Origin of the sequence: Limosilactobacillus coleohominis 101-4-CHN (assembly GCF_000161935.1) — a bacterium.
GTDB lineage: Bacteria > Bacillota > Bacilli > Lactobacillales > Lactobacillaceae > Limosilactobacillus > Limosilactobacillus coleohominis_A.
Window position 1 is genome coordinate 180879 of record NZ_GG698804.1, and the last position, 84785, is coordinate 265663.

80 protein-coding genes, 5 tRNA genes, 1 other RNA gene, 1 pseudogene and 1 other annotated feature are annotated in these 84785 nt (G+C 43.3%); of the genes and pseudogenes, 18 read left to right on the plus strand and 69 right to left on the minus strand.

Annotated features, from left to right (window positions below; all coding sequences use genetic code 11):
- Nucleotides 1-69 precede the first annotated feature (69 nt).
- Both groES and HMPREF0501_RS05995 read right to left on the minus strand, forming a co-directional pair.
- On the minus strand, nucleotides 70-354 hold the full coding sequence (groES, locus tag HMPREF0501_RS05990) for a co-chaperone GroES (RefSeq protein WP_006917015.1): 285 nt from the start codon (nucleotides 352-354) through the stop codon (nucleotides 70-72).
- 202 nt (nucleotides 355-556) lie between these two features.
- On the minus strand, nucleotides 557-1204 hold the full coding sequence (locus HMPREF0501_RS05995; RefSeq protein ID WP_006917016.1) for a redox-sensing transcriptional repressor Rex: 648 nt from the start codon (nucleotides 1202-1204) through the stop codon (nucleotides 557-559).
- A 177-nt stretch (nucleotides 1205-1381) separates the two neighbouring features.
- On the opposite strand from HMPREF0501_RS05995, the gene HMPREF0501_RS06000 reads away from it, so the two are divergent.
- Nucleotides 1382-3319 carry an ABC-F family ATP-binding cassette domain-containing protein gene (locus HMPREF0501_RS06000; protein WP_006917017.1) on the plus strand — a complete coding sequence of 646 codons (1938 nt, stop codon included), beginning with the start codon at nucleotides 1382-1384 and terminating at the stop codon, nucleotides 3317-3319.
- Between the two features lie 69 nt (nucleotides 3320-3388).
- Here HMPREF0501_RS06000 and HMPREF0501_RS06005 read toward each other — a convergent pair whose 3' ends face one another.
- The 21 genes from HMPREF0501_RS06005 to tadA all read right to left on the minus strand — a co-directional run bounded on the left by HMPREF0501_RS06005 (nucleotide 3389) and on the right by tadA (nucleotide 24021).
- The gene (locus tag HMPREF0501_RS06005) at nucleotides 3389-4147 is read right to left on the minus strand and encodes a biotin--[acetyl-CoA-carboxylase] ligase (RefSeq protein WP_050755762.1); all 759 of its coding nucleotides are present in this window, start codon (nucleotides 4145-4147) and stop codon (nucleotides 3389-3391) included.
- 80 nt (nucleotides 4148-4227) lie between these two features.
- Nucleotides 4228-7668 (minus strand): pyruvate carboxylase, encoded by a 3441-nt coding sequence (locus HMPREF0501_RS06010; protein ID WP_006917019.1) that lies wholly within the window; start codon nucleotides 7666-7668, stop codon nucleotides 4228-4230.
- A 143-nt stretch (nucleotides 7669-7811) separates the two neighbouring features.
- Entirely contained in the window at nucleotides 7812-8843 is a 1032-nt protein-coding gene (tsaD, locus tag HMPREF0501_RS06015; RefSeq protein WP_006917020.1) for a tRNA (adenosine(37)-N6)-threonylcarbamoyltransferase complex transferase subunit TsaD, read from the minus strand.
- Nucleotides 8844-8846: 3 nt separating this feature from the next.
- Complete coding sequence (gene rimI, locus HMPREF0501_RS06020) at nucleotides 8847-9413, minus strand: ribosomal protein S18-alanine N-acetyltransferase (protein ID WP_040456011.1); 567 nt, start codon at nucleotides 9411-9413, stop codon at nucleotides 8847-8849.
- On the minus strand, nucleotides 9397-10125 hold the full coding sequence (tsaB, locus tag HMPREF0501_RS06025; RefSeq protein WP_006917023.1) for a tRNA (adenosine(37)-N6)-threonylcarbamoyltransferase complex dimerization subunit type 1 TsaB: 729 nt from the start codon (nucleotides 10123-10125) through the stop codon (nucleotides 9397-9399). Before tsaB ends, rimI begins: the two co-directional genes overlap by 17 nt.
- A 110-nt stretch (nucleotides 10126-10235) precedes the next feature.
- On the minus strand, nucleotides 10236-11231 hold the full coding sequence (galE, locus tag HMPREF0501_RS06030; RefSeq protein ID WP_006917024.1) for a UDP-glucose 4-epimerase GalE: 996 nt from the start codon (nucleotides 11229-11231) through the stop codon (nucleotides 10236-10238).
- Between the two features lie 84 nt (nucleotides 11232-11315).
- A complete protein-coding gene (locus HMPREF0501_RS06035) occupies nucleotides 11316-12272 on the minus strand; it encodes a Ppx/GppA family phosphatase (RefSeq protein WP_006917025.1) in 957 nt (318 codons plus the stop codon).
- Between the two features lie 3 nt (nucleotides 12273-12275).
- Nucleotides 12276-14522 (minus strand): RNA degradosome polyphosphate kinase, encoded by a 2247-nt coding sequence (locus HMPREF0501_RS06040; protein WP_006917026.1) that lies wholly within the window; start codon nucleotides 14520-14522, stop codon nucleotides 12276-12278.
- Nucleotides 14523-14525: 3 nt separating this feature from the next.
- Entirely contained in the window at nucleotides 14526-16025 is a 1500-nt protein-coding gene (locus tag HMPREF0501_RS06045) for a hypothetical protein (RefSeq protein WP_006917027.1), read from the minus strand.
- A 238-nt stretch (nucleotides 16026-16263) separates the two neighbouring features.
- Nucleotides 16264-17013 (minus strand): acyl-[acyl-carrier-protein] thioesterase, encoded by a 750-nt coding sequence (locus HMPREF0501_RS06050; protein ID WP_006917028.1) that lies wholly within the window; start codon nucleotides 17011-17013, stop codon nucleotides 16264-16266.
- Between the two features lie 8 nt (nucleotides 17014-17021).
- A complete protein-coding gene (gene rsmI, locus HMPREF0501_RS06055; protein ID WP_040456013.1) occupies nucleotides 17022-17885 on the minus strand; it encodes a 16S rRNA (cytidine(1402)-2'-O)-methyltransferase in 864 nt (287 codons plus the stop codon).
- A 13-nt stretch (nucleotides 17886-17898) separates the two neighbouring features.
- The gene (locus tag HMPREF0501_RS06060) at nucleotides 17899-18240 is read right to left on the minus strand and encodes a DNA replication initiation control protein YabA (RefSeq protein WP_006917030.1); all 342 of its coding nucleotides are present in this window, start codon (nucleotides 18238-18240) and stop codon (nucleotides 17899-17901) included.
- Between the two features lie 10 nt (nucleotides 18241-18250).
- Entirely contained in the window at nucleotides 18251-19252 is a 1002-nt protein-coding gene (gene holB / locus HMPREF0501_RS06065) for a DNA polymerase III subunit delta' (RefSeq protein WP_040456014.1), read from the minus strand.
- A 30-nt stretch (nucleotides 19253-19282) separates the two neighbouring features.
- Complete coding sequence (locus HMPREF0501_RS06070) at nucleotides 19283-19603, minus strand: cyclic-di-AMP receptor (RefSeq protein WP_006917032.1); 321 nt, start codon at nucleotides 19601-19603, stop codon at nucleotides 19283-19285.
- A gap of 23 nt (nucleotides 19604-19626) precedes the next feature.
- Nucleotides 19627-20265, minus strand: a complete 639-nt coding sequence (gene tmk / locus HMPREF0501_RS06075) for a dTMP kinase (RefSeq protein WP_006917033.1) — start codon at nucleotides 20263-20265, stop codon at nucleotides 19627-19629.
- An 11-nt stretch (nucleotides 20266-20276) separates the two neighbouring features.
- The gene (locus tag HMPREF0501_RS06080; RefSeq protein WP_006917034.1) at nucleotides 20277-20525 is read right to left on the minus strand and encodes a YaaL family protein; all 249 of its coding nucleotides are present in this window, start codon (nucleotides 20523-20525) and stop codon (nucleotides 20277-20279) included.
- A 2-nt stretch (nucleotides 20526-20527) separates the two neighbouring features.
- Entirely contained in the window at nucleotides 20528-21127 is a 600-nt protein-coding gene (gene recR, locus HMPREF0501_RS06085; RefSeq protein ID WP_006917042.1) for a recombination mediator RecR, read from the minus strand.
- A 1-nt stretch (nucleotide 21128) separates the two neighbouring features.
- Entirely contained in the window at nucleotides 21129-21443 is a 315-nt protein-coding gene (locus HMPREF0501_RS06090) for a YbaB/EbfC family nucleoid-associated protein (protein ID WP_006917045.1), read from the minus strand.
- Between the two features lie 27 nt (nucleotides 21444-21470).
- Nucleotides 21471-23183, minus strand: coding sequence for a DNA polymerase III subunit gamma/tau (dnaX, locus tag HMPREF0501_RS06095; protein WP_006917046.1), 1713 nt, complete (start codon nucleotides 23181-23183; stop codon nucleotides 21471-21473).
- Nucleotides 23184-23383: 200 nt separating this feature from the next.
- Nucleotides 23384-23470: signal recognition particle sRNA small type (ffs, locus tag HMPREF0501_RS08785), an RNA gene on the minus strand.
- Between the two features lie 41 nt (nucleotides 23471-23511).
- Nucleotides 23512-24021 (minus strand): tRNA adenosine(34) deaminase TadA, encoded by a 510-nt coding sequence (gene tadA / locus HMPREF0501_RS06100; RefSeq protein ID WP_006917047.1) that lies wholly within the window; start codon nucleotides 24019-24021, stop codon nucleotides 23512-23514.
- A gap of 266 nt (nucleotides 24022-24287) precedes the next feature.
- Between tadA and nrdH the strand changes: the two genes are divergently transcribed.
- The 6 genes from nrdH to HMPREF0501_RS06130 all read left to right on the plus strand — a co-directional run bounded on the left by nrdH (nucleotide 24288) and on the right by HMPREF0501_RS06130 (nucleotide 32375).
- Nucleotides 24288-24509: a glutaredoxin-like protein NrdH gene (gene nrdH, locus HMPREF0501_RS06105; RefSeq protein ID WP_006917048.1), complete on the plus strand. Its 222-nt coding sequence runs from the start codon at nucleotides 24288-24290 to the stop codon at nucleotides 24507-24509.
- A gap of 93 nt (nucleotides 24510-24602) precedes the next feature.
- Nucleotides 24603-26774, plus strand: coding sequence for a class 1b ribonucleoside-diphosphate reductase subunit alpha (nrdE, locus tag HMPREF0501_RS06110; RefSeq protein WP_006917049.1), 2172 nt, complete (start codon nucleotides 24603-24605; stop codon nucleotides 26772-26774).
- A 55-nt stretch (nucleotides 26775-26829) separates the two neighbouring features.
- Nucleotides 26830-27831, plus strand: coding sequence for a class 1b ribonucleoside-diphosphate reductase subunit beta (gene nrdF, locus HMPREF0501_RS06115; protein WP_006917050.1), 1002 nt, complete (start codon nucleotides 26830-26832; stop codon nucleotides 27829-27831).
- A gap of 313 nt (nucleotides 27832-28144) precedes the next feature.
- Nucleotides 28145-30781: a bifunctional acetaldehyde-CoA/alcohol dehydrogenase gene (gene adhE / locus HMPREF0501_RS06120; RefSeq protein ID WP_006917051.1), complete on the plus strand. Its 2637-nt coding sequence runs from the start codon at nucleotides 28145-28147 to the stop codon at nucleotides 30779-30781.
- A 90-nt stretch (nucleotides 30782-30871) separates the two neighbouring features.
- Complete coding sequence (gene thiD / locus HMPREF0501_RS06125) at nucleotides 30872-31693, plus strand: bifunctional hydroxymethylpyrimidine kinase/phosphomethylpyrimidine kinase (RefSeq protein WP_006917053.1); 822 nt, start codon at nucleotides 30872-30874, stop codon at nucleotides 31691-31693.
- Between the two features lie 52 nt (nucleotides 31694-31745).
- Nucleotides 31746-32375 carry a pyridoxamine 5'-phosphate oxidase family protein gene (locus HMPREF0501_RS06130; RefSeq protein ID WP_006917054.1) on the plus strand — a complete coding sequence of 210 codons (630 nt, stop codon included), beginning with the start codon at nucleotides 31746-31748 and terminating at the stop codon, nucleotides 32373-32375.
- A 55-nt stretch (nucleotides 32376-32430) separates the two neighbouring features.
- Here the strand turns inward: HMPREF0501_RS06130 and HMPREF0501_RS06135 are convergent, their stop codons facing one another.
- Nucleotides 32431-32994: a TIGR01440 family protein gene (locus HMPREF0501_RS06135; RefSeq protein ID WP_040456016.1), complete on the minus strand. Its 564-nt coding sequence runs from the start codon at nucleotides 32992-32994 to the stop codon at nucleotides 32431-32433.
- A gap of 54 nt (nucleotides 32995-33048) precedes the next feature.
- Nucleotides 33049-34077, minus strand: coding sequence for a LacI family DNA-binding transcriptional regulator (locus HMPREF0501_RS06140; protein WP_006917056.1), 1029 nt, complete (start codon nucleotides 34075-34077; stop codon nucleotides 33049-33051).
- Between the two features lie 189 nt (nucleotides 34078-34266).
- Here HMPREF0501_RS06140 and HMPREF0501_RS06145 point away from each other — a divergent pair, with 189 nt between their 5' ends.
- Nucleotides 34267-36450, plus strand: coding sequence for an alpha-galactosidase (locus HMPREF0501_RS06145; protein WP_006917057.1), 2184 nt, complete (start codon nucleotides 34267-34269; stop codon nucleotides 36448-36450).
- 12 nt (nucleotides 36451-36462) lie between these two features.
- Complete coding sequence (locus tag HMPREF0501_RS06150; RefSeq protein ID WP_006917058.1) at nucleotides 36463-37875, plus strand: glycoside-pentoside-hexuronide (GPH):cation symporter; 1413 nt, start codon at nucleotides 36463-36465, stop codon at nucleotides 37873-37875.
- A 109-nt stretch (nucleotides 37876-37984) separates the two neighbouring features.
- On the opposite strand, the gene thrB is transcribed toward HMPREF0501_RS06150, so the two are convergent.
- On the minus strand, nucleotides 37985-38848 hold the full coding sequence (gene thrB, locus HMPREF0501_RS06155; RefSeq protein WP_006917059.1) for a homoserine kinase: 864 nt from the start codon (nucleotides 38846-38848) through the stop codon (nucleotides 37985-37987).
- 13 nt (nucleotides 38849-38861) lie between these two features.
- Entirely contained in the window at nucleotides 38862-40136 is a 1275-nt protein-coding gene (locus HMPREF0501_RS06160) for a homoserine dehydrogenase (protein ID WP_006917060.1), read from the minus strand.
- 112 nt (nucleotides 40137-40248) lie between these two features.
- Here HMPREF0501_RS06160 and thrC point away from each other — a divergent pair, with 112 nt between their 5' ends.
- Nucleotides 40249-41739 carry a threonine synthase gene (gene thrC / locus HMPREF0501_RS06165; protein WP_006917061.1) on the plus strand — a complete coding sequence of 497 codons (1491 nt, stop codon included), beginning with the start codon at nucleotides 40249-40251 and terminating at the stop codon, nucleotides 41737-41739.
- 109 nt (nucleotides 41740-41848) lie between these two features.
- On the opposite strand, the gene rplL is transcribed toward thrC, so the two are convergent.
- Nucleotides 41849-42214, minus strand: a complete 366-nt coding sequence (rplL, locus tag HMPREF0501_RS06170) for a 50S ribosomal protein L7/L12 (protein WP_006917062.1) — start codon at nucleotides 42212-42214, stop codon at nucleotides 41849-41851.
- Nucleotides 42215-42280: 66 nt separating this feature from the next.
- Nucleotides 42281-42781: a 50S ribosomal protein L10 gene (gene rplJ / locus HMPREF0501_RS06175; protein WP_006917063.1), complete on the minus strand. Its 501-nt coding sequence runs from the start codon at nucleotides 42779-42781 to the stop codon at nucleotides 42281-42283.
- Between the two features lie 29 nt (nucleotides 42782-42810).
- Nucleotides 42811-42929 (minus strand) — a sequence feature (ribosomal protein L10 leader region).
- Between the two features lie 311 nt (nucleotides 42930-43240).
- Between rplJ and HMPREF0501_RS06180 the strand changes: the two genes are divergently transcribed.
- The 3 genes from HMPREF0501_RS06180 (at nucleotide 43241) to HMPREF0501_RS06190 (ending at nucleotide 46944) form a co-directional block, all read left to right on the plus strand.
- Nucleotides 43241-44572, plus strand: coding sequence for an APC family permease (locus HMPREF0501_RS06180; protein ID WP_155801164.1), 1332 nt, complete (start codon nucleotides 43241-43243; stop codon nucleotides 44570-44572).
- A 136-nt stretch (nucleotides 44573-44708) separates the two neighbouring features.
- Nucleotides 44709-45659, plus strand: coding sequence for a ferrochelatase (gene hemH, locus HMPREF0501_RS06185; protein WP_006917065.1), 951 nt, complete (start codon nucleotides 44709-44711; stop codon nucleotides 45657-45659).
- On the plus strand, nucleotides 45640-46944 hold the full coding sequence (locus HMPREF0501_RS06190; RefSeq protein WP_006917066.1) for an Nramp family divalent metal transporter: 1305 nt from the start codon (nucleotides 45640-45642) through the stop codon (nucleotides 46942-46944). The genes hemH and HMPREF0501_RS06190 overlap by 20 nt, the downstream gene beginning before the upstream one ends.
- A gap of 68 nt (nucleotides 46945-47012) precedes the next feature.
- Here the strand turns inward: HMPREF0501_RS06190 and rplA are convergent, their stop codons facing one another.
- From rplA to HMPREF0501_RS06250, 12 genes are all read right to left on the minus strand, one after another.
- Entirely contained in the window at nucleotides 47013-47705 is a 693-nt protein-coding gene (gene rplA / locus HMPREF0501_RS06195) for a 50S ribosomal protein L1 (protein WP_006917067.1), read from the minus strand.
- A gap of 92 nt (nucleotides 47706-47797) precedes the next feature.
- Complete coding sequence (gene rplK, locus HMPREF0501_RS06200) at nucleotides 47798-48223, minus strand: 50S ribosomal protein L11 (protein WP_006917068.1); 426 nt, start codon at nucleotides 48221-48223, stop codon at nucleotides 47798-47800.
- Nucleotides 48224-48349: 126 nt separating this feature from the next.
- A complete protein-coding gene (gene nusG / locus HMPREF0501_RS06205; protein ID WP_006917069.1) occupies nucleotides 48350-48898 on the minus strand; it encodes a transcription termination/antitermination protein NusG in 549 nt (182 codons plus the stop codon).
- Between the two features lie 106 nt (nucleotides 48899-49004).
- Complete coding sequence (secE, locus tag HMPREF0501_RS06210; protein WP_006917070.1) at nucleotides 49005-49184, minus strand: preprotein translocase subunit SecE; 180 nt, start codon at nucleotides 49182-49184, stop codon at nucleotides 49005-49007.
- A gap of 12 nt (nucleotides 49185-49196) precedes the next feature.
- A complete protein-coding gene (gene rpmG, locus HMPREF0501_RS06215; RefSeq protein ID WP_006917071.1) occupies nucleotides 49197-49346 on the minus strand; it encodes a 50S ribosomal protein L33 in 150 nt (49 codons plus the stop codon).
- 99 nt (nucleotides 49347-49445) lie between these two features.
- Nucleotides 49446-50018, minus strand: coding sequence for an RNA polymerase sigma factor (locus tag HMPREF0501_RS06220; RefSeq protein WP_040456018.1), 573 nt, complete (start codon nucleotides 50016-50018; stop codon nucleotides 49446-49448).
- A gap of 299 nt (nucleotides 50019-50317) precedes the next feature.
- A complete protein-coding gene (gene rlmB / locus HMPREF0501_RS06225; protein ID WP_006917073.1) occupies nucleotides 50318-51067 on the minus strand; it encodes a 23S rRNA (guanosine(2251)-2'-O)-methyltransferase RlmB in 750 nt (249 codons plus the stop codon).
- Entirely contained in the window at nucleotides 51057-51470 is a 414-nt protein-coding gene (locus tag HMPREF0501_RS06230) for a Mini-ribonuclease 3 (RefSeq protein WP_006917074.1), read from the minus strand. The genes rlmB and HMPREF0501_RS06230 overlap by 11 nt, the downstream gene beginning before the upstream one ends.
- A gap of 1 nt (nucleotide 51471) precedes the next feature.
- The gene (gene cysS / locus HMPREF0501_RS06235) at nucleotides 51472-52881 is read right to left on the minus strand and encodes a cysteine--tRNA ligase (protein ID WP_006917075.1); all 1410 of its coding nucleotides are present in this window, start codon (nucleotides 52879-52881) and stop codon (nucleotides 51472-51474) included.
- Nucleotides 52882-53244: 363 nt separating this feature from the next.
- Entirely contained in the window at nucleotides 53245-54375 is a 1131-nt protein-coding gene (locus HMPREF0501_RS06240; protein ID WP_040456021.1) for a PIN/TRAM domain-containing protein, read from the minus strand.
- Between the two features lie 18 nt (nucleotides 54376-54393).
- Complete coding sequence (radA, locus tag HMPREF0501_RS06245; RefSeq protein WP_006917077.1) at nucleotides 54394-55767, minus strand: DNA repair protein RadA; 1374 nt, start codon at nucleotides 55765-55767, stop codon at nucleotides 54394-54396.
- Between the two features lie 14 nt (nucleotides 55768-55781).
- Nucleotides 55782-56318, minus strand: a complete 537-nt coding sequence (locus HMPREF0501_RS06250; protein WP_006917078.1) for a dUTP diphosphatase — start codon at nucleotides 56316-56318, stop codon at nucleotides 55782-55784.
- 121 nt (nucleotides 56319-56439) lie between these two features.
- Here HMPREF0501_RS06250 and HMPREF0501_RS06255 point away from each other — a divergent pair, with 121 nt between their 5' ends.
- From HMPREF0501_RS06255 to HMPREF0501_RS06270, 4 genes are all read left to right on the plus strand, one after another.
- Complete coding sequence (locus tag HMPREF0501_RS06255; RefSeq protein ID WP_040456024.1) at nucleotides 56440-56733, plus strand: GNAT family N-acetyltransferase; 294 nt, start codon at nucleotides 56440-56442, stop codon at nucleotides 56731-56733.
- Between the two features lie 15 nt (nucleotides 56734-56748).
- Nucleotides 56749-57432: a ribose-5-phosphate isomerase RpiA gene (gene rpiA, locus HMPREF0501_RS06260; protein WP_006917080.1), complete on the plus strand. Its 684-nt coding sequence runs from the start codon at nucleotides 56749-56751 to the stop codon at nucleotides 57430-57432.
- A gap of 66 nt (nucleotides 57433-57498) precedes the next feature.
- A complete protein-coding gene (locus HMPREF0501_RS06265; RefSeq protein ID WP_006917081.1) occupies nucleotides 57499-58113 on the plus strand; it encodes a sugar O-acetyltransferase in 615 nt (204 codons plus the stop codon).
- Between the two features lie 47 nt (nucleotides 58114-58160).
- Nucleotides 58161-59498, plus strand: a complete 1338-nt coding sequence (locus HMPREF0501_RS06270) for an aminopeptidase C (RefSeq protein WP_006917082.1) — start codon at nucleotides 58161-58163, stop codon at nucleotides 59496-59498.
- A 60-nt stretch (nucleotides 59499-59558) separates the two neighbouring features.
- On the opposite strand, the gene HMPREF0501_RS06275 is transcribed toward HMPREF0501_RS06270, so the two are convergent.
- The 24 genes and pseudogenes from HMPREF0501_RS06275 to HMPREF0501_RS06385 form a co-directional block, all read right to left on the minus strand.
- Nucleotides 59559-62084, minus strand: coding sequence for a M1 family metallopeptidase (locus tag HMPREF0501_RS06275; RefSeq protein WP_006917083.1), 2526 nt, complete (start codon nucleotides 62082-62084; stop codon nucleotides 59559-59561).
- 11 nt (nucleotides 62085-62095) lie between these two features.
- Nucleotides 62096-62974 carry an alpha/beta hydrolase gene (locus HMPREF0501_RS06280; RefSeq protein ID WP_006917084.1) on the minus strand — a complete coding sequence of 293 codons (879 nt, stop codon included), beginning with the start codon at nucleotides 62972-62974 and terminating at the stop codon, nucleotides 62096-62098.
- A gap of 1 nt (nucleotide 62975) precedes the next feature.
- Nucleotides 62976-63653 (minus strand): 2,3-bisphosphoglycerate-dependent phosphoglycerate mutase, encoded by a 678-nt coding sequence (locus HMPREF0501_RS06285; RefSeq protein WP_040456030.1) that lies wholly within the window; start codon nucleotides 63651-63653, stop codon nucleotides 62976-62978.
- Nucleotides 63654-63765: 112 nt separating this feature from the next.
- Nucleotides 63766-65971 (minus strand): annotated as a pseudogene (locus HMPREF0501_RS06290) (glycoside hydrolase family 3 C-terminal domain-containing protein).
- Between the two features lie 99 nt (nucleotides 65972-66070).
- Nucleotides 66071-66155, minus strand: a tRNA-Leu gene (locus HMPREF0501_RS06295).
- Between the two features lie 42 nt (nucleotides 66156-66197).
- The gene (locus HMPREF0501_RS06300; protein WP_006917087.1) at nucleotides 66198-66668 is read right to left on the minus strand and encodes a SprT family protein; all 471 of its coding nucleotides are present in this window, start codon (nucleotides 66666-66668) and stop codon (nucleotides 66198-66200) included.
- Nucleotides 66668-68839 carry a Tex family protein gene (locus HMPREF0501_RS06305; protein WP_040456032.1) on the minus strand — a complete coding sequence of 724 codons (2172 nt, stop codon included), beginning with the start codon at nucleotides 68837-68839 and terminating at the stop codon, nucleotides 66668-66670. The genes HMPREF0501_RS06300 and HMPREF0501_RS06305 overlap by 1 nt, the downstream gene beginning before the upstream one ends.
- A gap of 17 nt (nucleotides 68840-68856) precedes the next feature.
- Nucleotides 68857-69684, minus strand: coding sequence for an ammonia-dependent NAD(+) synthetase (nadE, locus tag HMPREF0501_RS06310; RefSeq protein ID WP_006917089.1), 828 nt, complete (start codon nucleotides 69682-69684; stop codon nucleotides 68857-68859).
- A gap of 12 nt (nucleotides 69685-69696) precedes the next feature.
- Nucleotides 69697-71160 carry a nicotinate phosphoribosyltransferase gene (locus HMPREF0501_RS06315; RefSeq protein ID WP_006917090.1) on the minus strand — a complete coding sequence of 488 codons (1464 nt, stop codon included), beginning with the start codon at nucleotides 71158-71160 and terminating at the stop codon, nucleotides 69697-69699.
- A gap of 74 nt (nucleotides 71161-71234) precedes the next feature.
- Nucleotides 71235-71936, minus strand: coding sequence for a GntR family transcriptional regulator (locus HMPREF0501_RS06320; RefSeq protein ID WP_006917091.1), 702 nt, complete (start codon nucleotides 71934-71936; stop codon nucleotides 71235-71237).
- Between the two features lie 55 nt (nucleotides 71937-71991).
- Nucleotides 71992-73614, minus strand: coding sequence for a bifunctional aspartate transaminase/aspartate 4-decarboxylase (locus HMPREF0501_RS06325; protein ID WP_006917092.1), 1623 nt, complete (start codon nucleotides 73612-73614; stop codon nucleotides 71992-71994).
- 106 nt (nucleotides 73615-73720) lie between these two features.
- Complete coding sequence (locus tag HMPREF0501_RS06330) at nucleotides 73721-74293, minus strand: TIGR01440 family protein (protein WP_006917093.1); 573 nt, start codon at nucleotides 74291-74293, stop codon at nucleotides 73721-73723.
- A 106-nt stretch (nucleotides 74294-74399) separates the two neighbouring features.
- Entirely contained in the window at nucleotides 74400-75050 is a 651-nt protein-coding gene (locus HMPREF0501_RS06335) for a hypothetical protein (protein ID WP_006917094.1), read from the minus strand.
- A 63-nt stretch (nucleotides 75051-75113) separates the two neighbouring features.
- Nucleotides 75114-75185, minus strand: a tRNA-Gln gene (locus HMPREF0501_RS06340).
- An 11-nt stretch (nucleotides 75186-75196) separates the two neighbouring features.
- Nucleotides 75197-75279 (minus strand) — tRNA-Tyr (locus HMPREF0501_RS06345).
- Between the two features lie 165 nt (nucleotides 75280-75444).
- Nucleotides 75445-76944, minus strand: a complete 1500-nt coding sequence (locus tag HMPREF0501_RS06350) for a peptide MFS transporter (protein WP_006917095.1) — start codon at nucleotides 76942-76944, stop codon at nucleotides 75445-75447.
- Between the two features lie 136 nt (nucleotides 76945-77080).
- Nucleotides 77081-77944: a hypothetical protein gene (locus HMPREF0501_RS06355; RefSeq protein WP_006917096.1), complete on the minus strand. Its 864-nt coding sequence runs from the start codon at nucleotides 77942-77944 to the stop codon at nucleotides 77081-77083.
- A gap of 18 nt (nucleotides 77945-77962) precedes the next feature.
- Entirely contained in the window at nucleotides 77963-79087 is a 1125-nt protein-coding gene (locus HMPREF0501_RS06360) for an NADH-dependent flavin oxidoreductase (RefSeq protein ID WP_006917097.1), read from the minus strand.
- Nucleotides 79077-79310 carry a hypothetical protein gene (locus HMPREF0501_RS08590; protein WP_050755763.1) on the minus strand — a complete coding sequence of 78 codons (234 nt, stop codon included), beginning with the start codon at nucleotides 79308-79310 and terminating at the stop codon, nucleotides 79077-79079. The genes HMPREF0501_RS06360 and HMPREF0501_RS08590 overlap by 11 nt, the downstream gene beginning before the upstream one ends.
- A 119-nt stretch (nucleotides 79311-79429) precedes the next feature.
- A complete protein-coding gene (locus HMPREF0501_RS08595; protein ID WP_191975866.1) occupies nucleotides 79430-79672 on the minus strand; it encodes a TMEM175 family protein in 243 nt (80 codons plus the stop codon).
- Nucleotides 79673-79694: 22 nt separating this feature from the next.
- Nucleotides 79695-80558, minus strand: coding sequence for a DUF1749 domain-containing protein (locus HMPREF0501_RS06370; RefSeq protein WP_006917099.1), 864 nt, complete (start codon nucleotides 80556-80558; stop codon nucleotides 79695-79697).
- Between the two features lie 3 nt (nucleotides 80559-80561).
- Entirely contained in the window at nucleotides 80562-81419 is an 858-nt protein-coding gene (locus HMPREF0501_RS06375; RefSeq protein ID WP_006917100.1) for a DsbA family protein, read from the minus strand.
- Between the two features lie 14 nt (nucleotides 81420-81433).
- Complete coding sequence (locus HMPREF0501_RS06380; protein WP_006917101.1) at nucleotides 81434-82549, minus strand: NADH-dependent flavin oxidoreductase; 1116 nt, start codon at nucleotides 82547-82549, stop codon at nucleotides 81434-81436.
- Nucleotides 82550-82616: 67 nt separating this feature from the next.
- Complete coding sequence (locus HMPREF0501_RS06385) at nucleotides 82617-82979, minus strand: phenylpyruvate tautomerase MIF-related protein (protein ID WP_006917102.1); 363 nt, start codon at nucleotides 82977-82979, stop codon at nucleotides 82617-82619.
- A gap of 115 nt (nucleotides 82980-83094) precedes the next feature.
- On the opposite strand from HMPREF0501_RS06385, the gene HMPREF0501_RS06390 reads away from it, so the two are divergent.
- Complete coding sequence (locus tag HMPREF0501_RS06390; protein WP_006917103.1) at nucleotides 83095-83457, plus strand: winged helix-turn-helix transcriptional regulator; 363 nt, start codon at nucleotides 83095-83097, stop codon at nucleotides 83455-83457.
- Between the two features lie 50 nt (nucleotides 83458-83507).
- Here the strand turns inward: HMPREF0501_RS06390 and HMPREF0501_RS08790 are convergent, their stop codons facing one another.
- The 4 genes from HMPREF0501_RS08790 to HMPREF0501_RS06410 all read right to left on the minus strand — a co-directional run bounded on the left by HMPREF0501_RS08790 (nucleotide 83508) and on the right by HMPREF0501_RS06410 (nucleotide 84780).
- Nucleotides 83508-84188, minus strand: coding sequence for a DUF4767 domain-containing protein (locus tag HMPREF0501_RS08790; protein WP_006917104.1), 681 nt, complete (start codon nucleotides 84186-84188; stop codon nucleotides 83508-83510).
- A 29-nt stretch (nucleotides 84189-84217) separates the two neighbouring features.
- Complete coding sequence (locus HMPREF0501_RS09120; protein ID WP_040456033.1) at nucleotides 84218-84409, minus strand: hypothetical protein; 192 nt, start codon at nucleotides 84407-84409, stop codon at nucleotides 84218-84220.
- Between the two features lie 175 nt (nucleotides 84410-84584).
- Nucleotides 84585-84657, minus strand: a tRNA-Thr gene (locus HMPREF0501_RS06405).
- Nucleotides 84658-84707: 50 nt separating this feature from the next.
- Nucleotides 84708-84780 (minus strand) — tRNA-Asn (locus HMPREF0501_RS06410).
- Nucleotides 84781-84785 lie beyond the last annotated feature (5 nt).

Sequence of the window (84785 nt, forward strand, 5' to 3'; positions counted from 1 at the left end):
TTCACCAAATTTCAAATCTTTTGCCATAAATTTTCACCTCATTATAAGAAAAGCTAATTTGCTAATGAATTAATCAACAACCGCAACTAAGTCCTTATCATGAACAACTAAGTACTTATCGCCCTGGTATTCAACTTCATTGCCAGCGTACTTATCAAAGAGGACCGTTTCGCCAACCTTAACACTAACTGGCACCTTTGTCCCATTATCAAGAACTCGACCATCACCAACAGCGATGACTTCACCAGTAGTTGGCTTATCCTTAGCGTTAGAAGCTAAAACAATGCCCCCAACAGTTTCTTCTTTTTCCTCTGCGGCCTTCAGAACCACGCGATCTCCTAATGGCTTTAACACGTTAATCCCTCCAAATATCATTAATTTCTGTAATCATTTAGCACTATTTAGTAGTGAGTGTTAGCACTTAAACGTCCTAAGTGCTAACTACATTTATTAGTATAACATCATCTTGCCTAATTACAACTAAAAAGTTTGACCTTTTTTGACTAATCCAACTTATGGTTGCAAAAAAGCCGGGCAAAACCCGGCAATTCTTGTTTTATTCGTCTTGTCCATTAAGATGATTACTTTCAATAAAGTAAATTAATGTTTGGAGTTCGTTCGTAAAGTCAATATTTTGGACTTGCACATTATCCGGCACTGACAAACGAACTGGCGAGAAGTTTAAAATTCCGTGAACACCTACCTCAACTAAATCGTCCGTGACTGATTGCGCTTGGGAGGCAGGAACCGTCAAAATTACCACATCAATTTGTTGTTCCTTAATCTGTTTTTTCAGCTCGTTAGCTGGGTAGACCGGAATACCACTCTTAATGGTGTTGGCTAAGGCTGGTTTAGGGTCAAAAGCAGCACTTATCCGCAGATTAGTACTTTGGTGGAAGTTGTAGTTCATTAAAGCACTCCCCAAACTACCGACCCCAACTAGCGCTACACTGGTGAGCTTGTCCTGGTTCAAAATTCCCTTAAAAAACTTAATAAGACTCTCAACATCATACCCATATCCACGTTTCCCCAACTCGCCAAAGTATGAAAAATCACGTCGAATGGTTGCCGAGTCAACTTGAACCGCCTCTGAAAGCTCCGTCGATGATACGCGACGTTTATTAGCATTTAGCAAAGCATTTAGATACCGACAGTATACTGGTAAACGCTTGGCTGTTGCCCGCGGGATTTTACGCGTTGGCATAACCAAATTCCTCCATTCAATTTATAACGTTTGTGAATTAACCTACTTGATATTCTAGCAACTTATTCTAACTTTGTGAACCTTTTTGCAAGAAAAGATCCATTTAGTAGTTACTGCTTTTTTATGCTAAAATCGTTTTAGAATACTATTAATACTGAAATTAAACGAGGTTACGGAATGATATTACTCCAAGCAAACCATGTCGAACGTCGCTTCGGTGCTGACGTTTTATTTCACAATGTGAATATGCAAATTAACGAGCATAGCCGAACTGCCCTTGTGGGTAGAAACGGCGCCGGTAAAACGACCCTGCTGAAAATGATTGCCGGCATTACGGAGCCAGATGAAGGAACAATTTCAAAAGCTCATCACCTTACCATTGGGTACTTAGCTCAAGACCAGGGATTAGATTCACAAAACACAATCTGGGATGAATTGGATTCGGTATTCACACCATTACATAAAATGGAAGCTGAAATTCACCAACTAGAGGAACAATTAGCGACATTGGATAGTACTACTGATCAATACCAGCATGTTATCCAACAATATGACGACCTCCAAACCACCTTTAAGGAGCGCGGTGGCTTTGAATATGCATCTAAAATGCGGGGTGTGCTAACTGGGTTTGGGTTTGATTCCTCAATGTATGAGTTACCCATCAACTCACTCTCCGGAGGGCAAAAAACTAAGCTGGCCCTTGCCAAAATTCTTTTACAAGCACCTGACCTATTAATCCTAGATGAACCAACGAATCATTTAGACATGAATGTTTTGAGCTGGTTAGAAGACTACCTCCATGGTTATGCCGGTTCCGTGCTGGTAGTTTCGCATGACCGTTACTTTCTCGATCGCGTGGTTAACCAAGTCTACGATTTAGAAAATCAAACTCTAACTCGTTATTCTGGTAACTATTCACAATTTACTAAAGAAAAGACGGCCCGTGTCCAAGCTGAACAAAAACACTACGATCAGCAACAAAAAGAGATCGCGAAACTGGAAGACTTTGTTAATAAAAATCTTGTCCGTGCTTCCACCACTAAACGTGCCCAAGCACGCCAAAAACAGCTAGACAAAATGGAACGACTAGACCGACCAACAGTTGATGACCGTTCAATCCATTTTGCGTTTCACTCCGCTAAGGACAGTGGGAACGAAGTCTTGGACGTTCAAGAACTCAAGGTTGGCTATCAAGAGCATGTTCTCGCTGGGCCATTAAGTTTTCAAGAACGACGGAAACAGCGGATTGGCATTATTGGACCAAACGGAATTGGTAAATCCACCCTTCTCAAAACTATTTTGCACAAACTGCCCGCAATTAGCGGTACGATTAAATTAGGCGCTAACCTTGATATTGGTTACTACGACCAGGAGCAGCAACAACTGCATCCTAATAAAACAGTATTAGATGAAGTCTGGGATGATCACCCGGAAGTTCCCGAAACGGAAATCCGTTCCTTGTTAGGCAGCTTCTTGTTTGTTGGAGATGACGTTTTTAAAACCGTTCATGAGTTAAGTGGTGGGCAAAAGGCCCGGTTAGAGTTAACCAAGCTCTCATTTCAACCAATTAACTTCTTAATTCTAGATGAACCAACCAACCACTTAGATATCGATAGCCGGGAAGTTCTTGAAACCGCCATTAACGAATTTTCGGGAACCGTTCTCTTTGTATCTCATGATCGTTACTTTTTGAACCAAGTGGCAACTGACATTTTGGATATGTCCGCAACGGGGATTCAACATTACTCAGGAAATTACGATAGTTTTCTTGAACAAACAGCAAAACCAGTAGAATCAGTAACCATCTCAAAAAAAGCTGCAACTAAAAAGCATTCCTCAAAATCTACGGGTCAGCAAAACTATCAAGCTAGTAAGCAAGAACAACGTGCCCGCCGTAAATTGGAACGAGAGGTTTCCAAATGGGAAACTACGTTGGATCAACTGCAAGCGCAGCACGATCAAATCGAGCAACAAATGAGTGATCCCGAAATTGCCACCGACATTGCAAAGCTAAGTGATTTGCAAAAAGAACTTGAACAATGCCAGACTGAAATGGATCAAGCTGAGGAAAATTGGACAAGTGCAGCTGAACAACTCGAAGAATTTAATCAATAATTATCCACCTAAAGAAACGGCCCAGAGTGCCAAAAGCACTCTGAGCCGTTTCTTGCATACATCATTAAATTAATAATTAACCTTCACTACTTCACCCGCACTAATAACTTTCATTCCAGATGGTTGTTGAACAATCAATTCGCCATCTTTAGCAATTCCCTTAACAACTCCTGTAACTGTACCGTCCGCTAATTGTAAGGTAACCTCTTGGTTCATTAAAATCAAACGTTGCTGATACTCATTAATAAATTGTTTGGTTTGGTAGGTCAACTTAGTTTTCCAAACTGCCTTGATTATGTCAGCCGCTAATCTGTTTCGATCTACTTCCTGCTGAGCAATACTGCCGGCCTTTGCTTGAAGCTGTGCTGGAAAATTAGCCGTCGTTAAGTTAATTCCTAAACCAACAATCCATTTGGCTGACTGACCTTCCAGAATTGATTCCACCAAGATTCCTGCCACTTTTTTCTTATTCAGCAAAATATCATTAACCCATTTCACCATAAACCTTTTTGTCGGATAAAATTTCTCCAATACCTGAGTAATCGCTACCGCTAACCCGGTTGTAAATAGGCCAGCATGTGGTAATTCATCAGTGATAATTTGTGGTAATAAAACACTTAAATATAATCCAGAGTTTTGTGGCGAATAAAATGACCGCTTTTCTTTCCCATAACCGGTCGTTTGCATTTCTGCAAGGACTGCTGTTGGACGCTGGTCATCAAGACGTTTGGCAACATTTTGCGTCGAGTCAACCTGTTCTTGGACGTAAACATTTCCCGGGAAATCATCTCCCAAAAATTGCTTAATTACTTCTTCTTCGAGTTTCATTTCCCGCTCCTTATTGTTATGAAATATAAAATAAAACTCCATGCCCCTTCGACAAAGAGCAATGGAGTTTTGTTAAAAAACTATTTTTCGTCTGGGGTAAGTTGAATTAGCAAGTCTTGACTATCCATGACCGCCCCTTCACTAGCATAAATTTTGGCCACTTGACCACTAAACGATGCCTTAATCGTGGTTTCCATCTTCATGGCCTCCGTCACAATCAATGAATCACCTTTTTGAACATGATCGCCTTCCTTAACGAGGATTTCGACCACAGTTCCGTTCAATGGCATTCCAATTTGTCCTGGATCACTTGGATCTGCCTTTGGAACCTTAACTTTGGCATCCGCATGTGTTTGATCCTCAACTGGTAATTCAACCTGTTCACCATCAACTGCAAAGAAGAGGTGCCGGTTACCATCAACATCGACATCTGAAATGGAGTCTAAGCGAAGAATTTCGGTCTTCCCAGGTGCTAAGTGCACGTGAACCGTTTCGCCCGGCCGCATCCCTTGATAGAACGTATTCGTATCTAATACGCTGATCTTTCCATACTGTTGATGGCGTTTGAAGTAATCCATAAAGACATCTGGATAAAGAACGTAGGATAATACCTCTTCTTCACTCGGCTGCCGACCAATCTTCTGGGCTAAATCAGCAGATTCCTTAGTAAAGTCAACTGGCTTTGCTAAACTCCCTGGACGCACCGTAATTGCTGGCTGACCCTTTAAGACAACCTTTTGTAATTCCTTTGGGAAGCCCCCATAAGGTTGACCTAGATCACCAGCAAAGAAGTTAACAACTGACTCAGGGAAATCTAGCGTCGCGCCCCGTTCCAGAATATTGTCGGCCGTTAAATTATTTTGAATCATGAAAATAGCAAGATCACCAACCACCTTGGAACTTGGGGTAACTTTAACGATATCCCCGAGGAGCTGGTTGACTACCCGGTACATTCGCTTAACCTGTTCAAAGTCGTCAATTCCGAGTGATTTTGCTTGTTGCTGCAGGTTGGAATATTGTCCACCTGGCATTTCAGTTTCATAAATATCTGGTAGCGGCGCATCAATTCCATTGGCAAAGTCCTTATACAGTGGTCGGATACCAGCCCAATATTGGTTAATCTTCTCAACATGATCAATATTCAATTCGGGTTGCCGATCATTTCCTTCCAAGCTGTAGTAAAAGCTACTCATGCTTGGCTGGCTCGTAGTACTTGACAGGGCACTCATTGCAACATCAACCACATCAACGCCTGCTCGGGTTGCTTGATCATAAGTGGCAACTCCATTCCCAGTTGTATCGTGCGTGTGCAAATGAACTGGCACATCAAACTTAGCCTTTAGTTCCCCAACTAATTCGTAAGCTGCATATGGCTTGAGCAAGCCTGCCATATCTTTGATTCCCAAGATTTGAGCACCCGCATCAACCAACTGACCCGCTAATTGCTTGTAGTAATCTAGCGTATACTTCGTTTCATGGGGGCTCAATAAATCACCCGTGTAACACATGGTACCTTCAGCAATCTTCCCAGTCTGACGAACATAGTCAATGCTTTTTTGCATTTGTTCAGCCCAGTTCAAACTATCAAAGATTCTAAAGACATCGACGCCATCTTCCGCGCTGCGATCAATGAATTTCTTTAAAACATTGTCCGGGTAATTCTTATATCCAACTGCATTCGACCCCCGTAAAAGCATTTGCAACATTGTATGTGGCATTCGTTGACGGAGCATCTTTAGCCGTTTCCAAGGATCTTCCCCAAGGAACCGGTAGGCAACATCAAAAGTTGCACCACCCCAAGTTTCTGCAGAAAAGACATTTGGCAATGCCCGGTCGTACACGTCCGCTACCGGCAACATATCATGGGTCCGCATTCGGGTAGCAAAGAGGCTTTGATGAGCATCCCGCATTGAGGTATCAGTTAACAATACCAACTTTTGGTTTTTAACCCATTCCATGGCAGCAGCTGCCCCATCACGATCAAGAATCGTTTTGGCATTCACGATTGGTAATAAACTATCAGCATTAAGGTCATGGCCATGTAACTTAACGTTCGCCGCATGGACCTGCTTTTGCCGTTGGACACAATTAAATCCATTGACCGTTACATCACCAACATAATTAAGTAATTGCTGTTGGGTATCTGGCTGATGATCGAATTTAAATAACGATGGTGTTTGATCAATAAACGCCGTGTGAGCTTCTCCCTTTTGGAAGACCGGGTTCTTCAAAACATTCAACATAAATGGAATGTTCGTCTTAACCCCACGAATCTGAAATTCATTCAGAACCCGGATCATCTTTTCCACAGTGTTATGGAAAGTCCGAGCATGAACACATGCTTTAACCAACAGTGAGTCAAAATATGGCGTCACAACAGCACCAGCATAGGTGTTTCCACCATCGAGCCGCACTCCATTACCACCTGGAGAACGGTAAGTTAAGATCCGTCCTGTATCTGGCATGAAATTATTTTCTGGATCTTCAGTAGTCACCCGACATTGGATCGCATAGCCGTTCATCGTTAACTCATCTTGTGCTGGTAAATGCAGGTCTTGATGGAGATCCGCACCAGCCGCAATGCGAATTTGGGAACGAACAATATCAACCCCCGTGATTAATTCAGTGACGGTGTGTTCAACCTGAATTCGTGGGTTAACTTCAATGAAGTAAAAGTTATCCTTAGTAACTAGGAATTCTACGGTCCCGGCATTTTGATAGTGAACACCCTTCATTAAACGAACCGCAGCATCGCAAATTTCTTTTCGCCGCTGGCTATCCAACGCCAAACTAGGCGCAAATTCAATTACCTTTTGGTTCCGCCGCTGAACTGAACAATCCCGTTCAAAGAGGTGCATCACATGACCATGTTCATCGGCCAAAATTTGTACTTCAATGTGCTTAGGGTTTTCCAAGTATTTTTCAACATAAAGTTCATCATCACCAAATGACGCCTTGGCTTCACTGCGTGCCCGATTGTAAGCCGTCTTTAGGTCTTCATCATCCTTAACAATTCGCATACCACGGCCGCCGCCACCCATCGCTGCTTTGATCATGATTGGGTAACCATGGGTATGCGCAAAATCAGCCATCTCCTGCATTGACTTCACTGGCTCATTAATTCCTGGAATAGTTTGCAAGCCATTCTTTTCGGCCACTTCCTTCGCCGTGATCTTATCACCAAAGATCTTCAACTGCTCAACCGTTGGGCCAATAAAGGTAATGCCATTTTGCGCACACTTTTCCGCAAATTCTTCATTTTCGGCTAAAAAACCATATCCTGGGTGAATGGCATCCGCACCCGTTTGCTTAGCAACCCGAATAATATCATCCATATCCAGGTACGCATCAATTGGCTTCTTGCCCGCGCCAATTTGATAAGCTTCATCGGCCCGAAAACGGTGTACACCGTACTCATCTTCCTTCGCGTAGACCGCTACGGTTTGCAAACCAAGTTCGTGACACGCACGAATGATGCGGATCGCAATTTCACCACGATTGGCAATTAATACCTTCTTCAAATTTTCCACCGCCTTAAATAACGAACATCTTTCCTACTTCACTGCTTAATCATACCATAATCTGCGTTTAACAGGACTGAAAAATGAGAAATTGATTAAAAAGGGCAGGGCGAATTATCTTCACCCTGCTCATCAATCGCTAATTATTCTTTTTTATTAACTGGAAATGATAATCCCGGTACCGCATTTAAATCATTACCTGCACGATCGCCATGGCGATAAGCAACTTCGGCCGCCGCACCAATCATTGCCGCATTATCACCACAATATTTCAACGGTGCTTGCAGCATTGTTACATCTGGGAAATTCTTATGCATCTCATTCTTTAATCGTTCACGTAATCCTTGGTTAGCCGCAACCCCACCAGCTAAAATTAATTGTTTAACTGGATATTCACCTAATGCCCGTAGCGTTTTTTCTGTCAGTACGTCAACCACACTCTGTTGAAAACTGGCAGCTAAATCATACTTATTTAACTGTTCACCACGTTGATCAGCATTATGACATGTATTGATGAACGCACTCTTTAATCCAGAAAAACTAAAGTCTAGATTAGCTTCCTTTTCCATGGCTCGTGGGAAATGGAAAGTATCTTGTCCCTGATGTGCCCATTCGTCGATGGTCTTTCCTGCTGGATAGTTAACTCCCAACACCCGACCAATTTTATCATAAGCTTCACCAGCAGCATCATCTCTAGTTTCACCAATAATCTCGTATTCATGTTCACTAGGCATATAAACTAATTCTGTATGGCCACCAGAAACTAATAACGCCATTTGAGGAAACTGAAATTCACCCACAAACCGTGCCGCATAAATGTGCCCCTCCATATGATTAATTGGCACAAGTGGTAAGTGATGAGCCCACGCCACCGTTTTAGCTGCCGTAACCCCAATTAATAGGGAACCCACTAATCCGGGACCGTATGTGACCGCAACCGCATCTAAATCTTGATAATCCACTTGAGCCGTTTCTAAAGCCTGGTGAATGCATCGGGTAATCCACTCAATGTGATGGCGACTAGCCACTTCTGGGACGACCCCACCGAAACGTTGATGGCTTTGGATTTGTGTGGCGACAATGTTAGATAATATTTCAACCCCATTTTTAACAACTGCAACACTAGTTTCGTCACAACTCGACTCAAAGGCTAAAATAAGCGTATCTTTTGCCATTGGTTACTTTCCTTCTCTTTCTAATTTCTTTAACATATCAAATGCATCTTCACCATTATCTCGATAGTAGCGTGCGCGAGTCTGGGTTTGGTGAAAGCCAATCTCCCGATACAAGCGTTGGGCCTGCCGATTGGATCGTCGCACTTCCAAGCTCATACTTACAAAGTGATCTGCTTGTGCCTTTCTTTCAATTTCACTCAATAAAAAAGTTCCCAGCCCTTGATGTTGCCAAGCAGGTAATACACCAAAATTTGTGATATGAACATCCTGTGTATAGGCATTAAAGGCAGCACCGATAAATCCCACCAATTGTTTAGAATCACCGTCAATTAACAATAAATAAAGAGTATTGGGTCGACTCAAATCAATTTTAAAGGCCATTTTATTCCATGGCGTTCGTCCATAAATCTCCTTTTCGACCTCTAAAAGTTGTGGAATATCAAGCAACTGCCCCCTGACAAGTCGATACCGTTGCCGATTAATAACGACATTATGATCTTGATAATGGACCGGTTTGCCATTCACATCATCGAGAAAACCTGCAAACCAGCGACTAAACTTCTTGAACATAGTTAGCGTCACTATGCTTTCCCGGATGTTGCTTTAACCAGTTTACTTCTGCTTCGGTTATCCGTAAGTAATTTGGCACAAAATCATCAATATTATCAACTACTGCCGCTTGTTCACCGAGACGGGCTAATTGCTGCGTGGATGGCATCGCATACGTTTGCGGCAATAACTGGATGTTAGCTGGTAGTTCGACCTCTTCTGCACTGATTTTTTTTGTCAGTTCGCCAACTAAGTAGCCACTCTGACCACGTTCAATTACCGCCTCGATCAATTGGCGATAGCCAATATGTTGTTCAGGGATGACATTGGTTAACTGGCCATTCTGATATTGGTAACCACCAGCAAACACATTTCCCCGCCGCGCATCCATAAATGGAATAATCAGTTGGTTAGTAATGGGAGGAACATTCGCAGCGATGACCTTCAAACTCGAAACCCCAACCAGATCTTTGCCTAAGGTCATTGCTAACGTTTTGGCAGTCGTTACCGCGATTCGCACCCCAGTATACGAACCGGGCCCCTTAGCAACAACAATTCGATCAATATCACTCGGTTGCCAACCGACTTTGGTAAAAAGATCATTGATTGCGGGCAAAACATAAACGCTATGGTTGCGCACCATATTCAATGTAATTGTAGCCTTTAATTGGTCATCCTCAACAAGTGCAACACTCATGGGATGATTAGAAGTGTCAAGAGCGAGTATTTTCATCTTTCTCCGTCCTTTCATACAGTAAGTATCTTACCATATTCGTCAAGTCAGCTCAGTTAGTTTCAATATAAAAGCGGTGACTGGTTTATTCCCAGTCACCGCTGATTTATTTAATTCCGGTCATCGTAACCCTTTGGATGGGTTGAATGCCACTTCCAAGCCGTGGCAATAATATCATGAACATCATCATATTGTGGTTTCCAGCCCAGTACACTGCGGGCCTTATCACTAGCTGCAATTAATGAGTCTGGATCCCCTGGCCGTCGGGCTGCAATCTTGGCTGGAATTTCTTTGCCAGTTACTTCCCGAGCTGCTTCTAGCATTTGCTTGTTCGAGAACCCAGTTGAAGAACCAAGGTTAAATGCATTAGATTGATTATTATCTTCCAAATACTTCAGTGCCAAAATGTGCGCATCCGCCAAATCCATTACGTGGACGTAATCACGAACGTTAGTCCCATCAGGAGTATTATAATCATCACCAAAAATACTTAATTCTGGCCGCTTTCCTTGGGCAACTTGCATAATGATTGGAACCAAGTGGGTTTCTGGCCCGTGGTCTTCACCAATCGTGCCATCCGGAGCAGCCCCCGCGACGTTGAAGTAACGCAGCGCCACAAACTTAATGCCATAAGCTTTATCTGCCCAGGCCATCATATGTTCCATCATGAGCTTAGACAAACCATATGGATTAATTGGCTTTTGCGAATCCGTTTCTTTAATCGGCATATGCTCTGGAATACCATAAGTAGCGGCCGTCGAACTAAAGACGATGTACTTAATCCCAAAGTCGCGCATCGCTTCCAATAAAGTAATCATTCCACCGGTATTATTGTCAAAATACTTCAGTGGTTCACTCATGGATTCAGGAACAATTGAGAATGCCGCAAAATGGACAACTGCCTTAATATCCTCGTTTAAAAAGATGCGATCCAGAAAAGCCCGGTCACGGATGTCACCTTGATAAAACTTAGCTTGAGGATCAATTGCTTTCTTATGGCCAGTCGACAGATTATCTGCCACGACCACGTCTTCGCCATTTTCAACTAACCGTTTGACCATGTGTGAACCGATATAGCCGGCTCCACCACAAACCAAAATTGCCATCTTTGTTTGCCTCCATTTTTAATAAAAGTTTACTAAAACTTTACTAGCATTATACCACGTTTTCATTTTAACAGAGATTTGATTTTAAATCTCTTGTAATTGGCTTCGTTCAATTTCGTGATCTAGGTATTCAAATAATAAGCCTTCACGGAGACCATTATTACTGAAACGAACTTCACGTAAATTAAGTTGTCTTAGTAACGCCATTAATGGTAAGAGCCCCCCTACGATCACATCCGCGCGGGAACTATTGATACCACGAATTGCAGCCCGTCCATTGCGGTCAGTTGCCAACAACTCATGCATCATTTGGTTTGCCTCACTGGTCTGCATCGTCAGCCCATGAACTGGCTGTACCGTTGCCGGATTCTCCGCCAATTTCCACCGGTACATTTTGGCTAATGCACGATTACTGCCGCCAAGCGCCACAACTTGCGTATGACGTGCCCGATTTAACCACCGCTGGGTCGACAGCATTTCATCAACCTTAATTGTTGCGTCATAAAGATCAGCTGCCTGAACCTGGTCATTTAACTGGTACTTTTGAGAAAGTGTCACTGAACCAATTGGTAAACTTACTAATTCTTCAGCCTGCCCTTGATCAACTAAGATCATTTCCATACTGGCACCACCCGTATCAAGGATTAGGCCATTATCGATGGGTAAAGTACGGGAAACTCCTACATAATCTAAGTAGGCTTCTCGTTCCCCCGAAAGAATTGTAAAACGGATGTCGAGCTCATTTTCGACCCGGTGTAAGAATTCTGCCTGATTAACCGCCTGCCGCACGGCAGCAGTAGCAACCGCAATTAACCGCACATTCTTCAGTTCTGCACAAATATTTTTAAACCGGGTTAACGTTGCAATGGTTCGCTCCATTGGCTCCGGTTTGAGAACCTTTTCTGGTCCCATATTTTCTGATAAACGAACGTACTCTTTTTCATAACGGACTAATTCTGTCCGCTGATTTTCAAAAATACGGGTAATTCGTAAACGACAAGAATTTGATCCCAGATCAATAATTGCTAAGTTAATACTCATCGGCTACTCCTTTTCATTGGTCGCAGGCTTGTTTAACCGCAGACCAGAAACGTGCTTAGTTAAAGTTTCAAAAACGTTACTAAAATGCTTTTTGTTTTTGCGTTCATGCTTTTCTTCTTTACGTAGTGCTGTGGCCTCATCCATAAAGAATTGTTGCGAGTTTACTGGTTTTTGACCATCTGGATGCATTTTGACATAGTGATTGCCCACTAATCGCCAAGCTTTAGTATTATCATGCCACATTTCGTGAAAAATACTAATTGCCCGGGCTTTCGTATCATCCTCCGTTACCGGGAATAATTCTTCTACCCGTCGATTTAGATTTCTCGTCATCATATCAGCACTCGCCAAATATATTTCCTCATGGTCGTTTCCGCTAAAGTAATAAATTCGGGAGTGTTCCAGGAACCGCCCCACAATTGAATGAACTTGAATGTTACCATGCAATTCTGGTAAATCATTTCGTAAACAGGTAATCCCACGAACAATTAACCGAATCTGCACTCCCGCAGCCGCCGCTTCATATAGGTGAGCAATAATCTGCTTATCGGACAGGGAATTCATTTTCATCCCAATCAATGCAGGGTTACCACTTTGCGCAATTTTTATTTGCTGATCAATTTTCTCGTTAATAAAGTCCCGAATTCCGTTTGGTGACACATGCAATTTATGGAAATACTTTGGTCGTGCAAAGCCAGAAAGCATATTAAAGAGGTTCGTCATATCACTACCTAATTCATAGTCACAGGTAAGTACCCCCATATCAGTATAGAAATGGGCAGTAACATCATTATAATTTCCCGTTCCTAAATGCATGTAGCGTCGTAAACCATCTTCATCCCGGCGAATAACTAACGCTAATTTACAGTGCGTCTTTAACCCCGCCAGTCCATAGATAACGTGGCACCCCATTTGCTCCAGTCGGCGTGCCCAGCGGACATTATTCTTTTCGTCAAACCGCGCCTTAACTTCGACCAAAACAGTTACTTGTTTTCCACGTTGGGCTGCCATACCAAGATACTTGATAATCGGCGAATTTCCTGATACCCGATAAAGAGTCATTTTAATCGCTAAGGTTGCATCATCCAACGCCGCTTGATGGATAAAGTTGACCACCGCTTGAAAATCGTCATATGGATGCTGCATTAAATAGTCTTTCTGCCGAATCGCATCGAAAATATTATGATCCATGTCCAAAATTGGGTTCAAATATGGTTTAAATGGCGAATAACGTAAATCATCATGGCCATCGACCATCCCAGATAATTTTTTCAGAAAACTTAAATCAACCGGACCATCCACCCGGTAAATGGCATTCTCAGCCACGTGTAAATTTTCGCATAAGCGCTCTTCTAACCAATGGTCAAAGTGATTGCCAATTTCGAGTCGCATTACTTGACCATGTTCACGGGCACGTAACTGGTGTTGAACAGACCGCAACAAATCAGACGTATCCTCTTCGGCTACATCTAAATCCATGTCCCGCATTACGCGATACGTGCCACTGGCATCAATTTTGTATCCGGGAAACAATACTGCCATAAATTCCTGAATCAGATCATCGATTAATACAAAATGATTCTTTTCCGGTAATTTTACTAACCGCTTATAGATACTTGGTACCCGGATTGTTGCAAACTTATTGCCATGGTGCTGGCGGTCTTCATGCGGTTCGGGAGTTTGCCCTGCCACTTCTTGGTCACCCTCCAAAACCGGATCGTTTGCCGGTTTTCCATGCTTTTTTCGGTGAAGTTTTACCGCAATATTTAATGACCCATTATTAATAAATGGGAAGGGGCGGGAAGCATCATCCGCCATAGGTGTCAACACCGGCAATAATTCATCATTAAAATACCGGCGGGTGAATTCATAATCCCGCTCTGGTAAGTCTCGCTCACGGAGAATTTGAATATCATGGCGAGCTAGTTCAGTCAACACATGCTCGTTATATACCCGGTAGCGACGTTCAACCATCTGGTGTTCCTTGTCATTAACAGCTTCCAGCTGCTCTTCTGGCGTCATTCCAGAAGCGTCAGTTGTCGTAACTTTGGCTGCAGATAACTTATGCAAAGAAGCAACCCGAACCATGAAGAACTCATCCACATTACTTTGGGTAATTCCAACAAAGTTCGCTTGTTCCAACAATGGATTATGTGGGTCTAATGCTTCATCAAGCACGCGACCGTTAAAATCAATCCACGATAGTTCACGGTTAACGTAGTTCGTTGGTTTATAGAAGTCTTTATACATCGCTTAATCCCTCCCCACAATTATTAATTTAGGATGCAGTCCATATACTTCAGCGAATAACTGATTTTTTCGCTCAAACGCCCACTGCTCCAAGACTAAATCATCAGTAGTTTTAACTTTAATCTGCAAATCATCCCCAACTAGTGCTAAATGAACTTGGAGAATCTTTTGCAATCGTGAATCGTCTAAAGAATCCGCTACCCGTAAAATCGCTGCTAATTGGGCAACCGGTAATTGAATTTCACTATCCAAGTGCATATAGTGCGGCTGACTAACTTCTGGCGTTTCAGAACTGTGGTACCGTGAAACTTCAGCAATCACTTCATTGTCTTGACTCGATAAACCAATTAACGGGTTGGCTTCTAGAATATACGCTGAATGGCGATAGTGACCTTGCGGGTTAATAAAGTTACCAATATCATCAACCTTACATGCCACCTCCAGTAACAAACGATAATGGTCATCTAAGCGGTGAATTGGCTTTAGTGCATCATACAACTGCATTGCAACTGCGGTCACAAACCGTTTATGGCTGGAATCAGCACCATAGCGAATTGCGAGATTATCGGCAGCCGTTTTAACCATTTTAATAACTACTTCGGGATGTGCACGGGTAACCTCTAATCCATCAAGCACTGAAACGTCCGTCACATAAACTTTCTTGACATTCAATAACCGCATCATTTGACGAACAATCAAATAGGTTGGTAAGACCCAGTTAACACTCTGTTCATCAACATCATAGTGATGAATAATGTATTGATCCGAAGCGTTCAGTAAATGTTGATACCGTTTATGAAATTCCTTGTGAGGAACCTTCTCAACATGCTTTTCAGCTGGTAAGTACCGTTCTGCTAACGTTTCGGCACCTTGAATTAACATTGTCGACTCTTCATTATTTTTCAGTTCTGGTACTAAGTACTCTAGCTTTGAACTAATGTAATCTAAAATAATGTCACTAGGTGTGGCAGCAGTTTGCCGTAAATTATTAACCAATTGACTAAGGCGCGCTTTCCCCAAATCGATTTCCCAAGAACGAGTATACTTGCCTTTTTTGTAATAAGCTAAATTACTAGTGTTAAGGCCAATATTTAAGACGTACCCCGTTAACTGTTTCTTCTCAATCTCTTCGTGTTCGACAACTTGATCAACCGCTGCTAGAACATTAGCTAGTGTTTGATCCTTGTTTAACCACTTAATTTTTAATCCAGTACGCACATAAATTTGATTTGCAACATACTTTCCCGTAACTAGATCAATATCCGTCAATGCCCCGTATAGATAATAATTAGTTACTTGGTAGTCCGCCAGTAACCGTTTAAAGCCCAGTAGATTATTCGCAATGGCAGAAATATTTTCCGCATAATTCGCAATTGCTTGCTGTCCGACGTGTAAAGATCCAGACCGGGCTTCATTGACAACTTGATGCTTATCTAGATCAATGATTCTTAAGGTTAACCGATCGGGTTTTAAGAAGATTAGTCCCAATAATCCTTTTTCCACAGCAAACGCCCCTTTACTTCTCCTTATTACTATTTCAGAATACCACGGACCATACAAAAAAGGGAGTGGGACAGAACTAGCTTGTCTAGTTCGTCTTCCCACCCCCGCAAGGATGGCTAGGTGGTTCAAATACTGATTTATCAGTGTTTGAACTACCAGCCAGCTACTGCGCTATGGCATTTTCAACTTTAAAATAGAGAAAAGAGGTTAATCTCATTCCAACCCCCTTTTAAATTCTTTACCGCCATTTAATCGTTGCCGTAGCACACTTTTGAGTCCCCACCCAAATCTGATGCTGGGTCGTCCATTCATGTGCATTATTTTCTATGGTAATGGCCATACTGTTGACCTCTGTCTGCGGACGAACTTCATGCTCATAATTCATCCGAATCTCCATAATTTGGTGTTTCAGCAAGAAATCATGATCCAATGTATCAAGCATCCAATCAAAATACCGGGCATTATTCACATGACCATTATAATCAATATCAAAATAACGAACCTGATAGTGATTTTCTCGCCATTCATCGGTTGCCTCTACTTTATCTGGGCGGGCCACCTTTGGCAAGCGCAGGGTGCTGGCCGCTTCATATGGAGTCATAATTGCTTCTGGAATTTTAGCCATTCGCCGTTTGCTTAAATCCATATAAACAAAGAGGCCGTTCACCGTCCCAATAATTTGCTCATGATAATCTCTGATCACAAATTGGCGAACCACAAAGTATTTATTATAAGCAACAATTGCAGTTTCAAATTTGATCTGTTCATTTTCTTTCGGCCATTCTCGTTGAAAATGTCCTTCATAATCAATGATCACCCAGCCGCCGCCAAGCTCTTTGGTGACGTGTTCATCCACCCCTAACTGAGCATTCTGCTTTTCAGAGGCTAAGATCATCAATGCCACTAGCATACTCAAGCTAAGATGACCACTGGGATCACATTCATAGTAATTAACTTGATGCTCAAGGATAAATTTTTGTCCTGCCATAATAACTCCTAAAACTGGTGATACTGTTTATATAACACTTGTCGTTTAATTCCTAACCGTTTTGCTACCAATTTAATGGCAGCATTCGTACTAAGTCCATTAGCTACTTCTTGGTCAACCTGTTCAGTTGGCGTCCCCTGCGGTTGTTCCTGAGACTGTTCAATTGGTTGATCATTACCGGCCACTAGAATTACGAATTCACCCCGAACCTGATTAGTGTCAGTCCACTCGATAGCTTCAGCAAGAGAACCGCGAATAAACTCTTCATAACGCTTGGTTAACTCCCGTGCTAAAACCACCTGCCGTTCCATTCCCAAAACTTCTGCCATGGTTTTCAAAGTTTTTTTCAGTCGGTGGGGTGCTTCGTAAAAAATCATTGTTTCACGATGCATTTGCAGTTGTTTTAACTGGCGGATTTGTTGCTGGTGTTTGCGCTCTAAAAAACCATAAAAAGTAAATGGCTGCGGACTCAGACCTGATGCAATTAATGCCGTTATCCCAGCATTAGCCCCCGGAAGTGGTACAACAGGGATATCTGCGTGCACACAGGCAGCCACTAATTCCTTTCCCGGATCAGAAATAGACGGCATTCCAGCATCACTACACTGGGCAATTACCTGCCCCGCCTTTAATTTTTCAATTAACTGAGGAATTCGTTCTGCCGTATTATGTTCATGAAACGAAATCGTAGGGGTGTGAATATCAAAATGATTGAGTAAGATTTGCGTATGCCGAGTATCTTCGGCAGCAATTAGGTCGACTGCCGTCAAAGTCTTAATTGCTCGCATGGTCATATCGTCTAAATTACCAATTGGCGTTGGTACCAAATACAGTTTTCCAGCGTTTTCGCGAAAACTCGACATTGTTTGCATTATCACTTACTCCTTAATTATGCCGCCCATAAATAGCATCTAAACAAAACGTACAAGATTCATTTGGCTCCAAGCGTTTCCCATACATGTCATTACAAACATGAAAGCCTTCCTGATAGAGCTTTTGCAACATTTTTCGTGACTCAGAAAGACCTTCTTCTTGTTTTTGAACATGTTTATCCGCAATCACTTCGTGTAAATGTTCATTTTCAATCGTTAGCCGCGCATTTTCTGCTAAGACCTTAGTCATTCGGTCAGAAAGAATTTCAATGCTTTCCATCAAATCCTTAGTTTGTTGACTTAACCGGGCAAATTGCTCGTATATTTCGCTCTTATCAACTGGTTGTTTTTCCATGACAATTCACCTACCCATGTAACAACTTTAAGATCCGTAACGTTTGTTGTTCGGCCACGTTTTGAAAACTAATATTTTGTCCCAACATCTGATGAGCTTCAAGGGTCACTTGACTAGCCTGAATTAACTGATGCATCGAATACCGCTGGACACCATTAACAATGATTTGCTGCCATTGCTGAAAATACAATTGACCACTTTCTGCTGCCATTAATTTAGCAACTAGCCCATCGCGCCAGATTAACGCCATTAAATCCAGCATCAGTAATTGCTTTTCTCGTTCACTAGCAAGCCCCTTCATGACTGTTTGAATATCCACGAAAGCCACGGGATCTCCTTGAACTAATTCCTTAAACCATTGCACAACTGCGTCAATTGCTTTTGCCAACCAATCATCAGCTACCCATTGAGCTGCCTGTTCTGCTGAGTCTGTTAAACCTAAAATAATTGACCGTAAGTATTCCGGAATTTTTTGGTCATCCAGTAACTCCTGAGTAATTGCCTTAGCAAGCGGTTGTAATTCAATAATTTGGGTTCGGGATTGAATCGTGGGTAACACTGCATTTTTATTATTCGTTAATAAAAAGATGTAAGTGCCCGCACCAGGTTCCTCAATAAATTTAAGGAGACTATTCGCAGCACTAACGGTCATTTTATCGGCATCCTCAATAATGAAGACCTTTTTCTGGCCTTCCATCCCGGATTTGGTAAACTCCGCCTTTAAATGACGAATTTGATCAACTTTAATTTGCCGTCCTTCTGCAGTTGCGCGAACCACATCAGGGTGGTTTCCTGATAAAATCCGTTGACATTCATCACACGTAAAATCCGGCTGACCTGCTTGACGATGGGAACAAAAGATACTCAGTGTAAGCCACTGAGCTAATTCCTGCTTTCCAGAACCATTGGGGCCCACGAATAGATAAGCATGTGCTAATTCTCCATTACTAATAATGTGTTGAAACCGTTCAACAATCGCTGGCTGCAAATCCTGGGCTGTTAATGCTTGCATTCCCACGTTGTGCTCCTCTCACGGTTGCGATTAAAAGTGCAACATTTTATCGACTGGTAAAATAAAGACCGTTGCACCGCCAACTTGAACATTGACCGGTACAGAATTAGCAGCATTGTCAATATAGGCCGTTGGCGTCATATATTCCTGGCGGGTCTTCGCATTTGTTTTAATAATCTCTAATGCTTCATCCACCCGCTCATCATCGACCACAATCATAAACGTGGTGTTTCCTTCATGAAGGAAGCCACCAGAAGTGGCCAACTTAGTGACCCCAATTTTATTTTTTGCTAGTGCATCCCGAACTCGGTTACTGTCCTTCGGTTGCACAATCGCCATAATCATTTTCATAAGTTCTTCCTCCTTTACGATCCTTATTCAAGGTTGAAACGATTTTGAATCATTTCCTGCACCATATTAATAACCGTTGGCAGCGGCTGACTCGCGTCTATTAGTTGAATTCGCTTTTGGTGACGTTGAGCTAAAGTCAGGTAAGCATTCCGCACATCCTGGTGAAATCGTAGTTTTTCCCGATCTAATCGGTTCACCTGATTTTGCCGATGTTTACTAATCCGTTCGAGTCCTAATTCTGATGGAATATCTAAATAAATGGTTAAATCAGGGAGCAGTCCGTGAATGGCAAACTGGTTTAATTCCCAAATATCATCAGCACCAAGGTGACGTCCGCCACCCTGGTAAGCGACCGAACTATCAACATACCGATCACTCAAAACAAACTTTCCCGCCTGTAATGCAGGCTCGATATCCTCAACAATGTGTTGACGACGGGCCGCAGCAAATAACAGTGCTTCTGTCCGTGCATCCATATTCGTATTGTGATCGTCAAAAAGGATCTGCCGAATTTGTTCTGAAATTCGGTTACCACCCGGCTCGCGCGTTAATAAGACGGCTTGCTTCCCATACTTTTGCGTCAGCCATTCTTGAATCGCGCTGATAACACTTGTTTTTCCCGCACCATCGGGCCCCTCAAATGAAATAAACCTTCCTTGCATATCTACTTCTCCTAATGTTGGATGACCCCATCATTAAGGTGCCCATGTGCTTTTCTTTTCCGGGCCCACTGATAAAGGTACATGTACTTGCATTCCTGCAGTTTAGTCCGATCAGTTAATTCGCTATCGACGTGACCTTCATACACAGCCTGCTCCGTTTCGCGTGCCTGATTCCAACTATCTTTGGTTACATAAATTAATTGCATAAGTTGACGATTACCGATTTTTCGCATCCGTTGCGGATCATTTTTAAAGAGCATGTCTACATCTCCGTTCTTCCTTGAACCGCCTTGAATAAAGTGACTTCATCAGTGTAGTCAATATCCGCACCTGCAGACAAACCATGAGCAAGTCGAGTGACCTTAATTCCCGCAGGCTTCAACAACTTAGCCAAATACTGAGCAGTTGTTTCCCCATCCATTGAAGCATTGGTAGCAATAATTACTTCCTGAACTTCTGAATGCTTTTTCAAACGCTCAATTAATGATGGAATGTTTATATCCATCGGACCAGTTCCTTCACTCGGGGAAATAGTCCCATGTAATACGTGATATAAGCCATGATACTCATTCATCCGCTCCATGGCCATTACATCACGCGAGTTTTCTACCACTACAATGGTCGTTTGATCACGCCCTTGATCCTTACAAATTGGGCATGGATCGTCTTCGGTAATGTTTCCACAAATCGAACAATAGTGTAGATCCTCCTTAACTGCGACCAAAGCCTTAGAAAAATCTTTGACATCGTCTTCATCCATGCCGATGGTATAAAAAGCTAGGCGGGTTGCGGTTTTCTCCCCAATTCCTGGCAATTTCATGTAACTCGCAATCAATTTAGCAATTGGTTCTGGATACTGCATACTACATCCCTAGTCCCTTAGTGTACTTACCAAGCTTTTGCTGCGTTGCAGCATCCACTTTTTGGAGGCCGTCATTGACCGCGGCCACAACTAAGTCCGTTAACATTTCAACATCGTCAGGATCAACCGCTTCCGGCTTAATTTGCAGGTCAACTAACTTTTTATCACCGGTAAACTTCGCACTCACCATGTCGTCTGGTGCAGTTCCAACAAATTCTTGTGATGCTAAGTCCTTTTGCTCTGCCATCATCTGCTTTTGCATTTTTTGAGCTTGCTTCATCATTTGTTGCATATTCATTCCGTTCATTCCGCGCATTGTTTTATTTCTCCTTTATTAATACCATTAATCATTCTTAATTTCGACATCACCAGTGCCAAAAAATTTTTCCGCTTGGCTGGTGATTTGATCATGTTGCTTTTGCTGACTCGTCTTTACTGGATCTTTTACTTGAGTGGTCGACTGCTTTTTAAAATAACCACGATCGGCCAGAAAATCATGCCGAATTTGTGGCCATTTTCCACTTGGGACAAACGCTACATGCCGTTCACTACCAGTAATCTTTTCCAGTCCTTGATTGACATCATCAGCTAAATTACCTACGGAAGCTTTTTGTAGTAGAAAACCATTATCAAATGCTACCACAACCCCATCTGGACTAGCCGCCACCGGCTTGGAGAGTTCAATCAGTGACCGATAAGCTGGATTCAGCAGATTTAAAATGTCCGGCCACATGTTTTGCAAATCAACTAAATCTTGCTTGGTAGCATGATCTAAAATTTGGTAAACCTGTTCCAGATTAATCCGCACTGGTTGACCAGTTGGCGCCGTCTTTTTAGGTTGCACCCGGGACTGATTGACCGGTGGGGCTTGCTTTGATAACTTTTGCACCATCTGTTGCAAAGATTGAACCTGTTGCTTCAACTGATCAATTTCTTGTTGATCGGCAGTCCCAGTTATCGATGGTTGCTCACTGCTAATTTGACTCAATCGAATCGTTAATACTTCCAAATAGACATCTGGATGGGTAGTAAAACGCATTTCATCTTGAACTTGATTTAAGACATCAATCATCTGGTAGAGTTGTTGAGCATTAGCTAACTGGCTAAGTTCTTGAAAGTCCGCTTCTTTTAACCCTGTTGCTGCTATTTCAATGAGCTCCGGTGACTCTTGGTACAACAACAAATCACGAATAAAGGAAATTAAGTCCTCAATAAAGCGTTGCCCATCTTTTCCTTGACCCAAAATCTGGTCCATCGTCTTCAAAGCAGCAGGGCCTTCATGGGTAGCAACCTGTTGAAAATACGTTTGCAACAACTTTTTAGTAACACTTCCTGTTACTAGCAAAGCATCATCTAATGTTACATCATCATCGCCAAACGATAATGCCTGATCAAGAATACTAAGTGCATCCCGCATTCCACCTTCAGCTGCATTCGCAATCACCCATAGGGCCTTTTCTTCATACTTAAATTTCTTTTGATCCAAAATGTACTTCATTCGGTCAAAAGTATCCTGCGGTGAAATCCGATGAAAGTCAAACCGTTGCACCCGGCTTAAAATTGTTAACGGAATTTTATGTGGTTCAGTGGTCGCCAAAATAAAAATAACGTTAGCTGGTGGTTCTTCTAAAGTTTTAAGTAGCGCATTAAACGCTCCCGTCGATAACATGTGGACTTCATCAATTATATAAACCTTATAATCTGCTTGAGTGGGCGCATATTTAGCCTTATCACGAATATCACGGATCTCTTCCACACCATTATTAGAAGCGGCATCAATTTCAATGACATCGTTTAACGTTCCAGCAGTAATTGATTGACAAATCTCACATTCGTTACAAGGTTCCCCGTCTTTTTGATGGTGACAGTTAATCGCTTTGGCGAAAATTTTGGCTGCCGAAGTTTTACCAGTCCCCCGGGGTCCAGCAAAGAGGTAAGCATGACTAATCTGATTTGTAATAATCGCATTTTTTAACGTCTGGGTAATGACTTGCTGACCAACAACATCAGCAAACCGCTGTGGTCGCCAAACTCGATACAATGCTTGATAGCTCATAAATTTCCTCCTTGACGAACAAACTTCTGCTAAACATTATACTAGGTTTTACTCACGGGATAAAAGCGAAATCTTGACTTCATACAACAAAAATAAACGGGAGGGGTCAATGGTCCCCTCCCGTACAGCTACTATGTAGTGATATTTTAAATCTAAAAAGAAAGGGACTGACAATTGCCAGTCCCTTGAGTTAATTTCATATCAACTTAGAGCACAAAACACATCAAACTTAGTGCTGCTTCCTTCCGGATCTGACACGGTTCGTAAGCGCGTTCTTGCTCTAAGGCCTTACGGCAATAAATATTATACACTATTTTTTAGGTAAAAACTAGTCTTGTCCACGGTTTCTTTTTCGTTTTGCTAATTTTTTTCTTTGGCGAATTTCACGAAAAAAGTGTTTTAACATCTGACTACACTCATCCTGTAACAACCCTTGATGAACCGTCACTTGATGATTTAGTCGGGAATCATTCAGTAGCGTATATAAACTATTGACCGCTCCAGCCTTCGGATCCGGTGCAGCATAATATACTTGGCGCAGGCGTGAATGAATAATTGCACCACTACACATAATACACGGCTCCAAAGTAACGTAAAGATCGCAGTCTTCTAATCGCCAACTATGGAGAGCATCACATGCTTCCATAATTGCTAAAATTTCAGCATGATAAATACTCTGCTGATATTTCTCACGCATATTATGTCCCGCTCCAATAATTTGTCCATCTTTAACAATGACCGCCCCAATTGGGACCTCACCTAATAACTCTGCCTGATGGGCTTCATTAATGGCTGCTCGCATAAAGTCCGCTGGTTCCGTATAATTAGGCATCCCCATGTGTCACCTCCAAACAACAATTCGTGGTCTGTTTTCTTTCTATCATACCTAATTTCAAAATAAAATCGACCGCTAATTCGATCATTTCTCTAAAATTGATTTAAAAAAGTTGAAAAACTAAAACGCTTTGCCACCACCATATATGGTGGATTATAAAAACCAATAACACAATATCTGCTGTTTACACGTTGATTTTTTACCGAAAAAAGCTATACTAAGAAACATCAATTACAAGATTTAGATTAATCTTCGGGAGGATGAGAGTGATGGTAACTGTCTTTTCAAAAAATAATTGTGTCCAATGTAAAATGACCAAAATGTTTCTCAAACAACATAATGTTAGTTTTGTAGAACACAATATTGATGAACAACCAGAATTTATTGAACGGCTTAAAGCTGATGGCTTTCGTGCCACCCCTGTGGTTAAGCTTCCTAACGGCGATGCCTTTTCTGGATTTCGTCCTGACATGCTGAAACAACTTGCCTAAGGGTTTCAAGCTGAACAGGCACCGGTAAATATACAGTGCCTGTTTTATTTTTGCTATTTTTAATCAACCTAAAAGATAAGAGAGTGTGAATTTATGGCTTTATCAGACATCGACCTAACCAAGGTTAAGTACTTTGATTACAACAACGAAATCAACATTCCTAAGAATGGTCAGATCCAATTAGACAAAGACAAGTTAGCATTAGACGATTTTATTAAAAACAACGTTGAACCAAATACCAAGCACTTTGCTTCTGTTCAAGAACGACTAACGTGGCTAATCGACCATGACTATCTGGAAGAAGGGTTCATCCGTCAGTATCGTAACGAATTCATTGACAAATTATATGATTACTTAAAATCTAAACACTTCCATTTCCATTCATTCATGGCAGCATACAAATTCTATGCTCAGTATGCTTTGCGGACGAACGATAAGGAATATTACTTAGAAAATTATATCGACCGAGTAGCAATGAATGCACTCTACCTCGCTAATGGAAATGAAGACTTAGCAATGGACTTAGCGCATGAATTAATTAATCAACGTTATCAACCAGCTACCCCCACCTTTCTTAATACGGGACGTAAACGTCGGGGTGAATTCGTTTCTTGTTTTGAAATTCAAACCACGGATAACATGAATACCATTGGTCGGACCATTAACTCCGCTCTCCAACTATCCAAGATTGGTGGTGGTGTTGGTATCAACTTGACCAACTTGCGGGAAGCCGGGGCCCCAATTAAAAAGATTAAAGGTGCCGCCAGTGGCGTGGTTCCAGTTATGAAACTTTTGGAAGATGCATTCTCATATTCTAACCAACTGGGGCAACGGCAAGGCGCCGGGGTTGTGTACCTCAGTGTCTTCCATCCAGATATCGTCGAGTTTCTTGGTGCCAAAAAGGAAAATGCCGATGAAAAAATTCGAATTAAGACTCTTTCACTAGGGGTTACCGTTCCTGATAAGTTCTATGAACTCGTTGAAAACGATGAGGATATGTACTTGTTCAGCCCTTATGATGTGGAACGGGTCTATGGTGAACCATTTGCCTACGTTGATATTACCAAAGAGTACGATAACCTAGTTGCTAACGATGAAATAACCAAAAAGAAGATTAACGCCCGCGACCTTGAAGATGAAATCTCTAAACTACAACAAGAGTCTGGTTACCCATACATCGTTAATATTGATACCGAAAATCGTGCCAATCCGATTGACGGTAAAATCATTATGAGCAACCTTTGTTCAGAAATTGCCCAAGTGCAAAAGCCTTCCGTCGTGAATGATGATCAAACCTACCAAGAATTAGGGACGGATGTTTCGTGCAACCTAGGTTCCACTAATATTGCAAATATGATGGAAACTCCCGACTTTGGTAAGTCAATTCGTGCTATTACCCGTGGTTTAACCCATATTTCTGATATTGAAAACCTGGACATTGTTCCATCAATCAAACGCGGAAATGCTCGTTCGCATGCAATTGGACTTGGTGCGATGGGCCTGCATGGTTATCTCGCAAAACACCACATTCAATATGGTTCTCCGGTGGCTCTGGAATTTACCAGTGTCTACTTCATGTTATTAAACTACTGGACGTTGGTTGCTTCGCACGAAATTGCCGTTGAACGACAAGAAACGTTTGCTGATTTCGCCAAAAGTGCCTATGCGGACGGTTCCTACTTTGATAAATACATTACGAAAGATTGGGGTCCGCAATCAGAAGCTGTTCAAGAACTTTTTGCAGGAATCTTTATTCCGTCTATTGACGATTGGAAACAATTGAAAGCTGCAATTATGAAGGACGGTATTTATAATGCTTACCGGCTTGCGGTAGCACCTAACGGCTCCACTTCTTACATTGGCGATTCAACTTCCAGTCTTCAGCCGATTATCAACAAAATTGAAGAACGGCAAGAAAAGATGATTGGTAAAATCTATTATCCAGCTCCGTACCTGAGCAACGACACAATGCCTTATTATAAATCTGCTTATGATACTGACATGCGTTCAGTGATTGATACCTATGCAGCTGCACAGCAACACGTTGACCAATCGCTTTCCATGACACTTTTCATGCGTTCCACCATCCCTGAAGGAATGTATGAATGGAAAGACGGCCGCACAGATAAGATGACCACTCGGGATTTAAACATCCTCCGTCACTATGCTTATCAAAAGGGCATCAAATCAATCTACTACATTCGGACATTTACTGACGATCAAGACGAAATTGGCGCTAATCAATGTGAGAGTTGCGTAATTTAGTCAACACGATATAATTACTAAGGATTTAATCGTTTTATTAATAAGGAGATAACGAATGAAAATTAAAAACTATCAGGCCATCAATTGGAATGAAGTTTCCGATATGATTGACAAAGCCACCTGGGAAAAGTTAACCGAGCAATTCTGGTTAGATACCCGAATTCCTGTTTCAAATGATTTGGATGATTGGCGTGAATTAGACACTGATCACCAATGGACTGTTGGCCACGTTTTCGGTGGTTTAACCCTTCTAGATACCCTTCAATCTCAAGCAGGATTAACTGCTTTAAAAGAGGATGTTAAGACGCAGCACGAAACGGCAGTTTTAAATAACATCCAATTTATGGAATCCGTTCACGCCAAGTCATACTCCACCATCTTCTCCACCTTAAATACTCCAGATGAAATTCGTGAAATTTTTGACTGGTCAGATAGTGAAGAATATTTACAAAATAAGGCTGTTAAAATTGGTAACATCTACTTAGACGAAAGTGTTGACCCTCTGAAGAAAAAGGTTGCAAATGTCTTCTTAGAGACGTTCTTGTTCTACTCTGGTTTCTACACTCCACTCTACTATCTTGGTCATAATAAGTTGAATAACGTTGCTGAAATCATCAAATTGATTTTACGGGATGAATCAGTTCACGGAACTTACATTGGCTACAAGTTCCAAGTTGGTATGCGTCAACTAACCGAAAAGCAACAACAAGATATGAAAGATTGGATGTATAACTTCCTTTACGAACTATACGACAATGAAGGAAATTACACCCACCTGCTTTATGACCAAATCGGTTGGACTGACGATGTCTTAACCTTTATTCGTTACAACGCCAACAAGGCCTTAATGAACCTTGGTCAAGACCCACTGTTCCCAGATACTGCTTCTGATGTTAACCCAGTTGTTATGAACGGAATTTCTACAACCACTTCTAACCATGACTTCTTTAGTCAAGTTGGTAATGGATACCGACTCGGTGCAGTTGAAGCAATGAACGATAGCGACTACCACGTTAAAGATCCTAATGCTGGTAAAGACCGCAATTCTCGTAATTAATTATGGTTTCTAACCGCGACATTAATTGTCGCGGTTTTTTTATACCTACTCATGGCTGCAGCAAGATTTATTTTTTAATTTTTGTTAGTCATTTCACAATCTATACCAGATTTATGTGTAAACGCTATCATTAGCATCGGTATAGCCTTTATATTTCTGACTCTTTCGTTCACTGCGAAACCTTGTGAGAAAGTTGTTTTACCAGTCTTGTGTTTTTTCTTCACAATTACTATTTACATTTCAAAAATATTTTGTATACTGTAATTGTTCAGTTATTAACAAACTTTTTCAATAACAAGGGAGAATTATTATTATGGCTGATTCAAAAAAGAAAGTTACCGAAGCAACCGCGACTGATCAAGCTGCGGAAGCTAAAAAACAAATTGATGATTTAATGGATAAGAGTGAAGTTGCTTTTAACGAACTGCGTAACTTCACCCAAGAACAAGTTGACCATATCTGTCAAGCCATGGCCCTCGCTGCTGAAGAGCACCACATGGAACTGGCAATGGAAGCTGCCGAAGAAACTGGCCGTGGAGTTGCTGAAGATAAGGCCATTAAAAATATCTACGCTAGTGAATACATTTGGAATAACATCCGTCACGATAAGACCGTTGGTATTATCAAAGATGATGATGAAAACCAAACTATTACCATCGCTGACCCACTAGGGATTATTGCTGGGGTGGTTCCAGTTACTAACCCCACTTCAACGGTTATTTTCAAGTCAATCATTTCTTTGAAGACGCGGAACACGATTGTCTTTTCAATGCACCCACAAGCATTAAAAGCCTCTATCCACACCGCCCAGATTCTTGAAAAGGCAGCTGAAGAATCCGGTGCCCCAAAGAATGTCATTCAATGGATTACTAAACCATCACGTTACGCAACTGTCGACCTTCTCCAACATGAAAAGACAGCAACCATCTTAGCTACTGGTGGTCCTGGCCTGGTTAAAGCTGCTTATAGCTCTGGTAACCCAGCATTGGGGGTTGGCCCTGGTAATGGTCCAGCATATATCGAACGGACAGCTAACATTCCACGGTCTATTTACGACATTGTTCTTTCAAAGACCTTTGATAATGGGATGATTTGTGCTTCAGAAAACTCCATCGTGGTTGACGATGAAATCTACGATCAAGTCAAAGCTGAACTGAAGAAGTGGAATTGTTACTTCATTAAGCCAGACGAAATCGATACCTTCACCAAGGGCTTCATTGATCCTAAGCGCCATCAAGTTGCCGGACCAATCGCCGGTCGTTCCGCAAACGACATTGCCGAAATGTGTGGTTTGAAGAACGTTCCTGCTAATACCAAGGTATTGATTACTGAATATGAAGGAGTTGGTGACGACTACCCACTTTCAGCAGAAAAATTATCCCCAGTCTTAACCATGTACCGAGTTCACTCCCACAAAGAAGCCTTCGACAAGTGTAAGGAACTTCTGCATTATGGTGGTGAAGGTCACACGGCCGCTATTCACACAACAGATGACAGTTTAGCAACTCAATACGGGTTGGAAATGCGGGCTTCCCGGATTATCGTAAATTCACCTTCTGCCCTCGGTGGAATTGGTAATATCTATAACAACATGACCCCATCATTAACCCTGGGTACTGGTTCATATGGTAAGAATTCCGTTTCTCACAACGTTTCTGACTATGACCTCTTAAACTACAAGGTAATTGCAAAACGGCGTGAAAACCGGCAATGGGTTAAGATTCCCCCAAAAGTTTACTTTCAACGGAACTCATTAAAGGAATTGCAAGACATTCCAAACATTAATCGGGCCTTTATCGTTACCGGTCCCGGAACTGTCAAGCGTGGTTATGCGCAACGAGTAATTGACCAACTTCGTCAACGTCCGCTGGAAGCACACTTCCAAGTATTTGACGAAGTTGAAGAGGATCCATCAACGGATACTGTTAACAAAGGGGTTGCCTTAATGCGTGACTTCAAGCCGGACACAATTATTGCCCTTGGTGGTGGTTCACCAATGGATGCCGCCAAGGCAATGTGGATGTTCTATGAACACCCAGAAACCAGCTGGAATGGGGTTAAGCAGAAGTACCTTGATATTCGGAAGCGGGCTTACCAAATTGGTAAACCACACAAGGCTCAATTCATTGGGATTCCAACCACTTCTGGGACTGGTTCTGAAATCACTTGTTTCTCCGTTATCACGGATTCCAAGACCCATGTTAAGTACCCATTAGCTGATTACGCCTTAACTCCTGACATTGCGATTGTTGATTCACAATTCGTTGAAACTGTGCCACCAAAGACCACTGCTTACACTGGACTAGATGTCCTTTGTCACGCTACTGAATCATACGTTTCAGTAATGTCCACTGATTACACTCGTGGTTGGTCACTGCAAGCTATCAAAGGGGTTATGGAAACCTTGGCAGCTTCTGTGAAGGGTGATCAAGATGCACGGCGGAGGATGCACAACTACTCAACGATTGCCGGAATGGCCTTTGGTCAAGCCTTCCTTGGTATCAATCACTCTCTTGCCCACAAGATGGGTGGTGCCTTTGATCTTCCTCACGGTCTCTGTATTGCAATTGCCCTTCCTCAAGTAATTCGCTTCAATGCTAAGCGTCCACAAAAGCTGACAATGTGGCCACACTACGCTACTTACCATGCTACAAAGGATTATGCAGACATTGCACGGTTCTTAGGGTTAAAGGGTGACACTGATGAAGAATTAATGGAAGCCTACGTTCAAAAGATTATTGAATTAGCTCATGAATGTGGTGTAACGTTGAGCCTTAAGGCCAACGGTGTTAGTCGCAAAGACTTTGACAAAGCCGTTGATAAGTTGGCTGTGTTGGCTTACGAAGATCAATGTACTACTACCAACCCAGTTGAACCATTAGTAAGTCAACTGAAGGAACTCTTAGAACGTTGCTATGATGGTACTGGTGTTGAACCACAAGACAAATAGTATAAATTAACTATTTAATCCGGAATGTCGCTTGGCATTCCGGATTTTTATGTTATGATAATGGTGGAATTTTAAGAACGGAGGAAGCTCATGAAACAAGCATTAACAATCGCCGGTTTCGATTCAAATGGAAGTGCCGGATTAGCTGCAGATCTACACTCATTTTATGCGGCGGGAATCTATGGTCACGGTGTTTTAACTGGTGTCGTGGCGGAAAATGCAACAACAATTACTGCATCCACCACTATGTCGCCCAGTTTTATCAAAGAAGAATTTGATGACCTGGCTGAATTTCACATTACAGCTGCTAAAACTGGAATGCTGGCCAATTCAGATATCATCAAAACTGTTGCAGATTGCTATTCTAAGGCTACCTTTGGACCCTTAGTGGTTGATCCGGTCATTATCACTAAACGTCACAATCGACTCCTCAGTAATGACGCCTTTGCGAATTTTTGTCACCAATTAATCCCTTTAGCAACAGTATTAACGCCTAACTTTACCGAAGCTGAAGAGCTTCTCAACCACGACTTTAATAATCAGGATGACATCATTACCGGGGCCCACCAACTGCAAGCAATGGGCGCTCAAAACGTGGTAATTAAAGGCTCCCATGATCACAACCAGCCACTTATTCATAACTACGTTCTCTTAGCCGATGGCACTGATTTTTGGATGGATAATCGGTTCGTTAAAACTAATAAAGTAAATGGAGCTGGCGATTCTTTCTCGGCCATCATTACTGCTGAACTAGCAAAGGGCCAACCCGTTGCTAAAGCGATTAAACGCGCTAACCAGTTCGTTGACGTCGCTATTCACCATCCGCTAGCGGTTGGTCAAAACTTTGGGCCTATTAATCACTGGGCAGGAGAAAAATCGTTCACCAATGACAGCGATTCCATAGATGGATAAAGCAAAATTTGTTACACTTAAATCAACTAATCACTTTTCTTGGAGGTTCATTATGAAAGCCGATACCTATTTTGATCATGAACATATTAATCAAGTCTTGGATGAAATGGAAGTTTTAGTGATTGGAATGCATGATGGCGAAAGCATTTATCAAACCCCCGTTCACTTTGGCTATGAAGAAATTGATGGTCAATATACCCTTTGGTTCCATGGTGACGATGCCCACACTACTGGTCGATTACTCGCTGCTAATCCCCACGTTGGCTTTGAACTGGACGGTGGACAAAAGTTTCGCCTTGTACCCAAACCATTCCATTACAGTGCTGAGTTTAAAAGTGTCATTGGCCAGGGAATTGTGACGAAAGTTACTGACCATCAAGAAATGCTGCATGGTCTCAACGTTATGACCGATCATTATATCAAAGAACATCCTGAATTTACGGAACGGATGTTAGGTCAAGTAACCGTTTGGCGACTTGATGCTAATAAAATTTCTGCGCGAATCCACATTCCTGCGGGGCTTAAAGACATGCAACCAGGAGAAAAATTATCTGGTCCAGAAACCGTTTATGGTGATCCCAACACGACAGTGGACCTGGATGCACTTGCGAGTGCTTCGCAAAATGCCGATTATTCAGATGTCTATACTGACGACCATTCAAACGATGATCCATCTAAATAACCATGTAAAAAGAGCGAAGGTGCTGACAAAATCAGCTCCTTCGCCTTTTCTTTACTTAGTTAAAGGGATCCCACGTGTACTTTACACGTTGACCACCAACCAGTTTGGGTCGTGAACGCAAGTAACGAGTATGGGCTTGACCAACAGTATCAATCGTTGTTCGAACTGGAATTTGAACTGCCTGGACGTGCATGCCAATATCGCAATCCCCAATGTCCATCCCAGCTTGGGCAGTAATGTGTTCAACTTCCACTGGATCATCAAACCGTTCAAACGCAGCAATTTGGGCCGCTCCACTGGCGTTAACTGATGGATAGACCGTTACAATTTCCCAACCGTGTTGTTTAGCTACTCGTCGTTCCACCGTTAGGGCCCGATTAATTTCCGCGCAGCCCTCAACCGCCAAATGAATGCCCTGGGGTACCAAGATATCCACTAAAGTATTAACAATGGTTCGTCCAACATCTACTGACGGTGCTCCGCTTAGTTTTACTCCTGCCACTTCACTCGTCGAAATGCCTAATACAAAAGTATCCCCTGCGTGTAGATTAGCCACCTTCAGTAACTCTTGCACTCCTTGGGTCACTTGTTGCCTAACTTTAGCTAAATCAACTGTCATGATCATCACCTCACGAATATTTTACCGGATTTGAAACCGCTCTCGCAACCACCATTAATTATTTGCAACTGTGCTTTCTCTGGCCACCAATTTTGATGGTAGGACCACTTGCCACGGCACCGTCCGCCGGTTCCGCCACCGATCAAGTAGCAATCTAACTGCTGCCCGCCCCATTTCATTACTTGGTGCGTGAACTGAAGATAATGAAGGTACTAGGTAAGACGCTACTTGTGAATCGTTAAAGCTGACTACCTCGATATCTTCAGGAATTACCAAGTGATGCAATTGAATGGAACGATATGCACCGATTGCTAACTGGTCACTAGCAACTACTACCGCGGTAGGAATCGTATTACTATCCAATATTTCTTCCATTGCCTGGTATCCCTCATGAGTACTCCAGTCGGTCGTTAAATTTTTGGAACGAAGGCGATGAATCTGCATCCAATTAAGGTAGGCCGTGGTGCGGATATCAGTAATCTGCTCACCAGTGATTCCCGCCTTCTCCATTCGATTAATTGCACCGCCAATGAACGCGATTTGGCGATGTCCCTGTGGGTAAAGCATGTTCAGCGCTCGTTCGGTTTCGGCATGGTAATTATTACGAACTAAGTCAAATTGATCAAAATAACGGTACTCATCCACAACTACCAAATTACGATTGCAACGGTAAACACTATTCAAAAAGCGCTCGCTAAACGTTCCAATGATAATTACTCCGTCAAACTTGCTCACTATTTGATAATCAAAATTAGGATTTGGAAAACGCACAAAGGCCCCAATCTTGATTGCCAGTGTAGCAGCTTCATCATGAATTCCCTCATCAATCGTCGCAAAATACAGGTCACGGGTCTCTTGACTACTGGTTAATGAACACAACACAATTATTTCCCGATCTCGATGGGGCAGTGACTGTACCATTTCATGATGTTCGCGCGGATCGTAATGGAGCTTTCTGACCACCTCCATTACCCGCTGTCTCGTGGTTGACCGAACCGAAAATTTTTTGTCCTGGTTTAATACCCGGGAAACTGTTGCCGGAGAAACCCCCGCTTCTTTTGCAATATCACGAATACTTGCCATTTGTCTTCTCCTTAGCTCCTTTTGTTTATTAGGATAGCACTAAATGTTTACTAATAAAATAGTAAACGTTTCATTTGCCGTCATCACACCGTTATTGCCCTTTTGTTTCATTTCACAAGTTAAAGAAAGCGTTTACTGTAAGCGCTTTTTATTTTACCCTTGAACCATCAAATGAAAGGGAGTTAGCTTATGATTACTTTTGACGAAAAGCAACGGGTCTTTAACCTGAGTAACTCTTCAATTTCTTACCTTTTTTCAATTGAAGAGGGCGGCCTATTAAGCCACTTGTACTATGGGCCAAAGATCCGCCATTACCATGGCGAACGCCGCTATCCACGGGTTGATCGAGGGTTCTCCGGTAACCTGCCACAATCAATGGATCGGACCTATTCTAAAGATGATCTACTTCAAGAATATTCCGGCAATAATACCGGGGACTACCGGCTGCCAGCAATTACCATCAAAGGAGCTGATGGCGCCCGTTTAACTGATTTCCGCTATGATTCCTACCGGATCCTTTCTGGTAAGCCCGCCCTCCAAGGCTTGCCTTCCTCATACGTTAATGACGACGACGAGGCGCAAACTTTGGAAGTGACGCTAAAGGATGCCACACTCGATGTAGAACTAATACTGGTTTACACCATCTATCAAGATCGACCGGTAATTACCCGGAACGCTCGTCTGAAAAACACTAGTAATCAAGCAATTGAAATTGATAAGATTGCTTCGCTTCAACTCGACTTACCAAAGCATGATTACGACCTTGTTTACTTACCTGGCCAATACGCGTTAGAACGACAAACCCGGCGGATTAATCTGCATCAAGGAATTTTTGAAATTTCTAGTCGACGGGATTCTAGCTCTCACCATATGAATCCATTTGCGGCTTTAGTTGACCCTAACACGGATGAATTTAATGGTAATGCCCTAGGAGTACTGCTGGTGTACTCTGGTAATCACCAAATCTCGATTGAACGGGATCAAATTGATCAAACCCGTTTAATTGCCGGAATTAACGATTTTAACTTTGCTTGGCATCTTGAGCCGGGAGAAGAATTCCAAACTCCCGAAGCCATTACCGTCTTTAGTACGAAAGGCCTTAATGGCATGTCGCAAGCATTCCATCACTTACTGCGTGAACGGGTCGCTCGCGGTAAATTTAAGTACGCTGACCGCCCAATCGTTATTAATAACTGGGAAGCCACTTTCTTTGACTTTGACGATCAAAAGCTTGATGAAGTCGTTAAAGAAGCGCAGCCACTAGGCATTGAAATGTTCGTTCTTGATGATGGCTGGTTTGGCCACCGGAATGATGATAATTCCTCACTCGGTGATTGGTTTGTCAACCACGATAAGGTTAATCTTCAACGGGTCGCTAAACAAACGCATGATGCCGGAATGAAATTTGGCCTTTGGTTTGAACCAGAAATGATTTCGGTCGATTCTAAACTTTACCGTAAGCATCCAGATTGGGCTTTAGCGGAACCAGGACGGGGTTCGACCCTCTCACGAAACCAATTAGTGCTCGACTTTAGTCGTCCGGAAGTTGTCGACAACATCTTTGATCAAATGTGTCAAATTTTAGACAACGTGCCCATTGACTACATTAAATGGGATTGCAACCGGAACTTAACGGAAGTCTTTTCCCAAGCAGCAACTGCTGACCATCAAGGGGAAATCGCTCACCGCGTGATCTTAGGAGTTTACGATCTGATGGATCGCTTAACGAAACGTTACCCAGACATCCTCTTCGAAGGTTGTTCTGGTGGTGGTGGTCGCTTTGACGCCGGGATTCTTTACTACATGCCACAAAGTTGGCCATCTGACGATACTGACGCTGGTGAGCGGCTCAAAATTCAAGACGGGACGTCACTAGTCTATCCAATTTCTTCCATGAGTGCCCACGTCTCAGTGTCACCAAACCAACAAACTGGTCGTGACATTAGTTTCAAGACCCGTGGTGATGTCGCAATGGCAGGCGTGTTCGGATATGAACTCGACCTGGCGGATTTAACTAACGATGAAAAAGAATTAGTTAAAAAGCAAATTGCTTTCTATAAAAAGCACCGGCACCTGATCCAATATGGAGATTTCTACCGCCTAGAAAGTCCATTTAAGGGTAACACCGTGGCTTGGGAATTTGTCAGTCCTGACAAATCAGAAGCGTTACTGTTCATGTTTAGAAAGCAGCATACCAACCGGATGGAAATTGTTAACACGAAATTAACTGCATTGGATCCCCACCGTGATTACCGCGATGAAGATAGTCAAACCGTTTACGGCGGTGATGAACTCATGAATGTAGGACTCTTCCGTGACCCAACCCACGTTGGTGATTATTTATCAGAAGTCCATTACTTCAAAGAAATCTAGAGGTGACTAATTATGAGTAAGTGGAAAAATATAATTTGTTATGGTTTAGGGGCGTTTGGTCATGATTCCTTCTACGGAATCCTTAACACCTACATGCTAATGTTTATTACGAGTCTGATGTTCTCCAACGGCAGTAAGAGCTACACCACCAAAATGGTTGCCATCGTCACAATGATTTTAATGGTCATTCGGATCATTGAATTAATCCTCGACCCCTTCATCGGCTCCATGATTGATAAGACTGATTCTAAGTGGGGTAAATATCGCCCATGGATCTTTGGTACTGGGTTAATTTTGGGGATCGGTAGCCCATTCCTCTTTACTACAATGGGCGGCATGTCAACCAGCAACGGTGGTCTCTTCCTGGTGCTGTTTACCATTTTATTCTTGGCTTTGTACTTAGTTTATGCCTTCAAGGACGTCTCCTTCTGGGGATTACTTCCTGCAATGTCCCTCAGCTCTGATGACCGTGGTTTCACCGCTACTGGTGCCCGGATTGGTTCCACGCTTGGTGGAAATATCATTACCGTTGTTTACGCTTCACTTTTGACCTTCTTCTCTGATTCTAAGAACTTTACCGTTCATGGTTGGTTCATGTTTGCCCTTACCATTGGGATCGTTGAACTGATTGGTTCTTGTTTTGCAGCTTTTGGAACCAAGGAAAAAGACTCCGTTGTTACCGAACAAAATGCGGAAAAGATTACCCTGAAACAAGTTTTCCATACCCTGTTTCATAATGATCAATTATTATGGATGTCCCTTTCCTACATCATCTACTGTTTAGGTACTTCTACTACGAACAACTTCTTACTTTACTACTTCCGTTACGTTTTGAATGCTCAATCAAGCTGGGCTTTGGTTGGCTGGGTCGGCATGGTAACCGGATTTATCTCCATTATCTCTTACCCAACCCTTGCTAAATACTTTGGTCGGCGCAAGATCATGGTTGGTGCACTTTGTGTTGAACTCATTGCCTTTGTTATCTTCTCATTCACCCAAACCGTTACCATGACCTTAGTTGCCCAGGTTCTTTACACCCTTGCTAACCCACTGGTCTTCATGGTGCTCTTATTAACCATTGCTGACTGTGTTGAATATGGACAATGGAAGACTGGTCACCGGTCAGAAGCTGCTACTTCCGCCGTCCGGCCAATGCTTGATAAGTTCTGTGGGGCAGTTACGACTGGACTAACTGGAATCATTGCTGGTTTAGCCGGGATGACTGGTAATGCCACTGCCACTGCCGCTTCCATCTCTACTCATGATATCTTGATTTTCAAATCCTTCTGCTTTTACATCCCATTCTTCTGCATCTTAATTGGCATGATCATCTTCATCGCCAAGGTTCAGTTGGATGAAAAGATGCACAAGGACATCGTTGATAAGATTGCACAAAACATCAAGGCCGAAGATAGCAACAATTAAATTTCATAACTCCCTATCTAACTCATTAATTTAATTTGATGCTTCGGCCTGAAAAAGGCGTCAGGGTTCACTTCAGAACTCTGACGCCTTTTTATATTCTAATCTTTAGCTATTTATCAACCGTTACTCCTGCTTGATCAGGATGTAAAACTTCAATTCGGTCGTTCAGATGGTCGTTACGGAGCGCCGCAATCAAGCCAGCAGCCTTGTCATGTGCGATCAATGTCATAATCGTCGGACCGGCCCCGCTTAAATAAGTCGCTACTGCACCATGATCATGGGCAATTTCCCGAACCTTTGCTAGTTCCGGTACTAGAGCAGCCCGGTACCCCTCATGGAACTCATCCGCCTCCATTAATTCTCCGGCTACAGCATAATCTGGTTTGAATAGCGCCGCCACCAAAGTATTGGCCACTGCACTAGCATGGGTAGCCTGATGATAAGCCAGTTCATTCGGTAATGCTGCCCGGGCTTTCTTCGTTGCTAAATTATAAGCTGGAATATAAGCAACTAAATCAAATGGCGGGAGCGGAGCTTTCACCGCTGTAAAATGATCATTCACCTCAGTACCGACTACCAAACCACCCAAAATTGCTGGGGCCACGTTATCGGGATGCCCTTCAATTTGACTAGCAATTTCAACCTTTGTTTCATCACTAAGGTTTAGCTTTGCTAATTGGTTGGCCAGTTCAATGCCCGCTACAATCGCACTCGAACTGCTTCCCAAACCGTGAGTAACTGGAATTGCACTTTCGACTTTGAGATGGTGTGGGATTAAGTCAGGAGCCACTTTAAGTGCCGTTTTGACAATCATGTTTTGGCGATCATGCGGTAAATTCCCTAGTTGATGATCGACCCGCCATTCATTACTCGGTCCAACAACGATTAAATGCAGATACATCGAAACCGCAATGCCAATGGAATCAAATCCCGGGCCTAAATTAGCACTCGAGGCTGGTACTTGAATTTTCATTCTGGTCACCACCCTACTTTAATACCTTATATGCAGCGCCTAAATTAATACTCGAATCTTTAGCAACCCGTGCTTTAAAATCGGCTAATTGTTGAGCGGTCATTTCGTGAGTAATAATCACCACATGGGCTAAGCCATCCGCTTCGGTCTGCGTAATTTGACTAAAACTGGCGTCAATTTCCGTCATAATTTGCGTTAACTTCAACATTTGTCCCGGTACATCCGGCATCATGATGGAAAGGAAATATGGGTAAACGACGTCACGTGGTGCTGCAGGAATATACTGCCGTTGATAATTATTAAAGAAATTCCCATTTGTTTTCAAAACCAGATTTTTCGTGACCGAAATAATATCACTCAAAACACTATTGGCAGTTGGCAGGCCACCAGCTCCGGGACCATAGAAAAGAGTATCGCCCACAGCTTCCCCGGTTACCATGACCGCGTTATATTCATTATTAATTGTTGCTAACGGGTGGTCTGCAGGTACTAGGGTAGGGGCAACTTCAACAAAGACCCCATCATCAATCACCTGCGCGATCCCCACCAGTTTAATAACGTAACCAAATTTACCGGCTTGCTGAACATCAAAACCGTTTAAATGATCGATCCCCGTTACTGCAAAATCATCAACTGCTAATTGAGTTCCAAAGGCGAACTGGCTCAAAATGACCATTTTATAAGCCGCATCCTTACCAGTAACATCATTAGTAGGATCCGCTTCAGCAAATCCTAACTGCTGGGCCGCTTTGAGTGCTTGGTCATACGACCAGCCCTGCTGACTCATTTGCGTCAAAATGTAATTCGTGGTTCCATTCACAATCCCCTTAACTTCGGTAATTTTATCCGCCGCAAAACTATTAGTAATTGTCCGCAGAATTGGAATCCCACCAGCAACACTTGCCTCATACATCAGATCGCAATGATGATCATGAGCAAGCTTAACCAGTTCCGGACCATATGTTGCCAAAAGGTCTTTATTTGCAGTAACCACATTTTTATGGTTACGCAGTGCCGCCTCGATGTATTCTTTAGCGGGATGAATTCCACCAATCAGTTCCAACACAATTTGAATTTCATCATCATTAATGACGTCTTCCACTGACGTCGTTAATTCAATGTTCTCAGCAACATCTTGGTGTCGCTCTGGATGATTCACGAGCACCCGCTTAACATTTAGCTGCCGTCCGGTGACATTCACCACCTTATCTTCATTATGCTGGATCATCTGTAACACACCAGAGCCGACCGTTCCTAGGCCAAGCATCCCGATTTGAATGGTTTCCATCTTGCCACCTCATTTTCTCATTATTTTTTCATTTTTAGCATTGTAACATACGTCCCTTCCAGGTTACAATAACCAATAATCAATCACTAAATCTAGAAATGGAGGCTTTTTCATGCAATACCGTAGTACCCGTGGTCAAATTACAGAAACATTAAATTCGCCCCAAGCAGTCATCCAGGGGCTTGCTCCTGATGGTGGTCTTTTCGTCCCCGTCAATTTTCCTCAAGTTGACTTACCACTGCCGAATTTGGCAACAATGTCCTACCAAGCAATTGCGGAATTAGTATTAGGCTGGTTCTTTGATGACCTTAGTAAAGATCAGCTTCACCAAATTGTTCAAGGAGCCTATGGTTCCCAATGGGATGATGCAACTATCGCACCACTTTCAAAAGAGCACGCCGGTAACTACTATCTTGAATTATTTCATGGGCCTACTCTGGCTTTTAAGGACATTGCGTTGCAAGTTCTACCACGGCTAATGCAAAAAGCTTTAACCATTGAAAAAAACAGTAATGAAATTATCATCCTCACAGCGACCTCCGGTGATACCGGAACTGCTTCAATGCGTGGTTTTAGTGATCAAGATGGTACACGGGTGATTGTTTTCTACCCTCACGGTGGTGTAAGTCCTGTTCAGTTAAGACAAATGTTGGGTCAGCGGGGAGATAACCTGACCGCAATCGCCATTGAGGGTAATTTTGATGATGCCCAAACTGCCGTCAAAACCATTTTTAATGATCAAAGCTTTAATGACCAATTACTGGCCAATGGTTTTCAATTCTCATCTGCTAACTCGATGAACATTGGTCGACTGATCCCCCAAATTGTTTATTACCTAAGCGCATATGGACAACTTGTGCGACGTGGGGACATTAAATTAGGTAACGAAGTTAACTTTACGGTGCCAACAGGAAACTTTGGTGATATCCTCGCTGGCTATTACGCTAAAAAGTTGGGCTTACCAATTAATCGCCTCATTTGTGCATCCGACGAAAACAACGTCTTAACGGATTTCTTTAATACTGGTCATTATGATCGGCAACGACCTTTCTTCTTGACCAATTCACCGGCCATGGATATTTTGGTCTCCAGTAACCTGGAACGGCTGCTGTTTGATATTTACGATGAGAGTGCTCCTAGTATCAATCAGTTAATGGAGCAGTTAAAAAATGATGGCAAATACTCCATTAATGCTGGCGCCCGTGCTAAACTTCATACTCACTTTAATGCTGGTTTTGCCACTCAACAAGAAGTTCAGCGGGAAATTAAGCGTATTTATCAACAGGATGGCTACGTGATTGATCCTCATACCGCCGTGGCCTCTTTCGGTGCTAACGAATACTATTCTGCCAATAACGATCCAACTCCAAATGTCATTATTTCCACCGCTAGTCCCTACAAATTTCCTGAAACAGTTTACCAAGCAATTACCGATAAGCAGAGTCCAGTTACTGGGTTATATGCAATTACCGAATTGTGCCAGCTTCTCAAACAACCGTTAAGTCCGAACGTTCAACAACTGTTTGAACAAAGTCAGAAGAACGAACAAGTTATTCAGCCGGACCAAATGAAACCAACTATCCGGCAAATTCTGCAACTATAATAATTGAAGATTAATGCCAAAAGAGGAGCATAGAGATCCATGGTCACTATGCTCCTCTTTTAGGGAACAAAAAAAGCCGCCAAAACGGCGGCTTTTAATTTGGATAAAACTACTTAAGGGTAACAGTAGCACCAGCGTCTTCAAGCTTAGCCTTGATGTCGTTGGCTTCGTCTTCCTTAGCGTCTTCCTTGATAACAGATGGTGCGTTATCAACAAGGTCCTTAGCATCCTTAAGGCCGGAACCAGTGATGTCCTTAACAGCCTTAATAACCTTAACCTTAGCAGTACCTGGTTCAGTTAATTCAACAGTGAAGCTGTCCTTAGCAGCACCGTCGCCACCAGCAGCACCTGCAACTGCAACTGGAGCAGCAGCTGAAACGTCAAATTCGTCTTCGATTGCCTTAACAAGGTCGTTAAGGTCAGAGATTGATGCTTCCTTTAATGAAGCAATAATAGCATCCTTATCAAAAGCCATTTTTAAATTCCTCCAATGATTAAATCTTGTTTAATTGATAGTCTAAATGTAACTGTAAGCACACAATTATGCGGCTTCGTCGGCCTTGTCGGCAACGGCCTTGACGGCCCGTGCGATCTTCCGCATTGGGTCTTGCAATGCAGATGCAAGCATCGAAAGAAGATCGTCCCGACTTGGCAATTCAGCGAATTCATTGATTTCATCAAGCGTCTTGATGTCTTTTTCAATGAAACCACCCTTAATTTCAAGAGCATCGTGGTCTTCTGCAAACTTCTTCATAATCTTTGCAGGAGCAATTGGATCTTCATTTGAGAAGGCAACTGCAGTTGGGCCAACAAACACGCTCTTTAAGTCTTCGTAATCAGTACCGTCAACGGCCCGTTCCAAGATCTTGTTCTTGATAACAACCATCTTGACACCAGCATCACGAAGTTGCTTACGCAAATCAGTGACTTCATCAACCGTCAAACCACGGTAGTCAACAACGATAGCTGATTCAGCATCAGTTAACAAACCATTGGCAACTTTAACGGCTTCAGCCTTTTTAGCAATAGCTGCTTCACTCATGAAATTACACCTCCTATATTAAATTTGGTACGGATTTAAAAAAATCCCTATGACCGGCAGACATAGAGAAGGAACATTTCATTTCTTCCTCGGCAGGTATGATTGAGGCTTGCGCCACCTGAGTCTTAGGCAGAGTCATATTTATAACCACTCAAATAGTATACATAACTCCCGTTCATTTTGCAAGGCATCAGTAAAAATAAAAAAATGCTTGCGTTAGATTTTTTCTAATGGTATTCTAATGTCAATCAAAATTTTGGAGGGGACGCAAATGTTACAACTGAATTTAACTCATTTTAATTTATCCTCTTCCTCAACCTCATCATCTCTGATTGTGGTTGGGTAATTTTGGTGTTCATTATTTTTAATAACAATTAATGGGCCGTCTCAATCACTTGCAGTTTTGCGAATGGTGCTTGAGACGGCTTTTATTGTGTCATAGAAATGGAGGAATTAGTTATGCAGGACAAACAACCAACTGAAGACTTGAAACGGTCGCTCGGCTTTGGCTCGGCAATTTCAATCGTGATTGGAACTATCATTGGATCAGGAATCTTCTTTAAACAGGGCTCGGTATTAGATAGTGCTGGTAGTTCCACAATGGCCATCCTGGCTTGGGTCTTTGGTGGGGTTATTACCCTGACCGGTGGTCTTACTGTCGCTGAAATTGGTGCTCAGATGCCATATACTGGTGGTCTTTACGTTTATATTGAAAATATTTATGGTCGAATCCTTGGCTTTTTGGCCGGGTGGATGCAAATTATTGTCTACGGTCCAGCGATCATTGCCTCGGTAGCAGGTTTTATGAGCATTCTGATGGCTAATTTCTTTGGGTTAGGTAATGAATGGCGAATTCCATTAGCAATTATCACCGTTGGCCTCATCGGACTAATGAACCTTTTAGAAAATAAGGTCGGTGCCCTTTTCTCTGTCATCACCACTTTAGGAAAATTGATTCCGATTGCCGCAATTATCATTTTTGGTCTCTTCTGGGGGCACCAAGATGCTTTTGGACAAACTGTTCGTGAAATTCATCAAAGTTCCGGTGGTTTTGGGGTTGCTGTGCTCGCCACCCTCTTCGGGTACGACGGCTGGATTCTGATTGCCAACCTTGGTGGCGAAATGAAGAATCCACAAAAATTACTCCCGAAAGCAATCATTTTCGGAATCACTGCTGTTTTGATTATCTACACCTTAATTACCGTAGGAATTCTCCGTTTTCTTCCCGTTGCGACAATTCATCGCCTTGGTGAAAACACTACTGCCTATCTAGCAACCAAGGCCTTTGGACAAATTGGTGGTAAACTGCTGTCAGCTGGAATTATCATTTCGATGATGGGAACGTTAAACGGTAAAATGTTAACTTTCCCCCGCATTGTATATGCCATGGCTAAACGACAAGATATCCCATTCTCGAAATTCTTAGCCTACCTTAGTCCGAAGGGTAAATCGCCAGTTACGGCCACCATTTTTATCGTCGTCCTGGCCTTCATTATGATGCTCTTCTTTGATCCAGATCACTTATCAGATCTCTGTGTATTTACAGTATACTGTTTCTACATGTTGGCTTTCTTTGGCGTCTTTATTCTACGGAAACGTAATAAGTTTGCTAAGCGGCCTTTTTCGACTCCGTTCTATCCAATTGTCCCGATCATTGCGATTGCTGGTGGAATTTTTGTCCTCGTCAGTGAAATTTTTAACGACCCCGCGGGAGTTATTCTCTTTATCGGAATCGTTATCGTCGGTCTGCCAATTCTTTATTTTGTTAAAAAGTACTACCAAAAAGGGTGAATTTCCCTCCTGACAAATTTAAATCAAACGGGTGCGTAACCACGAAGTCATAAATGTCTTCTGTCACGCACCCGTTTTTACTGATCAAGTTGTTGTACAATAAAATTATCTAAGTTTGAGTGAGGTTAAAGTACCGATGAAGAAAAATGGACTACTATTAGTAAATCTAGGTTCCCCAGATGAACCGACAACTCCTGCAGTTAAGCAATACTTAACCGAATTTTTAGGTGATCAAAACGTCGTTACCCTCCCCCGGTGGTTTTGGCGACCATTACTAAAGGGAATTATCCTACCGACCCGTGCTTGGCGCTCAGCCACATTTTATCGTGATATTTGGGAACGGGATGGTTCACCTCTAATTGCTAATACAGCACGATTAACCAAACGGGTGCAGGATGCTCTACCCAATTGGCGGGTCGCCATGGCAATGACATACCGCAAGCCGGCAATTTCAACGTCCTTACACCAGCTTCAACAGACCTGTGATCAAGTTTATGTACTATCACTGTTTCCACATTTCACCCAAAGCACTACACAATCCATCATTGACCAAGTCCACGCCGTTGATCCGACGGTTCCAATCATTGACCGTTTTGCTGATCAACCTGCTTTTTTGAATCTTTTAGCGCAGCATATTCAGGCTTTTTGGGATGATGGTAACTTCGATCAATTAATGATTTCCTATCACGGGATTCCAGTATCAATGGTTAAAGCTGGCGACCCTTATCAATCCGAAACCGAACGGACAACCGTTGAATTAAAAAAGCGACTCACCATTCCCAACCATCAAATCAAAATGGTTTACCAATCAAAGTTCGGTCCCATGCCATGGTTAAAACCGTACCTTAAAAATGAATTACTTCGCCAAGCTCAACTGGGTAACCGACGTATCATGATCGTTTCACCCTCATTTGTTACAGATTGTCTTGAAACATTAGAAGAAAATGGCGTTCAAAATTACCAGGCCTTTCGAGCCAGTGGTGGTCAAGAACTCACCATGATGCCAGCACTGAATGATGATCCAGAGTTTGCTACTTTGATCGCCAATCTGGCCAAGGAGGCCGCTAATGAACAAGAAAAGTCTTGATGAAATAAATGGGAGCGTTAAAGTACCGACGGTTTATGAATCTGCCTTCTGGCAAAAATTTCTCGCTTACTGTGGCCCCGGTGCTCTAGTAGCAGTTGGTTATATGGATCCCGGAAATTGGCTAACTTCTTTAACGGGTGGTGCTCAATATCGTTACTCACTATTAAGTGTTCTAATTCTCTCCATCTTGATCGCGATGATAATGCAATCCCTATCCATTAAGTTGGGAGTGGTTACTCGGACAGATCTTGCGCAAGCCATTGCTGCTCGAGTTTCCAAACCCGTTCGCATTATTTTATGGATCTTAAACGAACTGGCCATGATGGCCACCGATCTAACCGGGGTCATCGGTACTTCCGTAGCTCTTTATTTATTATTTCATCTTCCCCTCATTGTTGGTGTATTACTAACGGTCGCGGACGTCATCGTCGTTTTACTCTTCTTGCAATTTGGTATTCGCAGAATTGAATTCATTGTGTTAGCAACAATCTTAATTGTTGCGGGAATCTTTACTATTGAAGTTGTTCGTGCCCATCCAGAATGGTCGCCGATTTTAAATGGTTGTATTCCGTCCGCTAATATTATCAATAATCACGCTCAGTTATTACTAAGTCTGGGAATCATTGGTGCCACGATCATGCCACATAATATCTATCTTCACTCCGCGCTTGCCCAAAGCCGCCGTTATGATGAACATGACCCCCGTCAAGTTCACGAAACATTGCAATTTGCTAATTGGGACTCCATTATTCACCTAGTAGCCGCCCTCCTTGTCAATGCCCTTCTCATGATTATGGGGGGAACCTTATTTTTCCATCATGGAAATCTCAATAGTTTAGCAGATGTCTTTGACGGCTTAAATAATTCTAAGATTGTTGGCTCGTTAGCTAGTCCCGTCATGAGTGGTCTTTTTGGTTTTGCCCTCTTAATTACTGGATTGATTTCTTCAATTACTAGTACCCTTGCAGGTCAAATCGTCATGGAGGGGTATATTAACCTACGTTTACCCCTTTGGAAACGACGTCTGCTCACCCGTTTGGTTACTCTAATCCCTGTGATCATCATTGGCTGTTGCATTCACTTTAATGAACAGGAATTTGAACAGTTAATAATTATCGCCCAAATCATCTTAAGTGTTGCACTACCTTTTACCCTTTTTCCTCTCATTATCATTACAAGTAACCACCAGATAATGGGACAATATGCCAATCGCCATTGGCAAATGATTAGTTATTTAATTATTGTCCTGGCATTGACTTTTCTTAATTTTGCCGCATTATTCTAGAGAATACAAAAAAGGCATCAGAATTGTTAATCAACAATTCTAATGCCTTTTTTATTTATTCCACTGAACTAGAAAGTGGTCAAATCAAGCGTAACACTTGGTCCGAAAGTTGAAGCAATGGAAACGTGTTGAACATAAGTCCCACGAACAGAAGCTGGACGTGCCTTCACAACAACATCTTCAATCGTCTTCAAGTTTTCTACTAACTTGTCAGTATCAAATGAAGCCTTACCAAATGGTACAGCAACGTTACCGTCACGGTCGGTCCGGTAAGTAACCTTACCAGCCTTTGATTCTTCAACGGCCTTTGCAACATCCATCGTTACAGTCCCAGTCTTTGGGTTTGGCATTAAGCCCTTTGGCCCTAAGACCCGACCTAAACGACCAACTTGTGGCATCATGTCTGGGGTTGCAATTGCAACGTCAAAGTCTAACCAACCGTCTTGAATCTTTTCAACTAAGTCTTGGTCACCAACAAAGTCAGCACCAGCATCCTTAGCAGCTTGAGCGTTGTCACCCTTAGCAAAAACAATTACAGTTTGGTCTTTACCAGTACCGTTTGGTAAAACAACGGCACCACGTAATTGTTGGTCTGCTTGCTTAGTGTCAACGTTTAACTTAAATGCAACTTCAACAGTTGAATCAAAGTTTGCAAAATCAATATCTTTTACTAATTGAACCGCGTCGTTAACAGCGTATTCTTTCTTGCTGTCAACCTTCTTCAGCGCTTCAAGGTATTTCTTACCATGTTTTTTAGCCATCTTGTGTTTTCCTCCTTGCAAATGTGGTCTAACGGGTTGACCTCCCACGTGGGAACTTTTATTTTGATAAAAGTCCCGGCGCTGTGCGTCGCTTAGTCTTCAACAGTGAAGCCCATGCTCCGTGCAGTACCTTCGATCATGCGCATAGCTGCTTCAACGTCAGCAGCGTTTAGATCTTGCATCTTAGTTTCGGCAATTTCCTTAACTTGATCCTTGGTTACCTTAGCAACCTTATTCGTGTTAGGTTCACCGGAACCATGTTCAACACCAGCGGCTTTCTTAAGTAATACGGCAGCAGGTGGGGTCTTAGTAATGAAGTCGAATGAACGATCTTCGTAAACGGTAATTACAACTGGGATCAGCATACCCTTTTGGTCTGCAGTCCGTGCGTTGAATTCCTTAGTGAATCCCATAATGTTGATACCTGCTTGTCCAAGTGCAGGACCTACTGGTGGAGCTGGTGTTGCTGCACCGGCAGGAATTTGCAACTTAACAATGTTAGCTACTTTTTTTGCCACGAGACAAAACCTCCTTAGTCCGTGTTGTGGTAATGATGAGGCAGCAAGTTTTTACCTCTCCCACAGTATGCATATTGCATACCAAAATAAGTTACCACAAAATTACGTAAAATTCAAGTTATAGAATTAATTATCCATTGTATCGATTTGGTCAAAACCAACTTCGGCACTAGTTTGCCGACCAAACATTTCAATATCCACGTTGACCTTCATCTTGTCATGGTCAACCGCCGTTACTTTTCCAGTCAAATCAGCAAATGGTCCAGCAATAATCTTAATGCTGTCACCAACATTAACATCAATGTCCGTTCGTGCGACATCCGCTCCCATCCGCTTCATGATCCGGTCCACTTCTTCTGGAAGCAATGGGGTTGGCTTTGAACCACCACCATGGGAACCTAAGAATCCAGTAACGCCAGGTGTATTCCGTGCAATGTACCAAGCTTGGTCAGTCATCACCATTTCAACTAAAACGTAGCCAGGGAACGTCTTTTCTTCTGTTTCCTTGGCTTGACCATCTTTAACTGTCCGCACCGTTTCTTCAGGAACCACTACTCGGAAAATGTAGTCTTCCATGCCCATTGATTGAGCCCGAGATTCCAGGTTGCTCTTAACCCGATTTTCGTATCCAGAATAGGTGTGCAGTACATACCAGCGTTTTTCATGTGATTCCATGATGATTCTCCTTTAATAATTTTGTCAAAATAAAAAAACCTCGCTCCTCACGAAGTTTTGCTTCTTTTGAATTATAGCAAAAAATACTCACTTTGACTAGCCATCACTATTTGACAAAGGCAAGCATTCCCGCTTGGATGATCCAGTCTGCTAACGCAAAGAAGATCACAAAGAAAATCGTTAGCGAAATTACCACTCCTGTGTCGCGCCGATTTTCCTTCCAAGTGGGCCAAACCACCTTATGCATTTCTTGAACAACACTCTTTAAAAATCTAAATAAATGCATTGTTTCCCTCCACTACCTAGTTTCACGATGAACGGTATATTCACCACAATGTTTACAAAACTTTTTTAACTCTAGCCGTTGTTCACGGGTTGGTTTAACCGTAACGGTGTAGTTGCGAGCTCCGCATTTCGTGCACTCCAAGCCAACTTTTCTTTGCGCCATCACAGTCACCTCCATCTATCTAAGGCTATCATTTTCCGAAAATAAAAACAACTCCTATCTAGTTCTTAGACAGGAGTTGCTCCAAACAAGCGTTGTGAACTAATTAAGGATTCGCTGCTTAAACTTCTTCCGTGCCCGTTCAAAGGCACTACGAATTGTTAATGGCGAACAACACAATTGACGAGCCAGATTTTCTAAACGTTCACCAGAATTAATCCCCAAAAAGGCATCCTTTTCTAAATGGGAACACTCTTGTAAAAACTGCTGGTACAGCAGCCGAAAATGGCTAACCTCATCCGGTTGAAAATCGATGTCCACCAAGCGCTGGTCAATCTGAACTTCTGTAATCATTTCAACCTGATTCGTCGGGATTCGCTTTTGTGCAGCTTGCTGCCGATAAAGATCCCGAATCTTGTTCATCAGTGCCTGACGCAGGTACCAGCAAAACCGAGACTCGTGACAAGAATAGGAACAAGCCGTTCGATATAGTACAACCGCTGCCTCTTGTTTCCAATCATCCAATGGCACTTCATCCAAATGAAACTGATACCATAATTTACAAATTAATGGTAAGTATTGCCGATACAAGATCACAAAACTCGCCGAATCTTTTCCCGCAACCTGCTTAATTAGTTCACTCTCTGGGGTTGTTTGAATCAATCTTGGACTCATTAGACGCAACCTCATTTTCCACTAACCCCTAACGGACCCACTTGAAAATTAGCTAGCTAATCATCTCACCGTCACAGCGTCTTGACCGGGGGTATAGAACCAGCTCTCACCTTAGTTCCACGACGGCTTTTCTCCTGCGCTTAGTACCGCTGTCGCAAAATTTGACCGTCACTCGTTAGTTGTCTCAAATAATTTACCAAACTTCTTTAAAAGAGACAATACGTAAAATTTGTCTCTGATCTTTGGATAAGAAAAAACAATCCTTAGAACTAGTCATTCCTTGGATTGTTTTTTTCAAATTATTTTAATGGATGGCGAGAACTGAACCCTTGATAAATTAATAAGCTGGCCGCCACACTAGCGTTCAAGCTTTGTACTTGGCCAACCATGGGAATCGTCAACATTTCATCACAAGTCTTCTTTAATAATGGAGAAATTCCCTTTCCTTCATTACCAATCACGACTGCGACTGCTCCTTGAGCATCCCAACGGCGATAGTCAGTTCCTTGCATGTCTGTACCAAACAACCAAACGCCCCGCGCTTTAAGTTCCTTCGCGGTTTGTACAAGATTTGTAACCCGCGCTACTGGAACCCGTTCAATAGCACCAGCAGAAGTCTTCGCCACTACGGAAGTTAAACCGACAGCTCGACGCTTCGGGATGATAATACCATGCACTCCAGCTGCATCCGCAGTCCGCATAATTGATCCTAGATTATGTGGATCCGCTAACTCGTCCAAAATCAATAGGAACGGTTCTTCGTCATGTGCCTGCGCATTAGCAAATAAATCATCAATCGTTGCGTAATGATAAGCTGCCACCGCTAAAGCCACCCCTTGGTGGTTTTGATGATCAACCATTTGGTCGAGCTTAGTTTTGGGAACGTTTGAAATAACGAGGTGCCGCTCTTTGGCGAGTTTGATAATTTGGGCAATTGCGTCAGTGCGTAATCCCTTTTGAATAAAGACTTTATTGATCTCCTGATCCGACTTTAATGCTGCAACGGCCGGGTGACGACCAATCACAAACTCTGGTGTCTCATTGTTCATATTGCACCCTCCCTAAATCAACCTGTTTGATACACCATCGACATAGTTCTGCAAGGCGTTCTGTTTGACCAGATAATTGCAAGTAGCCCATTAGTGCTTCAAATCCCGTTGAAATCCGGTATGTCAGCACAGACGTGTGCTTGGCATGCGTATAACTATTTGCATTCCGACCGCGTTTAAAAAATTCCCACTCTTCATCAGTTAACAGAGATTGTTCTTCCATTAACTTAATCAAGCCGGCTTGGGCTTTGGCAGAAACGTATGCGGTGGCTTTCCTTTGCAGACGATTTGGTTTAGTCATTCCAAGATTTAAAAGGTGCTCACGTACTGTGACTTCGTATACGGCATCGCCAAGATAGGCTAAGGCAATCCCATTCAATTGTCGATAATCAGCTTTTGCCATGCTATTCCTTTCTATACCGCGTTCCTTGCGGCGTGTCTTCGATAATAATTCCTTGGGCCTTTAAATCATCACGAATTTGATCACTTAAAGCAAAATTCTTTTGCCGCCGCGCTTCATCCCGCTTGGCAATGAGTTGCTTAATCGTTTCATCATCGATCTGACCAGTGGCCGTTAGCTTAACCCCAAAAATCAGTAACAGTTCCTTCAATAACTTTTGAATGTTCCCAATCGCATCCTTAGCAACCGTCTCTTTTTCAGTGTAGCGATTAGCAAACTTAACTAGTTCATAAACCACGGCGATCCCATTTTGGACGTTAATATCATCATCCATGGCTTCAATAAATGATGACCGGAAAGTAGCCAATTGATTAGCAACCGTAGTGTCGTCACCATCAGTTGCATCATTTTTTCGGTATTCTAAATTATTAAATGCCGTTTGGATGTGGGCTAAATTATTTTGAGCGTCCACTAAATTATCCTCGCTGTACTGAATTGGCCGCCGATACTGGGTCGTTGCCATAAAGAAGCGCAACACTTGTGGATCAACATGCTTAATAATGTCGTGAACAGTAACGAAGTTATGCAGGGACTTACTCATCTTTTCATTGTCCTTACCAATCGTTACAAATCCATTATGCATCCAGTAGTTCACAAATTTTTTGCCCGTCGCCGCTTCTGATTGAGCAATTTCATTTTCATGGTGAGGAAATTCTAGATCCTGACCACCAGCATGAATATCAATTGTGTCGGCCAAATACTTCGTGGACATCACTGAACATTCAATATGCCAACCTGGCCGACCAGCGCCCCATGGTGAATCCCAACTAATTTCGCCTGGCTTAGCTGCCTTCCACAAAGCAAAGTCCATTGGGTCAGCCTTTTTATTCACTTCATCAGCACTAACGTGTTCACTGGCCCCAACTTCCAAATCATCAATTGATTGACCAGACAATTGACCATAATGTTTGAATTTACGGGCCCGATAATAAACGTCCCCATCAACAGCGTAGGCATAGCCACGCTGGATCAAACGTTGAATAAATTTAATAATTTCTGGAATGTTATCCGTTGCGCGTGGGTGCATCGTGGCGGGTTCGATATTGACCGCCGTCGTGTCCTCCAAAAATGCTCGAATATACTTATCAGCTAATTCTGGGACAGTAATTTCCTGCTCACGAGCCGCCTTAATCATCTTATCATCAACATCAGTAAAATTAGAGACGTAGTTAACGTGATAGCCAATGAATTCTAGGTACCGACGCACCGTATCAAAAGCGATCGCACTCCGCGCATTACCAATGTGAATGTAGTTGTATACCGTTGGCCCACAGACATACATATTAACCACACCGGGATGAACTGGATGAAATTCTTCTTTTGTTCTGGTTAAAGTATTATATATTTTTAGCATCTGTAAAACTCCTTTGTGGGCCGATTTTGATAGTTTAATAGTACCACACTCACCACTAGACCACACTTTTCTCCGCTAATTTTTTGAAAGCAAAGAATTATTTACCTTTTGGTCACACTTTCTTCACAATCTATTGCTAGTATATAAACCGTAGTAGAAAACAACTACTACAAATTAACCGAAACCGATTATTTTTCAATTACTCCTCCCAATAGTAACCGAAAAATACTCCTTTACGAAATCTTCCCCAAAGATATTCGTAAACCTAGCCGTGGTTCTCCCAAGCCACGGCTTTTCTTTTTGCTAACCAAAAATAAAATCGAGCAGATCAGTATTTGCACGCCATACCTGATCTGCTTGATTTTATTTATCATCATGTGAATCTTCTTGATCGTTACTAATCCCTTTGGCCGAATGCAATGGTCGGGCAAAAATCATCCGCCCAGCATCCGTCTGAAGCGCACTAGTAACCTCAACTTCAACATTCTCATTCATGTAATAACGACCGTCTTCAACCACGACCATCGTTCCATCATCAAGATAGGCTACCCCTTGCTGGCGCTCCGTTCCTTTTTTAACAACGGTTACGTGTAGGTGTTCCCCTGGAATTACACGTGGTCGCAAGGACTTCGCAAGGTTATTAATGTTTAAAACCTGGACATTTTGGAACTGAATGACCTTATTTAAGTTCCAGTCATTAGTTACGATCACCCCATCGACTTTTTTAGCAAGGGCGATTAATTTACTATCAACCTCTGGAATATCCTCAAAATCACCATCATACATTTCGATGGGCACAATTTTTTCCTGACGGAGTTTATTTAAAATATCCAAGCCGCGTCGGCCGCGAACCCGCTTAATACTTTCGCCAGAATCAGCAATGTATTGCAGTTCATACAACACAAAGTTCGGTACCAACAAGGTTCCTTCCAAAAAGCCCGTCTTCACCAAGTCATAAATCCGCCCATCAATTAAGATGTTCGTATCTAAAATTTTGTAGTGGTGATAATTAGCATCTTGTTGTTTGATGACCTCGCCACTTTGACTAGTGTCCTTGGCGCCGCGCTTAATCGTCAGGAAAGTCCGCCAGTCATCCAACCGGGTCGTCCCCATCCGGAAACCAAAATAACTAAATATCAGCATCAATAAGATTGGCACAATGTTGTTAACAACCGGAATATGTGTCCGCCATAGTGGAATTGAAATTAAAATTGCTAAAATCAGGCCAATAATAGTTAATAATGCCCCAAAAAATAAGTATAACGGACTCTTTTGCGTTAAGTAGTCTTCCGTTTGCTGAACCAACTTTAAAATCCAACCAATCGAAATTAATGAAATTAACCAGAAAATCACCCCACCAATAAAGAGGTCAGCAATAACCATTAATACCGAGTTGTACTGAACACCAATTGCTGGCCATAAAGGTGGTAAATAGTAGTAACCAATTGCGGCTCCTAAAATCGTGAAAACTAATCTAACAATTCCCTTTCTCATTACGCGTCCTCCTTTCAATTATGCTAATGCCAATTGCAGCGTCTGACTAATGGTCGTTACCCCAACCACTTCAATGTTCTGCGGTGGCGTCCAGTTTTGCAAGTTGTTTTTCGGGATAAAGATCCGCTTGAAACCTAACTTAGCTGCTTCAGCCACCCGTTGCTCGATCCGATTGACCCGCCGAATTTCACCCGTTAGTCCAACTTCACCCACGAACGCATCCGTAGGCTTCGTACCTTTATCACGGTACGAAGAGGCAATGGCCACCGCAATGGCTAAATCAATTGCGGGTTCGTCCAATTTGACACCACCTGCTGCTTTGAGATAGGCATCCTGATTTTGTAATAGCAAATTAGCTCGCTTTTCTAACACAGCCATAATTAATGATACCCGATTACGACTCAAGCCAGTTGCGGTCCGCTGCGCATTGCCAAATACAGACGGGGTAATTAAAGCTTGAATTTCAACTAAAATCGGTCGAGTTCCTTCCAGTGAAACCACTACTGCAGAACCCGTAGCATCTTTGAGCCGTTCTTCCAAAAAGATTTCGGAAGGGTTTGCGACTTCTTTCAACCCCGTCCCGTTCATTTCAAAAATTCCTAACTCATTGGTTGAACCAAACCGGTTTTTGACTGACCGTAGAATCCGGTAGGTGTGGTGAAGGTCCCCTTCAAAGTAGAGAACCGTATCCACCATGTGCTCCAAAATCTTGGGGCCGGCTAACACTCCACCCTTAGTAACATGGCCCACCACAAACACGGTAATATTCTTGCCCTTGGCAATTTGCATTAGTTGGGCCGTCACTGCCCGAATTTGTGCAACACTCCCGATTGCTGATGTGACATCGGTCGCTTGCATCGTCTGTACGGAGTCGATGACTACGTATTCCGGATTCATCTCATCAATGGTGGCCCGAATGCTATCCATGTTCGTTTCTGGATAGATATAAAAATCATCGCCAGAAACGTCTAAGCGTTGCGCCCGAATCTTGATTTGGTTAGCACTCTCTTCACCAGAAACATACAGAACCGAGTGGCCTTCTTGGCTTAATTGTCCGGATACTTGTAATAATAGGGTCGATTTCCCGATGCCCGGATCACCACCAATTAGTACCAACGATCCCGGAACAATTCCACCGCCAAGCACCCGGTTCAACTCATTGAGCTGTGTTTTGACACGTGGTGTTTTTTGGGTATCAATTTCATTAATCCGTTGGGGCTTGGCAACAATCCCCGTTAGTGTCGTAGTTGTGGTTTTCGGTTGCTTAATTGTCGACTGATCCACTTCTTCAACTAGCGTATTCCATTGACCACAGTTCGGGCACCGGCCTAAGAACCGTGGTGAAATGTAGCCACAATTTTGGCAAACAAAGTGTGTCTTGGCTTTTGCCATAATTTCAATCCCTCTTATTCTTTGGTTGAACCGAAGCCACCTTCCCGAACCGCTTGTGGTTGCTCTTCTTCATCCGCCGTTAAATATGGAACAAAGATTCCCTGCGCGATTCGTTCACCCTTTTTGATGTGATAATCGGTCAACCCATAATTAATTAATTGAACAAAGATTTCCCCTTCATTCGCCGGATTATCATAGTAGTCCGCATCAATAATGCCAACGCCATTTGGTAAAATCAGGCGCCGCTTCAGGGGTCCGCTTGAACGGTTAAAAAGCATTAGTACCTCGTTCGGTTGCATATATGCTTTGATGCCGGTTGGCACCAAATAAGGTTTTAAACTCTGATCACCAGCAGTAATATCATCCGCCGTTAATTGGTCCTGGTGATGAAGTTTCCATAAAGTTTTAATAAAGTTTCCCTTCCAAATGGACGGTAGCACAAAATCTTCCGCAGCTTCGAAATCATAGCCAGCAGCTTGTTTAGTTTGCCGCTGTGGAAGATGCAATCCCGCCTTCGCTTTGTGCGAAACAATTTTAAATCCGCGTTGCATAATTTCACCCCGTTTATCTGATTACTTATTAATTGTAACATGAACTTTGCTTGACTTTTATTATTAAAACAGTGACAATTTAGTGTGCAAAAAGAGATCGTTAGAAAGGAGTGCGTTTCGCATGCACTTGGTCGTTGCCGAGAGCAAGATTAGCGCCTTGACGGATGATCAGCAGTGGGCCGGCGAAGTTAGTTTTTCACCGGTGACCCCTGACAGTAATCATGTCGTCGTTGAACGAGTTTTTGTGGTTCCAGAATTTCGCCATCGAGGACTCGCCAGCCAGTTAATGGCGCGCTTTGTTCAGCTTGCCATAGCAAAGCAGTGGATTATTAAAATCATGTGTCCCTACGCTAAGCAATATTTCAAGTTGCATCCGGAAGCACAATCCGTCCTGTTGCCACAAGATCGATTTTAAAAGGAGATTATGATTATGGATCAAAATGAATTAAAAGCCCAAGTGAGTAAGGAAGCCGTTAAGTACATTCAAGACGGCATGATCGTTGGACTAGGAACCGGTTCAACCGTGCGTTATATGGTCGACGCCCTTGGTGAACGGGTTAAAAATGAAGGCCTCAAGATTATCGGGGTAACTACCTCTAACCGCACCACTAAGCAAGCCGAATCACTTGGTATTACTATCAAGGACATTGATGATGTTGATCACATTGACCTTTGTATCGATGGGGCTGACGAAGTCGATGATGACTTTAATGGGATCAAAGGGGGCGGTGGCGCCCTGCTTTGGGAAAAGATCGTTAATAACGCCTCAACTAAAAAGATCTGGATTGTTGATCAATCCAAGTTAGTTCCCCGGATTGGGGACTTTGGGGTTCCAGTGGAAGTCATCCCGTTTGGATCTCAACACGTTTTTAACACCTTCGAAAAGAAGGGTTACAAGCCTGTTTGGCGAATGGATGGCGACCATAAGTACCGTACTGACGAAAATAACTTCATCATTGATATCCACCTTGGTCAAATCGATGATCCTCATGCTCTTGCGGAAGATCTCATTCACACCGTTGGGGTGGTTGAACATGGTTTGTTCCTGAACCGGGTTGATGATGTGATTGTTGGTCGTGACAACGGCCCCGAAGTTCTACACGCAACGAAATAGTTATTAATTCCAAACGCTCATCAGTTTATTCTGATGGGCGTTTTCTAAAAAAGGAGTTTGTTCATGATGGAAGAAAATACACGCAGAATGCTCAATGGTCAGCCTTACCGACCAGATTCTCCCGAATTAAATACTTTCCACGAAGTCGCTCACCGGCTTTGTCAAGATTACAATCAGTTACGGGACACAGACACGACGCACCGCAATCAAATCATCGACCAACTGATGCCCAACCATGGCAAGCAACCATACCTGCAGGGACCAATTCAATTTGATTACGGTCGTTTTACCACTGTGGGCGACCATTTTTATGCTAATTTTAATCTGACCGTCCTGGATACCTGCCCAATTACCATCGGTGATAACGTGATGCTCGGACCTAACGTCAGTCTAATCACAGCAACTCATCCGCTCCGCTGGCAACAACGCAATCCACGCCAGCAAAGCGATGGTACATTTACTGATCTGGAACTGGGGAAACCAATTAATATCGGTAATAACTGTTGGTTTGGCAGCAACGTGACCATTTGCCCTGGCGTCACCATCGGCGATGGCTGTGTGATCGGCGCCGGTGCAGTGGTGACCCATGATATGCCGGCAAATTCATTAGTCGTGGGGGTTCCAGCTCGAGCAGTTCGCCAGATCACTGAAAATGACCACCTAGATTCCTACCCCTATTAAGTAAATACGGTATAATGATCTTTAATATCTTTAAAGGAGTGATTTTTATGAGTTTTAAAATTACCAATGATGATCTTCGCGACTTTGCCCAAGATTATCAAAACCGACCTGCTGCAAAGGTCTTAGAAAATGCAGTCACCACGAATGGGGTCCGTGCTGCCAGTTTTAATTGGCACTCCATTGCTGATGATGCCCCAGTTTTTTCAATTGACCTCGCCACTGGTGACGTTGCTGATCAAAAGCAATCTGGTCGTTGCTGGATGTTTGCAGCTTTAAATACGATGCGTCATGAAATGCAGCAAAAGTTTAACTTGCCAGATAACTTTGAACTATCCCAATCCTATGCCTTTTTCTGGGACAAATTTGAAAAAGCCAACTGGTTTTACGAAAACATTATTAACACCGCTCAGTTGCCGCTTGGTGACCGTAAAGTAGCGTGGCTATTAGAAACCCCGCAACAAGATGGTGGTCAGTGGGATATGCTATGCGCCCTCATCGAAAAGTACGGTGTCGTGCCAAAGACAGCAATGCCTGAATCATATAATTCTAGCCGGTCCAATGAAATTAACGCGGTTCTAAATAACCAACTCCGGCATGATGCAGTCATTTTACGTAAGCTAGTCAATGATCAGGCATCGGATGATGAAATCAACTCCATTCGTAAACAAATGCTCAATAATGTTTACCGGATGCTTGCCTACGCATTTGGTGAACCAGTAACTAAGTTTGACTTTGAATATCGGACAAAGAAGGATAAAGAATACCATCGCGATGCAGATCTAACTCCTCAAGAATTCTTTAAGAAGTACGTTGGCTGGAACCTGGATGATTATATTTCAATCATTCAAGCCCCAACGGCGGATAAGGAATATGGCAAGACCTACACAATCGAAATGTTAGGAAATGTTGTTGGTGGTCGCCAAGTTAAGCACCTTAACTTATCAATGGCCGATTTTAAGCAGTTAGCAATCGACCAGTTAAAGGGTGGCGAAAGTGTTTGGTTTGGATCAGACGTCATTAAGTACTCCAACACCAAGCATGGCCTGATGGCTTTGAATACTTATGATTATGAAAAACTCTTTGATACCGAATTAACCATGACGAAAGCGGAAGCCCTTGATTATGGTGAAAGTATGATGGATCACGCCATGGTTCTAACGGGAGTTGACCTAGTAAATGAGCGCCCAACCAAGTGGAAGGTCGAAAACTCTTGGGGACCAAAGGTTGGTACCAAGGGTTACTTCGTCATGAGTGACGCCTGGATGGACCAGTACTGTTACCAAATCGTGATCAACAAGAAATACCTTAGCGATCAATTAAAGCAGGCGGCAGCACAAGAACCAATCGTGCTGAAGCCATGGGACCCAATGGGAACTTTAGCTTAAATAATTTGACTGAAAAAGGCGATCAGCAAAAATGCTGATCGCCTTTTTGTATGCAATTAACTAATGAACCGCCTTTTCAATTGCGGCATTAACCCCATTCTTTTCGCTTTCCACAAGGTTAACGCGGCTCCGGATGACGCTCGTATCCATTTGGATTTCGCGGGTTAATCCGGGAGTATCGAGTTTAGGATTAAAGAACTCTTCAAACTCTGCCAGCCGATCAGGCGTATGGAACACACCAGCCGTAACGGTAATGAAAGTGGCAAATTCCATGTCACCACCCACCGTGGCTTCGAGCCAGCTCCATTCGTTTCGTAGCCAATCCCAGGCCAACTGCTGACCAGCATTATTTGCTAATACCCCTCGGTACCACGCACGCAAGTCTTGCGGCTTGATCAAACTTGCATCTTCAAATTGGTTAACCAAGCGGGTTAATAATTCTGGATCCGTGACCTTAGTGGTTGCCAAGCATAAGTCTTGTTTTAAACCGGGATCGGTGGCCGTTTGGTACTCATGAATCAATTGGTCAAACAACTCGGTGGTACCGAAGTTCTCAGCCTCATTTTGCAAAATTGCTGGCCGCACCGCCGCTGGTAACTCTGCCAAAGAAGCTGCTTGCTCAAAGAGGTCATGAGCGTTTTGCATGGCACCTTGATTCTTGGCGTACAAGGCAGCCATTAGTACCAGTGGCCGAGTTAATTGATCATCATTGCTTTCACCAGCAACCGGCTGCCAACCTAACCGTTCAACCTGTTGGTGACTGAGCTGATCAAACAATTGACGTAAATTGTCTTCCTGCATCGTTCCCGGTTCCACAAACTTCTTCAAGGCATTCGCAATCTGGTACAGGACCGTATTGACAATGGCTGAATGACTATCCTTAAACCGGGCTAGTAATGGAACAATTGACGCATAGGTAACTTGATTTCCTTCCGCCAGCAAACGTAAGTCCTGTAATAATTGCAGCTGAGTAATGTGATAGAGCTCATCTACGTGATCTAAAAGATCGTTGAGCAACGTCTCACCATACTTCACGATAAAGTGTGAATTATTACCGACATTCAAACGGAATGGTTGCCCATTCGCCTGCCGCAATTTTTGGTAATCACCTAAGTCGATATCAGCATCATCCATAATCTCTGGTGCAGCTTCATAGTTAGCATTCAACGGAATCTTCCATAAACGACCTTGGTCCTTCCCTGCGCCAATAAAGAATTGTTGCTGATGAAGTTTCAAATGACCATCAACCACTGACGCGCTTACCACTGGATACCCCGGTTGGTTCAACCATGAATGCATAATGTCACCAATCTGCATTCCTGAAGCCTTGCCAAGGGCATCCCAGAGGTCATCGCCTTGCGCATTGCCATATTGGTGATCTTGGAAGTACTGCTTTAATCCCTTTCGTAACGCGTCATCACCCAACAATGATCGGACCATGACCAACATCCGTGAACCCTTAGCATAAACAATGGCACCATCAAAAATGGAGTCAATTTCCGCTGGACTATCGACATCCACGTGGACAGATTGAACTCCATCCGTCGCGTCCCGTTGCAAGGCCATTGGCACCTCACTGGTTTGGAACATTTCCCAAATCTTCCACTCAGGGTGAATTGCGTCCACGGATAAGTACTCCATCATGTTGGCAAAGCTTTCGTTTAACCAGAGATCATCCCACCAGTTCATCGTGACTAGATCACCAAACCACTGGTGTGCTAATTCATGGGTAATTACAGTGGCCACTAATTGCTTGTTATCAAGGGTCGTATTGTCAGGATCTAGCAATAAATATGCTTCCCGATACGTTACCAATCCCCAGTTTTCCATTGCCCCCGCTGAGAAGTCAGGTAAGGCCAGTTGCCAAGAATGTTCTAGTGGATATGGCGTCTGGTAGAAGTCTTCGTAGAATTCAATGGCCCGTTTTGCAATGTCCAAAGCAAAGTCTAATTCCTTCGGTTGGTGTGCTTTAGTCGCAAACACGCCGACTTGGACCCCACTCTTCGTGGTGGTGAGTTTCTTTTGCATCTCGCCAAACGCAAAGGCAACCAGATACGTAGACATCTTAACCGTCCGCTTAAAGTAGTGCACCCCGTCTACGACCTTTTCTTCGGGCATGTTTGCAATAATCGTTTCATTCGGTTGTTCATCATACTTAATTGCTAAATCAAAGGTTGCTTTCGCGGCTGGTTCATCGACACACGGAAAGGCTTGCCGAGCGGCCGTCGTTTCAAATTGGGTACCAATTAACTCTTTTTGTTGACCATTGACCTGGTAATACGATGGATAAATCCCCATCATCGTGTCAGTCAAATCCGTGTGGTACGTAATCCGGACCGTAACTGCTCCCGGTTGCCCAACCGCTAAACTGATGGTTTCTGCCTGATCATCAACCTGAAAGGAAACTGCCTTGTCATTTACGGTTACTTCATCAACCTTCAAAAACTTTTGGTTCACCGCAATTTGTTTTTGGCGGGCATCACCAGTAATTGTCGTAATTCCTTTAATCGTCTTCGCTTGACGGTCGATGTCCAGGTATACTTGATAGTTGCTTGGTACAAAATCCGTTAATAATCGTTTACTCATCTAAAAGCCTCCTATTCTTCCTGCTCTGGATGCTCCACTGGGGCTAAAAATTCTTTGACAAGGTCATAAATCCGTTGACTCCAGAAGTCACGTTCATGATTGGCCCCTTTAACCCGGTACGCTTCGACTGTCACATCATGTTGTTGCAGTACATCGTACATTTCTTCCATCTGGTGGTACGGGACCACTTGGTCAGCATCACCATGCATCAAAAGAAATGGCGGGTATTGCTGTCCAGCTTTAACCTGATACAACGGACTCATTTGACGTTTGATTTGGTCCCACTTACTCTTGTCACGACCGAATAATGAATATTGCAAAATATCTGATCCCGGAACCCGGTCAGCATTCTTGAATGTATCGACAACATCCGTTGGCGCAAAGCAACTTACCACCGTATTAACGGCATCCGATTGGTCTGCGTATTGATCCGTTTTGTAACGGGGATCATCACCCGTTAAACCAACTAGCAAAGCAGCATTCGCACCAGACGAAGTTCCCCAAATAGCGACCCGCTTTGGGTCAATGGAATATTGAGCCGCATTCGTCCGCAAGTAACGAATCGCCGTCTTCACATCTTCTAAAAAGGCTGGGAAAGCGTGACCATCCAGTGAGTTCCGGTGCTGCACCGTTGCAACGATGTAACCAGCTTTTACAAACTGGACTAATTGCGGAATCTCTTCCCCCATTGTTGGTAAGCGCCAGGAACTTCCCTGCACAAAGACGATTAGTGGCCGGGATTCACTGGTTAGATAATCATAACGTTGTGACCAGGGTGCCAAAATATCCATTTTCACGGCTTCGCCATCAACCGCTGAGTAAACAACGTTTTCAATCAGCCGCACCTGGCCCTTCATCGTGGGGTTATTTTTAAGCTCATGAATTGGCATCTTAATTCTCCTTCAAAATTTCTTTGTTCAGCAATTGCAGCCGTTCATTAAATTGATAAACAATTGGCTGACCATTTGGTACTTCCACTTGATCAATTTGATCATCAGGGATCTGCTCAATATATTTAACTAACGCCCGAAGCGAGCTCCCGTGAGCGACAATTAACTGATTCTTGTTATCTAAGAGGCGGGGAGCAATCTGGTCCTGCCAGTACGGTAAAATTCGCTGTAACGTCATCTGCAGACTTTCGCTTAATGGCTCTTGAACGCCGAGACGATCATAGCGCCGTTCGTGCTGGCGGTGGGCTAGCCGTGGTGGAACTTCAGTATACCCACGGCGCCAGCGATGAAGTTGCTCTGCCCCAACGCGTTGCTTCACGGCCGCCTTATTTTGTCCACTCAAGGCACCATAATGACGCTCATTTAGCCGCCACGTTTTGTGGATTGGCAAGTATAGCTGATCAATTTCATCCAAAACAATGTTGGCCGTCATGATCGAACGGCGCATGTATGAGGTATAAACGTCGTCAAACAAGTATCCACGTTGACGTAATTCTTGACCGACTTGGTGACCTTGGGCAATCCCCTTAGCCGTCAAAGGTGAATCACTCCACCCCGTAAAAACATTATCCAAGTTGGCTTGGCTTTGCCCATGTCGCACCATCACTAACGTTGCCATTGCTTTCTCCCCTTTCGTCATGGTCTTATTTTACCACCATCATTGAGATTGAAAAGTAACTAAAAAACGTCCGCCATCTTCAATCGACAGCGTACGTTCCTGATTATCCTTATCATATATTCGCTAATTCAATAAATTTCTGAACCACTTGTGGATCAATGTCTGCCATCACTAATGAACGTAGAGGAATGTTCTCAAAAATTTGCGCACTATCTGATTGGAGAATAGCCGTTAATTGACGACCTAATCCTGTTTGCTCTAAGGCAGATTTAATTTTTGGCGATTGATGGTTAACTATGTCTACCACATACGTTTCTGCCGTTACCTTTTGAAGGGGATCCTGTCCAAGTTCATAGTCCAAGCTTTGCTGTAGTCGAATATCTTCGACGGAACTACCGACGTAAATTTCATATCGGCCATTATCCGCTTCCCACCTCTTTTCAGCGGGGTTATACCAAGCGAATGCTCGCCGTTCCAGTGTTCGACAAATCGTCTTACTTTGTCCCGGTTCAAGGCTCACCTTCACAAAATCGCGCAATTCTTTGGTTGGCTTTTCAACCTTGCTAACCCGGTTGCCAACATATATCTGCGCGACCTCGCGACCTGGCATATCTCCGGTATTCGTCAGTTGAAATTCAACTTGTACCTGATCATCATTGTCCGTCACCTTTAAATCATGGTAACTAAACGTGGTATAGCTGAGTCCGTGCCCAAATGGGAAGCGCACCGGGAGCTGTTTACTATCATAATAACGATACCCAACAAATAGTCCTTCATGATAGTTTTCTTCATTTTGCTCACTATTAAAGGTGGGGTAAGTTGGGTTGTCCGCCAACCGCAGTGGGAAAGTTTCACTAAGTTTACCGGAGGGGTTCACCTTCCCCGTTAAAATATCCCAAGTGGCTTCACCAACGGCTTCCCCAGCGAGGTACGTTTCCACGATAGCGTTAGCCTGATCAGCCCACGGCATCGCCACCACGGATCCATTTTGCAAGGCAACCGTCACATGGTGATTGACTTGAACCAGTTGGTTTAATAAATCCACTTGGTTTCCTGGCAGGTCGATCGTGGTCTTATCAAATCCTTCTGATTCCATTTCTTCCGGATACCCCATAAAGTAGACCACTTGCTGACTTTGCCGAGCAAGGTTCACAGCAGCAGCCGTTAGCTCGTCATCAACCGCATCGCTAGCTAGTCCATAACCTTGAGCATAAGTAGCAGTTTGGGGCATGGCTGCTAACGGTGTCACCACCTGATGAGCATTGACGTGGGAACTGCCACCACCCTGATATCGTGGCCGGGCCGCTAACTCACCAATCACTGCTAACGAAGACTGCTTGTCCAATGGTAACTCATGGTGTTCGTTCTTCAACAACACAATACTGTCATCTGCCACCTTACGAGCAAATTCATGCTGGGCATCCTTATCATAGGATTCAACCGCTCCCTTGGCCTGCCACTTGGCCACCATCCGCAGTACCCGCAAAGCACTCTTATTCAATACTTATTCATCCAATCGTCCGTCCTTAATTGCTCCAACAATCTCATCGACTGAAGCTGACCCTTTACCAGGCATTTCAAGATCCAGGCCTGCTTGTAGAGCTGCTACGTGATCCGCAACCGCGCCCCAGTCGGACATGACTAATCCATCAAAGCCCCATTCATCACGGAGAATCCTGGTCAACAAGCGTTGATTTTGTGAATTCAAAGTACCATTAACCTTATTATAAGAACACATAATGGTTGCCGGATGAGCTTCCTTAACTATCCGTTCAAATTGAGCCAAGTAAATCTCCCGCATTGTCCGCTCGTCCACGTTGGATGAATTCGTGAACCGTTGATTTTCACGATTATTGAGCGCAAAGTGCTTAACCGAGACTCCAACTCCCTTACTCTGCATGCCCTTAACATAAGCCGTTCCCATACGTCCTGCTAGTAGTGGATCTTCTGAGAAATATTCAAAGTTTCGTCCAGCCAAAGGACTGCGCTTAATGTTCACGCCGGGACCTAAAAGAACCCCGACCCGTTCTGCCTTAGCCGCGATCCCCAGATTCTCACCCAGCTTCATCAACATATCATCATCAAAAGAGCTGGCCGTAAGTGCTGAACATGGGGAAACAAACGGCATCCACACTATCATTTAAGCCTAGAGCATCGGCGTCATCCGCCTGCTTACGTAAACCGGACGGTCCATCCGTCATCATCATTTTGTCCACACCCGGGACGGTTGCCGTAAACCAAAAGTCATGTCCAGTGACTAACGCTGCTTTTTCTTTGAGAGTTAAGCCTTCAACAAAAGTTCGATTAATCTTAATCACGTGCTCATCACCCCTTTTATTCTTATGATCATTATATCGCTAATCATTCAAATTTAAGTACAAAAAAAGGACCATGACTTTCGTCATGATCCTTTGTTATGCGGCCAAGAGGATTCGAACCTCCACGGTCTAAACGACCACAAGATCCTTAATCTTGCGCGTCTGCCAATTCCGCCATGGTCGCATCAACAAATAGTATCATATCAAAAATACCATTCATTGACAACTATTTTTTCGCTTTTCTTTCTTTTTCCAATTGAAACCGTCCACCGCAACGGGCGCAATGATACCGATTGGTATTAAACCGCCGCTGCCGAGGCAGCAAAACTCCACAACCCTGACAACGATATAAATAACGGTAATTCCGGTGTTGTTTAGCCTTGCTAGTAGCAGGGGCATACCGCGAACCACCAACTGCTTGCAACAATTGTTTGAAGTCCCGATCCCGATGGCGGTAACCACGCCCCGCCAGGTGTAGGTGATAATGACACAGTTCATGAAGAATGACCCGTTTAAGGTTCTCCTCATCAAATTCTTCCAACATTAACGGATTGATATCGATATGGTGATCTCCTAAGTGATAACGCCCACCAGTTGTTCTTAATCGCCGATTAAAGACCACTTGATGGCGGAATGGCTGGTGAAAAAATTGCTGGGATAGTCGTTCCGTTAATTTTTGTAACTGCTCGTTAGTCACTATTTACTACTTCCTGGTTCAATCATGGTTAATTGAATCCGTTGCCGGTCATGATCTACTGAGAGTACCCAAACATCAACGATATCGCCAACGGCAACGACTTGACGGGGATCCCGAATAAACTTCTTGGTTAATTGAGAAATATGCACTAACCCGTCATGCTTGACACCAATATCCACAAAGGCCCCAAAATCAACAACATTACGAACAGTTCCTTGTAACTTCATCCCTGGTTTTAAGTCATCCATCGTCATTACATCAGTCCGTAATAGTGGTGCTGGGAGTGAGTCACGGAGATCACGCCCCGGCTTTTGCAAATCACTAATGACATCTTGAACCGTCGCCAGTCCATGCTCATCGTTGACAAATTGCTGATTATCCACCTTCTGCAACTTAGCATTTGCCGCGTCAGTTCCCAGTTCATCTAAGGATACCCCAGCTGCCTGTAAGATCTCTTCGGCTAATGGGTAACTTTCGGGGTGAATATCAGTATTATCTAACGGATTCTCACCACCAATAATCCGTAAGAAACCAACCGCTTGTTGGTAAGCCTTTGGTCCTAACCGCTTAACCTTCTTTAACTGTGTCCGGTTCGTGTAAGCACCATGCTCATTCCGGTAAGCAACGATATTTTTGGCAATCGTTGCTGATAACCCTGAAATATACGTTAGCAATTGATAGCTTGCCGTGTTTAGGTTAACCCCAACCCGGTTAACTGCCCGTTCAATTACCGCGGCTAATTCAGCTTTTAGTTCAGTCGTTGGTAAATCGTGTTGGTATTGGCCAACCCCAATCGCTTGGGGATCAATCTTCACTAACTCGGCCAACGGGTCCTGAAGCCGCCGACCAATACTGATGGCACTCCGCTTTTCAACCGGCAGATCAGGAAATTCATCCCGCGCATCTTGACTGGCTGAATAAACGGACGCCCCAGCTTCGTTCACAATCACATAGTAGACCTGCCGATCCATCTTTTTCAAAGCCGCCGCCACAAACTGCTCTGATTCCCGGCTGGCTGTTCCATTCCCAATCGCAATCATTTCCACTTGATACTTGTTTAGCAGATCAATCAGTTGTCCCTCTGCTAATGCGCGTTCCTTTTCTGGAGCTGGCTTATGTGGATAAATTACCGCGGTCGTTAAAAGTTTCCCGTTAGGATCCATTACCGCAAGTTTGCAACCAGTCCGGTATGCCGGGTCAAATCCCAGCACCACTTTACCCTTGATTGGTGCTTGCATTAGTAAGTTATACAAGTTTTCACCAAAGACCTTAATGGCTTGCTCATTTGCCGCATCAGTTAACTGCCGTCGCATTTCCCGTTCAATTGACGGTTGCAAGAAGCGCTTATAGGCATCCGCCGCTGCTTCCTCAACAAATTTGGTGGCATCATTTTCAGCATGCGAACCGACCAACCGGAACTGGAGGTAATTCAGCACTGTTTGTTCGTCCGAAACCACACTGACCCGCAGAACCTTTTCCTTTTCTCCGCGATTGATTGCCAATGTTCGGTAAGAAGTCATTTCCTTAACTGGTGAGGAAAAATCATAATATTGCTGATAGACCTTGAGTTCATCATGCTCCTCACCATTTTTCTTGAGGGCCGTGTGAACTTCACCATGATTAACAGTATAGTTACGCAACCATCCTCGAACGGAGGTCATTTCACTAATCGCTTCAGCAAGAATTTCGTGGGCGCCAGCTAAGGCATCTTCAGCGGTTTCCACATCTTCATTCACAAATTTAGCTGCCCGCGCAGTTAAATCATCATCCGGGTAGGATAAAAGCCAGTTAGCCAGTGGCTGTAACCCATGTTCACGGGCAATTTGGGCCTTGGTGCGCCGCTTTTGCTTGTATGGCAAGTACAAGTCCTCCACACTTGGTAAGTCTTCCGCATTTAAAATCGCCGTCTTTAGCTTTGCAGTTAACTTACCTTGCTCCTCAATACTTTTAATTACGGACTGTTTCCGTTCAAACAGCTCATTGGCCTTGTGGTATTGTTCCTGAATTCCTTGAAGTTGAACTTCATCCAAGGTCCCCGTCATTTCTTTTCGATAACGGGCAATGAAGGGGATCGTATTCCCTTCATCCATTAATTTTAAAGCCGCCTCAATCTGGTGGGCTTTAAGTTCCGGCATTGCAGTCGTAACTGCTTTAATTACGCTAGTTTCCATCAATTTCTCCTGTCTACTTACTTTTTCCACCATTCATCCTGAGGACTCACTGGAAGGTGACGTTTGTGACGTGTCTTCGTAAACCAACCTTCAATCGTCTGTGCGGCGGTTGCTGGGACTTCCTTGCCTTCCAGATAATCGTCAATTTCATAATAACTGACCCCCAGGGCTTGTTCATCTGGTAATGCGGGACGATCCTCCTCTAAATCGGCGGTCGGTGTCTTTTCATATAGGTGGGCAGGAGCTCCTAAATATTCCATTAAAGCTCGTCCTTGCCGCTTATCTAAACCACTGAGCGGTGTTAAGTCTGCCCCACCGTCACCAAATTTCGTGTAAAAACCAGTCACTGCTTCGGCGGCATGATCCGTTCCCACAACCGCGCCACCAAATTCACCGGCAATGGCATATTGCACAATCATCCGTTGTCGCGCTTTAATGTTCCCCTTATTAAAATCGGAAATGTGGCTTCCTGCTGTTGTAAGGGCCGCGACCATTGCATCCGTTGCGGGTTTAATGTTGACCCGTATCGTCCGGTCTGGATGAATAAAATCATTGATTGCGCTCATCGCGTCCGCTTCATCGGCCTGTTCACCATATGGCAACCGCACAGCAATGAACTGATATTGCTGACCGGTTTGCTGACGAAGTTTTTCCACCGCCATTTGGCATAGCCGGCCCGCTAATGAGGAATCCTGCCCGCCAGAAATTCCCAACACCAATGTTTTCATTCCCGTGGACTTCAGATAGTCCATCACAAACTGAATTCGCCGTTGGACTTCCGTGGCTGGATCAATTTGTGGCAATACCTTCAATTGTTTAATAATCTCTGCTTGTAGATCGCTCATTACTGTCAACTCCTAATGTAATTTACGGACCTTTTCGTGGATCTGTTGGATCATCTTCATCTTATTGTCATAGCACTTTTGTGAGAGATCAACTGGATACACTTCTGGATTCAAATCCCGTTTGTATTCATCCCACAATTTATCAAGGTGGCGTTGCTTGGCCGCCCGAATTTCTTCCAAACTAGGTTCGGTATAAACCTGCTGACCATCAATAAAGATATCCTGCAAAAGTGGTCGGGCTTCAAAATCAACCACCGTCTTATTTAAAAAGGTGTAGTTCGGGTCAAACATAAACAGTGAATCGAGCTGCCGTGGATCCTCATCACTTAATGTGACATAATCACCTTCACTCTTGCCATCCTGCCGATCCGTAATCCGCCAGACTTGGTGTTTTCCAGGGGTCGACATCTTGGCCACGTTGTTCGAAAGCTTAATCGTATCCACCATCTCGCCCGCATCATTTTCTACGGAAACCATCTTGTATACCGCCCCGAGGGTTGGTTGGTCAAACGCAGTGATTAATTTAGTACCAACTCCCCAAGTATCAATCTTAGCGCCCTGCATTTTCAAATTAGAAATGGTTTTTTCGTCTAAGTCATTGGAAGCGATAATCTTAGCATCTGGGAAACCAGCGTCGTCCAACATTTCCCGCACCTTTTTGGAAAGGTAGGCCATGTCACCGGAATCAATCCGGACGCCGACAAAGTTAATTTGATCACCCATTTCTCGAGCGACCCGAATAGCACTCGGCACCCCACTCTTCAACGTGTCGTAGGTATCTACCAAGAAAACACAATCGTGGTGAGTTTGTGCATACGCCTTAAAGGCTTCATAGTCATTTCGATAAGTTTGCACTAATGCGTGAGCATGCGTCCCCGAAATTGGAATTCCAAATAGCTTCCCGGCTCGCACATTACTCGTGGCATCAAAGCCACCGATGTATGCCGCCCGGGTTCCCCAAAGGGCCGCATCAAATTCTTGAGCCCGTCGTGTCCCAAACTCCATGACCGTTTGATCACCAACAATCGATTTGATCCGTGCCGCCTTGGTGGCCACCATAATTTGATAATTAATGACGTTCAAAATCGCTGTTTCCACTAACTGAGTTTCTAGAAGGGTCCCTTCGACTTGAACGATTGGTTCATGATTAAAGACCAGCTCACCTTCTGCCATACTCCGAATATTACCGTGAAATTCAAAATGGGCGAGGTAATCTAAAAACTCATCATTAAACTGTCCAGTAGAACGCAAGTATTCAATGTCTGAGTCAGTAAAGTGCAATTGATTAATATACCGGATGATGTGATCTAAGCCTGCAAACACTGCATAACCATTTTCAAAGGGCATTTTCCGGAAGAACGTTTCAAAAACGGCCCGCCGATTGCCAATACCCTGCTGCCAATACGTCTGCATCATCGTGAGTTCGTATGCATCCATATGCAAAGCTGGACTATCATCTGGATATAGGAATTTCATGATTCTCTCCTTCAAATTAAAAACAGCCGGTAAGTAACATCCCAGCTACTAATCCGGCTGTTATGATTAAACGATTATTTTTCAAGAACAAATTCAAAACGGTTGCCAACGTATTGGGTATGGACATACTCAAATGGCCGGCCATCTTGTAGGTAGGAAATTTGGGTCATCCGCAAAAGTGCATCACCCCGGCGAATGTCTAAGTACTCAGCAATCTTTTCCGTTGCATTCGTTGCGGAAACCTTTTGCACTACATGTCCCGGATACAAGTTAGCCTTTTCTGCTAACGTCCGGTAAAAAGAAGAGGTCACCTCATCCTTACTAAAGTCAGTAATCAGGGACGCTGGAATCGTTGCCACTTCAAAACAAATTGGGACCTTACTACCGTAACGAACCCGTTCCATTCGCAAGACCCGTTCGCCATCAGATAGCTTCAGCTTTTCCGCCTCGCTTTCCGATGGAATCGTTAAATGGTAAGAAATGGTCTTACTCGAAGGAACCTTGCCAATCGCCTGTATTAGTTCCGTAAAACTGGTCACGCCCGACATTTTCTCCTGAACCTTTTGGTTAGCAACGAACGTACCCGAACCAACGCGGCGTTCTAACACCCCTTCATCAACTAAGGTTTGAATGGCTTGACGCAGGGTCATTCGACTAACCCCGAATTCGCTAGCTAATTCTCGTTCGGCCGGTATTTTTTGGTCCACGTGCCATTTACCATTCTCAATATTCGACCGCAGTTGATTATGAATCTGAATGTATACCGGTGATCCCATACTTCTCTTCCTCCTGCTTACCTAATGATCCTATTTTAACATGAAAACGCCGGACTTACCGTTGCTGATATTGTTCATAATATTCATCCACCAAATCAAGCATATCTTGCGCAATCCGGTGGTAATCCTGAATGGTCAAGTTAGCGAGGGAAACCCGCACGTTGCCTTTTTCCGCACCAAACGCTGTGGCATCCATAATCACTGTCCCAAATTCCACCGCTAACCGGTACGTAAAGTCCAGGTAGTTGTAGTGTTGCTTATAGTAATCCGCAAATGCTTGATCATGCCGTTCGCACATTAGCCGATAAATATCCACTAATGTATAGTAGCGGGTATTTTCTGCGGTTTGATCTGCCTGTAGTCCTAATGTGTTCCAAAATTCATTGTAGCGATCAGTAACAATTTGACGCGATCTGTCAACATAGGCATCCCCTTCTGGTTCTCGTAGATTGGAGAGTGAAAACATGTCCATCATGATTTGCTGGGGTGCCGAAAGGCCAGCCGTATGGTAAAGACCAATTGCCCGACTATCAGCCACCATGCGGTCAATGAACTTCATTTTATGTGGATCCGTGGCCACAATCGAATAGCGCTGCTCATCCAATTCGTTTAAGTGCGAATTGAGCAAGTTTTCGTAAATTAAGCGGTCGCACACATTCTTCTTGTGCATGCAAATTAAGCCCAACCGCTCACCGGTGGCCCCATATAGTTTAGAAAATGAATAGACTAAAATCGTGTTGTGCGGCGCTACCGCAAAGATTGATTGATAATCTGGCGAGAATGTCCCGTAAACATCATCAGTAATGATGATTAAGTTCGGATTGGCCTTTAATACCTCTTTAAACTTTTGTAAATTCTCAGGGGTAATAGCCCGCGCAGTAGGGTTTGTTGGGTTAACGGCAAAGAAAGCCTTCACTTTCGGATCTTTTAGTTCTTCAAACTGTTCGTCCGTCATCTGCCAATTATTGCTCCGCTTCGTCGTGACCGTTTTAACGTTGAAGTCATATTCGCTAAGTACTGGAATCTGTAAATATGGTGTGAAAATTGACGAATTGACCACGACAGTATCACCCGGATAGAGAATATGGGCACTGTGCAATTCTTGGAAAATATACACCATCGCCGCAGTTCCACCCTCAGTCGGGAAAATGTCGACATCGTCAACCAGATTCTGATCCTTAAAACAATTCTTTTGCAAATATTGCGCCAGAATTTGCTCAGTAAATTTTAAGCACCGTGGTGGATATGGATAGTGATCTCCAAGTGCACCATCGATTAGTTCGTACATAAAGGCATCCCGGTCGGCAATCTGTAAATGGTTAACCGCGGCTTCAATGACCCGGCGTAAAAAAACGTCCCGGCGGGCCCCATCATTCAAAGCGGTCATCACCCGTTGATAGAGTCCCGCTTTTTTGACATCGCCAGCCATTCCGGCGTCATGTTGGAACGTACTTTCTGCTTCTTCCACACCAATTTCAAGCAAACGTGAATACGCCAGCCGGCCCGTCGTTTCAATCCAATTGGGGTTGCCACGCCCACCATTTACGACTGGTTGATGGCGCAAGTTATTTTTGGCCAACTGTTTAAAAATTGCGGCAATTTCAAAATTGGAAAGCTGATCGAACTGCTTTACCTTAGCATCATCAACTTGCCGAAAAATATTTAAATCTGCTGTCATATTAGAGATCCTTCCAAGTCTTTTCACCTTATTAATCGTTCCCATTAATTATAACAAAAAAACTGATTCATCAACATTCAGCGATGAATCAGTTCCATATCTAGCATTACTTATTTTGGTTAAATGGATCCCAAGTGTATTTGGCCCGCGCGCCACCGATTAACTTTGGCCGTGACCGTAAGTAAGTCGTGTGAGCCTTACCAACTTCCTTGACGGAAGTCCGAACCGGAATCTGAACAAATTTCACTTGCATCCCAATGGAAGTGTCACCGATATCCATCCCGGCCTTGGCTTGGAGGTGTTCAACTTCGACCGGATCTTCAAAGTTTTCAAATGCAGCAATTTGCCCTGCGCCACCGGCATGGATTTGTGGGTAAACTGTCACAATTTCTAAACCAAATTTTTTGGCCACGTCACGTTCTACTACTAACGCCCGATTAAGATGTTCACACCCCTGCACTGCTAGGTGAATGCCAAGCGGCCGCAATACGGAGATAATTTCCTTAATGATCGCCCGGCCAATTTCAATGTCGGAGTCCTTTCCAATGTGCTGGCCTTGGACCTCACTTGTACTAAAACCAACAACAAATAAGTCCCCCTTCTCCAACTTGGCTTCTTTTAAGAGTTCCGTTAAGCCAGTGTGGACTTCTTTACGGTAGGTTTCGAGTTCCTCTGTCATCATATCGCCCTTCCTTTTGTCTATTATTTCGATATCTTTATTATAAAATCCTCGTTAAGAAAACGCTAGCAAATACCGTATGACAATGTTTGAAAAACGTCGAAATTTAAATATGAATTTGTGAAATGGCTTTTAGCCAATCTCGCGTTCCAGAATCAAGACGTTCATCAAGCGGAAACGGCCATGGTTTGAAGGCAGCTGCCACTTTGGACCACTGAATTTGCGAGTCACTTTCTAAAGTGGTTGCCATTTGGTGAATCAAGTTTTGCTGAACAGTTGCTGATACCGAGCGTTGCAATAAGGTCATCCCTATAATTCGCTGCGCCAGTAATTGAACAATGACCTGATCAAGCTCCCCCTGCGTTACTAAATTTTTCAGCAACACTGGTTTAGCTAACGGCAATGCCGGCAACTCCCGCTGAATAAATTGGTTCAGTAATGACCAATTCCGGCTGAGTTGATAGAAAAATTGCCATGGCACCTTTGCATTGATCTCAACTAATGTTTGATGAACCGCAGCTGATAAATCAAACGAAGTTTCTTGCAGGCGAGGCGTTAATTCTTGAAGAAAACGCTGACCGGTTTCCCGGTCTAAGGACTCAAGATGTTTCCCAGTAGTAAGACGATAACGAACAATTAAAAAATCGTTCACCATCGTCTGGTCAATTGTGCGTTGACGTTGGCGCTGATGGTGTTGGTGGAATGATTTACTGATTCCGTGTCGCTGACTACGGGCAAATTGTCCCTGTTTTGGCATTTCAACCGTCCCTTTCGTTAAGGTATAAAAAAAAAGTCGTCACAACTGTGACGACTTTGGCAGTTGGGCTAGCTGGATTCGAACCAGCGCATGACGGTACCAAAAACCGTCGCCTTACCGCTTGGCTATAGCCCAATAATAAAATATGGAGGAGGGTGGATTCGAACCGCCGAACCCGAAGGAACGGTTTTACAGACCGTCGCGTTTAACCAGACTTCGCTACTCCTCCGTGAGGTCTGTTGTTGTTTACTAACAATCAACATGTATTATAATACACAACTCCCCCATTTTTTTCAAGAGGTTTTTCGGACTTTTTTCAAAAAATGTCCAAGTTTCATCAAATTATTTTAACAAAAAGGACGAACCATTATTTCAATCGTCCGTCCACATCATTTTAAAGATTATTCTGAATAAGTGTTTGTAATCTTCGAGCCATTAAGGCCATAACTAACCCACACCCAACGGTCACCATACCAATGATTAAGAAGTACGGCACTTCCGTAGCCGTTAAATAGTACTTCACTAACTGCGAATTTATGGCCTGCCCCACGGCATCCGCCAGGAACCACATACTCATCAGTTGTGAACGAAAGGCTTTTGGCGCCAATTTAGTCGTAATCGATAAACCAATTGGCGAAATCAACATTTCCGCAACTTCCACGATTAACCAGGAACCAATTAACCAAAATGGACTAACCCGGCCATTCGTCGTCCCATGAATGATTCCGGGCAGTGCCATCCAAACATAGGAAACACCGGCAATGATTAGCCCAGCCGCAAATTTAGCTGGTGCCCCCGGTTGATTTTTCCAATGGTCCCATAGCCATACAAACAACGGGGTCAAGATCATAATAAAAAATGGGTTCAGTGTTTGAAAATTAGCAGCCATTAAGTGCCAATTACCGATTCTTAAAACCGTCCGTTGTTCTGCAAATAACGCAAGGACAACCGAACCAGATTCTTCAATTCCCCAGAAAATTGCTGCCGCAATAAATAACGGAATATAGGCCCAAACCCGGACTCGTTCATTCGTCGTCACTTTCCGACTATTGAGCATCATAATAAAGTAACCAATTGGTAATAGGATTGCCAGTACGCTAATTAAGGTAATCAAATTGGTAACGGTCAATAAGCGCATTGCTGCCATTAAAGCTAGGATCACCGCTAAAGTTGCAACCAGCACACCAATCCAAATCATAATTGGACGGAGCGCGTCTTGATCAATGGGGTTATTTGGATACAAACTCTCCTTAGAGAGATACCGTTTACCCCCATAATAGTATTGAATTAAGCCTAGCAACATCCCCACAGCGGCCAGCGCAAAACCCGCATGAAAATTCATTGATGCATCAATCGAAGAGTTTCGAAATCCGTTGGCAACCCATGGAACTAGCCACGGGGCTAACGCTGCTCCTAAATTAATACCAAAAACAAACATACTAAATCCAGCATCGCGGCGCCGATCATTTGGTGAATAAAGTCGGCCGACCATTTCTGAAACATTGGGTTTTAATAGTCCCGTTCCACAAACAATTAAAATAATTGAAACATAGAGTGCCCTTAAACCAAGCGGCACAGCAAGTGCCACATGTCCCAGCATGATAAGCACTCCACCGATAAATACCGTCCGGCGAGCTCCCCAAACCCGGTCAGCTAACCAACCGCCGACCATGATGGAAAGATAAACCAGCGCACCATAAATGGACATGACTGAAGCAGCGGTCGTCTGCCGCATTCCAAGACCACCCTGACTAACGGCATAGTACATATAAAACAACAGAATGGCCCGCATTCCATAGTAACTAAAACGTTCCCACATTTCCGTAAAGAAGAGGGTGGAAAGACCTCGGGGCTGACCAAAAAAGGCTGTGTCTAAGCTCCTTTGCGTTTTCATGCAATTCCTCCTAATGAAAAAGGCACCATAATGGCGCACATGAAAATTCTATTAAGATTTAATTTGAAATTAATAACAACCTTGTTAGTATACACCTTTGGTTGTTAAACGCAAACTTCATTTTTAAGGCGACCTCTTACCCGAGAACGTGCCAATTTTTCAGTAAATTACTAATATCCGCACTCACCTCTTGCTCGTGATTACGATAGATATGACTTGCTTTCCGGATCAAAATCAACTGATTTTGCTGTGCAGTCGCCATTTGACGATTTAAAGTTCGTAAATACGTTGCTGGATCCCCACCAGTAAAATGATCATTTTCCCCAATCAAGAACGCTCCTGATTTGGTGATGGCCTTTAACTGACTAAAATTACCACGGTGGTCGAAGTGCACATTATCTAGTGTGTTATCAGTCAGCCAGCGGTTGGCATTGCCTGCCGTACTGGTTAACCAACGAAAAAGCCGAAACGGTAAACGTTCTTCATTACGTCCCGCATTGACCATTTCCTGAATTACGCTTCGTTGGCCACGACCAATCTTTTTTCGTAAAACTGCTAGGTTCACCGGACTCATAAATATAAAATGTTCAATTGGTGCTTCAGGATGGTTAGCTAGATAATGAATGACCTTGTTGGCCCCCAGAGATTGCCCACCTAAGATGAGATGCGCGTAACGATGTTGCATGGCAAAATTTACATATGCTGCCACGTCATCATCACCGTCCTGAAAGTATTCATCAAACGCCCCATACGTTTCCTGACGACCATTAATTTGGTTCACCGCATTGGTCACATTAAAAGCGTCCCGCGTATGGGCAACTACCAGGTCAACCTTCTGCTGTTGTAGTTGGTGACCAATCACCGAATAAAATGGATTATTGTAAATATTACCTTCAACTCCAGTTACTAAAATTAAAACGGTCTTTGCAGCGGGAGAGTGAAACAGCCGCCCGATTAGAACCAACCCGGTCCGCGTCGTTACCTTCAGTTCACTAACCATAATGTCACCTTCTTTCGCCTAATGTTTCCTAACTGGTCGTGGGTTATGAATCGCCATATCTAAGTGATCACGTTCTGCTTGCAACATTGCTGGTGTATAGCGATAGTGAGCCGCATGTTGCCAATTAAAACTCGTCTCAATCTGATCTTCACGATCGGTCTGAATAAGTTGGATTAAATCTGGATTTAACATTACCGCTCGACCAACTGCAATCAAGTCCGCCCAGCCAGTATTGTAGGCATCGAGAATTTGATCAGCAGTCTTTAATGAGCCAACCCCAATTAATGGCAAGCGCCCATTAATCCGCTCATGGTATACCTGCATCCGGGTCAGCTTGCGGTCAGCACCCCGCCGTGGATGCGAGTAAAAGCCCAGTAGTGAGATGTGGAGATATTGCAGCGGCTTTTTAGTGAGTTCATCCACCAGCTTTAACGTATCCGTCATGGTAAAACCCTGGTATGGCCGTTCTGGAGAGAAACGATAACCAATGATAAAATCTGGCCGATGGTACTTTTGCCGAACCGCGTCAATTGCATCAATGATTCCTAATGGAAACTTGAGCCGCTTTTCAAAACTACCGCCCCATTCGTCAGTCCGGTGGTTAACATTGCCCGCAAAAAATTGCTCAATTAACCAACCATTTGAACCTTGAATTTCAACACCGTCCATTCCGGCCCGCAAACCGAGTTCCGCTGCTTTCGCAAAATTATTGACCATCTGCTTAACCTCGGCTCCCGTCATCGTTTTAGCTCGCCCCCGAGAATCACCACTTGGGGAAACAACTGGGTATCCTTTCGTCATCCAACGCTTGGCCTTATACCCGGAGTGTGCTAACTGCATAATAATCTTGGCACCTTGTTCGTGAGCAATTTGGACATATTCTTGCAGGGTTGCCAAGTTTTCCTCTGAATATGCATTGGGCGATTCAAAACCGATCCCACTCGGTGCGACGTTAGTAAATGGCATGATAAACATGCCAAAACCACGAAAACGATCCCGCCAAAATTCCCGCGCGGTCGGGGTCAATTCCCCGTTATCACCAGAGTCATAAATGGTCAGTGGTGCTACCACCAGCCGGTTCTTAATTTGTACCCCGTTGTTAAATGTATATGGTTCAAATAATGGTTGAAATTTAGCCTTCATGATGATCCCTCCAATCCGTAATTTGATCTGAATCCTTTGGCGGAAACAAGATCCAAAAAATAATATTAATACCAAGAATTAACAGTGACGTAATTGGTAGCCAGTAAATAACGATCAGTCCAGTAACTAATGAGAATAATTCAAATAACCACCGTTGTGGCTCGAGCATCAGCATAATCTTTGGGGCCCGACCTGGATTATCCTTTGCGAGGACAGCTACCATGATATAGAAGGTTACACCCCACACCGCAAAAATCAGAAAATAGAATAGGCTGCGGCCCGAGAGAAGGGATCAGCGCTAATCCAGCCGGTCGCCACGGGAAAGAGCGACATAAAAAACAGTCAGACGATGTTAAGCCAAAAGACCTTCCGCGAAATCCATTGGGCATTTGCAAACAAATAATGGTGATTATACCAAGTGGCAGCGATCCGGTAAAAACTGATTAAGTAGGCTAAGAAATACGCCCGCTCTCTCAATAGTGACCACAGAGTAGCTCCTTCCGGAATCTTGATTTCCAGAACCATAATGGTCATCACAATTGCGATAATGGCGTCGGTAAACGCCTCAACACGTGCTTTATTCATGCTGCCCCCTCCTCTCATCAAATTACTTATTCCATCCTTGAACGATTTTTAAAATGTCATCAGCTAATTCTTGCTCCTTTTGTTGGTAGGTATGCCCCGTCTTGGGGATAATAATCATTTGATTTTGCTGAGCTGTTGGAAAATGATCATTAATGTTTTTCAGAAATTGTTCGGGGTCGCCATAAGTAAATCGATCATAGCCACCGATCACTAACGCTCCACTGTGGGTTACTGCTGCAACTTGGGAAAAATCTTTCTCTGGTTCGACGTGAACATTATCCAAAATGTTATCAAATACCCATTGATAATCCGTATTAGCTGTTCCCGGAATCCAGCCAAGCAGATTGAATGGCATTTGCTGGTCTCCTTCTCCTCGCTTACGCTGCTCGAGGATTTTCCGCTTTTCTTCATCAGTTACCACACTGGTAAGGTGCTCAAGATTAGCCGGGCTCATTAGTAAAAAGTGGCTGATCCGGTAGTCATGGTGCCGAGCCAAATAATAAATCACCTTATTGGCCCCCAGGGAATGCCCAGCTAAAATTACATTTTGGTACCCCTGTTGATAGACATAGTTGAGATAGGCCTCAATATCTTCATCAGTATTATTAAAATCTTCATTCCATGACCCAATCACTTCCTGCTGGCCAGTCTTGACGTTAACGGTGGGAATTTCACCGAATGCATCTGCCGTTTGTGCATAGATAAAGTCAATGCCGGCAGCCGAAAGGGTCTTCCCAATGTTGACATAGAAAGGATTCGAGTAAAAGTTACCGTGAATCCCAGTAATCGCAATGACCACCGTGGAAACATGCTTATCCGCAGGAGCATCAAAAAGGACCCCGGTTAAAACACTTCCCCGTTTAGTTGGTAATGCTAATCGTTTCATCGATTATCCCTTCTTTCGATAAAATATTGTTCCCTTGACCCGTTGACTTTCCAAGTCGTCAGTTGCTAATGCATCCGTGATAGCTTGCTCATTCACATCAAATGCCGTTTGCAATTCTAATTGCGAAATATGCGGATGTTTATTCAGAAAGGCAGCCAATGTCGCAGTATCAAACTTAACCGTCCGCTCGGTAATTGCTCCGTTAGTTACTTGTTGAATTAATTTTTGCCAATCCTCATATTTAGGTAGTCCTTTAACCACAAACGTCTTTCCTTGGTAGGTCAGTAGGTATGCGGGTAATTGATCAATTTGTAATTGCTGACGAGCTTGTTCACTATTATCAAGTTTTTGTTTGATGGTGGCTGAATTGTAACGGGCCTTAAATTTTTCCGCACCTAAGCCAAAGCGTTGAGCTAAAGTTGTTAGATATTTAATATCGTTAGTCTGCAGATTATTGATAACCGTGTCATACTGCATTTCATACAATACTTGGTCTAATCGTGGTTGTTGGTCGTCTGCAATTGCTAGGAGTCCTTGATTCAGTGGGACAGAAAACAAGTGATGCTCGTCAAATAACCGCTCATTACCACCCATATAAATCGGCATGTTGCCGATTTGCTCCTCTTGGAGATAGATCTGCATTAGCCGCACCCAGTATTGGTTTAACGCCACCCGATCCCCAAATCGTTGTCGGACATTTTGATCTACTAAATCATAAACATTCTTGACCAGTTGTCCCGATAGAAATTTGAATTCCAATTGTTCTCCATAATGGGTTTCTAACTGACGCATTGTTGGCCACGTTTCCCAGAGCATCCCCATCATTGGGTCAGCTACCGTCGTAATTACTAATTTTTTCATTTGAAATCACCTCACTAGCGTTGCTTTACTTTCGGAAACATCGCATTACCCGCCATCGTTCCATATAGCATTGCTGGCGTAAACCGATAAGAATCCATCTTTTCCCAGTCAAATTCACTTTGCACTTCTGCTTCCCGACCTTCTTTAATCATTTGAACCAAGTGCGGGTTTAGTTCTACTGATCCGCCGACAGCTAAGAAATCAGCCCAACCAGTTTCAAAAGCTTTCAAGCCATTTTCTTCAGCAAATAGGTCTCCAACACCAATAAATGGGAGACGACCGTTAATCCGCTTGTGGACTGCTTCCATTCTCGTCATCTTTGGATCACCACCCCGCCGAACTTTCTTGTAGAAGTTCCATAACGAAATGTGCAGGTATTGGAGTGGCTTTTCGACTAATCGATCAACTAACGCCAGGGTTTCCTTCATCGTTAAACCATCTGTACCAGGTTCTTCAGGTGAGAAACGGTAGCCAACGATAAAATCTGGCCGGTGGTACTTTTGGCGAACTTGATCAACCGCATCAATAATTTCCAGTGGGAAGTTAAAGCGTTTTTCCATTGTCCCGCCCCAGTGATCCGTACGGTGATTAAAGGTTGCGGAAACAAATTGTTGAATTAGCCAGCCGTTGGCACCATGTATTTCAATTCCATCTAGTCCAGCACGAATTGCCAGTTCAGTGGCGTTGGCAAAGGAATGGATGATTTCTCGTACTTCGGCATCGGTCATTTCGTGTGCTCCATAATATGACATGGCACTCGGACCCCAAACACCGTTTCCCCGGGTCATACTTGCATCAGCATGGAGCCCCGCATGGGCCAATTGGATTACTGCCTTAGCTTCTTGTTCATGGGAGATCTTGGCATATTCACGTAGATTTGCTAAATGATCTTCACTAAAGGCATTTGGTGATTCAAAACCAATGCCGCTTGGGTGAACGTTAGTAAATGGAATGATCCACATTCCGAAGCCATTAAAGCGGTCATGCCAAAACCTTCGTGAAGCGGGAGTTAATTCACCGTCCGGACCAGCATCATAGACCATTAATGGTGCTACTACCAAACGATTCTTGATTTCAACGCCGTTATTAAGTGTATATGGTTGGAATAATGGTTCGTATTTTTTGTTCATTTTTAAAATCTCCTTTTAAAAGTTTTGTTGTTATACATATATTTTTCTTCCTTAATAAGCAAAAAAATTATAAGTAGTCACGGCGGTCAATATACTGCCCTTGAACACCCCAACTACTAATGTCATCGTACTTGATATATAAATGATCAGGTTGGATCCCGAGGACATCATAAAACGCCTGGGTGATCGCAAAATTCAATTTATCATAACCAACATGATCTTCTGTGCCGAAGATACTAACTTCGATATAAGCTAACGGGGCGTCTCCTTGTCCCCGTAAGTACAAGGGATAATTGTCTTGAAAGCCGACCATCAATACATCTTCACTCTTGCCCGGGACGTTGGCAATTGCCAATCCCAAACGTTTCTTCAACGCTAATTCCTTGTTTTTAGGTAACTTAACGTTAGTTCGTGACATAATAAATGGCATTTTAATTCCTCCTCTCACGTTCCTTGACTTGAAACTAAAGTAAGTATATCTTTGTGGATAGAGAAGAACAAGTACGCAGTTTTTTCTTCCTTAAAATTTTTTGGAGGTTATTAAAATGAAGCAACAAGAGTTTGAGCAAAAGGTTAAATATTTTCATGAAAACATGCCGCCACAATGTCCGATCTTATACTCAATGAAGATTATCGGCTCAAAATGGAAAATTCCAGTCATGTGGTATCTAATGCTCAATGATGGTCAGCACTATAATGAATTGAAACGAAGTATTGGTTCAATTACGAATACGATGCTGACCAAGAGTTTGCGTGAATTAGAAGAAGACGGCCTTTTAGAACGCCATTCTAAAGGAACGGTCCCTCCTTCTGTTACTTACCATTTAACCGATACTGGAAAGAATCTAATTTACACGATGGGCGATCTCTTTGAATGGGGAAAGTCTTTGATGGAAAAACAACAATAAAAAAGAGGGTGATCACACAAAATCGTGATCACCCTCTTTTGGGTCCAATATTATTTAGTTACATCCGCTGAAGTTGGACCATAAGTACTTTGATCATCAAAGGCTTTAAAGCTGCCACCTTCTAGGGTGCCATACTTAGCTTCAATGTGGTATTTATTTTTTCCGGTCCTGGTAATGGTGAATTGATCTTGCCCCTTCGCTCCTGGGTAAGTAATCATAACATAACCGCCATTACTGGTTGGATGACTACCATCGTGCATCGTCTTAGCAGAGTCATAATTGAAATCGGTAAAGCCACCCTTTTGAATCAAAGCCGCAGCATCTTCAAACGATAATTCTGCTGTACTAGAAGAATCATCGTCTTTTTTTGTGGTTGAGGATTGCTTTGCTGATCCATTCCCATTAGCAATTTTAGCGAAATTGCTAGACACATCCGTATTCTTGGTTGGCGTCCAGTTTGGAGTACCGTTCGTGCTTTGTTCTACTAACGCGACTGGTTCCCCGTTATGAAATGCAAAAGCATACGTAATGTGGGTGGCCGCGTTTCCCGGACGATCATAGTTGTATAAAGCAACCACGTTATAGTCGTATGATCCCTTTCCTGATGGTGCCCAACCGATTGAATCATTGCTACCATTCACGGTTGTCTTACTAAGGTCTTTGGGATAATACATGCCAGCCTTCGTTTTTAAGTCTTTATTACCATCATATTTAGTATATGATTGGCCCATCGTTGGTGCCCATTGATCAATAAAACTCGTTAATTCCTGGTCTTTTTCTTATTCCAAAGAGTTGAAGAATCAGATTGAGTGGATCCCTTCTGAACAGTCTTTGATGATGAGGTCGTAGCTTGATTGGAGTGATTGGTCGGTGAACTCTTACCACAACCGCCTAATACAGTTGAAATTCCCACTAATGCACTAATTATTACTAAAGTTCTTTTCCGAAACATTTTACAATCTCCCTTAATTATAAATAACCGTTTTCTAGTATACTCGTAAAGACGTTAAAACTAAAATTTAATTTATTTTAGTAAAGAATAATTGCTAGAATACAGAAAAGGCCTCCATACCATACTTTTAAAGAATGATATGAAGGCTTTCTAAATACTAATTAAGTATTGCTAATGCCAACTAGAGGAGTCGAACCTCCGACCTTCTCTTTACGAGGGAGATGCTCTACCAGCTGAGCTAAGTTGGCAAAATAAAAAGGAAATGCCGATCGGTACAATCAACACTTCCTCTCAGCAACTGCGAATGTCGGGCTCGAACCGACGACAACCTGATTAACAGTCAGGTGCTCTACCAACTGAGCTAATTCGCAATAAC

What these genes read in the sequence shown, in the direction of transcription:
- HMPREF0501_RS06330 (WP_006917093.1), bottom strand. Translation starts at nt 74,293, where the DNA reads ATGACAGAGGAACTCGAAACCTACCGTAAAGAAGTCCACACTGGCTTA.
- HMPREF0501_RS06325 (WP_006917092.1), bottom strand. Translation starts at nt 73,614, where the DNA reads ATGACAGCAGATTTAAATATTTTTCGGCAAGTTGATGATGCTAAGGTA.
- HMPREF0501_RS06275 (WP_006917083.1), bottom strand. Translation starts at nt 62,084, where the DNA reads ATGAGTAAACGATTATTAACGGATTTTGTACCAAGCAACTATCAAGTA.
- HMPREF0501_RS06375 (WP_006917100.1), bottom strand. Translation starts at nt 81,419, where the DNA reads ATGAAAAAATTAGTAATTACGACGGTAGCTGACCCAATGATGGGGATG.
- HMPREF0501_RS06305 (WP_040456032.1), bottom strand. Translation starts at nt 68,839, where the DNA reads ATGGAAACTAGCGTAATTAAAGCAGTTACGACTGCAATGCCGGAACTT.
- HMPREF0501_RS06335 (WP_006917094.1), bottom strand. Translation starts at nt 75,050, where the DNA reads ATGCCAAAACAGGGACAATTTGCCCGTAGTCAGCGACACGGAATCAGT.
- HMPREF0501_RS06135 (WP_040456016.1), bottom strand. Translation starts at nt 32,994, where the DNA reads ATGACAGTTGATTTAGCTAAAGTTAGGCAACAAGTGACCCAAGGAGTG.
- thrC (WP_006917061.1), top strand. Translation starts at nt 40,249, where the DNA reads ATGCAATACCGTAGTACCCGTGGTCAAATTACAGAAACATTAAATTCG.
- HMPREF0501_RS06060 (WP_006917030.1), bottom strand. Translation starts at nt 18,240, where the DNA reads ATGGAAAAACAACCAGTTGATAAGAGCGAAATATACGAGCAATTTGCC.
- HMPREF0501_RS06265 (WP_006917081.1), top strand. Translation starts at nt 57,499, where the DNA reads ATGGAAGAAAATACACGCAGAATGCTCAATGGTCAGCCTTACCGACCA.
- rplL (WP_006917062.1), bottom strand. Translation starts at nt 42,214, where the DNA reads ATGGCTTTTGATAAGGATGCTATTATTGCTTCATTAAAGGAAGCATCA.
- HMPREF0501_RS06315 (WP_006917090.1), bottom strand. Translation starts at nt 71,160, where the DNA reads ATGAAATTCCTATATCCAGATGATAGTCCAGCTTTGCATATGGATGCA.
- tsaD (WP_006917020.1), bottom strand. Translation starts at nt 8,843, where the DNA reads ATGGCAAAAGATACGCTTATTTTAGCCTTTGAGTCGAGTTGTGACGAA.
- tadA (WP_006917047.1), bottom strand. Translation starts at nt 24,021, where the DNA reads ATGGGGATGCCTAATTATACGGAACCAGCGGACTTTATGCGAGCAGCC.
- radA (WP_006917077.1), bottom strand. Translation starts at nt 55,767, where the DNA reads ATGGCAAAAGCCAAGACACACTTTGTTTGCCAAAATTGTGGCTACATT.
- HMPREF0501_RS06130 (WP_006917054.1), top strand. Translation starts at nt 31,746, where the DNA reads ATGAAAGCCGATACCTATTTTGATCATGAACATATTAATCAAGTCTTG.
- secE (WP_006917070.1), bottom strand. Translation starts at nt 49,184, where the DNA reads ATGCATTTATTTAGATTTTTAAAGAGTGTTGTTCAAGAAATGCATAAG.
- nrdF (WP_006917050.1), top strand. Translation starts at nt 26,830, where the DNA reads ATGAAAATTAAAAACTATCAGGCCATCAATTGGAATGAAGTTTCCGAT.
- rsmI (WP_040456013.1), bottom strand. Translation starts at nt 17,885, where the DNA reads ATGCAAACAATGTCGAGTTTTCGCGAAAACGCTGGAAAACTGTATTTG.
- HMPREF0501_RS09120 (WP_040456033.1), bottom strand. Translation starts at nt 84,409, where the DNA reads ATGTTTCGGAAAAGAACTTTAGTAATAATTAGTGCATTAGTGGGAATT.
- HMPREF0501_RS06250 (WP_006917078.1), bottom strand. Translation starts at nt 56,318, where the DNA reads ATGCAACGCGGATTTAAAATTGTTTCGCACAAAGCGAAGGCGGGATTG.
- HMPREF0501_RS06240 (WP_040456021.1), bottom strand. Translation starts at nt 54,375, where the DNA reads ATGAGAAAGGGAATTGTTAGATTAGTTTTCACGATTTTAGGAGCCGCA.
- HMPREF0501_RS06070 (WP_006917032.1), bottom strand. Translation starts at nt 19,603, where the DNA reads ATGAAAATGATTATGGCGATTGTGCAACCGAAGGACAGTAACCGAGTT.
- hemH (WP_006917065.1), top strand. Translation starts at nt 44,709, where the DNA reads ATGAAGAAAAATGGACTACTATTAGTAAATCTAGGTTCCCCAGATGAA.
- dnaX (WP_006917046.1), bottom strand. Translation starts at nt 23,183, where the DNA reads ATGAGCTATCAAGCATTGTATCGAGTTTGGCGACCACAGCGGTTTGCT.
- tsaB (WP_006917023.1), bottom strand. Translation starts at nt 10,125, where the DNA reads ATGAAAATACTCGCTCTTGACACTTCTAATCATCCCATGAGTGTTGCA.
- HMPREF0501_RS06080 (WP_006917034.1), bottom strand. Translation starts at nt 20,525, where the DNA reads ATGCTCTTTAAAAATGATCCGCAACGGATGCGAAAAATCGGTAATCGT.
- holB (WP_040456014.1), bottom strand. Translation starts at nt 19,252, where the DNA reads ATGCAAGCATTAACAGCCCAGGATTTGCAGCCAGCGATTGTTGAACGG.
- HMPREF0501_RS06190 (WP_006917066.1), top strand. Translation starts at nt 45,640, where the DNA reads ATGAACAAGAAAAGTCTTGATGAAATAAATGGGAGCGTTAAAGTACCG.
- HMPREF0501_RS06270 (WP_006917082.1), top strand. Translation starts at nt 58,161, where the DNA reads ATGAGTTTTAAAATTACCAATGATGATCTTCGCGACTTTGCCCAAGAT.
- HMPREF0501_RS06390 (WP_006917103.1), top strand. Translation starts at nt 83,095, where the DNA reads ATGAAGCAACAAGAGTTTGAGCAAAAGGTTAAATATTTTCATGAAAAC.
- thrB (WP_006917059.1), bottom strand. Translation starts at nt 38,848, where the DNA reads ATGAAAATTCAAGTACCAGCCTCGAGTGCTAATTTAGGCCCGGGATTT.
- HMPREF0501_RS06285 (WP_040456030.1), bottom strand. Translation starts at nt 63,653, where the DNA reads ATGGCAACGTTAGTGATGGTGCGACATGGGCAAAGCCAAGCCAACTTG.
- HMPREF0501_RS06035 (WP_006917025.1), bottom strand. Translation starts at nt 12,272, where the DNA reads ATGAGTATTAACTTAGCAATTATTGATCTGGGATCAAATTCTTGTCGT.
- rplJ (WP_006917063.1), bottom strand. Translation starts at nt 42,781, where the DNA reads ATGAGTGAAGCAGCTATTGCTAAAAAGGCTGAAGCCGTTAAAGTTGCC.
- rpmG (WP_006917071.1), bottom strand. Translation starts at nt 49,346, where the DNA reads ATGGCGCAAAGAAAAGTTGGCTTGGAGTGCACGAAATGCGGAGCTCGC.
- HMPREF0501_RS06320 (WP_006917091.1), bottom strand. Translation starts at nt 71,936, where the DNA reads ATGGGATCACCGGTATACATTCAGATTCATAATCAACTGCGGTCGAAT.
- rplA (WP_006917067.1), bottom strand. Translation starts at nt 47,705, where the DNA reads ATGGCTAAAAAACATGGTAAGAAATACCTTGAAGCGCTGAAGAAGGTT.
- nusG (WP_006917069.1), bottom strand. Translation starts at nt 48,898, where the DNA reads ATGGAATCACATGAAAAACGCTGGTATGTACTGCACACCTATTCTGGA.
- tmk (WP_006917033.1), bottom strand. Translation starts at nt 20,265, where the DNA reads ATGCAAGGAAGGTTTATTTCATTTGAGGGGCCCGATGGTGCGGGAAAA.
- galE (WP_006917024.1), bottom strand. Translation starts at nt 11,231, where the DNA reads ATGGCAATTTTGGTTTGTGGTGGAGCCGGCTATATCGGTTCACACATG.
- HMPREF0501_RS06280 (WP_006917084.1), bottom strand. Translation starts at nt 62,974, where the DNA reads ATGCCAATTCATGAGCTTAAAAATAACCCCACGATGAAGGGCCAGGTG.
- HMPREF0501_RS08595 (WP_191975866.1), bottom strand. Translation starts at nt 79,672, where the DNA reads ATGAATAAAGCACGTGTTGAGGCGTTTACCGACGCCATTATCGCAATT.
- HMPREF0501_RS06370 (WP_006917099.1), bottom strand. Translation starts at nt 80,558, where the DNA reads ATGAAACGATTAGCATTACCAACTAAACGGGGAAGTGTTTTAACCGGG.
- HMPREF0501_RS06230 (WP_006917074.1), bottom strand. Translation starts at nt 51,470, where the DNA reads ATGGCAAAAGCTGATTATCGACAATTGAATGGGATTGCCTTAGCCTAT.
- HMPREF0501_RS06255 (WP_040456024.1), top strand. Translation starts at nt 56,440, where the DNA reads ATGCACTTGGTCGTTGCCGAGAGCAAGATTAGCGCCTTGACGGATGAT.
- nrdE (WP_006917049.1), top strand. Translation starts at nt 24,603, where the DNA reads ATGGCTTTATCAGACATCGACCTAACCAAGGTTAAGTACTTTGATTAC.
- rimI (WP_040456011.1), bottom strand. Translation starts at nt 9,413, where the DNA reads ATGTTCAAGAAGTTTAGTCGCTGGTTTGCAGGTTTTCTCGATGATGTG.
- HMPREF0501_RS05995 (WP_006917016.1), bottom strand. Translation starts at nt 1,204, where the DNA reads ATGCCAACGCGTAAAATCCCGCGGGCAACAGCCAAGCGTTTACCAGTA.
- HMPREF0501_RS06000 (WP_006917017.1), top strand. Translation starts at nt 1,382, where the DNA reads ATGATATTACTCCAAGCAAACCATGTCGAACGTCGCTTCGGTGCTGAC.
- HMPREF0501_RS06090 (WP_006917045.1), bottom strand. Translation starts at nt 21,443, where the DNA reads ATGCGCGGAATGAACGGAATGAATATGCAACAAATGATGAAGCAAGCT.
- HMPREF0501_RS06145 (WP_006917057.1), top strand. Translation starts at nt 34,267, where the DNA reads ATGATTACTTTTGACGAAAAGCAACGGGTCTTTAACCTGAGTAACTCT.
- HMPREF0501_RS06220 (WP_040456018.1), bottom strand. Translation starts at nt 50,018, where the DNA reads ATGAGTCCAAGATTGATTCAAACAACCCCAGAGAGTGAACTAATTAAG.
- HMPREF0501_RS06380 (WP_006917101.1), bottom strand. Translation starts at nt 82,549, where the DNA reads ATGAACAAAAAATACGAACCATTATTCCAACCATATACACTTAATAAC.
- HMPREF0501_RS06180 (WP_155801164.1), top strand. Translation starts at nt 43,241, where the DNA reads ATGCAGGACAAACAACCAACTGAAGACTTGAAACGGTCGCTCGGCTTT.
- recR (WP_006917042.1), bottom strand. Translation starts at nt 21,127, where the DNA reads ATGCAGTATCCAGAACCAATTGCTAAATTGATTGCGAGTTACATGAAA.
- HMPREF0501_RS08790 (WP_006917104.1), bottom strand. Translation starts at nt 84,188, where the DNA reads ATGGGCCAATCATATACTAAATATGATGGTAATAAAGACTTAAAAACG.
- nadE (WP_006917089.1), bottom strand. Translation starts at nt 69,684, where the DNA reads ATGAGCGATCTACAAGCAGAGATTATTAAACAATTGAAGGTATTGCCA.
- HMPREF0501_RS06050 (WP_006917028.1), bottom strand. Translation starts at nt 17,013, where the DNA reads ATGGCAGGACAAAAATTTATCCTTGAGCATCAAGTTAATTACTATGAA.
- cysS (WP_006917075.1), bottom strand. Translation starts at nt 52,881, where the DNA reads ATGCTAAAAATATATAATACTTTAACCAGAACAAAAGAAGAATTTCAT.
- HMPREF0501_RS06005 (WP_050755762.1), bottom strand. Translation starts at nt 4,147, where the DNA reads ATGAAACTCGAAGAAGAAGTAATTAAGCAATTTTTGGGAGATGATTTC.
- rlmB (WP_006917073.1), bottom strand. Translation starts at nt 51,067, where the DNA reads ATGAACAATGAGACACCAGAGTTTGTGATTGGTCGTCACCCGGCCGTT.
- HMPREF0501_RS06040 (WP_006917026.1), bottom strand. Translation starts at nt 14,522, where the DNA reads ATGTATAAAGACTTCTATAAACCAACGAACTACGTTAACCGTGAACTA.
- thiD (WP_006917053.1), top strand. Translation starts at nt 30,872, where the DNA reads ATGAAACAAGCATTAACAATCGCCGGTTTCGATTCAAATGGAAGTGCC.
- HMPREF0501_RS06355 (WP_006917096.1), bottom strand. Translation starts at nt 77,944, where the DNA reads ATGGTTAGTGAACTGAAGGTAACGACGCGGACCGGGTTGGTTCTAATC.
- HMPREF0501_RS06360 (WP_006917097.1), bottom strand. Translation starts at nt 79,087, where the DNA reads ATGAAGGCTAAATTTCAACCATTATTTGAACCATATACATTTAACAAC.
- HMPREF0501_RS06160 (WP_006917060.1), bottom strand. Translation starts at nt 40,136, where the DNA reads ATGGAAACCATTCAAATCGGGATGCTTGGCCTAGGAACGGTCGGCTCT.
- HMPREF0501_RS08590 (WP_050755763.1), bottom strand. Translation starts at nt 79,310, where the DNA reads ATGGTAGCTGTCCTCGCAAAGGATAATCCAGGTCGGGCCCCAAAGATT.
- HMPREF0501_RS06385 (WP_006917102.1), bottom strand. Translation starts at nt 82,979, where the DNA reads ATGCCATTTATTATGTCACGAACTAACGTTAAGTTACCTAAAAACAAG.
- HMPREF0501_RS06350 (WP_006917095.1), bottom strand. Translation starts at nt 76,944, where the DNA reads ATGAAAACGCAAAGGAGCTTAGACACAGCCTTTTTTGGTCAGCCCCGA.
- adhE (WP_006917051.1), top strand. Translation starts at nt 28,145, where the DNA reads ATGGCTGATTCAAAAAAGAAAGTTACCGAAGCAACCGCGACTGATCAA.
- HMPREF0501_RS06150 (WP_006917058.1), top strand. Translation starts at nt 36,463, where the DNA reads ATGAGTAAGTGGAAAAATATAATTTGTTATGGTTTAGGGGCGTTTGGT.
- nrdH (WP_006917048.1), top strand. Translation starts at nt 24,288, where the DNA reads ATGGTAACTGTCTTTTCAAAAAATAATTGTGTCCAATGTAAAATGACC.
- rpiA (WP_006917080.1), top strand. Translation starts at nt 56,749, where the DNA reads ATGGATCAAAATGAATTAAAAGCCCAAGTGAGTAAGGAAGCCGTTAAG.
- HMPREF0501_RS06140 (WP_006917056.1), bottom strand. Translation starts at nt 34,077, where the DNA reads ATGGCAAGTATTCGTGATATTGCAAAAGAAGCGGGGGTTTCTCCGGCA.